General features: G+C 71.6%; 103 protein-coding genes and 1 pseudogene (2 of these 104 cut by a window edge). 74 read left to right on the top strand and 30 right to left on the bottom strand.

The genetic code is table 11. The features are described 5' to 3' along the window. Positions 1-62 carry the start of a TetR/AcrR family transcriptional regulator gene (locus J3486_RS04800; RefSeq protein ID WP_207818645.1) on the bottom strand. Its footprint begins 550 nt before the window's first position, so only the first 62 of its 612 coding nucleotides appear in the window; the start codon lies at positions 60-62; its stop codon lies beyond the left edge, outside the window. A gap of 141 nt (positions 63-203) precedes the next feature. Here J3486_RS04800 and J3486_RS04795 point away from each other — a divergent pair, with 141 nt between their 5' ends. From J3486_RS04795 to J3486_RS04785, 3 genes are read left to right on the top strand one after another with little or no spacing between them, the layout of a single operon-like run. Continuing rightward, positions 204-1,646, top strand: coding sequence for a cytochrome P450 (locus J3486_RS04795; RefSeq protein ID WP_207818644.1), 1,443 nt, complete (start codon positions 204-206; stop codon positions 1,644-1,646). A gap of 38 nt (positions 1,647-1,684) precedes the next feature. Beyond that, positions 1,685-3,766 carry an ABC transporter ATP-binding protein gene (locus J3486_RS04790; protein ID WP_229377405.1) on the top strand — a complete coding sequence of 694 codons (2,082 nt, stop codon included), beginning with the start codon at positions 1,685-1,687 and terminating at the stop codon, positions 3,764-3,766. After that, complete coding sequence (locus tag J3486_RS04785; protein ID WP_207818643.1) at positions 3,763-5,508, top strand: ABC transporter ATP-binding protein; 1,746 nt, start codon at positions 3,763-3,765, stop codon at positions 5,506-5,508. Before J3486_RS04790 ends, J3486_RS04785 begins: the two co-directional genes overlap by 4 nt. 16 nt (positions 5,509-5,524) lie before the next feature. Here the strand turns inward: J3486_RS04785 and J3486_RS04780 are convergent, their stop codons facing one another. After that, positions 5,525-6,268 carry an MgtC/SapB family protein gene (locus J3486_RS04780; RefSeq protein WP_207818642.1) on the bottom strand — a complete coding sequence of 248 codons (744 nt, stop codon included), beginning with the start codon at positions 6,266-6,268 and terminating at the stop codon, positions 5,525-5,527. Positions 6,269-6,382: 114 nt separating this feature from the next. Here J3486_RS04780 and J3486_RS04775 point away from each other — a divergent pair, with 114 nt between their 5' ends. The 7 genes from J3486_RS04775 to J3486_RS04745 all read left to right on the top strand — a co-directional run bounded on the left by J3486_RS04775 (position 6,383) and on the right by J3486_RS04745 (position 14,085). Then, entirely contained in the window at positions 6,383-6,628 is a 246-nt protein-coding gene (locus J3486_RS04775; protein ID WP_207818641.1) for a hypothetical protein, read from the top strand. A gap of 96 nt (positions 6,629-6,724) precedes the next feature. Continuing rightward, entirely contained in the window at positions 6,725-7,861 is a 1,137-nt protein-coding gene (locus tag J3486_RS04770; RefSeq protein WP_207818640.1) for a substrate-binding domain-containing protein, read from the top strand. Positions 7,862-7,964: 103 nt separating this feature from the next. Beyond that, complete coding sequence (locus J3486_RS04765; RefSeq protein ID WP_207818639.1) at positions 7,965-9,329, top strand: ABC transporter substrate-binding protein; 1,365 nt, start codon at positions 7,965-7,967, stop codon at positions 9,327-9,329. A 31-nt stretch (positions 9,330-9,360) separates the two neighbouring features. Then, entirely contained in the window at positions 9,361-10,344 is a 984-nt protein-coding gene (locus tag J3486_RS04760; RefSeq protein WP_207818638.1) for a carbohydrate ABC transporter permease, read from the top strand. After that, positions 10,341-11,213, top strand: coding sequence for a carbohydrate ABC transporter permease (locus J3486_RS04755; protein ID WP_207818637.1), 873 nt, complete (start codon positions 10,341-10,343; stop codon positions 11,211-11,213). Before J3486_RS04760 ends, J3486_RS04755 begins: the two co-directional genes overlap by 4 nt. A 23-nt stretch (positions 11,214-11,236) precedes the next feature. Further along, the gene (locus J3486_RS04750; RefSeq protein ID WP_207818636.1) at positions 11,237-12,217 is read left to right on the top strand and encodes a hydroxyacid dehydrogenase; all 981 of its coding nucleotides are present in this window, start codon (positions 11,237-11,239) and stop codon (positions 12,215-12,217) included. Beyond that, positions 12,214-14,085, top strand: coding sequence for a DUF2264 domain-containing protein (locus J3486_RS04745; RefSeq protein ID WP_207818635.1), 1,872 nt, complete (start codon positions 12,214-12,216; stop codon positions 14,083-14,085). Before J3486_RS04750 ends, J3486_RS04745 begins: the two co-directional genes overlap by 4 nt. Positions 14,086-14,114: 29 nt before the next feature. Here the strand turns inward: J3486_RS04745 and J3486_RS04740 are convergent, their stop codons facing one another. Both J3486_RS04740 and J3486_RS04735 read right to left on the bottom strand, forming a co-directional pair. Continuing rightward, complete coding sequence (locus J3486_RS04740; protein WP_207818634.1) at positions 14,115-14,699, bottom strand: TetR family transcriptional regulator; 585 nt, start codon at positions 14,697-14,699, stop codon at positions 14,115-14,117. 4 nt (positions 14,700-14,703) lie between these two features. Continuing rightward, the gene (locus tag J3486_RS04735; protein WP_207818633.1) at positions 14,704-16,179 is read right to left on the bottom strand and encodes an MFS transporter; all 1,476 of its coding nucleotides are present in this window, start codon (positions 16,177-16,179) and stop codon (positions 14,704-14,706) included. Between the two features lie 169 nt (positions 16,180-16,348). On the opposite strand from J3486_RS04735, the gene J3486_RS04730 reads away from it, so the two are divergent. From J3486_RS04730 to J3486_RS04700, 7 genes are all read left to right on the top strand, one after another. Next, entirely contained in the window at positions 16,349-17,248 is a 900-nt protein-coding gene (locus J3486_RS04730) for a Gfo/Idh/MocA family protein (RefSeq protein WP_207818632.1), read from the top strand. A 55-nt stretch (positions 17,249-17,303) separates the two neighbouring features. Continuing rightward, entirely contained in the window at positions 17,304-18,497 is a 1,194-nt protein-coding gene (locus tag J3486_RS04725; RefSeq protein WP_207818631.1) for a DUF4032 domain-containing protein, read from the top strand. A gap of 455 nt (positions 18,498-18,952) precedes the next feature. After that, entirely contained in the window at positions 18,953-19,774 is an 822-nt protein-coding gene (locus J3486_RS04720) for a helix-turn-helix domain-containing protein (RefSeq protein ID WP_207818630.1), read from the top strand. Between the two features lie 93 nt (positions 19,775-19,867). Further along, positions 19,868-20,908, top strand: coding sequence for a PhlD (locus tag J3486_RS04715; RefSeq protein ID WP_207818629.1), 1,041 nt, complete (start codon positions 19,868-19,870; stop codon positions 20,906-20,908). A 77-nt stretch (positions 20,909-20,985) separates the two neighbouring features. Continuing rightward, entirely contained in the window at positions 20,986-21,657 is a 672-nt protein-coding gene (locus tag J3486_RS04710) for a TetR/AcrR family transcriptional regulator (RefSeq protein ID WP_207818628.1), read from the top strand. Positions 21,658-21,665: 8 nt separating this feature from the next. Further along, complete coding sequence (locus J3486_RS04705; protein ID WP_207818627.1) at positions 21,666-22,442, top strand: SDR family NAD(P)-dependent oxidoreductase; 777 nt, start codon at positions 21,666-21,668, stop codon at positions 22,440-22,442. Between the two features lie 231 nt (positions 22,443-22,673). Beyond that, entirely contained in the window at positions 22,674-23,780 is a 1,107-nt protein-coding gene (locus J3486_RS04700; RefSeq protein WP_207818626.1) for an acyltransferase family protein, read from the top strand. Here J3486_RS04700 and J3486_RS04695 read toward each other — a convergent pair. Beyond that, on the bottom strand, positions 23,761-24,459 hold the full coding sequence (locus tag J3486_RS04695; RefSeq protein ID WP_207818625.1) for a DUF2470 domain-containing protein: 699 nt from the start codon (positions 24,457-24,459) through the stop codon (positions 23,761-23,763). The two genes, J3486_RS04700 and J3486_RS04695, sit on opposite strands and share 20 nt — an antisense overlap. A gap of 117 nt (positions 24,460-24,576) precedes the next feature. Here J3486_RS04695 and J3486_RS04690 point away from each other — a divergent pair, with 117 nt between their 5' ends. The 4 genes from J3486_RS04690 (at position 24,577) to J3486_RS04675 (ending at position 27,584) form a co-directional block, all read left to right on the top strand. Beyond that, complete coding sequence (locus tag J3486_RS04690; protein ID WP_207818624.1) at positions 24,577-26,163, top strand: FMN-binding glutamate synthase family protein; 1,587 nt, start codon at positions 24,577-24,579, stop codon at positions 26,161-26,163. 95 nt (positions 26,164-26,258) lie between these two features. Beyond that, the gene (locus J3486_RS04685) at positions 26,259-26,546 is read left to right on the top strand and encodes a hypothetical protein (RefSeq protein WP_207818623.1); all 288 of its coding nucleotides are present in this window, start codon (positions 26,259-26,261) and stop codon (positions 26,544-26,546) included. A 37-nt stretch (positions 26,547-26,583) separates the two neighbouring features. After that, positions 26,584-27,177 carry a VanZ family protein gene (locus J3486_RS04680; RefSeq protein WP_207818622.1) on the top strand — a complete coding sequence of 198 codons (594 nt, stop codon included), beginning with the start codon at positions 26,584-26,586 and terminating at the stop codon, positions 27,175-27,177. A gap of 5 nt (positions 27,178-27,182) precedes the next feature. After that, entirely contained in the window at positions 27,183-27,584 is a 402-nt protein-coding gene (locus tag J3486_RS04675; RefSeq protein WP_207818621.1) for an ATP-binding protein, read from the top strand. Between the two features lie 66 nt (positions 27,585-27,650). Here the strand turns inward: J3486_RS04675 and J3486_RS04670 are convergent, their stop codons facing one another. Next, positions 27,651-28,265, bottom strand: coding sequence for an MBL fold metallo-hydrolase (locus tag J3486_RS04670; protein WP_207818620.1), 615 nt, complete (start codon positions 28,263-28,265; stop codon positions 27,651-27,653). Beyond that, positions 28,265-29,350, bottom strand: a complete 1,086-nt coding sequence (locus J3486_RS04665) for an S-(hydroxymethyl)mycothiol dehydrogenase (protein ID WP_207818619.1) — start codon at positions 29,348-29,350, stop codon at positions 28,265-28,267. Before J3486_RS04665 ends, J3486_RS04670 begins: the two co-directional genes overlap by 1 nt. Before the next feature lie 119 nt (positions 29,351-29,469). On the opposite strand from J3486_RS04665, the gene J3486_RS04660 reads away from it, so the two are divergent. From J3486_RS04660 to J3486_RS04645, 4 genes are all read left to right on the top strand, one after another. Further along, entirely contained in the window at positions 29,470-30,261 is a 792-nt protein-coding gene (locus tag J3486_RS04660) for an ABC transporter permease (RefSeq protein WP_307804683.1), read from the top strand. Between the two features lie 54 nt (positions 30,262-30,315). After that, the gene (locus J3486_RS04655) at positions 30,316-31,041 is read left to right on the top strand and encodes a bifunctional 2-polyprenyl-6-hydroxyphenol methylase/3-demethylubiquinol 3-O-methyltransferase UbiG (RefSeq protein WP_207818618.1); all 726 of its coding nucleotides are present in this window, start codon (positions 30,316-30,318) and stop codon (positions 31,039-31,041) included. A gap of 39 nt (positions 31,042-31,080) precedes the next feature. Beyond that, positions 31,081-31,575, top strand: coding sequence for a glutathione peroxidase (locus J3486_RS04650; protein WP_207818617.1), 495 nt, complete (start codon positions 31,081-31,083; stop codon positions 31,573-31,575). 78 nt (positions 31,576-31,653) lie between these two features. After that, entirely contained in the window at positions 31,654-32,322 is a 669-nt protein-coding gene (locus tag J3486_RS04645; RefSeq protein WP_207818616.1) for a bifunctional 2-polyprenyl-6-hydroxyphenol methylase/3-demethylubiquinol 3-O-methyltransferase UbiG, read from the top strand. A gap of 12 nt (positions 32,323-32,334) precedes the next feature. Here J3486_RS04645 and J3486_RS04640 read toward each other — a convergent pair whose 3' ends face one another. Together J3486_RS04640 and J3486_RS04635 are read right to left on the bottom strand one after the other, a co-directional pair. Further along, on the bottom strand, positions 32,335-33,267 hold the full coding sequence (locus tag J3486_RS04640; protein ID WP_207818615.1) for an aminoglycoside phosphotransferase family protein: 933 nt from the start codon (positions 33,265-33,267) through the stop codon (positions 32,335-32,337). A gap of 13 nt (positions 33,268-33,280) precedes the next feature. Further along, the gene (locus J3486_RS04635) at positions 33,281-33,730 is read right to left on the bottom strand and encodes an SsgA family sporulation/cell division regulator (protein WP_229377404.1); all 450 of its coding nucleotides are present in this window, start codon (positions 33,728-33,730) and stop codon (positions 33,281-33,283) included. 244 nt (positions 33,731-33,974) lie between these two features. Here J3486_RS04635 and J3486_RS04630 point away from each other — a divergent pair, with 244 nt between their 5' ends. The 13 genes from J3486_RS04630 (at position 33,975) to J3486_RS04570 (ending at position 49,504) form a co-directional block, all read left to right on the top strand. Further along, positions 33,975-35,579, top strand: coding sequence for a sigma factor (locus J3486_RS04630; RefSeq protein ID WP_207818614.1), 1,605 nt, complete (start codon positions 33,975-33,977; stop codon positions 35,577-35,579). A 54-nt stretch (positions 35,580-35,633) separates the two neighbouring features. Then, the gene (locus tag J3486_RS04625) at positions 35,634-37,211 is read left to right on the top strand and encodes an ATP-dependent DNA ligase (RefSeq protein ID WP_207818613.1); all 1,578 of its coding nucleotides are present in this window, start codon (positions 35,634-35,636) and stop codon (positions 37,209-37,211) included. Positions 37,212-37,333: 122 nt separating this feature from the next. Beyond that, positions 37,334-37,819, top strand: coding sequence for a cation:proton antiporter regulatory subunit (locus J3486_RS04620; protein ID WP_207818612.1), 486 nt, complete (start codon positions 37,334-37,336; stop codon positions 37,817-37,819). A 4-nt stretch (positions 37,820-37,823) separates the two neighbouring features. Then, entirely contained in the window at positions 37,824-39,047 is a 1,224-nt protein-coding gene (locus J3486_RS04615; RefSeq protein ID WP_207818611.1) for a cation:proton antiporter, read from the top strand. A 133-nt stretch (positions 39,048-39,180) separates the two neighbouring features. Further along, entirely contained in the window at positions 39,181-40,698 is a 1,518-nt protein-coding gene (locus tag J3486_RS04610) for an MFS transporter (RefSeq protein WP_207818610.1), read from the top strand. A 121-nt stretch (positions 40,699-40,819) separates the two neighbouring features. Then, positions 40,820-41,350 carry a GAF domain-containing protein gene (locus tag J3486_RS04605; RefSeq protein ID WP_207818609.1) on the top strand — a complete coding sequence of 177 codons (531 nt, stop codon included), beginning with the start codon at positions 40,820-40,822 and terminating at the stop codon, positions 41,348-41,350. Positions 41,351-41,477: 127 nt separating this feature from the next. Beyond that, positions 41,478-42,203, top strand: coding sequence for an ABC transporter ATP-binding protein (locus tag J3486_RS04600; RefSeq protein WP_207818608.1), 726 nt, complete (start codon positions 41,478-41,480; stop codon positions 42,201-42,203). Then, positions 42,200-42,997 carry an ABC transporter permease gene (locus J3486_RS04595; RefSeq protein ID WP_207818607.1) on the top strand — a complete coding sequence of 266 codons (798 nt, stop codon included), beginning with the start codon at positions 42,200-42,202 and terminating at the stop codon, positions 42,995-42,997. The genes J3486_RS04600 and J3486_RS04595 overlap by 4 nt, the downstream gene beginning before the upstream one ends. Continuing rightward, a complete protein-coding gene (locus J3486_RS04590) occupies positions 42,990-44,258 on the top strand; it encodes a sensor histidine kinase (RefSeq protein WP_207818606.1) in 1,269 nt (422 codons plus the stop codon). The genes J3486_RS04595 and J3486_RS04590 overlap by 8 nt, the downstream gene beginning before the upstream one ends. A 61-nt stretch (positions 44,259-44,319) precedes the next feature. Beyond that, the gene (locus J3486_RS04585) at positions 44,320-44,967 is read left to right on the top strand and encodes a response regulator transcription factor (RefSeq protein ID WP_207818605.1); all 648 of its coding nucleotides are present in this window, start codon (positions 44,320-44,322) and stop codon (positions 44,965-44,967) included. Between the two features lie 4 nt (positions 44,968-44,971). Then, entirely contained in the window at positions 44,972-45,448 is a 477-nt protein-coding gene (locus J3486_RS04580; RefSeq protein WP_207818604.1) for an NUDIX domain-containing protein, read from the top strand. A gap of 92 nt (positions 45,449-45,540) precedes the next feature. Beyond that, positions 45,541-46,935 carry an NADP-dependent succinic semialdehyde dehydrogenase gene (locus J3486_RS04575; RefSeq protein ID WP_207818603.1) on the top strand — a complete coding sequence of 465 codons (1,395 nt, stop codon included), beginning with the start codon at positions 45,541-45,543 and terminating at the stop codon, positions 46,933-46,935. A gap of 127 nt (positions 46,936-47,062) precedes the next feature. Further along, positions 47,063-49,504 (top strand): polysaccharide lyase 8 family protein, encoded by a 2,442-nt coding sequence (locus J3486_RS04570; protein ID WP_207818602.1) that lies wholly within the window; start codon positions 47,063-47,065, stop codon positions 49,502-49,504. Here the strand turns inward: J3486_RS04570 and J3486_RS04565 are convergent. Together J3486_RS04565 and J3486_RS04560 are read right to left on the bottom strand one after the other, a co-directional pair. Then, positions 49,491-50,600 carry a substrate-binding domain-containing protein gene (locus J3486_RS04565; protein WP_207818601.1) on the bottom strand — a complete coding sequence of 370 codons (1,110 nt, stop codon included), beginning with the start codon at positions 50,598-50,600 and terminating at the stop codon, positions 49,491-49,493. The genes J3486_RS04570 and J3486_RS04565 overlap by 14 nt on opposite strands. A gap of 239 nt (positions 50,601-50,839) precedes the next feature. Beyond that, positions 50,840-51,181 (bottom strand): helix-turn-helix domain-containing protein, encoded by a 342-nt coding sequence (locus tag J3486_RS04560; protein ID WP_229377403.1) that lies wholly within the window; start codon positions 51,179-51,181, stop codon positions 50,840-50,842. A 217-nt stretch (positions 51,182-51,398) separates the two neighbouring features. Here J3486_RS04560 and J3486_RS04555 point away from each other — a divergent pair, with 217 nt between their 5' ends. After that, a complete protein-coding gene (locus J3486_RS04555) occupies positions 51,399-51,950 on the top strand; it encodes a carboxymuconolactone decarboxylase family protein (RefSeq protein ID WP_207818600.1) in 552 nt (183 codons plus the stop codon). Between the two features lie 253 nt (positions 51,951-52,203). Further along, positions 52,204-53,562, top strand: coding sequence for an esterase-like activity of phytase family protein (locus J3486_RS04550; RefSeq protein ID WP_207818599.1), 1,359 nt, complete (start codon positions 52,204-52,206; stop codon positions 53,560-53,562). 21 nt (positions 53,563-53,583) lie between these two features. On the opposite strand, the gene J3486_RS04545 is transcribed toward J3486_RS04550, so the two are convergent. The 3 genes from J3486_RS04545 to xylA all read right to left on the bottom strand — a co-directional run bounded on the left by J3486_RS04545 (position 53,584) and on the right by xylA (position 56,077). Further along, entirely contained in the window at positions 53,584-54,264 is a 681-nt protein-coding gene (locus J3486_RS04545; protein WP_207818598.1) for an alpha/beta fold hydrolase, read from the bottom strand. Positions 54,265-54,349: 85 nt separating this feature from the next. Beyond that, on the bottom strand, positions 54,350-54,832 hold the full coding sequence (locus J3486_RS04540) for a hypothetical protein (protein WP_207818597.1): 483 nt from the start codon (positions 54,830-54,832) through the stop codon (positions 54,350-54,352). A 78-nt stretch (positions 54,833-54,910) separates the two neighbouring features. Next, the gene (gene xylA, locus J3486_RS04535; RefSeq protein WP_207818596.1) at positions 54,911-56,077 is read right to left on the bottom strand and encodes a xylose isomerase; all 1,167 of its coding nucleotides are present in this window, start codon (positions 56,075-56,077) and stop codon (positions 54,911-54,913) included. A 235-nt stretch (positions 56,078-56,312) separates the two neighbouring features. Here xylA and xylB point away from each other — a divergent pair, with 235 nt between their 5' ends. The 10 genes from xylB to J3486_RS04485 all read left to right on the top strand — a co-directional run bounded on the left by xylB (position 56,313) and on the right by J3486_RS04485 (position 70,879). Beyond that, a complete protein-coding gene (gene xylB / locus J3486_RS04530; protein WP_207818595.1) occupies positions 56,313-57,749 on the top strand; it encodes a xylulokinase in 1,437 nt (478 codons plus the stop codon). A 309-nt stretch (positions 57,750-58,058) separates the two neighbouring features. Beyond that, positions 58,059-59,273, top strand: a complete 1,215-nt coding sequence (locus tag J3486_RS04525) for an ROK family transcriptional regulator (RefSeq protein WP_207818594.1) — start codon at positions 58,059-58,061, stop codon at positions 59,271-59,273. Between the two features lie 248 nt (positions 59,274-59,521). Then, positions 59,522-61,033: an APC family permease gene (locus J3486_RS04520; protein WP_307804682.1), complete on the top strand. Its 1,512-nt coding sequence runs from the start codon at positions 59,522-59,524 to the stop codon at positions 61,031-61,033. After that, on the top strand, positions 61,030-62,064 hold the full coding sequence (locus J3486_RS04515) for an acetamidase/formamidase family protein (RefSeq protein ID WP_207818593.1): 1,035 nt from the start codon (positions 61,030-61,032) through the stop codon (positions 62,062-62,064). Before J3486_RS04520 ends, J3486_RS04515 begins: the two co-directional genes overlap by 4 nt. A 54-nt stretch (positions 62,065-62,118) precedes the next feature. Next, complete coding sequence (locus tag J3486_RS04510; protein WP_207818592.1) at positions 62,119-62,730, top strand: N-acetylmuramoyl-L-alanine amidase; 612 nt, start codon at positions 62,119-62,121, stop codon at positions 62,728-62,730. A gap of 164 nt (positions 62,731-62,894) precedes the next feature. Continuing rightward, the gene (locus tag J3486_RS04505; protein ID WP_207818591.1) at positions 62,895-64,163 is read left to right on the top strand and encodes a GAF domain-containing protein; all 1,269 of its coding nucleotides are present in this window, start codon (positions 62,895-62,897) and stop codon (positions 64,161-64,163) included. Between the two features lie 75 nt (positions 64,164-64,238). Then, positions 64,239-65,762 carry an aldehyde dehydrogenase family protein gene (locus J3486_RS04500; RefSeq protein ID WP_207818590.1) on the top strand — a complete coding sequence of 508 codons (1,524 nt, stop codon included), beginning with the start codon at positions 64,239-64,241 and terminating at the stop codon, positions 65,760-65,762. Between the two features lie 449 nt (positions 65,763-66,211). After that, on the top strand, positions 66,212-67,387 hold the full coding sequence (locus J3486_RS04495) for a glutathione-independent formaldehyde dehydrogenase (protein ID WP_207818589.1): 1,176 nt from the start codon (positions 66,212-66,214) through the stop codon (positions 67,385-67,387). 574 nt (positions 67,388-67,961) lie between these two features. After that, on the top strand, positions 67,962-68,474 hold the full coding sequence (locus J3486_RS04490; protein ID WP_207818588.1) for an SRPBCC family protein: 513 nt from the start codon (positions 67,962-67,964) through the stop codon (positions 68,472-68,474). Between the two features lie 98 nt (positions 68,475-68,572). Beyond that, on the top strand, positions 68,573-70,879 hold the full coding sequence (locus tag J3486_RS04485; RefSeq protein ID WP_207818956.1) for an FdhF/YdeP family oxidoreductase: 2,307 nt from the start codon (positions 68,573-68,575) through the stop codon (positions 70,877-70,879). 256 nt (positions 70,880-71,135) lie between these two features. On the opposite strand, the gene J3486_RS04480 is transcribed toward J3486_RS04485, so the two are convergent. Beyond that, positions 71,136-71,312: a hypothetical protein gene (locus J3486_RS04480; protein WP_207818587.1), complete on the bottom strand. Its 177-nt coding sequence runs from the start codon at positions 71,310-71,312 to the stop codon at positions 71,136-71,138. Positions 71,313-71,638: 326 nt separating this feature from the next. On the opposite strand from J3486_RS04480, the gene J3486_RS04475 reads away from it, so the two are divergent. The 4 genes from J3486_RS04475 (at position 71,639) to J3486_RS04460 (ending at position 74,521) form a co-directional block, all read left to right on the top strand. Beyond that, positions 71,639-72,088 (top strand): SsgA family sporulation/cell division regulator, encoded by a 450-nt coding sequence (locus J3486_RS04475; RefSeq protein WP_207818586.1) that lies wholly within the window; start codon positions 71,639-71,641, stop codon positions 72,086-72,088. 66 nt (positions 72,089-72,154) lie between these two features. Further along, positions 72,155-72,943, top strand: a complete 789-nt coding sequence (locus J3486_RS04470) for an OBAP family protein (RefSeq protein ID WP_207818585.1) — start codon at positions 72,155-72,157, stop codon at positions 72,941-72,943. Positions 72,944-72,985: 42 nt separating this feature from the next. After that, positions 72,986-73,846, top strand: coding sequence for a DUF72 domain-containing protein (locus tag J3486_RS04465; RefSeq protein ID WP_207818584.1), 861 nt, complete (start codon positions 72,986-72,988; stop codon positions 73,844-73,846). A 420-nt stretch (positions 73,847-74,266) separates the two neighbouring features. Next, positions 74,267-74,521: a DUF6480 family protein gene (locus J3486_RS04460; RefSeq protein ID WP_229377606.1), complete on the top strand. Its 255-nt coding sequence runs from the start codon at positions 74,267-74,269 to the stop codon at positions 74,519-74,521. A 95-nt stretch (positions 74,522-74,616) separates the two neighbouring features. Here the strand turns inward: J3486_RS04460 and J3486_RS04455 are convergent, their stop codons facing one another. The 4 genes from J3486_RS04455 to J3486_RS04440 all read right to left on the bottom strand — a co-directional run bounded on the left by J3486_RS04455 (position 74,617) and on the right by J3486_RS04440 (position 79,930). Continuing rightward, positions 74,617-74,949 carry an ANTAR domain-containing protein gene (locus J3486_RS04455; protein ID WP_307804680.1) on the bottom strand — a complete coding sequence of 111 codons (333 nt, stop codon included), beginning with the start codon at positions 74,947-74,949 and terminating at the stop codon, positions 74,617-74,619. 234 nt (positions 74,950-75,183) lie between these two features. Further along, positions 75,184-76,275 carry a Vms1/Ankzf1 family peptidyl-tRNA hydrolase gene (locus tag J3486_RS04450; protein ID WP_207818582.1) on the bottom strand — a complete coding sequence of 364 codons (1,092 nt, stop codon included), beginning with the start codon at positions 76,273-76,275 and terminating at the stop codon, positions 75,184-75,186. A gap of 359 nt (positions 76,276-76,634) precedes the next feature. Beyond that, positions 76,635-78,896, bottom strand: a complete 2,262-nt coding sequence (locus J3486_RS04445; RefSeq protein WP_207818581.1) for a catalase — start codon at positions 78,894-78,896, stop codon at positions 76,635-76,637. Between the two features lie 323 nt (positions 78,897-79,219). Next, on the bottom strand, positions 79,220-79,930 hold the full coding sequence (locus J3486_RS04440) for a GAF and ANTAR domain-containing protein (RefSeq protein WP_207818954.1): 711 nt from the start codon (positions 79,928-79,930) through the stop codon (positions 79,220-79,222). A 300-nt stretch (positions 79,931-80,230) separates the two neighbouring features. Between J3486_RS04440 and J3486_RS04435 the strand changes: the two genes are divergently transcribed. Together J3486_RS04435 and J3486_RS04430 are read left to right on the top strand one after the other, a co-directional pair. Continuing rightward, complete coding sequence (locus J3486_RS04435) at positions 80,231-80,647, top strand: CBS domain-containing protein (RefSeq protein ID WP_207818580.1); 417 nt, start codon at positions 80,231-80,233, stop codon at positions 80,645-80,647. 127 nt (positions 80,648-80,774) lie between these two features. Beyond that, complete coding sequence (locus tag J3486_RS04430; protein WP_207818579.1) at positions 80,775-81,407, top strand: diguanylate cyclase; 633 nt, start codon at positions 80,775-80,777, stop codon at positions 81,405-81,407. 328 nt (positions 81,408-81,735) lie between these two features. On the opposite strand, the pseudogene J3486_RS43880 reads toward J3486_RS04430, so the two are convergent. The 3 genes and pseudogenes from J3486_RS43880 to J3486_RS04415 all read right to left on the bottom strand — a co-directional run. Next, a pseudogene (locus tag J3486_RS43880) lies at positions 81,736-82,036 on the bottom strand (ornithine decarboxylase); the annotation flags it as partial. A 128-nt stretch (positions 82,037-82,164) separates the two neighbouring features. Beyond that, on the bottom strand, positions 82,165-82,974 hold the full coding sequence (locus J3486_RS04420) for an SDR family oxidoreductase (RefSeq protein WP_229377402.1): 810 nt from the start codon (positions 82,972-82,974) through the stop codon (positions 82,165-82,167). 393 nt (positions 82,975-83,367) lie between these two features. Further along, positions 83,368-84,051, bottom strand: a complete 684-nt coding sequence (locus tag J3486_RS04415; RefSeq protein WP_207818577.1) for an Asp/Glu racemase — start codon at positions 84,049-84,051, stop codon at positions 83,368-83,370. 187 nt (positions 84,052-84,238) lie between these two features. On the opposite strand from J3486_RS04415, the gene J3486_RS04410 reads away from it, so the two are divergent. Further along, positions 84,239-85,078 carry an EamA family transporter gene (locus J3486_RS04410; RefSeq protein WP_207818576.1) on the top strand — a complete coding sequence of 280 codons (840 nt, stop codon included), beginning with the start codon at positions 84,239-84,241 and terminating at the stop codon, positions 85,076-85,078. Positions 85,079-85,146: 68 nt separating this feature from the next. Here J3486_RS04410 and J3486_RS04405 read toward each other — a convergent pair whose 3' ends face one another. Continuing rightward, a complete protein-coding gene (locus J3486_RS04405) occupies positions 85,147-85,809 on the bottom strand; it encodes a TspO/MBR family protein (RefSeq protein ID WP_307804679.1) in 663 nt (220 codons plus the stop codon). 340 nt (positions 85,810-86,149) lie between these two features. Here J3486_RS04405 and J3486_RS04400 point away from each other — a divergent pair, with 340 nt between their 5' ends. Then, positions 86,150-87,787: a carboxylesterase/lipase family protein gene (locus J3486_RS04400; RefSeq protein ID WP_207818575.1), complete on the top strand. Its 1,638-nt coding sequence runs from the start codon at positions 86,150-86,152 to the stop codon at positions 87,785-87,787. Positions 87,788-87,857: 70 nt separating this feature from the next. Here the strand turns inward: J3486_RS04400 and J3486_RS04395 are convergent, their stop codons facing one another. The 5 genes from J3486_RS04395 to J3486_RS04375 form a co-directional block, all read right to left on the bottom strand. Continuing rightward, entirely contained in the window at positions 87,858-88,829 is a 972-nt protein-coding gene (locus J3486_RS04395) for a zinc-binding alcohol dehydrogenase family protein (protein WP_207818574.1), read from the bottom strand. 99 nt (positions 88,830-88,928) lie between these two features. Next, a complete protein-coding gene (locus J3486_RS04390; RefSeq protein WP_207818573.1) occupies positions 88,929-89,759 on the bottom strand; it encodes an ABC transporter permease in 831 nt (276 codons plus the stop codon). Further along, entirely contained in the window at positions 89,756-90,661 is a 906-nt protein-coding gene (locus J3486_RS04385) for an ABC transporter ATP-binding protein (RefSeq protein WP_229377399.1), read from the bottom strand. The genes J3486_RS04390 and J3486_RS04385 overlap by 4 nt, the downstream gene beginning before the upstream one ends. Further along, on the bottom strand, positions 90,661-91,677 hold the full coding sequence (locus tag J3486_RS04380) for an ABC transporter substrate-binding protein (protein ID WP_207818951.1): 1,017 nt from the start codon (positions 91,675-91,677) through the stop codon (positions 90,661-90,663). Before J3486_RS04380 ends, J3486_RS04385 begins: the two co-directional genes overlap by 1 nt. A 143-nt stretch (positions 91,678-91,820) precedes the next feature. Continuing rightward, positions 91,821-92,807, bottom strand: a complete 987-nt coding sequence (locus J3486_RS04375) for an ABC transporter substrate-binding protein (RefSeq protein WP_207818572.1) — start codon at positions 92,805-92,807, stop codon at positions 91,821-91,823. Between the two features lie 165 nt (positions 92,808-92,972). On the opposite strand from J3486_RS04375, the gene J3486_RS04370 reads away from it, so the two are divergent. From J3486_RS04370 to J3486_RS04335, 8 genes are all read left to right on the top strand, one after another. Further along, positions 92,973-94,310, top strand: coding sequence for an MFS transporter (locus tag J3486_RS04370; protein WP_207818571.1), 1,338 nt, complete (start codon positions 92,973-92,975; stop codon positions 94,308-94,310). 87 nt (positions 94,311-94,397) lie between these two features. Continuing rightward, complete coding sequence (locus J3486_RS04365) at positions 94,398-95,246, top strand: IclR family transcriptional regulator (protein ID WP_207818570.1); 849 nt, start codon at positions 94,398-94,400, stop codon at positions 95,244-95,246. 116 nt (positions 95,247-95,362) lie between these two features. After that, positions 95,363-97,666 carry a CoA transferase gene (locus tag J3486_RS04360; protein WP_207818569.1) on the top strand — a complete coding sequence of 768 codons (2,304 nt, stop codon included), beginning with the start codon at positions 95,363-95,365 and terminating at the stop codon, positions 97,664-97,666. Then, positions 97,663-98,457 carry an enoyl-CoA hydratase/isomerase family protein gene (locus J3486_RS04355; protein ID WP_207818568.1) on the top strand — a complete coding sequence of 265 codons (795 nt, stop codon included), beginning with the start codon at positions 97,663-97,665 and terminating at the stop codon, positions 98,455-98,457. The genes J3486_RS04360 and J3486_RS04355 overlap by 4 nt, the downstream gene beginning before the upstream one ends. 87 nt (positions 98,458-98,544) lie before the next feature. After that, on the top strand, positions 98,545-99,342 hold the full coding sequence (locus tag J3486_RS04350) for an SDR family NAD(P)-dependent oxidoreductase (RefSeq protein WP_207818567.1): 798 nt from the start codon (positions 98,545-98,547) through the stop codon (positions 99,340-99,342). Positions 99,343-99,468: 126 nt separating this feature from the next. Next, positions 99,469-100,317, top strand: coding sequence for an alpha/beta fold hydrolase (locus J3486_RS04345; RefSeq protein WP_207818566.1), 849 nt, complete (start codon positions 99,469-99,471; stop codon positions 100,315-100,317). An 80-nt stretch (positions 100,318-100,397) separates the two neighbouring features. Continuing rightward, positions 100,398-101,252: an alpha/beta fold hydrolase gene (locus J3486_RS04340; protein WP_207818565.1), complete on the top strand. Its 855-nt coding sequence runs from the start codon at positions 100,398-100,400 to the stop codon at positions 101,250-101,252. Then, positions 101,252-102,199: an alcohol dehydrogenase catalytic domain-containing protein gene (locus J3486_RS04335; protein ID WP_207818564.1), complete on the top strand. Its 948-nt coding sequence runs from the start codon at positions 101,252-101,254 to the stop codon at positions 102,197-102,199. The genes J3486_RS04340 and J3486_RS04335 overlap by 1 nt, the downstream gene beginning before the upstream one ends. A gap of 95 nt (positions 102,200-102,294) precedes the next feature. On the opposite strand, the gene J3486_RS04330 is transcribed toward J3486_RS04335, so the two are convergent. Then, positions 102,295-103,773 carry a non-reducing end alpha-L-arabinofuranosidase family hydrolase gene (locus tag J3486_RS04330; RefSeq protein WP_207818563.1) on the bottom strand — a complete coding sequence of 493 codons (1,479 nt, stop codon included), beginning with the start codon at positions 103,771-103,773 and terminating at the stop codon, positions 102,295-102,297. A 394-nt stretch (positions 103,774-104,167) separates the two neighbouring features. On the opposite strand from J3486_RS04330, the gene J3486_RS04325 reads away from it, so the two are divergent. Next, entirely contained in the window at positions 104,168-105,601 is a 1,434-nt protein-coding gene (locus J3486_RS04325) for an endo-1,4-beta-xylanase (protein WP_207818562.1), read from the top strand. A gap of 51 nt (positions 105,602-105,652) precedes the next feature. Here J3486_RS04325 and J3486_RS04320 read toward each other — a convergent pair whose 3' ends face one another. After that, on the bottom strand, positions 105,653-107,209 hold the full coding sequence (locus J3486_RS04320; RefSeq protein ID WP_207818561.1) for an AMP-binding protein: 1,557 nt from the start codon (positions 107,207-107,209) through the stop codon (positions 105,653-105,655). 164 nt (positions 107,210-107,373) lie between these two features. On the opposite strand from J3486_RS04320, the gene J3486_RS04315 reads away from it, so the two are divergent. The 7 genes from J3486_RS04315 to J3486_RS04285 all read left to right on the top strand — a co-directional run. After that, on the top strand, positions 107,374-108,675 hold the full coding sequence (locus J3486_RS04315; protein WP_207818560.1) for a Rieske 2Fe-2S domain-containing protein: 1,302 nt from the start codon (positions 107,374-107,376) through the stop codon (positions 108,673-108,675). 115 nt (positions 108,676-108,790) lie between these two features. After that, complete coding sequence (locus J3486_RS04310) at positions 108,791-110,167, top strand: peptidase dimerization domain-containing protein (protein WP_207818559.1); 1,377 nt, start codon at positions 108,791-108,793, stop codon at positions 110,165-110,167. Further along, positions 110,164-111,123: a catechol 1,2-dioxygenase gene (locus J3486_RS04305; RefSeq protein ID WP_207818558.1), complete on the top strand. Its 960-nt coding sequence runs from the start codon at positions 110,164-110,166 to the stop codon at positions 111,121-111,123. Before J3486_RS04310 ends, J3486_RS04305 begins: the two co-directional genes overlap by 4 nt. Next, positions 111,120-111,980, top strand: coding sequence for an IclR family transcriptional regulator (locus tag J3486_RS04300; protein WP_229377397.1), 861 nt, complete (start codon positions 111,120-111,122; stop codon positions 111,978-111,980). Before J3486_RS04305 ends, J3486_RS04300 begins: the two co-directional genes overlap by 4 nt. A 184-nt stretch (positions 111,981-112,164) precedes the next feature. Further along, positions 112,165-113,169: an NAD(P)/FAD-dependent oxidoreductase gene (locus tag J3486_RS04295; RefSeq protein ID WP_207818557.1), complete on the top strand. Its 1,005-nt coding sequence runs from the start codon at positions 112,165-112,167 to the stop codon at positions 113,167-113,169. 7 nt (positions 113,170-113,176) lie between these two features. Continuing rightward, positions 113,177-113,497, top strand: coding sequence for a ferredoxin (gene fdxA / locus J3486_RS04290; RefSeq protein WP_207818556.1), 321 nt, complete (start codon positions 113,177-113,179; stop codon positions 113,495-113,497). Continuing rightward, positions 113,494-114,110 carry the 5' portion of a 2-keto-4-pentenoate hydratase gene (locus J3486_RS04285; RefSeq protein ID WP_207818555.1) on the top strand. Its footprint extends 190 nt past the window's final position, so 617 of the gene's 807 nt are visible here — the first part of the coding sequence; it begins with the start codon at positions 113,494-113,496; its stop codon lies off the right edge, out of view. Before fdxA ends, J3486_RS04285 begins: the two co-directional genes overlap by 4 nt.

Raw genomic sequence — 114,110 nt, 5'->3', positions numbered from 1 at the left:
AGCAATTGCTCCCTGCGCTGCTCCGTGCTCAGTCTGCGCCGGGTCGTCCGCTCTGCCGTCATGGCCGCACCCTACTGGACGAACGTCGCCTTACTTGACGTGAGTTCAATAACAGCCGCACACTGAGTCGCATTATTGAATCCGCGTCTAACAAGGCATCCCCGGCGCCTCAACCCGCCGGTGGCGCAAGGGAGATGGGCTCGATGGCTCAGATGACACAGACGGCGGCGCCCGCACTGCCGCGAGGTTTCCGCAGTGCCGAGCAGGGCTGGCCGCGTCTGGACCGGATCCCGCACCCGCCCCGGCGGGTCCCGCTGATCGGTGACGTCGTCGGCGCCAATGTCCGCACGCCCTTGCAGGACTCCATGCGGATCGCCGAGCAGCTGGGGCCGATCTTCCGCCGCAAGGGGTTCGGCAAGGAGATCGTGTTCGTGTGGGGCGCCGATCTCGCGGCGGAGCTGGCGGACGAGTCACGGTTCGCCAAGCACGTCGGGCTCGGGGTCGCCAATCTGCGCCCCGTGGCCGGCGACGGTCTGTTCACGGCGTACAACCACGAGCCCAACTGGCAGCTGGCGCACGACATCCTCGCGCCCGGGTTCAGCCGGGAGGCCATGGAGGGCTACCACCCGCTGATGCTCGACGTGGCCGGGCAGCTGATGACGGCGTGGGACGCGAGCGAGGCGGCGGGGCGTTCGGTGGACGTGCCGGGCGACATGACCAAGCTGACCCTGGAGACGATCGCGCGGACCGGATTCGGGCACGACTTCGGGTCGTTCGAGCGCGAGCGGCTGCATCCGTTCGTGACGGCGATGGTGGGCGCCCTGTCGTTCGCGCAGCGTCGCAACGTGGTGCCGCCGCTGCTGTCGGCGCTGCTGCGGGGCGCGGAGAAGCGCAACGCGGCGGACCGCGCCTATCTGAACCGCACCGTCGACGGCGTGATCGCCGCCCGCCGCGCGTCCGGTGACGGTCCCGGCGATCTCCTGGACCGGATGCTGGAGGTGGCGCACCCGCGGACGGGCGAGCGGCTCGCGCCCGAGAACATCCGGCGGCAGGTCATCACGTTCCTGGTGGCCGGGCACGAGACGACCTCCGGGGCGCTCTCCTTCGCCCTGCACTACCTCGCCGAGAACCCCGGCGTGCTGGCGAAGGCGCAGGAGGAGGTGGACCGGGTCTGGGGCGACGTCGACGTGCCCGCCTACGAACAGGTCGCCAAACTCCGCTATCTGCGGCGGGTACTGGACGAGTCGCTGCGGCTGTGGCCGACGGCTCCGGCCTTCGCGCGCGAGGCGGTCGCCGACACGACGCTCGGCGGGGTGCACCCGATGCGGCGCGGCGCCTGGGCGCTCGTCCTCACGACGATGCTGCACCGGGATCCGGCGGCCTGGGGCGAGGACGCCGCGTCCTTCGACCCGGACCGGTTCGCCCCGCAGGCCGTACGGGCGCGCCCCGCGCATGTCTTCAAGCCGTTCGGCACGGGCGCGCGGGCCTGCATCGGGCGACAGTTCGCCCTGCACGAGGCGACGCTGGTGCTCGGCCTGCTGCTGCGCCGCTACGACCTGACGCCGCGGGCCGGCTACCGACTGCAGGTCGCGGAGCGGCTGACGCTGATGCCGCAGGGCCTGCGGCTGCACCTCGCCAGGAGGTGACCTTCCTCGGGCCCGTGCGCTCCTCATAGGGTTCGGGCATGAGTGAGCCCTACACCGAGTTGCCGCACGGTCCGGCCGGAAGCGACCCCGGCGAACCCGACCTGCGCGGCCCGCTGCGCTACCTGTGGTGGCTGGTGACGCGCCAGCGCGGGCGGGTCGCGGCGGGCGCGCTGCTGGGCAGCGCCTGGATGGTGGGGCTCACCCTTCCCCCGTACGTCCTGTCGCACGCGATCGACGACGGACTGCAGGGCGGCGACTCCGGGGCCCTGTACGGCTGGTGCGGTGCGCTGCTCGCGGCGGGCGCGGTCAACGCCTGGCTGGCCATCATGCGGCACCGCACCATGACGCGGGTCAGGCTCGACGCGACGTACCGCACGACCCGGCTCCTCACCCGGCACACCACGCGGCTCGGAGCCACGCTGCCGCGGCGGGTCGCGGCGGGAGAGGTCGTCACCATCGGCGTCGGCGACGTCCAGGTGATCAGCCAGACGCTGACGATGGCGGGCCCCGGCGTGGGCGCGGTGGTGGCCTACGTGGTGGTGGCCGGGCTGCTGCTGTCGATCTCGGGGCTGCTCGCGGCGGTGATCCTGCTCGGCGTCCCGCTGCTCGTCGGCTGCCTCGGGCCGCTGCTGACCCGGTTGCAGGGCGTCGAGTCGGGCTACCGCGAGCAGCAGGGGACTCTGGCCGCGCGGCTCGCCGATCTCGTCGGCGGGCTCGGGGTGCTCGCCGGGCTCGGCGGCAAGGACGTGTACGCGCGCCGCCTGCACCGCGACACGGCGCGGCTGCGCGACGAGGGGTATCGGGTCGCCCGGGTGATCAGCTGGATCCAGGCCCTCGCGATCGGCCTGCCCGCACTGTTCCTGGCCTGCGTCACGTGGCTCGCCGCGCGCCGGACGGCCCAGGGGGAGCTGTCCGTGGGTGAGCTGGTGGCGGTCTACGGATACGTGGCGATGCTGGTGGTGCCGGTGGAGGCGTTCATCGAGGGCGGCTACGACCTGGGGCGCGGGCTGGTCGCCGCGCGGCGCGTACTACGCCTGCTGACCCTGCGCCCGGAGTCGGACGAGCACCGTGTCTCCCGTGTGCCGGGGCCGCCGCGGGGCGCGCCGCTGCACGATCCGCTGTCCGGGGTGACGGTGGCTCCGGGGCTGCTGACGGCGCTGGTCACGGGCCGTCCCGGGGACGCGACCGCCGTCGTGGACCGGCTGGGCGGGTTCGCGCCCTCGGCGGCGACCTGGGGTGGTCTGCCCCTGGACACGGTCGAGTCGGGCGCCGTACGGAGCCGGGTGCTGGTCGCCGACCACGAGGCGGACCTGTTCACGGGCACCGTGCGGCGGACCGTCGCGGGCCGGCACGCTCCGGACGACGCGGCGGTGGCGCGGGCGCTGCACGCCGCGGCCGCGGACGACGTGATCGCAGGCCTGCCCGGCGGCGCGGAGGCCGAACTCCTGGCGCAGGGCCGCAATCTCTCCGGCGGCCAGCGGCAACGGGTCAGGCTGGCCCGCGCGTTGCTCGCCGACCCGGAGATACTCCTGGCCGTCGAGCCCACGTCCGCGCTGGACGCCCACACGGAGGCCCGCGCCGCCGACCGTCTGCGCACGGCCCGTCAGGGCCGCACCACCCTGGTCACCGGCACGTCACCGCTGCTGCTCGACCGGGCGGACGTCGTGTACTTCCTGGTCGACGGAGTGGTCAGGGCGTCGGGGCCCCATCGAGAACTGCTCGCGTCGGACGGTGCGTACCGGGCGCTGGTGGCGCGCGGTTCGCAGGAGGCGACCGAGGAGGCCGAGGCCGGAGCCACGCACGCGGTGACGGTCGGCGGGAGCACGGCCGGAGCCGGGCCGGCTCCACGGGGAGCAGCGACCGGTGCCTCCGTGAGCAACGGGCCCGAGCGACGCCCGGACCGGGCCGCGGCCCCGGTCGTCGCGGCCGCCGCGTCGCGCAAGCCCCCGCTCGCCGACGCCGGTGTCGAGGCGCCGGACCCCGAATCCTCCGGCCTGCGGCTGCGCAAAGCCGAGCCCGAGCCCGGGGCGGGATCCGGTCACTCCGCTCCCCCGTCATCGTCCCCGCTCGCCGAGCCGCCCGGCACGGGCGCCCGCACCGCTCCAGGAGACCCCGCATGAGCTCCTCCTCGTCCCTGCCCGTCGCCGATCGCACCGCCGTGCGGCGCGCCGCCGTGGAGATGATCCGTGCGGACCGGCGGGCGTTCGCGGGCGTGCTGCTGCTCACTTGTTGCGCGGCGGGCGCCGGATCGGTCGGCCCGTGGCTGCTCGGCCGGATCATCGACGACGTGCGCGCGGGCGCCTCGGTCGGGCACATCGACCGCGCCGCGCTGCTGATCCTCTGTTTCGCCGTGGCCCAACTACTGTGCGCGCGCTGGGCCCGCCTGGTGGGGCACCGGTTCGGTGAACGGACCGCGGCCCGGATCCGGGACCGGTTCGTCGACCGGGCGCTGTCGCTGCCCGCCTCCGTGGTGGACCGCGTGGGCCCGGGCGATCTCACCAACCGCGGCACCAACGACATCGGGGCCGTGGCGTCCGCGCTGCGCGACGCGGGCCCGGACGTGTTCGTGTCGCTGGCCCAGGCCCTGTTCCTGGTCGGCGCGGTCTGGGTGGTGTCGCCGCTGCTCGGCGCGGTCGCACTGCTCGGTCTCGTGGGGATCCCGGTGGCGGTGCGCTGGTATCTGCGTCGGGCCCGCACCGCGTACCTGGCACAGGGCGAGGCCGACTCCCACCTGGCGGAACAGTTCGCGGCGACGGCGACGGGCGCCAGGACCGTGGAGGCGTTCAGTCTCCAGGCGCGGCGGACCGAGGCGTCCGAGGAGGCCGTGCGGCACAGCTACGCCGCCCGGATGCGCACCCTGTCCCTGCGCTCGGTCCTGTTCCCCTCGGTGGACTTCTCCTACGCCGTCCCGGTCGCCGCCGTCCTCCTGGTGGGCGGTGCCCTGCACACGCACGGGGTGCTCACGCTCGGCGCGATCGTCACCTGCGCCCTGTATCTGCGGCAGTTGTCGGGTCCGCTGGACACGGTCCTGTTCTGGGTGGAACAACTGCAGAGCAGCGGCGCCTCGTTCGCCCGCGTCGAGGGCATCGCCGGGGCCGCGCGCACGGCGCCCCGCGACGGCCTCGCCCCGGTCGGCGATGCGATCGAGCTGCGCGGGGTGCACTACGCGTACGAGGGCGGCGCCGACGTGGTCCGGGGCGTGGATCTGACCGTGCGGCCCGGCGAGCGGCTGGCGCTGGTCGGGCCCTCGGGCGCGGGCAAGACCACGCTGAGCAAGCTGCTCGCGGGGATCGACGTGCCGCGCGCCGGGAGCGTGACGGTGGGCGGCGCCCCCGTCACCGCGCTGGCGCCGGAGGAGCTGCGCCGCCACATCGTGCTCGTCACGCAGGAGCACCACGTCTTCCTCGGCTCGGTCCGCGACAATCTGCGGATCGCAGCGCCGGACGCGGACGACGACCGGCTGCGGGACGCGCTGGCCGCGGTCGGCGCGCAGTGGGCGGACACGCTCCCCGACGGTCTGGACACCGAGCTCGGCGCGGGCGGCCTGCGTCCCGACGGCCCGCAGGCGCAGCAACTCGCTCTCGCCCGCGTGGTGTTGGCCGACCCGCACACGGTCGTACTGGACGAGGCGACGGCCCTGCTCGATCCGGCCACCGCGCGGCACACGGAGCGCGCGCTGGCCGCGGTGCTGCGCGGCCGGACGGTGATCGCGGTCGCGCACCGGCTGCACACGGCCCACGACGCGGACCGGGTCGCGGTGATGGAGGACGGCCGGCTCACCGAACTCGGCCCGCACGACGAGCTGGTGGCGGCGGACGGGGCGTACGCCGCGCTGTGGCGGTCGTGGCACGGCGCGCCCTGACCGCGCACGGCGGCGGCTACTCGTCGGACGCGGCCTGGAGCGACGCGACGTCGAGTACCCCGTCGAACTCGGCCAGTACCGCGACGAGTTCGGGCACTTCCGCCGCGCCCTCGATCTCCATCCGTACGGCCATGGCGCCGCGCCGGCCGGGGCCCTGCTCCCAGTCGGTGCGGTCCGTGCGCAGTTCCAGGACGCGGAAACCGCGGCTGGTGCACTCCTCCAGGACCCGGGTCAGGACGCTGCCCCCGACGACGTACGCGAGATGCAGTCCGGTGCGCCGCTCCGTGGCCAGGGCGGGGATGTGGCGGCTGAGCCAGGGGTAGCCGCGCACGACGAGGAAGTGGCAGGCGGTCGCGGCGATCGCGAGCAGCGGCAGGCCGCCGCCGCAGGCCATCCCTATGGCGCAGGTCAGCCAGACCGTCGCGGCCGTCGTGAGTCCGCGGACGGCGTCGCGGCGCACGAAGATCAGTCCGCCGCCGATGAACCCGATGCCGGACACGATCTGCGCGGCGACGCGGGACGGGTCGAAGGCCACGCCCTCCATGCCCAGCAGGGAGTTGAAGCCGTGCTGGGACACCTCCATGAACAGGGCGCTGCCCACGCCGACGAGCGTGTGGGTGCGCAGGCCCGCGCTCTTCTGCTGCACGGCGCGCTCGGCGCCGATCAGGGTCGACAGGACCAGGGCGAACCCCAACTCGGCGAACTGGCGGGCGCCTTGTCCCGCCGCGGGGTCGAACAGGGGCAGTGCGAGCGATGACAAGGGCGCGTCCCTCCTTCTCACCGACAGGTGGTTCAGGTGGTGTTCCGGGTGCACACGAGCCTAACGCCGCCCCATTGGCGATGGATTGTCAGACCCGTGCGCAAGAGTGGGGGCATGCATGGGACCAAGGACTTCGGACGGCGGACGACGAATCACGAGTTGGCGGCGGCGCAGGCGTGTCTGCGGCTGTTGCACACAGCGCGCGCCGCGCTCTGCGGTGACGAGCCACCGGGCACGGTGTCCGTCCTCGCCGTGCCGATCGCGGAGGCCGACGAGGCGTTGCACAGGGCGGGCCTGGCGGGGAACGAGGAGTGGTTGCTGGAGCGGATCTACGACTTGGGGCTCGAACCGTCACCGTGACGAGGGCGGGACGGGGACCGGACCGCGTGGTTATGCTGCCGCCGAAGCGTTCAGCAAAGCGCTCAAACGAACAGCGGTTGCGAGGGGGCCACCAGCATGCGCGAACCGGTCGATCTCAGGCGGCAGCGGATTCTCGCCGTGGTGCAGTCGCGCGGCGCGACCCGGGTCAGCGATCTCGCGGCGGAGCTCGCGGTGTCGGTGGTGACGCTCCGCCGTGACGTGGAAGAGCTGGCCAGGGAGGGCAAGCTGCGGCGCGGCCACGGGGTGGCGCGCCCGGTGCTGCCCGAGACCGAGCGGGCGGCGCCGCCGCCGGAGCCGCTGCCCGACGGCGGCCCGGTCGCGGTGGTGGTGCCCGAGCGGCACGCCTATCTGTACGAGATGCTGCACGGTGCCCGGACCACGTTCGAGGAGGCTGGCATCCGGATCGGCCTGCATATCGCGCCACCGATCGCGGGAGCCGAAAAACCGATCGTGGAGCGGGCGCTCGCGGACGGGGCGCGGGGGCTGCTGATCGCCCCGCGCTGGCGCAGCCGGGCCACGGAGGAGGCCGACTACACCTGGCTGTCCCGGCTCGACGTGCCCGCGGTCCTGATGGAGCGCAGGCCTCGCAGCGGCAGCGCGCTGCACGCCATGGACACGGTGTGCACGGATCACTGGTTCGGCGTGCACCTCGCGCTGGACCACCTCACCGGGCTCGGCCACCGGCGCATCGTCCTCGCGGCGCGCGACGACAGCCCCACCGCGCGCGCCCTGCGCTCGGCGTTCACCGAGATCGCGGCCGCGCACCCGGACATCGACAGCTGGGCGATCACCCTCAGCTCCCCCGCGGCGACCCCCACCCCCGCGCCGGCCAACGCCGAGCCACCGGCCGAACTCACCAGCCTGCTGGGCGAGTTGGGGGCGACGGCGGCATTGCTGCACGGCGACGTGGACGCGCTGATGCTCGTACAGAAGCTGCGCGACAGCGGGGTGCGGGTGCCCGAGGACTGTTCGGCGATCGCGTACGACGACGTGGTCGCCGGACTCGGCAGCACGCCACTGACGGCCGTCTCACCCCCCAAGGCGGAGATCGGCCGGGCGGCGGCCGAGCTGCTGCTGCGCCGTCTGGAAAGGGGTGTCTCGTCCGGTCCGGCACGGCGCTTGGAGGTGCTGCCGGAGCTCAACGTCCGGGGCTCCACGCAGCCGCCCTCGCTCGCCACCGAGGTCACGGACGCAACTCACGTCTCGAAGTGAGCGTTTGACCGTTTAATTTTCTTCTGATCGATCTATTGACCGTGACCGCTCAGCCGATCAGGATTCCCGTGACTCGAACACGCAGGAGCCGCGGGAGGCGCCCATGCCTGGTCGACAGAGCCGTCAGAGCCGTCGGTCTGTCCTCGCCGCGATCACCGCGCTGCCGCTGACGGGCGCCCTTGGCGCCTGCAGCGGATCGGACAGCGCGTCGTCGCAGAGCAGCAGCAAGACCAGCAGCAAGACCAGCAGCAAAGGCAAGACCACCATCACGTTCTGGTCCGCGTTGCGCGGCAGCCAGGAAGTGGTGGACGAGTTCAACAAGACGCACGATCACATCCAGGTCGCTTTCGAGCAGATACCCTCCGGCACGGCGGGCGGCTACCTGAAGCTGAGCAACGCGGCGCGGGCGGGCAACGCACCGGATGTCGCCACCCTCGAGTACCCGCAGGTCCCGGGGTTCGCGATCGATGGCGTCGCCCGTGACATCACCTCGCTGATCAGCGACAAGCTCCGCAAGAAGCTCCTGCCGCAGGCGCTCGGCCTGACCACCTTCGAGGGGCGCACCTACAGCGTGCCGCTCGACGTCGAACCGATGGTCCTGCACTACCGCAAGGACCTCTTCGACAAGTACGGCTTCGACGTGCCCACCACCTGGGACGAGTACGCGGACCTGGCCCGCGCGGTCCAGCGCACCGGCGGCAGGCGCAAGGCGTGCATCTTCTCCCTCGACATCGGCCTGTACTCCGGGTTCTGCTGGCAGGCCGGCGCCCAGTGGTTCGACACGTCGAAGGGCGCCTGGAACGTGTCGCTGAACGACGCACCGACCCGGCGCGTCTCGGCGTACTGGCAGCGCTTCCTCGACGACGACCTCGTGTACGCCAACGCCCCGGCCAGCCGCGCCAACGACGCCCAGATCGGCAACGGTCTGGTGCTGACCCGGCACAGCGGCGCCTGGGACGCGGGCGCGCAGATGAACGCACGCCCCGAGCAGAAGGGCCTGTGGCGCATCGCCCCGCAGCCCCAGTGGGACCCGGCCAGGCCCTCGCTGGGCACGAACGGCGGCTCGACCTTCGCCATCACGAAGGACAGCAGGCACCCCGAGGCCGCCATGGAGTTCATCGAGTGGCAGGTCTCCCACCCGAACTCGCTCAAGGCCCGCCTCTCCAGCGGCGCGAGCAGCCAGTACCCGGCCGTCTCCGAGCTGATCCCCGTCGGCCGGGCCGCCTTCGACCGGGCCTACTACGGCGGCCAGGACATCTACACCCTCTTCGAGCAGGAGGCCCACAAGATCCGCGACGGCTGGGTGTGGGGCCCGCGGATGACCGCCACCGGGCAGGTCATGCAGGACGCCTTCACCCGCGCCGCGGCCGGCTCGGGAACGCTCGAGTCGTCGATGCGCGCCACGCAGGACGGCACGATGCCCGACCTGAAGGCCCTCGGCCTCAAGACCACCCAGCACTCCACGTGAACGCCCGCACTCCGAAAGGCAGGTGACTCTCATGACCGCGACCACTCATGCCCCCGCGGCGGCGTCCGCGCCCTCGCGCGACCAGGAGGCCTCAGGGCGCAGGGCACAGCGTGCGGCGGGGCGACGGCGGGGCGGCGCCGCGGGTGTCCTGATGGCCCCCTTCTTCCTCCTGCTCACCCTCGTCTTCCTGATCCCGGTGGGCACGGCGGTGTGGCTGAGCTTCTTCAGCGACGACCAGCCGGGGCTCGGCTTCGGCCCTGAGCGCACGGTCTTCGTGGGGCTGCGCAGCTACGCGGCCGTCCTGACCGACCCGTCGTTCCTGTCCGGCCTCGGCACCGTCGGCCTGTACTGCCTGATCTACATCCCGCTGATGGTGATCGGTTCGCTGGCGCTCGCGCTGCTCCTCGACTCGGGCGTCGTACGGCTGCGCTCCTGGGCCCAGTTGGGCCTCTTCCTGCCGCACGCGGTGCCCGGCATCATCGCCGCGCTGATCTGGCTGTACCTGTACACCCCCGGCATCAGCCCGATCATCGAGGTGTTCGCCAAGGGTGACATCACCATCGACTTCCTGGGGCTGCACACCACGATCCCCTCGATCGTGAACATCGCCCTGTGGTCGAACCTCGGCTACAACATGGTCGTCTTCTACGCGGCCCTGCAGGCGGTCCCCCGTGAGGTCCTGGAGGCGTCGGTCGTCGACGGCGCCGGCCCGGTGCGCACGGCGCTCCAGGTGAAGGCGCCTCTGGTGCGGTCCTCGATCGTGATGGTGGCCATGTTCACCCTGATCTGGGCGCTGCAACTGTTCACCGAGCCGATGCTGCTCCACCAGTCGTCCGCGATGGTCAACGCCCGGTTCTCGCCGAGCATGTACATCTACGACGCCGCGTTCAGCCGCAACAACTACTCCCTTGCGGCAGCCGCGTCGGTGGTCCTCCTGATCATCACGATCGCGGTCTCCTACGGCGTCACCCGCTGGACCAACCGTGTCGACGCCGCCGAGGAGAACGCCCGATGACCACTGCCGAGATGAGCAGGTCGACGCTCCTGCGCCCGCGTCTGCTGGGCCGTACGACGGTCAACGTCGTCGTCGTGATCTCCGTGCTCTACACGATGCTGCCCGCGCTGTGGCTGGTGCTGGCCGCGACGAAGTCCCGGGACGCGCTGTTCAGCAGCAGCATCCTCTCCTTCAGCGACTTCTCGCTGGTCCAGAACGTCAAGGACCTGTTCGCGATGGACGGCGGCCTGTACAGCCGCTGGTACGGCAACAGCCTGCTGTACGCGGTCCTGGGCGGCGCCATCGGCGCGATGATCTCCGTCGCGTGCGGCTACGCCTTCGACAAGTACCACTTCCGGCACAAGGAGAAGCTGTTCGGGCTGGTCCTCGCCGCGGTCATGGTGCCGCAGACGGTCCTCGCCCTGCCGCTCTATCTCATCGCGTCGCAGACCGGCGTCGTGAACACCTTCTGGTCGGTGTTCATCCCGGTCCTGTTCAATCCCTTCGGTGTGTACCTGGGGCGCATCTTCGCCCAGGGCTACGTCCCGAACGAGGTGCTTGAGGCGGCCCGGGTCGATGGGGCAGGTGAGCTGACGACGTACGCACGCGTGTCGTTGCGGATGCTCGCCCCCGGTCTGATCACGGTCTTCCTCTTCCAGCTCACCGCGATCTGGAACAACTTCTTCCTGCCGATGGTGATGCTGTCCAACCAGAAGCTGTACCCAGTGAGCCTGGGTCTGTTCCAGTGGAACAGCCAGGCGACCGTCTCTCCCGAGTACTACCCGGTGGTGATCATGGGCTCGCTCCTCGCGGTGCTCCCCCTCGTCCTCGCGTTCATCCTCCTCCAGCGGTTCTGGAAGGCCGGCCTCACGGCGGGGGCGGTCAAGTGACCCTCCCCCGCGTGGTGATGGCCATGTCCCCCCAGGCCGCGGAGGCCGTCTTCACTCCGCGGTCGCTGGCCGCCCTCGCCGAGGTCTGCGACCTGGCTCCGCTCCCCGCCCTGAACGACCTGACGACCGTACGCGCGAAGGAGGCCCTGGCCGGCGCCGAGCTGCTCGTCACCGGCTGGGGCTGCCCCCGGCTCGACGCGGACGTCCTGGCTGCGGCGCCGCTCCTCAAGGCAGTGGTGCACTCGGCGGGTTCGGTGCGCGGGCACGTCACCGACGCCTGCTGGGAGCGGGGACTCGCGGTGTCCTCCGCCGCGGCGGCGAACGCGCTGCCCGTCGCCGAGTACACCCTCGCGATGATCCTGCTGCACGGCAAGCACGTCCTGGAGCGGGCCCGTGACTTCCAGCGGTCCCGGGTGCGCGACAACTGGCTGCTCACGACGGGCCACACCGGCAACTACCGCCGCACGGTGGGCATACTGTCGGCCTCCCTGATCGGGCGCCGTGTGATCGAACTGCTGAAGCCGTTCGACTTCGAGGTGCTGCTGTACGACCCGTACGTCTCCCCCGCCGAGGCCGCCGAACTCGGCGTCGAGTGGGTGGAGCTGCCCGAACTCTTCACCCGCAGCGATGTGCTCAGCGTGCACACCCCGCTGCTTCCGGCCACGCGCGGGCTCGTCAGCCGCGCGCTGATGGACTCGATGCCCGTGGGCGCCGTCCTGATCAACACGGCGCGCGGCGCCGTCGTCGACCAGGAGGCGCTGACCGAAGCGGTGTGCGGCGGCAGGATCCGGGCGGTCCTCGACGTCACCGACCCCGAGGTGCTCCCGCCCGACCATCCGCTCTGGGCCTGTTCCGGCGCGCTGATCACCCCGCACCTGGCCGGTTCCCAGGGCAATGAGTGGGAACGCCTGGCCGACACGGCGGTGGCCGAGGTGGCGCGGTGGGCCGCGGGCGACGGTTTCGCCCATCCTGTACGACGCGAAAGGCTGGCGTTCCTCGCATGACCATCCCGTTCGAACTGCCCGAAGAAGACCGGGAGCTGAGCCCGCACACCGGCTACACCCGCGCCCACTGGGAGGCCGTCGCCGACGGTCTGCTCGGTGCCGCGTGGCGCTGGGCCACCCCTGAGGGGGCCTTCCTCGACCTGCCGGGCCGCCCTTCGGGGTCGGGCGTGCGCTCCGACGGCCTGGAGGGGTACGCGCGGACGTTCCTGGCGGCCGGTTTCCGGGTCGCGGGCGCCGACGGCAAGGATCCGCACGGCTGGCTGGAGCGGTACGCGCGCGGACTGGCCGCGGGCACCCGTACTCCGGGCCGGGACGACGCCGAGTCGTGGCCGCTGATCCTCGACCACCATGTCCAGGGCCAGCCGATGGTGGAGTCGGCGTCGGTGGCGCTCGGCCTGAAGCTGACGCGGCCCTGGCTGTGGGACAGGCTCGACGGCGATGTGCAGGACGGTGCGGAGAAGTGGCTGCGCGGCGCGATCAACCACACGCCGGCGCCGAACAACTGGTACCTGTTCCCGTTCATGGTCGCCTCGTTCCTGGAGGAGGTCGGCCGCGGCGACGCGGCCACCGCTCGCGCCATGGAGCGGGCGCTCGACCTCATGGAGACCTGGTACCGGGGCGACGGCTGGTACGCGGACGGCGACGGCCGGGCCTTCGACCACTACAACGGCTGGGCGCTGCACCTGTACCCGGTGCTGCATGCGCACCTGTCGGGCGACGCGGCGCTCTCGGCCCGCTTCGGCCCGCGACTGCGCGAGCACCTGGAAGGCTTCTCGCTGCTGTTCGGCGGGGACGGGGCGCCGATCCACTTCGGGCGGTCGCTCGCCTACCGGTTCGCCGCGTCGGCGGCGGTCGGCGCGGGCGCGGTCACCGGGCACACTCCGCTGTCCCCGGGCGCGTCGCGCCGCCTCATCAGCGGGAACCTGCGCTACTTCCTGGAGCGCGGCGCGCTCACGGACGACGGCCTGCTGAGCCTGGGCTGGCACGGCCCGCACGACGCGACCCTCCAGCACTACTCGGGTCCTGCCTCCCCCTACTGGGCGTCGAAGGGGTTCGTGGCGCTGCTCGCCCCGGAGGACGACCCGCTGTGGACGGCGCCTGAGGAGGCCATGCCGAGCGAGGGCCCCGACCGGGTCCTCGCGCTGCCCGCGCCGGGCCTGCTGGTCCAGTCGACGCAGGCGGACGGGATCGTGCGGCTGCACAACCACGGCAGTGACCACGTCCGCCCGCACGAGGGAGAGTTCGCGGACCAGAACGACGCGCACTACGGCCGTCAGGCCTACTCCACGCACACCGGTCCGACGTCCCTCACGAACGCGGCGGACAACCATCTGTCGGTCGAGGTGGGCGGGGTGGCCAGTGTCCGCCGCCGCCTCCACCCGCTCGGCGCCGGGCAAGGCGACGGATGGGGCTGGGCGGCGTCCTGGTACCGGCCGGTGTTCGTGTCGGGGCCGCCGATGGTGCCGGGTCTGCTCGTGGAGAGCGTGACCGTGGCCCGCGGGGCGTACGAGCTGCGGGTGCACCGGGTGGCCGGGGCGCCGCACGGGGCCCGCGCGACGCTCACCGGGTGGGCGACGGAGAAGCTGCGCTCGGAGCTGCGCGGGCTGCACGGCTGGGGCGAGGCGGACCGGGTCCGCGCGCCTCAGGGCACGGCGTACGAGCCGTGGGTGCGGATGCCGCGGCTCTCGGCCGAGGTCGAGGGGACGGCGGTCCTCGCGGCGCTGGCCGCACTGTCCGAGGACGACGTGGCGCTCGCCGACGCGGTGGCCGAGACCACTCTCACCGAGGACGGGCTCACCGTGCGGTGGTCCGACGGGTTCCGGACCGTCGTGACCTTCGGCGAGACCCTGAGCGTCCAGGGCGACTGAGAGAAGGGGCTGAACGGCCGGGGGCACCCCTAGCCGTTCAGCTGCGCCTGGACGGCCGGGGCGTACCGCTCCACCACGTCGTCGATGTCCGCGGCCCGCACCTGCGGGCCGCGGGCGATCCCGTACATCACGCCGAGGCCGACCACGGCCGACACGGCGAGTTCCGCCCGCAGGCCCGCGTCCGCGCCGGGCAGGCGGGCGGCGAGGCGTTCGCTGACCTGCGTACGGAAGTTGGCGCGCAGGATCTCGCCCTGTTCGCCGTGGAGCGGGGCGAAGACGATGCGCAGGATCGGGTCGGCGCCGCGCTCGGCCTGTCCGGCCAGCACGCTGCGCACCATGTGCCGGCCCAGCTCCTCCAGGGGCGCGTCGAGCAGGGCGTCGACGTCGGCCTCGAAGTCCATGACGCTGGTGAACAGCGCGTCCTTGTTCCCGAAGTACTTGAGGATCAGCGGCGGGCTGACCCCGGCCCGTTCGGCGACGGCCTTGAGCGTGATGTCGGCGTGGGCGTGCCGGGCCAGCAGATGGCGGGTGGCCCTGACGATGGCGGCCTTGCTCGCCTCCGCGTCCCGCCGGCCCGCGGGCGGCCGTTCCTCGCCGACCTGCGCCGTGGTCATCGCCTCATGCTCCCTTCGTCGTCACCACCGGGGGCGGTGCGGCCGCGCCCGCCCGCTCGCCCTTCCGGTCGGAGGGGACGCAGAGGGCGATGGCGGCTGCCACCACAGCGACCGTACCGGCCGTCGCGAAGGCGAGCCGGTAGCCGTCCAGGCTCGATACGACGGTGCCGCCCACCCGCATCGTGTGGTGCACGAGGATCGCCGCGACGGCGGCGCTGGAGACGGACTGCCCGATCGTGCGCATCAGGACGTTGACCCCGTTGGCGGAGGCCGTCGCGGTGGACGGGACGGAGCGCAGGATCAGTGTGGGCAGGGCCGAGTAGGCGAGCGTCGTACCGGTGGAGACGACGGCGGCGCCGACCATGATCACCCACAGGTCGGTGCTGTCGACGATGCGGATCGCGTAGCCGAGCGCGAGGACGACACCGCCGATCGCCAGGGTGATCCGGGGGCCGCGGGCCGCGGAGATGCGGGCGGAGACGGGTGAGAAGACCAGCATGATGACGCCGCTCGGCAGCATGACCAGGCCGGTCGCGACGATGGAAAGGCCGAGCCCGTAGCCGGTCTCCACGGGCGCCTGCACGAGCTGCGCGGTGACGAGCGAGTTGGCGTAGAACGCGAAGCCGGTGAACAGCGCGGCGATGTGCGGCAGGCCGACCTTCCGGTCGACGGCGAGCCGCAGGTCCACCAGGGGTGCTGCGGCGCGCAGTTGCTGCCACGCCCATAGGCCGAGGATCAGCACGGCGCCCGCGAAGAGGCCGGTGATGCGGGCGCTGTCCCAGCCCCACTGACCGCCCTGCGAGACGCCGAGCAGCAGACAGACGAGTCCGGCGGCGAGGCCGAGGGTGCCGAGCGCGTCGAAGCGGCCGGGGGTGCGCACGGGCGACTCGCGCACCGCCCACCAGGCGGCGGCGAGGCCGAGGGCACCGAGCGCGCTGGTCGCCCAGAACATCACGTGCCAGTTGGCGTACTGGACGATGAGCGCGGCGAGCGGCAGGCCGAGGGCCGCGCCGATGCCGACGGTCGAGCTCATCAGGGCGACGGCGGATCCCGTGCGATGGGGCGGGAGTTCGTCGCGCAGGATGCTGATGGACAGCGGGACGACGGCCGCCGCGGCGCCCTGGAGTGCGCGGGCCGCGATGAGGACGCGGATGTCGGAGGTCAGCGCGCACAGCACGGAGCCGGCGGTCATCAGGGCGAGCGCGCCGAGCAGGACGCGCCGCTTCCCGTACATGTCGCCGGCCCGGCCGAGCACGGGGGTGAGGACGGCTCCCGCGAGCAAGGTCGCGGTGACCATCCAGGAGACGGCCGCGGGGGACGCGCCGGTGAGCCGCGGCAGGTCGGGCAGGAGCGGCACGACGACGGTCTGCATGACGGCCATCAGGATGCCGCCGAAGGCGAGAACGGGGATCGTGAGCCGCTCCCGCAGGTGCGGCCGGGCCGGCTGCTCGGGCAGCGTCGGTATCGGGACGTGGTCCATGGGTCTCCTGCGAGGTGCGCGGACGCCGCACGGGCGGTGCGGCGCCAGGCCGACGATTGTGGTGAATGCTCATTCACCCAGCTGGTGAATCAGTATTCACCACGATTCTTTCACCTGTCGCCACCCTTCCTCCGCACCGGACGGTCCCGCGCGGGTGATACTGCCGACCATGACCTCGACGGACGCCCTGCGCCTCGGACTTGTCGGCACCGGCTCCTGGGCCCGGCGCACCCACGCGCCGACGCTCGCGGACCACAAGCACACGGAACTCGTCGGCGTCTGGGGACGCCGCCCGCAGGCCGCGGCGGAGCTCGCGGCCGCGCACGCCACGACGGCGTACGACGACGCGGACGCGTTGTTCGCCGCGTGCGACGCGGTGGCCTTCGCCGTCCCGCCGGACGTCCAGGCGCCGCTCGCGGCGCGGGCCGCCGCCGCGGGCTGCCATCTCCTGCTCGACAAACCTCTGGCCACGGAACCGGTGGCGGCGCGCGCGGTCGTCGACGCCGTGGAGGCCGCCCGAGTGGCTTCCGTGGTGTTCTGCACGATGCGCTATTCGCCCGCGTCAGCCGCCTGGATCGCCGAACAGGCCTCGGTGGAGGGCTGGTTCACCGGCCGCGCCGACTGGTACGGGGCGCTGTACACGCCGGGCGACGACGCCGAGGTCCGTGCGACGACTCCGTGGCGGGCGGAGCGGGGCGCCCTGTGGGACGTGGGCCCGCACGCCCTGTCGGTGCTGCTGCCGCTGCTCGGCGACGTGACGTCGGTGACGGCCGGCCGCGGCCCGGGAGACACGGTGCATCTGCTGCTGCGGCACGCCTCCGGCGCGTCGAGCACGGCGGCGCTGAGTCTGACCACTCCCCCGGCCGCCGCCGGTGTCACGGTCGAACTGCGGGGCACGGCCGGGGTGTCGACCCTGCCGGCCGGCCGCGGCTCGGCGCAGGAGTCGCTGGCGATCGCGGTCGACGTGCTCCTGGAATCGGTGCGCACGGGTGTCCCGGCGCCGTGCGACGCCCGGTTCGGCCTGCGCCTGACGGAGATCCTGACGGAGGCCGAACGCTCCCTCGGCTGACCTACGGGCCGCACCCGGCGCCGCTGGTGGCGTGCGCACTCAATACGCTGTGCGCATGCCGCTAGAGATCAGCGCCACCAACCCCGAGCACCCCGTGCTCCTGCTCGCCCTGCCCTGGCACATCCCCCTGGAGGAGTGGCCCGAGGAGTACCTGGTTCCGCTGCCGCGCGGCATCTCCCGCCACGTGGTGCGCTACGCCCGCGCCGGTGACGAGGTCGTCGCCGTGAAGGAGCTGGCGCAGCGCCCGGCGCAGGCCGAGTACGAGATGCTGCGCACGCTCGACCGGCTCGGGATACCCGCGGTGGACCCGCTGGCCGTCGTCACCGGCCGCGAGCAGCCGGACGGCACCCCGCTCGAACCGGTCCTGATCACGCGGCACTTGGGCGGTTCGCTGCCCTACCGCTCGATGTTCGAGACGACGATGCGGCCGTCGACGGTCCACCGCCTCATGGACGCCCTCGCGGTGCTCCTGGTCCGCCTGCACCTCACCGGGTTCGCGTGGGGCGACTGCTCGCTGTCCAACACTCTCTTCCGACGCGACGCGGGCGCGTACGCCGCGTACCTGGTGGACGCCGAGACCGGCGAACTGCACCCGAAGCTCAGCCGGGGCCAGCGCGAGTACGACATCGAGCTGGCCCGGGTCAACATCAGCGGCGAGATGCTCGACCTGGAGGCGTCCGGGGCGCTGCACCCCTCCATCGACCCGATCGAGTTCGGTTCGGAGATCGAGCAGCGCTACACGAACCTGTGGAGCGAACTGACCCGCACGTCGGTCTATCCGGCGGGCAAGCACCACTACATGGAGCGGCGCATCCGCCGTCTCAACGACCTCGGGTTCGACGTGGCCGAGATGCAGATCTCCCGCTCCCCGCGCGGCGACGAGGTCACGTTCGTCCCCAAGGTCGTCGACGCGGGCCACCATCAGCGTCAGCTCCTGCGCCTGACGGGTCTGGACGCGGAGGAGAACCAGGCGCGGCGGCTCCTCAACGACCTGGAGAGCTGGATGGCCACCCAGGACGACGCACCGGGCGCGCGCCCCGAGGTGCTCGCGCACCGCTGGGTGCGCGACGTGTTCCGGCCGACGGTCCGCGCCGTGCGCGACCGCATCCCCGCCCCCATGGATCCTGCCGAGCTGTACCACGAACTCCTGGAGCACCGCTGGTACTTGTCCGAGCGGGCGCAGCACGACATCGGGCTCGACGCGGCGGCGGAGGACTACGTACGCAACGTCTGCGCGAAGCAGGAGTGAGCAGGAGTGAGAGGGGCGCCGCGCGCGAGGCGGAGACCGGGCGCGGCCGGTGCCGTGGCCGCTACGTAATGGCGAGTGACGGCACCGACCGCAGCCAGTGACCTCGGGAGCCGGTCGTGAAGAGCGCGGGACGTGCGTCAAGTGCAACGCATTTTCCGGCCACATCCAACAAATACGTGGCCCGGCCCAGCTCACTCTTCCTCACGTCGGCCCAGAGGCTCGTGAGTCACCCTCCGCCCGGGAAATTTCGGCCATTTTCGAGCGGCCCGGCACAGGTGCCGCATCGCCGTGTCCATGTGTGCACAGACGATGAAACTGCCAGGTGGGCGACCCCGCACGATCCATCATGACGGACCGTCTGATCGTTTTCTTCGGGCAATGTTTATGACCAAAGGTGATGGGATTATTTAGACTGCTGACGCTCAACTCGGCGTGTACGAAGAGGGATTACCCACATGAACAAGAAGGCGCTCCGCGCCCTGCTCCGTGAACGGCGCGCCCTCATAGCCCCCGAGTCCCACGGCTTCTCCCGCCCCACGGGCCAGGGCCGCCGCGCCCCCGGCCTCTCCCAGCATCAGGTGGACCAGCTGTTGCACCGGACGCTGGGCACGTATCACCGGCTGGAGTCGGGGACCTACCCGAACCCGCCCTCGGAACTGCTGCGTGACGTGGCCCGGCTGTTCGGGCTGAACGAGCAGGAATGGGCGCTGCTGTGCCGGTATGCGCTGCTGCAGGATCCGCCGGGACCGCTGTACCCGTCGTCGGGCAAGGCCGTCCCCGGCATCTGGCAGGAGGCCGTGGACGGGATGCACCACATGGCCTACGTCTCCGACGCCTCGTGGGATCTCCTGGCGTGGAACCAGGCGTTCGTGGATCTGTTCCCGAGCGGCCGGCCGCCGGAGAACACGATGCGCTGGATGCTCCTGGACCCGGAGGCGCGGTTGGTCCTCGCGGACTGGGGGCGCTCCTGGGCGCCGTTGGTGATGCCCCAGTTGCGCGCGGCGCTGGCCGCCCGGCCCGACGACGACACGCTCCGCCAGATCGAGAAGGAGGTCCTCGCCGATCCGAGCGGCGCCCCGATCTACGAGGCCGGCGGCGCCGCGCTCCACCCGGACGGCGACGAACGCCCTTTGCTGCACCGCCGGTTGGGGCCCGGCTGGGCGACGATGTGCGCGGCCCAGCCGCTCACCACGCCGGGCGCCCGCCTGATGATTCTCGTCTTCCATCCGGGGGCCCGGGAGGCCCATCCACGGATGCCGGCGCTGCGGGCGGGGTGACCGTCGGCTCTTCTGGGCGAGGCGAGGGTGACGTACGTTGGACCGGCCCCCCCCCACACACACACCCCCCTTCCGTCTCTGTGGGAGCCCCACATGCCCGTTCACGTCTCCCGTCCCAGAACCGCCCTCGGTGCCCACAAAATCACCACCGCCGAGATAGCCGACGACATACGCTCGCACCATGCGGGCCACCCGCGTCTCGGCGCGGCGCTGCGCGCCGTGTCCGGATGCGGCGTCCAGACGCGGTACTTCAGCCGCCCGCTCGGCGACCCGAGCGTCGCCGGGGAGGCCGGGATCGCCGCGCGGGTCCGCACGGACTTCGCCGACGCGCTCGAACTCGGCCTGCAGGCAGCCTCCGACGCCCTCTCCGCCGCCGGACTCACCGCGGCGGACCTGGACGGCGTCGTCACCACGCACTCCACCGGCTGGGCCGTGCCCCACCTGGACGTCCACCTCATGACGGGCCTCGGCATGCGCCCCTCGGCACGCGGCCTGGCCATCACGTCGGCCGCGTGCACCGGCGGGACCAAGGCCCTCATCCGGGCGGCCGAGATGGTGACCGCACGACCGGGCAGCACCGTGCTGGTCGTCGCCGCGGAGATCCTCTCGACCGTCTATCACCACAGCGACACCGGCATCGAGTCGATGATCTACAAGGCGCTGTTCGGCGACTCGGCGGCAGCGGCCGTGCTCAGCGACGAGCCCCTGGTCCCCGGGTTCGCGATCGAGGACAGCTTCGAGTACGTCCTGCCGGGGACGGCGGAGCGTCTGGCGGGACGGATCGAGTCCGACGGCCTGCACTTCGACGCGACCAAGCAGGGCCGCAACTCCAGCACCGAGGTCGTCCCGGTCCTGCGGGACTGGCTCGCCACACGCCACTCGGACTTCGCCGTCGTCCACCCGGGCAGCCCCCGCATCATCACCGACACCATCGACCTGCTCGGCCTCGACGCGGACGCCGCACGGCACTCCACGGACACGCTCACCGAGGAGGGCAACCTCGGCGGCGTCAGCGTGCTGCGCGTCCTCGAACGCACCCACGCCCTGCCGCCGTCCCCCGGCGCCCGCGGCACGATGGTCGCCTACGGGCCCGGATTCACCACGGCCGCCCTGCACGGCCACTGGCACGGCTGACGGCCGACAGCCGCCCGGCGAAATGTCCCACCAGGACACATGTCCCATTGGGACATCAAAGGTGTACTCTCGGAGACATGAAGGCGAACGAGCCCACTCCCACCCCGGCCTCCGCGGACCGTCGGCAGATCAAGGCACGCCGGACGCGTGAGGCGCTGGCCGAGGCCGCTGTCGCGCTCGTGCTGGAGCGGGGCCTCGCGGAGGTCACCGTCGAGGCGATCGCCGAGCGCGCCGATGTCACGCGCCGCACCTTCAGCCGGCATTTCTCCGGCAAGGAGGACGCGGCGCTCGACTTCACGCGGGCCGACGGTGCCCGGATCAACGCCGCGCTGCGCGAGCGCCCGGCCGGCGAACCGCCCCTGCTCGCCTACCGCAGGGCGGTCGCCGACTGGCTCGCCGACCAGGCCGCTCCGAGCTGGCACCACCGGCCCGAGCAGCGCCGTCTGTACGCGGCCGTGGACCGCGAGCCCGCCTTGTTCGCCGCGTACGAGCGGATCCGGGTCGACGCCCAGGACGAATCCGTACGCATCATCGCCGACCGGCTCGGCACCGATCCGGCCCGGGACCCGCGTCCCGAGGTCGTCGTCGGGGCCGCGGCCGGTGTGCTGACCGCCGCGCTGCGCACCTGGGCGCGCGGCGCGGGCACGGACGCCGAGGACCTAGCCGCACTCGTGGAGCGGGCCTACGACGCCCTCATCGGGGAGGCCGCCCGATCGGCGGCGACCTCCGACACCGCAACCAGAGAGTGACACGCACCATGAGCACCACCCCCGCCGCCGAAGCAGCCGAGTTCACCGGGAAGACCGCCCTGGTCACCGGCGCCGCCTCCGGCATCGGCCTGGCCACCGCCCGCCGCCTGGGCAGCGCCGGAGCCAACGTCGTCATCGCCGACTACAACGAGCAGGGCGCCAAGGAGGCCGCCGAGACCCTCGCGTCCGAGGGCATCAAGGCCGCCGCCGTCGCCCTCGACGTGACTGAGCCCGCCTCGGTCGAGGCCGCGGTCCAGTTCACCGTCGACACCTTCGGCGGGCTCGACCTCGCCGTGAACAACGCCGGCATCGGCGGCCCGAGCACCCCCACGGGCGCGTACGACATCGACGCCTACGACCGTGTGATCGCCACCAACCTGAACGGCGTCTTCTACTCGCTCCGTTACGAACTCCCGGTCATCGAGGCGGCCGGCAGGGGCGGCGCGATCGTGAACGTCGCCTCCATCCTCGGTTCGGTCGGCTTCGCCGGCTCGCCCGCCTACGTGGCGGCGAAGCACGGTGTCGTGGGCCTGACGAAGACGGCCGCGGCGGAGTACTCCGCCAAGGGCATCCGGGTCAACGCGGTCGGCCCCGGCTTCATCGAGACGCCGCTGCTCAAGGAGATGGACCAGGCCGCTCACGACGGGCTCGTCGCCCTGCACCCGGCCGGCCGTCTGGGCCGGTCCGAGGAGGTCGCGGAGCTGATCGTGTTCCTGCTCTCCGACCGCGCCTCGTTCGTCGCGGGCAGCTACCACCTGGTCGACGGCGCCTACACCGCGGTCTGATCCCGCGGCCGGCGACGGTTCGATCCCCCTTCGTGGGTACCCGGTCCGCGGGGCGCGCCCACGGGGCGGTCGCCAGGCACCCGGACGCCCCGGCCACCGGCCTCGCGGGCGCGCCCCACGCACCCGCCTCCTCCCCTGCGGCGCTTGTGTCACACCTTTCGGACATGGAACGGTCGGTGCGGGGCAGGCGCGGGACCTGACCCGCACAGGAGGAGGGGGCGCGGCACAGCGATGGAACAGCAGGCGGCAACCGGACGGGCACGGGCCACGGCGACCACGGGCACGGTGCGCGACGCGTACTTCGACAACGCGAAGTTCCTGACGATCGTGCTCGTCGCGTGCGGGCACGCCTGGGAACCGCTGACCTACGGTTCCCGCGCGGTGACCGCCGTCTATCTCACGGTGTACGCCTTCCACATGCCCGCGTTCGCTCTCATATCCGGGTACTTCTCACGCCGGTTCGACATGTCGCCGGGGCGGCTGAAGCGGCTGCTGACGGGGGTCGTCGTCCCGTACGTCGTCTTCGAGGTGGCGTACACGCTGTTCTACCGGTGGGCGCAGGACGATCCCGGGTATCCGATCAGCCTGCTGGACCCCTGGTACCTGATGTGGTTCCTGGTCGCGCTGTTCATCTGGCGGCTGTCGACGCCGCTCTGGCTCCAGCTGCGCCACCCCGTGCCGGTCGCGCTGGCCGTGGGCACGGCCGTGTCGATGTGGCCCGGCGCGGGCGGTGACCTGGCACTCCAACGCGTCCTGCAGTTCCTGCCGTTCTTCGTGGCGGGCCTCGTGCTGCGGCCCGCGCACTTCTCGTGGCTGCGCCGGTGGCGGGTCCGGCTCGCGGCGCCGGCGGTGCTCGGCGCGGCCGTCGTGGTCGCGTACCGGGTGGCGCCGTGGTTCGACGCGGGCTGGTTCTACCACCGCGGCAGCGTGGTGGGGCGCGGCGTGCCCGCATGGGCGGGGCTGTGGGCGACCCCCGCCCTGTTCGTGCTGGCGCTGTTACTCACCGCCTGCTTCCTCGCCTGGGTGCCGGGGCGCAGGCTGTGGTTCACGGCGCTGGGTACCGGCACCATCTACGCGTATCTGCTGCACGGGTTCGTCATCAAGGCCTCCCGGTTCGGCGACTGGTACGCGCACCCGTGGCTGCACAGCCCGCCGGGCGAACTGGCGGTCACCGCGGCGGCCGTCGCCCTGATCACCCTGTTGTGCACGCAACCGGTGCGGCGCGTGTTCCGGCCGGTCGTCGAGCCGCGGATGGAGTGGGCCTTCCGCGGACCCCGGCAGCGCCCCGCACCCGAACAGCCGACACCGCGCGAGAAGGTCACCTCCCCCGGCGGCTGACGGACTGCGCCGACGCGAGCAGGCAGTGCATGCGCTCGGTGAGGGAGGCCAGGTCGTCGGCGGGGCTGTGGAACGGGATGCGGACGTCGGCCTGACCGCGCGCCCGCTCCAGACGCAATGTCAGTCCGTGCCGATCGACGGCGAGCGGCTGGACGCGGACGACGCGGTGCAGGCTGTCGGGCGTGACGAGCCGGGTGAGCTGCTCGACGGCCTCCGGGTGCGAGTCCGCGAGATGGGTGAGCAACCGGGGCTCGGCGAGCGTCAGCGGGTCCGGGTCGGTCGCGGCGAGCTCGTCGAGGTCGATGCCGATCCGCTCGGTGCGGGTCTGCAGCACGGCCCGCTCGGTTCGCAGCACCAACTCCTCGCCGTCCGGGACCAGTTCGCCCGAGAGCCAGACGCGGGCCCGGACCCGGTCGCGGACGGGCACAGGTGCCACGTCCGCGAACTCCAGCAGGGTCGTGGGCCGTCCGTGCGGCGCGCACAGCACGGCGGCGGCGAGCACGCTCTCGGCCGGCGCCGTGATCCGCACCGTGCCGTCCTCGGCCGCGACGCGGTGCGCGGCGACGAGGTCGTCCTGCCCCACGTCGGTGGTGACGCCGCACGTCCACGCGGCGGCGAGCACGGAGCGCGCGCGAGCCGCAGCGGTGGGGACGGCGGCAGCGATCTGTCGGACACCCATTCCCGAACCTCCCTTAGGTAAGCCTCACCTAACTTAGCGGAGATCGTCGTGGAGGGTCCACCCCGCCACCCTGTGTCGGCGCGAGCCGATCGGCACCGCGTGCGTTTCACTCGGACCGTGCGCCGTTTTCTCCTCCTCCTCGCCGTCGCCGCAGGCGCGGCCGGAACCCTCGTCCTGTCGCTGCTCGTCTCGCCCTGGTGGTGGTGCGCGGCCGGCCCGCTGCTCGCGCTGACCGTGCTGGGCGTGTGGGACCTGACCCAGACCCGCCACTCGATCCTGCGCAACTATCCGCTGCTCGGGCATCTGCGCTTCCTCATGGAGGCGCTGCGCCCCGAGATGCAGCAGTACTTCATCGAGCGCAACTACGACGGCCGTCCCTACGACCGGGATGTGCGCGACATCGTCTACGAGCGGGCGAAGTACGAGGAGGGCCGGGCGGCCGAGGAACCGTTCGGCACCGAGCGGGACGTGTACGAGCAGGGATACGAGTTCCTGGTGCCGTCGATGCGCCCGGTGGACCCGCCCGAGCGGCCGCCGACGGTACGGGTGGGCGGACCCGACTGCGCACGCCCGTACGACATGGCGCTCCTCAACATCTCCGCGATGAGCTTCGGCGCCCTGTCGGCGCCTGCGATCCGCGCGCTCAACAAGGGCGCGGCGCTGGGCGGCTTCGCCCACGACACCGGTGAGGGCGGGCTGTCCGAGCACCATCTGGCGTACGGCGGCGATCTGGTGTGGGAGATCGGCACGGGCTACTTCGGATGCCGCACCGACGACGGCGGCTTCGACCGCGACGAGTTCACCGAGAAGGCGGCGCGCGAGCAGGTCAAGTGCGTGTCCGTGAAGCTGTCGCAGGGCGCGAAGCCGGGGATCGGCGGGGTACTGCCGGGCAGCAAGGTGAACGCCGAGATCGCACGCGTACGCGACGTACCCGAGGGCGAGACGGTCATCTCGCCTCCCTACCACCGCGAGTTCGACACGCCGCGCCAACTCGTGCTCTTTCTGGCCGAGTTGCGGGAGCTCACGGGCGGCAAGCCCGTCGGGTTCAAGCTGTGCGTGGGATCGCGGACGCAGTTCCTGGGCGTCTGCAAGGCCATCCTCGCCGAGGGGATCGCGCCGGACTTCGTGATCGTGGACGGTGCGGAGGGCGGCACGGGCGCGGCCCCGCTGGAGTTCGCCGACCATCTCGGGATGCCGCTCACCGAGGGTCTGATCACCGTGCACAACTCGCTGGTGGGCGCGGGGATCCGGGACCGGGTCCGGATCGGCGCCAGTGGCAAGGTCGCCACCGGGGCCGACATCGTCAAGCGGCTGGTCCAGGGCGCCGACTTCACGAACGCGGCCCGTGCCATGATGTTCGCGGTCGGCTGCATCCAGGCGCAGCGCTGCCACACCAACACCTGCCCGGTCGGTGTGACCACCCAGGACCCGCGCCGCGCACGGGCGTTGGACGTGACGGACAAGGGCGTCCGGGTCCACCACTACCAGCGGGCCACGGTGCGCAGTGCGACCCAGATCATGGCGGCGATGGGCGTGCGTGATCCCCGCGACCTGGGACCGCATCAGCTGGTCCGTCGCATCGCACCCCATGAGCTGCAGCCCTACGCGAGCCTCTACGACTGGCTGGAACCGGGGCAGTTGACGGACCGGCCTCCCGGGACCTGGGCCCGGGACTGGGCGGCAGCGGACCCCGACCGCTTCTGATCGCGCGCGCCACCGGCATGCACCAACTCCACGCGAACGGGGGGTGAATATGCCATCCGCCCGCGCGTCGCGAACCGGAACGGCATCATGCCGCCATGGACGGTACCGCGCTCCTGCGGGAGCTCTTCACGCCCGACGAGTACGACGCGGTCCGCAAGCACGCGGATCAGCTGGGCGTGACAGTCATCGAGTACGTTCGCCGCTCGGCCGCCGAACGGGCCCTGGAACGGCTGCACTTGGCCGCGGCCATCGAGGCGCAGGCACGGAACCTGGGCAAGCTGTCGATACCGCACGTGGAGCGGGGCCGGTGCGGTGACGGCGCGTCGTCGCCCGCGTTCGAGCGCTTCCTCGACACGCTGGCGCACCCCACCGAAAGCGGGTGACGCGTCTGATCCCGCACATCGCGGGCAACCGGGATGCATGACATCGGCGACGACACAACGCAGCGAGCAGCGGACGGCCCGATGGTGGCGGGTGGCGGTGCGGGCGGTCATGGCGCTCGTGGCCTTCGTCGCCCTGGTGGCGTTCTCCGCGGTGCTCGCCCGGCTCACGCTCACTCCCTCCCCCGCGTCCGACGGGATCGCGGGGGCCAATCTGCGGCCGGGGGCCAGCCTGCGGCAGTACGCGGAGTCGTACACCTTCCTGGCCGCCTGCAAGCAGATCGGCGGAAATCTCCTCCTCGGCGCCCCGTTCGGGCTGTTCATGCCGGTGCTGGTGGCACGCCGGAGGCGGATGCTGCGTGTCCTGCTGGTCACGGCGCTCGTCATGGTGCTCGTGGAGATGGCGCAGGGCGCGCTGGTGGAGGGCCGGGCCTTCGACGTGGACGACGTCCTGCTCAACACGGCCGGTGCACTGATCGCCTACGTCCTCGTGGGCCGGCGCATCGGGCACCGTTACCACGCCCTGGCCGGACCGCGGGAGGAACGCCGCTTGAAAATCAGGTTCCGTGGGAATGGGCCCCGTGACCGAAGCTGGACCCGGATGATGCAGCGAGTCGACAGCGAAAGGAAGTGATCGGCATGCGTGCGCTCAGGGACGCCGAGCGGCGGGCCGCACGCGTGGAGTACCTCATGCCGCAGGGCTCCGGAGCCCCTCGACTGGCCCGGCGCCTGACCAGGTCGTTCCTGGCCGGGCGGCCCGACAGCGCCACGGCGGACGCGGAGTTGGTGGTCTCGGAGCTGGTCACCAACGCCACGAAGGCGTCCGCGGGCCGCTGCCGGATGAGTCTGCGTCTGGACGCGGGCGAGCTGACGGTGGCGGTGCACGACGACGGGCCGGGGGTGCCCCGTCTCAAGACCGCGTCGCAGTCGGCGGAATCGGGCCGCGGCATCACGCTGGTGCGCGCCTTGGCCAGCCGGTGGAGCGTCGAGCCGCATCCGCGCGGCGGCAAGACGGTGCGGGCGGTGCTCGCGCCCTGCTGATGAGCACCGCCCACGCTCGTCCGGCTCAGTGACCTCGGGCCCGCGGCGAAGCCGCAGGTGTCGCTGTCAGTCCTGAAGGCCGGGCGCCTCCGCCCCGATCGTCGTGCTGTCACCGTGTCCGGTGCGCACGACGGTCTCGGGCGGCAGCGTGAGGAGCCGCTCGCGGATCGACGCGACGATCGTCGGGAAGTCGCTGAACGTACGGCCGGTCGCACCCGGTCCGCCCTGGAAGAGGGTGTCGCCGGTGAAGACGGTGCCGAGCGCGGGGGCGTACAGGCTGACCGCGCCGTGGCAGTGCCCCGGCGTGTGCAGCACCGTCAACTCGACGCCCGCGACGGACAGGCGCTGACCGTCGGCGAGGTCGCCGTCGGGGGCGCGGTCCGGGTGCGTCAGCTTCCACAGGTCGGTGTCGGCCGGGTGCAGCAGGATCGGCGCGCCGGTCCGCTCCGCGAGGGCGGGCGCGGCGTCGATGTGGTCGTCGTGGGCGTGTGTGCACACGATCGCGACGAGCCGCCGCTCACCGACCGCGGCGGCGATGGCGTCGGCGTCGTGGGCGGCGTCGATGACGAGGACCTCCTCGTCGTCGCCGATCAGCCAGACGTTGTTGTCGACGTCCCAGGTGCCGCCGTCCAGGGAGAACGTCCCGGAAGTGACGAGGTGCTCGATGCGGGCGGCTGCCATCAGAACATCACCACCGAACGCAGCACGTCGCCGTGGTGCATCCGCTCGAAGGCCTTCTCGACGTCCTCCAGCGCGATGGTCTCGGTGACGAACGCGTCCAGGTCGAGGCGGCCCTGGAGATAGAGGTCGATGAGCATCGGGAAGTCGCGGGACGGCAGGCAGTCGCCGTACCAGGACGACTTGAGCGAGCCGCCGCGGCCGAACACGTCGAGCAGCGGCAGGTCGATCCGCATCTCGGGCGTGGGCACACCGACGAGGACGACGGTGCCCGCCAGGTCGCGGGCGTAGAAGGCCTGCTCGTACGTCTCCGGGCGGCCGACGGCCTCGATGACGACGTCGGCGCCGAAGCCGCCGGTCAGCTGACGCACGGCCTCGATCGGGTCGGTGGCGCGGGAGTTGACGGTGTGCGTGGCGCCGAGCGAGCGGGCCGTCTCCAGCTTCTTGTCGTCGATGTCGACGGCGATGACCTTCGCGGCGCCCGCGAGCGAGGCGCCGACGACCGCCGCGTTGCCGACGCCGCCGCAGCCGATGACGGCGACCGAGTCACCGCGTCCGACGCCGCCGGTGTTGATGGCGGCGCCGATGCCGGCCATCACACCGCAGCCGAGCAGGCCCGCGGCGGCCGGCGAGGCGGCCGGGTCGACCTTGGTGCACTGTCCGGCGGCGACCAGGGTCTTCTCGGCGAACGCGCCGATGCCGAGGGCCGGCGTGAGCTCGGTGCCGTCGGCGAGCGTCATCTTCTGCTTCGCGTTGTGGGTGTCGAAGCAGTACTGCGGGCGGCCCCGCAGACAGGCGCGGCACTGGCCGCACACCGCACGCCAGTTGAGGATCACGTAGTCGCCGGGCGCGACCTCGGTCACGCCCTCGCCCACCGACTCGACGACGCCCGCCGCCTCGTGTCCGAGCAGGAACGGGAACTCGTCGTTGATCCCGCCCTCCCGGTAGTGCAGATCGGTGTGACAGACGCCGCACGCCTGGACCTTCACCACGGCCTCGCCCGGACCCGGGTCCGGCACGATGATCGTCTCGATCGTCACCGGGGCGCCCTTCGCCCGTGCGATCACGCCCTGCACCTGCTGTGCCATGACGGTCAGCCCTCTTTCTCTCCACGGTTCCCGCGCATGTTCGTACACCCCCATCCTCACCCATGATCATGACGCGGCACAGGTCCGGGGTCCTGTCGGAGCCGCTCTAGGCTGCTCGGGTGCCTGCTCCCGTGCTCGCCGCGTCCGCTCTGCTGCCGGTCAATACCGCCCTGGCCGTGGCTCTCGTCGTGCTGTTGCTGGTCGCCGCGACGGTGGCCGCGGTGTTCCGGCTCGCGCCGGACGCCTCCTGGCGTCGGTCGCGCGACATCGCGGTGGCGGGGGTGCGGGCCGCGGTGCAGCTGGGCGTGGTGTCGCTGGTGATCGGCTGGGTGGTGCGGCACGGCGCGGCGCTGATCGCGTTCGTGCTGCTGATGTTCTCGGTGGCGGCCTTCACCGCGGGCCGCCGCATCACGCGCGACCGCGGCTGGGTGTGGGCGGCGGTGCCGATCGCGGTACCGGTGGCCCCGATCGTCGGCGCCCTCGTCGGCTGCGGTCTGGTCCCGCTCGACGGCATCGCCCTGATCCCGGTCACCGGCATCCTGATCGGCGGGGCGCTGACGGCGACGGTGCTGGCGGGCCGCCGCGCACTCGACGAACTCGCGGCCCGCAACGGCGAGGTGGAGGCCTGTCTGGCGATCGGCCTGCTCCCCCGTGAGGCCCGTCTGGAGATCGCCCGGCCCGCGGCGTCGGACGCGCTGCTCCCCGGCCTGGACCAGACCCGTACGGTCGGCCTGGTCACGCTCCCCGGAGCGTTCGTCGGCATGCTGCTGGGCGGCGCGTCCCCGGTGATGGCGGGTGCGGTGCAACTCTTCGTGCTGGTCGCGCTGATGGCGGTGCAGGCGATCGCGGTGGCGACGACGGTGGAGCTGGTGGCGCGGGGCCGGCTGCGGCGGCGGCCGGCCCCGGCGTAGTACCGGTTCCGAATGGGGTGGCGCCGTGACCGGACGCCGTCTACCTTCCGCGCCATGACCGACGCCTGCTACGCGCATCCGAGGCTCGCCGCGATCTACGACGCCCTCGATCCCGACCGCGGCGACGTCGTCGCCTATCTGCGGATGGCCGACGAGTTCGAGGCCCGCACGGTGCTGGACATCGGCTGCGGGACGGGTGTGCTCGCGCTGCAACTGGCCGGTCGCGGGATCGGGGTGACCGGTGTCGACCCGGCAGCCGCCTCCCTCGACGTGGCCCGCGCGAAACCGGGCGGCGACGGGGTGCGCTGGATCCACGGCGACGCGACGGCACTGCCGCCGCTGCGGGTCGATCTCACCACGATGACGGGGAACGTCGCCCAGGCCATCGCCGACCCGGGGACCTGGCGGCGGACCCTCGCGGGAGCCTTCGCGGCGCTGCGCCCCGGTGGCCGTCTCGTCTTCGAGACCCGCGACCCGGCCGCCCGGGTCTGGGAGGAGTGGACCCGGGACAAGTCCCTGCGGACAACGCAGGTGCCGGGCGTCGGCGCGGTCACGACCTGGGCGCGGTTGCTCCGGTTCGCATGGCCCCTGGTGACGTTCCGCTCGACGTACGCGTTCGCCGCCGACGGGCTGGAACTCACGTCGGACTCGACGCTGCGTTTCCGCGAGCGGGCGGAGGTCGAACGGGAACTGACCGCGCACGGCTTCGTGGTCGAGGACGTGCGCGACGCCCCCGACCGTCCCGGCAAGGAGTTCGTGTTCGTCGCGCGGCGCCCCTGACACCGGCCCGGCGTGCGTCGTGCGCGTACCCTGCGGATCATGTCTGTCTACGACGCAGTGGAGATCGACCGCCTCCAGGGCGGTTCCGCCGACCTGGCCCAGTACCTGGGCAGCACCGTCCTCATCGTCAACGTCGCCTCGAAGTGCGGCCTCACCCCGCAGTACGCGGCCCTGGAGCAGTTGCAGAAGCAGTACGCGGGGCAGGGCTTCACCGTCCTCGGCGTGCCCTGCAACCAGTTCATGGGCCAGGAGCCCGGCTCGGCCGACGAGATCGCCTCGTTCTGCTCGGCGACGTACGGCGTGACGTTCCCGATGACGGAGAAGGTCGACGTCAACGGCGACGACCGGCACCCGCTGTACACGAAGCTGGTGGAGGTCCCCGACGCCGAGGGGTACACGGGCGACATCCGCTGGAACTTCGAGAAGGTGCTCATCGACGCCTCCGGCAGCCCCGTCGCCCGCTTCTCGCCGCAGACCGAGCCGAACGCTCCCGAGGTCGTCGCCGCCATCGAGAAGGAACTGCGCACGGCCTGACGCACACACCCCTCATGAGGCCGCCCGCTGCACCGAGCCGGCGGCCTCTTCGCTTCCTGTCGAAGGGAGAGCGCCACCATGTCCGATCTCGACAGCCAGGTCCCGTACTGGGACGCGGCCGCCGCCACCAAGACGTTCACACACCCGCTGCACGCGCCCTGGCTCGACCCGTCGTCCGGCCGGGGCGGGCGCACCGCGCTGCTCGACTACGGGTGCGGATACGGCCGCACCATGGCGGAGCTCGCCCGCCACGGCTTCGACGACCTGACGGGCGCCGACAGCTCGCCCCGGATGATCGAGCGGGCCCGGTCGCTGCACCCCGCGATGCGGTTCGCGGTCCTGGAGGCTCCGCCGGTCCTGCCGTTTCCCGACGCCGCCTTCGACGCGGTCGTGCTGTTCGCGGTCCTGACGTGTGTCCCGGGCGACGACGCCCAGCAACGGCTGGTCGCGGAACTGCGCCGGGTGCTCGCGCCCGGCGGGACCCTGTACGTGAGCGACCTGCTGCTGCAGGAGGACGAGCGCAACCGGGCCCGCTACACGCGCGACGCCGAGCGCTTCGGCACGTACGGCGTGTTCGAGACGTCCGACGGGGCGGTGTGCCGGCACCACTCCCGGGACCGGTTCGCCACCTTGCTCGCCGGTTTCGACACCGTCGCCACCCGGACGATCACCGTGGGCACGATGAACGGGCACGAGTCGACAGGGATCCAGATCCTCGCCCGCAGGCCGTCCGACACGACGGCGTAGGCACCCGCGCCCTCAGCCGAAGGCCAGGGCCCGCTCCAGCGCGGCGCGGCCCGCAGGACCCCAGGTGGGCTTGCCGCCCGGCAGGCCCCGGTCGCCCGCGCGGCCGATGGCGATCAGGCCCGCGGCCCGTAGCACGGCCCAGCCGCGGGCGCGGCGGATCGTCGCGTCGTCGGCGAGCCCGTAGGCGTCGAAGAACGGGGCGGCCTCGCCCTCGGGCAGCAGCAGCCACGCGGCGCAGAGGTCGGTGGCGGGATCGCCCGCGCACACGTCGCCGAAGTCGATGATGCCGGCGAGGGCCCCGTCCCGTACGACGACGTTGGCGGGGTGGAGGTCGGAGTGCAGCCAGCGGCGCTCGCCCTCCCAGGCGGGGGCGGCCAGCGCGTCGTCCCACAGGGCACGCACGGCGGTGGCCCGCTCGCCCGCCGCTTCCAGGTCGGTGCAGAGCTGGTCGATGTCGACGGGCAGCGCGGCCAGGGGGACGCCGCGTCCCGGGCGGGTCGGGGCGTCCTCGGGCGCGGGGGCGGCGTGCAGGGCGCCGAGGAAGGCGCCCAGGGCCTTCGGGGCGCCGGTGCCGGGGGCGATCGGCTCGCGGTCGGCCGGCTCGCCGGGCACCCAGGTCGTCACGGTCCAGGGCCGCGGGAAGCGCGCGGACGGTTCACCGATGCGACGCGGCCGGGGCACGGGCATCGGGAGGCGCGGCGCCAGCTCGGGCAGCCAGCGCTGTTCGTTGCGTACGGCCGGGACACTGGCGTCGAAGCACGGCACCCGCACCACCAGCTCCTCGCCGAGACGCCACACCTGGTGGTCCCAGCCGGTGGCGGCGTGCCACAGGGCCAGCTCCGCGAGGTCGGGGTGCTGCGCGCGCAGCAGGTCACGCACCAGCGCTTCGTCGATGACGATGTCGTTCGATGCAACGGTTTCGGTGGTGTTCCCGTCGTCGATCATGGGAGGCATGATCTCAGGCGGCGTCGTGTCCGTCCCCGGATCCGAAGAACACGGCGAGCGCACGGTCGACGTGCCCGGCCAGATCCTCCTCCCCCGCCCGCACGACCGCGTAGGTGCGGTGCAGGAAGCGGCACAGGGCCGAGGTGTCGAACTGGAGGACCGCGAGACCTGCCGGGGCGTGCAGTTCGACGACCGTGCGGGCGCGTCCGCAGGGCCAGACATGGACGTCACCGGTGCCCGTCGGCGCGCGCAGTCCCTCGTCCAGCAGGGAGCGCGCGAAGGCCCAGGTCACCTGGGTGCCGGCGCGGGTGACGTCGGCGGGGAAGACCAGGCTGATGGCCAGCGGGTCGGCGGAGGCGTAGCGCAGCCCGACGGTGAGGGCACGCTCGCCTCCCGCGTGCTCGGCGGTGACGAGTCGGGCTCGGGTCGGCTGTTCCAGCGTGACGGGCAGGGTGGTCGGCATGGCGGGCTCCTCTTCTGCTGCGCTGCGTGTTCCTGGTGCCCGTTCGACACGGGGACCGGGCCTCGCATTACGGCGTTTCACAAAAAGCCGGTGTGACCTGTGCCACTCACCCCTCCATCATCCGACATAAGTCAATTACGGTTGCAAACTCCCCATATCGATACATCGACGTGTGGGCCGCCGATCCGCAGTCGGCGCAGCCGCCACCGTCCGGCCCGTCCCGCTCGCACGGAAGATTCCTGCCATGACCGAAGGCCCCGGCACGGCCGCGTACGCCCGGATCTACGAGACGGAGCAGGCGCGCCTCGTCGCCTACGCCCGCTCGCTGACCGGTAATCCCTGGCTCGCCGACGATCTCGTCGCGGAGGCGCACTTCCGCGTCTGGCGGCGGCTCTCCGCCGGGCACGAGATCGAGAACGTCGCGGCGTACCTGACGACGACCGTGCGTCATCTCGCCGCCACGGCCGGGCGCGGGGCCGCCCGCGAGACGCCGCTCGACCCGCAGGCGGAGACCGGTCCGGCGCAGGCTGCGCAGGGGTCGTACGGGGATCCCGACCCGGCCGACCGGGTCTCGTCGGTCGATCTGCTGACCCGGGTCCTGGGCCAGCTGCCCGAGCGCTGGGTACGGGCGCTCTGGCTGGCGGAGGCCGAGGGGCAGCCCCTCGACGCGGTGGGGCGCGGCATCGGCGCGGGCAGCGGCGCGACGGCTGTGCTGCTGCACCGGGCGCGTGAGGGAATGCGGCAGGCGTTCCTGCGGGCGCACCCGGGCTCCCCCGACGACCCGGCCTGCCAGAGGCACTGGGACCGGATACCCGCGCATGTGCGGGGCAGCGCTTCCGAGCGGCAGTCCGAGAAGCTGCTGGCGCACGTGGACGGCTGTGACGACTGCCGGGCGCGGCTCGCCCTGCTGCTGCGCGCCAACAACCGGCTGCCCGCCCTGGTGGGCCCGGCGCTGCTGGTGTTCGTGCTCGGCGGGGCCGGGACGTTCCTGGTGCCGCTGGCGGCGGGGGCCGGAGCGGGGGCGGCGGCCTCCGGCGGTCACGGGTCCGGTTCCGGGTTCTTCCACGGCGTGCGCCATCTCTTCACCGGCGGGGCGAAGACGCAGGCCACCGCCGTGGCCGGGGTGCTCGGTGTCTCGGTCGCGGGCGCGGCGGTCGCGGCGGGGATCGCGTTCACGGGCTCGGGGGGTCCGGTGCCACCGCAGCGGGCGGTGGTCGTGGGCCAGACTCCGGCGGAGCGCGACGCTTCTTCGGTACCGACAGGCGCTACGCCCACGTCGCCGAGTGTTTCGTCCCAGACATCAACTCCCCGTAGCGCTGAGCCTGTTGCGGGGCAGGACGGGTCGACGGCGGCCTCGAAGCCGGGCGCGCCGTCGGCGCGGCCCACGCAACCGGCCAGGTCCGCGGCGCCCGACCAGGCCCCCGCGGCGCCCGTGCGCCCCTCGGCTCCGGCCGCTCCCCCGCAGCCTGCCGGGTCCGCGGAGCGCGCGACGTCCGCAGCGCCCACCGGACCGGCCGCCCCGACGTCGGTACCGACCACCGCACCCACGTCCCCGCCCCCGGCAACGCCCACGCCCACAGGGACCACCACGCCGCCACCGCCTCCGACGGCGCCGCCGACACCGCCGACACCGCCGACTCCCACGACTCCGACAGCTCCGACAGCTCCGACAGCTCCGACAGCTCCGACAGCTCCGACAGCTCCGACGACACCGACCGCTCCGACGACACCCCCCGATCCGGTGCCGCCGACCACGCCGGACCCCCCGACCACCGAGGCACCCCCGGCCTCCCCCACCCCGGTCTGCACCCCCTGGCTGGGCCCGGTCTGGATCTGCCGGGTGAACTGATCCGGACGCCGTGGCGCCGATGCGCGGGCCCCGTACCCGTTGCACGATGGCTGCATGTTGTTCGCCCGGCTCGCTCAGGTGTCCCAGGACGTCGCCGCCACCTCGGCGCGGACGCGGAAGATCGCGCTGCTCGCCGAGTTGTTCGGGGACGCCTCGCCCGACGACGTCCCGCTCGTGATCCCGTATCTGGCGGGCCGCCTGCCGCAGGGGCGGCTCGGGGTCGGCTGGCGGGTGCTCGGCGAACCGGTGCCGCCCGCGGACCGGCCGCGCCTCACCGTGCAGGACGTCGACGCCGAGCTGACCGCCATCGGCGATGTCGCCGGTGCCGGTTCGCAGGCCGAACGCAAACGGTTGGTCGGGGCGTTGATGGGGGCGGCGACGGCGGCCGAGCAGCGGTTCCTGATCGGTCTCGTCACCGGCGAGGTGCGCCAGGGCGCCCTGGACGCGGTCGCGCTCGAAGGTCTCGCGCGGGCGACCGGAACGCCGCCGGCGGACGTCCGGCGTGCGGTGATGCTGGGGGGCGGGCTGCAGCCCGTGGCGCAGGCGCTGCTCGCGCGCGGGCCCGAGGCGCTCGACGACTTCCGGCTGACCGTGGGCCGCCCGGTCCTGCCGATGCTGGCGCACTCCGCGAGCGCGGTGGTCGACGCCCTGGACAAGCTCGGCGAGTGCGCGGTCGAGGAGAAGCTCGACGGCATCCGCATTCAGGTGCACCGGGACGGCGACGAGGTCCACGTCTACACCCGCACCCTCGACGACGTCACCGATCGGCTGCCCGAAGTGACGTCCACCGTGCGGGAGTTCACGGGAGAGCGGTTCATTCTCGACGGCGAGGTCATCGCGTTCGACGGGAACGGGCGGCCGCGCGCCTTCCAGGACGTGGCCGGGCGGGTGGGTTCCCGCGTGGACGTCGCGGGCGCCGCCGCGGCGCTGCCCGTCTCGCCGGTCTTCTTCGACGTGCTCTACGTCGACGGGCGCGACCTGCTGGATCTGCCCTTCGGCGAGCGGCACGAGGAGTTGGCGCGGCTGGTGCCCGAGCCGATGCGGGTGCGTCGGCACGTCGTGCCGGACGGTGCGGACGAAGGGCAGCGCGCGGCCGCGGAGAGGTTCTTCACCGACACCATCGGGCGGGGCCACGAGGGCGTCGTGATCAAGGGCGTGGACGCCCCGTACAGCGCAGGACGCCGGGGCGCGTCCTGGCTGAAGGTGAAGCCGGTGCACACCCTGGACCTGGTGGTGCTCGCCGCCGAGTGGGGGCACGGGCGGCGCACCGGCAAGCTCTCCAACCTGCACCTGGGCGCGCGCCGCGACGACGGCACGTTCGCGATGCTCGGCAAGACGTTCAAGGGGCTCACCGACGCGCTGCTGACCTGGCAGACCGTGCGCCTTCAGGAGCTGGCGACCGGCGACGACGGCCATGTGGTCACCGTGCGTCCGGAGCTGGTGGTGGAGATCGCCTACGACGGGCTGCAGCGCTCGACGCGCTACCCGGCGGGGGTCACGCTGCGGTTCGCGCGCGTCGTGCGCTACCGCGACGACAAGACCGCGGAGCAGGCGGATACGGTCGACACGGTGCTCGCCGCCCATCCGTCCCCCGGCGATGACGAGGCCCCCTCCGACCCCCTGGAAACGTGACCGTTTCTTTGCCCAAAGTTTGTCCGTATAAGGTGACTCCCGCACCGAAAGATGCATCCGCCAAGTATTGGGCGCCGGGGACGCAGCCCGGAGACCCTGCACGCACGGACAAGGGGAGAGACGTGCCCGCTTCACGGCTCAGCAGGACACCACTGCCAGGGATCGGCCATCGCTACGATCTGACCACCCGAGAACAGCGGCTTCTGTCGGTGGTCGCGCACCGGGACGGGGGCCGCACGCTCAGCGCGTACCGGGCCGACGACCCCGACGCGTGCGCCCTGTCGATGAAGCTGACACCGGGTGAGGCGGCCTATCTCATCGACGCGTTGATGCCGTCGCACCACAGCCCGAATCTGCTGCACACCACCGATCTGGGTCTGGTCGCCGAGCGCATCGAGGTGCCCGTCGCCTCCTACTGGAACGGCCGGCTGCTCGGCGAGACGCACATGCGCACGGAGACGGGTGCCTCGATCGTGGCGGTGCTGCGCCGCGCGGAGGCGATACCGTCGCCGCCCCCGGACTTCCGGCTCGCGGGCGGGGACACCGTCATCGTGATCGGGACCCGCGAGGGGGTCGAGGCCGCCGCCGAGATCCTGGGGCGGGAGTGATCGGATGCATTCCGCTGTCTTCCTCATCGAGTTCGGTGCGATCATCCTGGCCCTCGGCCTGCTGGGCCGCCTGGCCGGCCGGCTGAGCTTCTCACCGATCCCGCTCTATCTGCTGGCCGGGCTCGCGTTCGGCGAGGGCGGTCTGCTGCCGCTCGGCGCGAGCGAGGAGTTCGTCGCCATCGGCTCCGAGATCGGGGTCATCCTCCTGCTGCTGATGCTGGGCCTGGAGTACACGGCCAGCGACCTCGTCAGCAACCTCAAGACGCAGTACCCGGCGGGGCTCGTCGACATGACGTTCAACGCGCTGCCCGGCGCCGCCGCCGCGCTCATCATGGGCTGGGGCCCGGTCGCAGCCGTGGTGCTCGCCGGTGTCACCTGGATCTCGTCGAGCGGCGTGATCGCCAAGGTGCTCGGCGACCTGGGGCGGCTCGGCAACCGCGAGACGCCGGTGATCCTGTCCATCCTCGTGCTCGAGGATCTGGCGATGGCCGTGTATCTGCCCATCATCACCGCCCTGCTGGCCGGGGTCGGCTGGGCGGCCGGCGGCCTCACCCTCGCCATCGCGCTCGGCGCGGCCGGTCTGGTGCTGTTCGTGGCCGTCCGCTACGGGCGGCAGATCTCCCGGTTCGTGTCGAGCGACGACCCGGAGAAGCTGCTCCTGGTGGTGCTCGGGCTGACCATTCTCGTGGCCGGCATCGCCCAGCAGCTCCAGGTCTCCGCGGCCGTCGGCGCGTTCCTCGTCGGCATCGCGCTCTCCGGTGAAGTCGCCGAGGGCGCCCACCAGTTGCTGCTGCCGCTGCGCGATCTGTTCGCGGCCGTGTTCTTCGTCTTCTTCGGCCTGCACACCGACCCGGCGAGTATTCCGCCGGTGCTGCTGCCCGCGCTGCTGCTCGCCGTCGTGACAGCCTGCACGAAGATCTTCACCGGGTACTGGGCCGCGCGACGCGCCGGTGTCTCCGTGAAGGGCCGCTGGCGGGCCGGTGGCGCGCTCGTGGCGCGCGGCGAGTTCTCCATCGTGATCGCCGGGCTCGCCGTGACGTCCGGGATCGAACCGCGGCTCGGGCCGCTGGCGACCGCGTACGTGCTGATCCTGGTGATCGTGGGACCGCTCACCGCGCGCTACACGGAGCCGCTCGCCCAGCGGTTCTTCAAGCCCCGCGTCCCCGAGCCGGTGGCGGTGCCCGCGCCGCGCGGCTCCGAGGCTCCGGTGGACGAGCAGATCGGCTGAGCGCACGCCGCCGTGGTGACGGGCCCGTACCCCCTTGGGTACGGGCCCGTTCTCTCCCCGGTCGCCGCCCATGACCTGTGCGCTTAGCGTGGTGGACGAGGTCGGGGGTGTATCGGGGTGTTTGGAGGCCACCATGGATCGCTCGCCCGAATCTGCCACGGCCGCCGGAACCGGCCTGCCTTCCGCGGCGCCGCCCGGCTACGCCGGAGGCGGTGCGCATGAGCACCGGTGGCTGATCCTCGGCGTCATCGGGCTCGCTCAGCTGATGGTCGTCCTGGACGCGACGATCGTGAACATCGCGCTGCCCTCCGCCCAGCAGGACCTGGGGTTCTCGGACGGCAACCGGCAGTGGATCGTCACCGCCTACGCGCTCGCCTTCGGCAGCCTGCTGCTGCTCGGCGGCCGCATCGCCGACCTGGTGGGACGCAAGGCGGTCTTCCTGGCCGGTCTCGCCGGGTTCGCCGTGGCCTCCGCCATCGGCGGCGCCGCGACCAGTTTCGGCATGCTGGTGGCGGCGCGGGCCCTGCAGGGCGCGTTCGGCGCGCTGCTCGCGCCCGCCGCGCTGTCGCTGCTGACGACGACGTTCACGGATCCCAAGGAGCGCGCGAAGGCATTCGGCATCTACGGCGCCATCGCGGGCGCCGGCGGCGCCGTGGGCCTGCTGCTCGGCGGTGTGCTGACCGAGTACCTGGACTGGCGCTGGTGCCTGTTCGTGAACCTGGCGTTCGCCGTCGTGGCGATGATCGGCGGCGCCCGGCTGCTGCACGGCGGCCGCCCCACGGACCGGCCGAAGCTGGACGTGCCCGGCACGTTGCTCGTCTCGGTCGGCCTGTTCTGCATCGTCTACGGCTTCTCGCAGGCGGAGACCCACGACTGGGGCGAGGGCCAGGTCTGGGGCTTCCTCGTCGTCGGCGTGGTGCTGCTCGCGGCGTTCGCCTGGTTCGAGACCCGGGCCACGCATCCGCTGCTGCCGCTGCGCGTGGTCCTGGACCGCGACCGCGGCGCGTCGTACCTGGCGATGTTCATCGCCGGTGCGGGCATGTTCGGCGTGTTCCTGTTCCTGACGTACTACCTGCAGCAGATCCTGTCGTACTCGCCGGTGATGACCGGTGTCGCGTTCCTGCCGCTGGTGGCGTGCATGATCGTCTCGTCGATCGTCACCACCAACGTGCTGGTGCCCAGGTTCGGTCCGAAACCGATCGTGCCGCTCGGCATGGCGCTCGCGGCGGTGGCGATGGTGTGGCTGACCTTCCTCGACCTCGACAGCAGTTACGCGGCCCATGTGCTGCCGCCGCTGCTCGTGCAGGGCATCGGCATGGGCCTGATCTTCGCCACGGCGATGAACCTCGCGACGGCCGGGATCGCCTCGCACGACGCGGGGGTGGCGTCCGCGATGGTCAACACCAGCCAGCAGGTGGGCGGTTCGATCGGCACGGCGCTGCTCAACACCCTCGCGACGACCGCCGCCACGAACTACCTGGTCGGCAAGCAGCCCACACCGCTGGTGCAGGCGAACGCCGCGATCGAGAGCTACTCGACGGCGTACTGGTGGTCCGCGCTGTTCTTCGGTGTCGGGGTGGTGGTGACGCTGATCCTTTACCGGGCCGGACCCCCGCGGCAGATGTCCTCCGAGGAAGTCGTGCACATGTGAGACGGTTCGGGCGCCTTGCCCACGGGGCATACCCCATCTGCAAAGTCGGCCCGCCCGGGCGTGCACCGGGCGGGCGGCGGTGTCTGTGCGGGGCGGTCGAGGGCAGTGTGAGGGGGACGTCATGCGCGGCGTGCCGTACGAGGCGTACCAGGTGGACAGCGAGCGGCTCGCGACGGCGTTCGTCGAAGTGGCCGACGCCTCCGCGCGCGGCGGCCCACAGGCGCTCGCGGCGCTGGTCGCCTGCTGTGTCACCCTGCTGGAGGTGCCGTCGGCCGCGGCCGTGCTCAAGCCCCCGACGGGCCGCGTCGAGCTGGCCGCGTCGGACAACCGTGGGCTGCGCCTGGAGCGGGCGGCGCTGTCCTGGGGCGAAGGTCCGGGCGCGGACTGCCGGGCCTCCGCACAGCCGATCCGCGGGGTGCCCCTGGCACATCCGTACGCGCGGGCCAACTGGCCGTCGTACACGGCGATGGCGCGCTCCCTGGGCTTCGCGTGCGTGGTCGCCGTGCCGCTGCGTACAGCGGACCGGGCGGTCGGCTCGCTCAGCCTGCTGTCGGAGCGGACGGGCCCGCCCGGACCGCTGCAACTGCGCCTGGGCCAGCATCTCGCCGACGCCACGGCGCTCGGCGTGCAGCCCCGCGTTCCGCTCCGCTGACCCGGCCGCGGTCTGGGGGATGTCCCCCAGCGGGGTCGGAGGACAACCTCGTTCCGGCGCGTTCCCGGCGCTCCTAGCGTGGATCACGTACCACGCAGCGACGGGAACCACGGACCAGGGAGTCGTGATGATCGAGGCCAGGGGTCTCACCAAACGGTACGGCGGGATACTCGCCGTGGACGGCCTGACCTTTGAGGTCCGGCCGGGCAGGGTGACGGGGTTCCTCGGGCCGAACGGTTCGGGAAAGTCCACGACCCTGCGCATGATCATGGGGCTCGACCGGCCGGACGCCGGGCACGTGACGATCGGCGGCCGCCCGTACGGCGAGCTGCGCCGGCCGCTGTGCGAGGTGGGGGCGCTCCTGGAGGCCCGGACCTTTCACCCCGGGCGCAGCGCCCGCAGTCATCTCAGGGCGCTCGCGGCGGGCGGCGGCATCGACGTGGCGCGTGTGGACACGGTCCTGGAGACGGTCGGTCTGAGCTCGGTCGCGGGCCGGCGGGCGGGGTCGTTCTCGCTCGGCATGGCGCAGCGGCTCGGCATCGCGGCGGCGCTGCTCGGCGATCCGGCGGTGCTGCTCTTCGACGAGCCGGTGAACGGCCTGGACCCCGAAGGGGTGCGCTGGCTGCGCGAGTTGCTCCGGACGCTGGCCGCCGAGGGCCGTACGGTCCTGCTGTCGAGCCATCTCATCGGCGAGATGGCGCTGACGGCCGACCATCTGCTCGTGATCGGGCAGGGCAGAATGGTCGCCGACACGTCGGTGGCCGAACTCACCGCGTCCGGGCGGTCGTTGGAGGAGGCGTTCTTCGCGCTGACCGGTGATGTCGCGACGTACCAGGCAGGAGGCATCCGATGAGCACGGCCTACGCTCCCCCGATGCCCGCCGGGCGCTACGGTTTCCGGGACGCCGCCCGCATGGAGTGGATCAAGCTGCGCAGTCTGCGCTCGACGACGTACGCACTGCTGCTCACCGTCGTCGGCATGATCGCCATGGGCGTCGTGACGATGGCCAACACCAAGGCGCCGCACGGCGCTTCGAGGGTGGCGAGTTTCGATCCGACGAACAACGTGCTGGCGGGCGTGGCGCTCGGGCAGCTCGTCATCGGGGTGCTCGGCGTCCTGATGGTGACGGGCGAGTACACGACGGGCACGATCCGTGCCACGTTCGCCGCGGTCCCCGACCGGCGGCTCGCGCTCGCGGCGAAGGCGGCCGTGCTCGGCGGACTCGCCCTGGTCGTGGGCGAGTCGGTGACCCTGGTGACGTTCGTGGCGGGGAGCGCCGCGCTCTCCCCCGACGTGCCGCACCCCTCGCTCGGCGATCCCGGCGTGCTGCGCGCGGTCCTGATGTCGGGCGCGTATCTCGCGATGGTGGGTCTGATGGGTGTCGCCATCGGGGCGATCACCCGGCACACGGCGAGCGCGATCGGCGTCCTCGTCGGCATCACGTACGTGCTGCCCGCGCTGCTGGCCGGGACGACGGGCACGACGGTCGCCAAGTTCTTCCCCACGATGATCGCGGGCAACTCCCTCGCCGTGACGGTGCCGGTCGACGGGATGCTGTCGCCCTGGGCCGGGTTCGCGGTGCTGTGCCTGTACACGGCGGCGCTGCTCGGGGCGAGTGCCCGGCTGATGGTGCGGCGCGATGCGTGAGGTGCTGCGGGCCTGGCGGACGCGGCGGGCGTGGGCGGAGGCGGTGTACTGCCTCCTGTGCGGCGCCCTCGCGGTCACGGGCTTCGTGCTCGTCGTGGTCGCCCTGGCGCTGGGCGCGGCGTTCACGCTGACGCTGATCGGGGCGGTGCTCGGGGTGCTGTTCCTGGTGGGCGGCCTCACGCTGGCGCGGGGGCTCGGGGGTCTCCAACGGGCGCTGGCGGGCGGCCTGTTGGGCGAGCGGGTCGCGACGCCGGGCGGGCCGCGGGCGGGTGGTGGACTGTTCGGGCGTACGGAGGCGCGGCTGCGGGACGCGGCGGCGTGGCGCGCGGTGGCGTACGTGACGGTGCGGCTGCCGGTGGCCCTGTTCGGCCTGTACGCGGTGTCATGGTGGGCCGTGGGGGCGGTGAACGTCGTGGCGCCGGTGCGGTGGGCGCTCGCCCCGGACGACGTGCACCTGGTGACGCCGTTGCCGTTCGGCGGGTCGCCGCAGGTGCACTCGGTGTGGGGTGCGCTGGGGACGACCCTGGCGGGCTGTGCGATCGTCGTGGTCGCACCGTGGCTGACCCGCGCGTTCGTGAGCCTGGACCGTCGTCTCGTACGTGCCCTGCTCGGACCCGATCGACTGGCGCAGCGCGTACGGGACTTGGAGGAGACGCGCGCGCTCGCCGTGGAGGACGCGGCCGAGCGGCTGCGGCGTCTCGAACGCGATCTGCACGACGGGGCACAGGTACGGCTCGTCGCCCTGGCGATGAGTCTGGACATGGTCCGCGAGCAGCTCGACGACCGGGACAGGCCCGAGCTGCGCCGGCTCGTCGAGACCGCCCGGGACAACGCCGCGGAGGCCCTCACCGAGCTGCGCGACCTCTCGCACGGTCTGCATCCGCCCGCGCTGGACGGCGGCCTCGGCGACGCGCTGACCACGCTGGCGGCCCGGTCGGCGCTGCCCGTGGACGTGACGGTGGAGGTTCCCGTACGGCCTTCGCCGGCGATCGAGAGCCTCGCCTACTACTGCGCGGCGGAGCTGCTGACGAACGCCATCAAGCACAGTGGGGCCACCCGGATCGGCATCGAACTGGTCGCGGGGGACGGGGTGTTGCGCGTGCGGGTGTCGGACGACGGACGGGGCGGGGCGCGGATCGTGGCCGGCGGCGGGCTCGCGGGTCTGGTGCAGCGGGTACGGACGGTGGACGGGGAGCTGGCCGTGTCCAGCCCCGAGGGCGGGCCCACCTCGGTGACGATCCGGCTGCCGGAGCACGCGTGAGGGCCCCGGCGCGGCGTCGGTTCCGGTGCCGGCGCCCCGTGCGATGTGCGAGGCTCACCCCATGCGCGTAGTGATCGCCGAGGACGCCGCCGTGCTGCGGGAGCTGCTCGCCCAGATGCTCACCCTGCGCGGCCACGAGGTCGCCGCCTGCGTCGGCGACGCGGACGCGCTGCGGGCGGCCGTGACCGAGCACCGGCCCGATGTCGCCGTCGTCGACATCCGGATGCCGCCGACGAGCACCGACGACGGGCTGCGGGCCGCGATCGACATCCGCCGCGAGCGCCCCGGCACCGGCGTGCTGCTGTTCTCGCAGTACGTCGAGACGAAGTACGCGACGCGGCTGCTCGCCGAGGGCTCGGCGGGCGTCGGCTATCTGCTCAAGGAGCGGGTGGCGAACGTCGCGGAGTTCACGGACGCGCTGCAGCGGGTGGCGGACGGCGGCACGGCGCTCGATCCTGAGGTGGTGACGCAGCTGGCCGGGGCCGGACGCAGGACCGAGGAGCTCACCTCGCTCACCGGCCGGGAGCGGGACGTGCTGACCCTGATGGCGGAGGGCCGCTCGAACGGGGCGATCGCCCAGTCGCTGCACGTGTCCGCGGGCACCGTCGAGAAACACGTGGCGGCGATCTTCGGCAAGCTGGGCCTGCCCCCGTCGGAGGACCACAACCGGCGCGTCCTCGCCGTCATCCGCTATCTCCACCGGGACTGATCACATGGCTTCTGCGGTCAGGCGCAGCGCGGGCATTCTGCTCTTCCGCCGCACGCCGGACGGGCCCGAGGTGCTGCTCGGCCACATGGGCGGGCCGTTCTGGGCGCGGCGGGACGCGGGCGCCTGGAGCGTGCCCAAGGGCGAGTACGGGGAGGACGGGTCAGCGGAGACGCCCTGGGACGCGGCCCGGCGCGAGTTCCAGGAGGAGCTGGGGCTGCCGCCGCCGGAGGGCACGCCGCTGCCGCTGGGCGAGGTGATCCAGTCCGGCGGCAAGCACGTCATGGTGTGGGCGGTGGAGGGCGACCTCGACCCGGCGGACGTGGTGCCGGGGACGTTCACGATGGAGTGGCCGCGCGGCAGCGGCCGGGTCGCCGAGTTTCCCGAGCTGGACCGGGTGGCCTGGTTCGGGCTCGACGCGGCGCGCGGCAAGGTGGTGAAGGCCCAGACCGCGTTCCTCGACCGGCTGACGGATCACGTCTGACGTGCCGGGGAGCGGGTACCCGGGCGGCCCGCGTTGCGCGCCCCCGCGCCGCGCGCGAAGGTCGAAGGAACCGCGCAGAGGAGGTCACCCCCATGCCCATCGCGACGGTCGATCCCGCCACGGGTGAGACGGTGAAGACGTTCGACGCCCTCTCCCCCGAAGACATCGAGGCGAAGCTGGCCCAGGCGTCCCGGACGTTCGACACGTACCGCACGACGTCGTTCTTCGAGCGGGCCCGGATGCTCCAGCAGGCCGCCGATCTGCTGGACGCCGACGCCCCCGACATCGCCCGGGTGATGACGACGGAGATGGGCAAGCCGGTCGCGGCGGCCCGCGCCGAGGCGGCGAAGTGCGCGAAGACGATGCGCTGGTACGCGGAGCACGCGCCGGAGCTGCTCGCCGACGAGCACCCGTCCGACGCGGACGTGCGGGACGCCGGCGCGGCCCGCGCCCTGGTCCGCTACCGGCCGCTGGGCCCGGTCCTCGCGGTGATGCCGTGGAACTTCCCGCTGTGGCAGGTCGTCCGGTTCGCGGCGCCCGCCCTGATGGCGGGGAACGTGGGCCTGCTCAAGCACGCGTCGAACGTGCCGCAGACCGCGCTCTACCTGGAGGATCTCTTCCGTCGCGCCGGTTTCCCCGAGGGCTGCTTCCAGACGCTGCTGATCGGGTCGAAGGCCGTCGAGGGCATTCTGCGCGACGACCGGGTGGCGGCCGCGACGCTGACCGGCAGCGAGCCCGCCGGTCGTTCGGTCGCCGCGATCGCCGGTGACGAGGTCAAGAAGACCGTGCTGGAGCTCGGCGGCAGCGACCCGTACGTGGTCATGCCGTCGGCGGACGTCGCGAAGGCGGCGCGGACCGCGGTGACCGCCCGGGTGCAGAACAACGGGCAGTCGTGCATCGCGGCGAAGCGGTTCATCGTGCACGAGGACGCGTTCGAGCAGTTCAGGGACGCGTTCGTGGAGGGCATGCGGGCGCTGCGGGTCGGCGAACCGCTGGACGAGGACACGGACGTCGGCCCGCTCGCCAGCGAGCAGGGCCGCAAGGACCTGGAGGAACTCGTCGACGAGGCCGTCGAGAGCGGGGCGACGGTGCTGTGCGGCGGGCAGCGACCGAAGGACTTCGCGGACCGCGGCTGGTTCTACGAGCCGACGGTGCTCGCCGATGTGACGCCGCAGATGCGGATCCATCACGAGGAGACGTTCGGTCCGGTGGCGACGCTCTACCGGGTGGAGAGCCTGGACGAGGCGATCGAGGTCGCCAACGACACGCCGTTCGGGCTCAGTTCCAACCTGTGGACCGGCGACGAAGCCGACATCGAGCGGTTCGTCCAAGACAGCGGGGCGGGCGGTGTCTTCGTGAACGGGATGACGGCCTCGCACCCCGCGCTGCCGTTCGGCGGCGCCAAGCGCTCCGGGTACGGGCGTGAGCTGGCAGGCCACGGCATCAAGGAGTTCTGCAACATCACGACGGTGTGGATCGGCGCCTGAGCGGCGCCGGCTCCACCACTACGAACGATCGAAACGATCAATTTGCTCGTTTCTCTTGAGCGTTTGAATCACCGGGTGCTAGAAACCGCTTACTCCCAGCGGCCCCTCCAGCATCCCGGAGCTCTTCATGACGTCGCCGTCCCTGCCCTGGTCCCGTCGCGCCTTCCTCGCCACCTCCGCGGCCGTCGGTGCCGCGTTCACCGTCGGAGTACCCCGTCCCGCCGCGGCCGCGGAGGCGGACGAGTTCGCCGAACTGCGGGCGAAGTGGCGGGCGTTGTATCTCGGCGAGGGCTTCAGCCCGACCGCAGAGCCGTTCAGGTCGAAGCTCGCCTCGCTCGGCACACAGGCGAAGGCCTGGCAGGACGCGATGACTCCGGCGACCGGATCGCTGTGGCCGGACGCCGTGTTCGGCGACCCCGAGCCGGACACGGACACGGAGTCGTACGGCTACTCCGAGAAGATCCAGACGAGCTACGAGCGCGTACGGATGATGGCGGAGGCCTTCTGCCAGCCCGGCACCGGCCTCACCGGCGACGCGTCGCTCAGGGCCGCCGTGCTCACGGCCCTGGACCACCTGAGCGCGCAGGTCTACAACAAGTCCCAGGCACAGTACGGCAATTGGTACAACTTCCAGATAGGCGCACCGCAGCGGCTGCTCGACATCTGCGTCCTGATGTACGAGCACCTGAGCGCGGAGCAGCTGACGGCGGCCGTCGAGGCGATCGACCACTTCGTCCCCGACTCGCTCGTCTCGACGTACACGGGCACGAGCACCGGCGCCAACCGCATCGACCTGTGCCGCGTCCTCGCGCTGCGCGGCGTCCTCGACGGCACCGCGGCGAAGGTGGCGCTCGCCCGTGACGCGATCTCGCCGGTCTTCCCGTACGTCACCACGGGCGACGGCCTGTACGCCGACGGCTCCCTGATCCAGCACACCTACGTCCCGTACACGGGCTCGTACGGCGCGGTCCTCATCGACGGCCTGAGCCGACTGTTCGCGCTGCTGGGCGGTTCGACCTGGGCGATCACCGACAGTGGGCGGCAGATCTTCCTGGACTCGGTGGAGGCCGCTTACGCGCCGTTCCTGCACGACGGGCTGGTCATGGACAACGTGGCGGGGCGCGCGATCAGCCGCGGTCTCGTCGCCACGGACACGCTGAGGATCCAGCAGGACGACCACGCGCGCGGCCACGCGATCATCGCCTCGATCCTGCTGCTCGGGCAGGGCGCGAGCGCCGAGGAGAACGCCCGCTGGCGGGCGCTGGCCAAGGGCTGGTACACGCGGGACCGCTACAGCGACGTCACCTCCGGGCGCACACTCGGGGTCGCCGCGCTGTCGCGTGTCTCGGCGCTGCTCGACGACTCCGCGGTGAAGGCGGCGGCCGAGCCCACGGGGCACAAGGTGTTCCCCTCCATGGCGCGGGCGACGCACCGAACGGGCCGGTTCACGGCATCGGTGTCGATGTCGTCGAAGGCGATCACGTTCTACGAGAACGGCAACGGCGAGAACATCCACGGCTGGCACACCGGTTCGGGAATGCTCTATTGGTGGGCCGCCGGTGACGCCGCGGGCGGCGGCCAGTACAGCGACGGCTTCTGGCCGACGGTGGACCCGTACCGGCTGCCCGGCACGACCGTCTCACGCAAGCCGCTCGCCGACGGGGAGGGCGGGACGTGGGGCGCGGCCCGGCCGGCCACGACGTGGGTGGGCGGGGCCACGGACGGCACGTACGCGGCCGTCGCCCAGGACACCCGCGGCCTGTCGTCCACCCTGCGGGCGCACAAGGCGTGGTTCTTCCTGGACGACGCGGTGGTGTGTCTCGGCGCGGGCATCACCGCCACGGACGGCGCGGGCGTGGAGAGCGTGGTCGACAACCGCAATCTGGGGGCGGCGGGCACGGCGGCCCTGACCGTGAACGGGCGCGCTCAGCCGTCCGGGGCAGGCTGGAACGCGACGGTCCAGGGGGCCCGTTGGGCCCATCTGGCCGGCCACGGCGGCTATCTCTTCCCCGGCGGCGCCTCGCTGACGGCGCTGCGCGAGGAGCGCACGGCGACGTGGCAGAGCATCAACGGCGGCGGTTCGACCGCCCCCGTCACACGCCGCTACGTCACCTTGCTCGCCGACCACGGCACGGATCCGGCCGACGCCTCGTACGCGTACGTCCTCCTGCCGGGCGCCACCGCGCAGCGCACCGCCGCACGGGCGGCGGACCGCGACTGGCTGGCCGTGACCGCCAACTCCGGTGCGCAGCAGGGCGTCAGGGTTCCCCCGCTCGGGCTCACGTCGGTCGCGTTCTGGGAGCCGGGGACGGTCGGCAAGGTGACGGTCGACGCGCCGCTGATCGTGCAGATCCGGGAGCGGCGGGACGGCACGGCGACGGTGTGCGTCAGCGACCCGACGCGGTCGGTCCAGGCGGCCACGCTCATGTGGCGGCGGCCGGTCAAGTCCGTTGTGTCGCAGCCCGGTTCGGTGACGGACGCGTCCGTGGGCCGGGAGCTGAAGCTGACGTTCGGCGACCTGAGCGGCGCCGGCGGGCTCACGCAGAAGGCCGTCGTCACGCTGTCCTGAACGGCGCGCCGCACGACTCCCGGACGCGCAACTCGGGGAGGATGTTCAGGTGTTGTCCCGGCTCACGGTTTCCTGACGGGTCGGCGAGCCGGGACAGCAGCAGTTCGGCGGCGCGCCGCCCCACGGCCTGCTTGGCCGGGGCGACGGCGGTCAGCGGGAGGTCGGCCAGCGAGGCCACCTCGTCGTCGTACGTGATGACGGCCAGGTCCCCCGGCACACGGATGCCGTGGGCGCGCAGTCGGGGCACGAGGACGATCGCGTCGACGTCGCTGTGCAGGATCGCGGCGCTCACTCCATGCTTCTCGACGGCCTCGCACAGGTGGGCGAAGGTGCGCTCGAACCGCTCGGCCTCGGTCACGGGCGTTCGTGGGCGTGGCAGTTCGGGCACGGGACGCAGTCCGAGGGCGGCGACCGCCGCCGCGTGGCCGCGCCGCAGCTCGGCGCTGGTGGGTGACTCCTGCGCCGCGAGCGCGATGGCGCGGTGCCCGAGCGCGGCCAGGTGCCGGACGGCCTCGGCGGCGCCGTGCGCATGGTCGGAGCAGACCCGGTCGAGGGCGGCCGCGGGGTGGCCGTGTGGGGCCGAGCGCTCCACGAGGACGGTCGGCACCGGCCGCCCGGCGATGTCCAGGCCCTCCCCCGGGCCCGCCCGGCCCGTCTCCCAACTGGGCGTCAGCAACAGGCCGTTCGCGCCGGACTCCAGCAGCCGGTCGGCCTGGACCGAGTCCTCTCCGGTGAGGTACTGCGTCAGGGCGACCATGAGCCGGGCGCCGTGCGCCTCGACGGCTTCCCGGGCGCCGCGCACCACGTCCGCGTAGTAGTAGTCGGTGGTCGGGACGACCATGCCGACGACAGTGCCGTGCGCAGACTGCGCGACGGGGCCGGGGACGTGGGTGGGCGTCGGCGTCGTGCCACGGGACGGGACGACGGCGCCGTGCAGCCGCCGCAGTCTGCCCTGTGCCGCGAGGGTCTCCACGTCGCGGCGGAGCGTCACGGGCGAAACGCCGAGTTCGCGGGCGAGGTCGGCCACCCGCAACGTGCCGCGCTCCTCGACCAGTTGAAGCACGAGCGCGTGACGTCGGTCGACGTGTTGCCGCATGGCGTGGGCCTCCCCCGGTGACACGCCCGGCGCGAGCGGCGCAGGGTCGACATCATCGTATCGATCGTCAACGCTCGCAACGATCCCTTCGGCCGCAAGGATCCGCTGACCACCGAGGCCCGAGGGGGACCGCAGGGGACCGCAGGGGACCGCAGGGGACCGCAGGGATCCGCAGGGGACCGCAGGGATCCGCCGCCGCAGAGGTCGACCGCCGCAGGTCCCTCTCACGGCCCGTCCGCTCAGTCGGAGCGTTCCAGTTGGGCGGCCCACCGCTCGGACCAGCGGCTCAAGCCCTCCAGTTGTGCGCAGGCCTCCTGACCCAGGGGCGTCAGGCAGTACGCATCCTGTGCGTCGCGCCCCACGAGCCGGGCCTCCTGGAGCTCCAGGAGGCGGCGGCGCAGCACGCTCGACGACATGCCGTCGCAGCGGTGCTGGAGCGGCCGGAAGCCGAGGGCGCCACCGCGCAGCTCCCACAGGACGCGCAGGGTCCAACGCCGGCCGAAGAGGTCGAGCGCGGCCATGACCGGACGGCCCGTGGTGGAGCCGCGAACCGGGGTGCCGGGCGCGGGAGTCGAAGTCATGAGCGGAGTCCGCCGTTCGGTTCACAGGGAGCGACAGGGCTGGCAGGGATCGCAGGAATGGCAGGGGTGGCCGGAGACGGCAGGGGGCCGTGGATGACAGGGGGGTGGCCGTGGATGACACGGGGTGGCGCTTCGATTTCCGACACACTACTCTCCGATCAAATGCTTCTGAAAGAGAAGCACTCGGCATACCGGTCCCGTCCGTGAGGGAGACACCGTGTCCGCCCGGATCCCGCCGCTCGACGCCCCCTTCCCCGCCGATGTCGCACCCGTGCTGGGCCGCATGATGCCGCCCGGCGAGGAGCCCATCGCCCTGTTCCGCACGTTCGCGCACCACGCCCGGCTGACCGAGGCCCTGCACGCCTGGGGCGCCTACCAGCTCAGCCGGGAGCTCAGCCTCGGCCTGCGCGAGCGCGAGATCGTCATCGACCGCACCTGCGCCCGATGCGGCTGCGCGTACGAGTGGGGTGTGCACGTCGCCCGCTTCGCAGTCCGCGCGGGGCTGACGGACGACCAGATCACCTCGCTCGCCCGCGGCACGGGAGCGGACGCGTGCTGGACGGACGAACGCGACCGTCTGCTGATCGAGGCGGTCGACGCCCTGCACACCCGACACGACGTCGACGACCCGCTGTGGGCGCGCCTCGCGGCCGCGTTCAGTGCCGAGCAACTCCTCGATCTGCTCATGCTGTGCGGCTTCTACCACGCGATCAGCTTCGTCGCGCGGGCCGCTCGACTGGCGCCGGAACCTGGATCGACGCCCCTGTGAGACCGTGCCGGACCGGTGGCCGGGGCCCCGCGGACCAGCGGCCCTGCCCGCCCTCCTGAACGGGCCACGGCCACCCGACCGGCCAAAATCGGCCACGCGTTCACCTTCCTTCACCACGTTCATTCACCTTGCCGTCACCGGGAGTTCGGCGCCGGGGTCGACCGTGTGCGCAGATCACAACGATCACGCCGATCGCACCGTCCGGTGTCCGGCGGTCCCCGCAGTCACGCGTTCCAGCGCCTCAGGAGGCACCATGTCCCCGCTCGTCCCCGGCTCCCGCAGCGCCCGTGGCGTACGCCGCACCGTCGCCGCGAGTGTGCCGCTCGCCGCGCTGGCCGCGCTCGCCGTCGCCGGGACCGCGACGGGCGCACCGGCCGGTTCCGGCACGGCCGAGGTGACCGGCAGCGCCACGCTGGGCGACATACCGCTCGGCGCGTTCAGCAACAGCCTGCTGCCGGGCACCGTGGCCGACGACCGCGGGGTCGACCTCGGCGGCATCGGCTCGGACATCTACCCGACGGGCCGCGAGGGCGAGTACTGGACGGTGACCGACCGCGGCCCGAACGGCCAGATCAAGGTCGACGGCACCAAGCGCCGCACGTTCCCCGTGCCCGGCTTCGACCCGGCCATCGTGAAGATCCGCGTCACCGGCGACCAGGTGAAGGTCCTCGACGCGATCCCGATCACCACCGCGTCCGGCAAGGCCGTCACCGGTCTGTCGAACCAGGCGGCCCGGGACGAGAAGCCGTACTCGTACGACGCTCAGAACCCGCTCTCGTACAACCCGAACGGCCTGGACACCGAGGGCATCGTGCGGGCCGCCGACGGAAGCTTCTGGCTGGTCGACGAGTACGGTCCCTCGCTCGTGCACGTGTCGTCGCGCGGCAAGGTCCTCGCCCGCTACGTGCCCGAGGGCCTGAACCTGAAGGGCGCCGACTACCCGGTGGTCGAGGCGCTGCCCTCGGTGCTGCTCCACCGGAAGAGCAACCGTGGGTTCGAGGGCCTGGCCCTGCTCCCTGACGGCGACCTGGTGATGGCGCTGCAGAGCCCGCTGTCGCTGCCCGACGGGGACGCCGGTGACGCCTCGCGCACCACCCGCCTGGTCCGCTTCTCCCCGAAGAAGCAGGCGGTGACGGCCGAGTACGCGTACCGCTTCGACCCGGTGGACATGGTCGACCCGGGCGAGGACGACACCTCCGAGCTGAAGATCTCCTCGGTCGTGGCGCTCGGCGGCGACCGGCTGCTCGTCGAGGAGCGCACCGACAAGGCGGCCCGCCTCCAGGAGGTGCGGCTCACGCGCGGCGCGAACATCCTGGGCGAGCAGTGGGACGACGCGACCACGACGCCGTCGCTGGAGCAGCTCGACGACCCGGCCGCCGCCGGGGTCCCGGTGCTCAAGAAGCGCCTCGTCGTCGACCTGAACACCGTCGCCGGGGTACAGGACAAGATCGAGGGCGTGGCCGTCACGGGGCGCGACAGGCTGGCGCTGATCAACGACAACGACTTCGGCATGACCGACGGCGCCGGGGCCTTCGACGCGAACGGGCGGCTCGTGGACAGCGGCATCGAGACGCAGGTGACGTACGTGAAGCTGCCCAAGGGCGCTCTGTAGGCCGGTGAACGGGCCGCCCTCCTACAGGGCGGCCTGCGCCAGCACGCGCGCGAGTTCGCGCGGCCGGGTCTTCATCGGCCAGTGCCCCGAGTCGATGTCCAGGTACTCGAGGTGCTTCGCGCGGGCGAGTTCGGGACTGTCCCCTTCGGCGATCCACTGGTGGGCCTGGTCCGGAGTGAACTCGGGGCACACGATCGCCACGGGCACGTCGAAGCGGCGCTCGTCGGTGAGGCGTACGACCGACTTGACGACCGTCTCGGGCACGGGGAGAGCGGCGGCGGCGAAGCTGTCCCGGGCCTCCTGGTCCAGGTCCACGGCGTCCGGGCCCTCGAAGGGCTCCCAGCCGGGGAAGGGCACGGCACCGTTCTCGGCGGTGAAGAAATCGGCGTAGGCCCGCCCGTCGGGAGCGGGGAAGCCGCCGACGAGGGCGACCTTGGCCACCTTCCCCGGTCGTGCGTCGGCCGCGAGCCAGGCCAGGGTCGTCGCTGCCGAGTGCCCCACGACCAGCGGCTTTCCCGGCGACGCGTCCACCGCGGCGACCACGGCCGCCAGCTGGTCGTCCAGCGTCGCTGAGGTGGCGCCGTCCCCCTGGCCGGGCAGGGTGAGCGGCACGGGACGGTGGCCGAGCGCGGTGAGTTCGGGCACGACGTCGTCCCAGGCGGATCCGTCGAGCCACAGGCCGGCGATGAGCAGGATGTCCACGATGCGTCTCCCGAAGTAGCGTGGATACTGGGTATCGGCACGCTATCGGCAGGCGCTGACATCGGACCGGTATCCGGTCATGACCTCACGGTCCCACCGCCTCACGGTCCCACACCCCCACACCCCCACAGCCCCACAGCCCCACAGCCCCACAGCCCCACGGAAGCAGGCTCTCCACTTCGCTCGGCAGCAGTCCGCTCGGGATCTCACTGGGCAGCTTCGTCGGGATCTTCGACGGGAGGCTGCTGGGCAGTTCGCTCGGGAGCCCGCTGGGAAGGCCGGACGACGGCGAGCGCGTCGCCTTGCTGGAGGACGACGACGGTTTGTCGCCGCCCCCGCCGCCCGACGATCCGCCCTGTGTCGCCAGCACGATCACGACCACGGCGATCACCACGACCGCGACGACGACGGCGATCACCTGGAAGCGCCGGTGTCCCGGGCCCTGTGGCCCTTCGGGGGGTGGTCCCCCGGGCGGCGGCGCCCCGAAGGACCCGCCGGGCGGCGGGCCGAAGGGGGTACCCCCGCCGGGCGGCGGTGGCGGCTGCGGGGGCACGGGCGGCGTGGCCATGCCCCCAGGTTCGCCTTCAGGGGGCCGAACGCGCGACCCCCTGAGAGGAGTTGAAACCGTGCGGGACCGCTCTGCGGGTCAGCCGCGGGCCATCAGCAGGTGGTCCATGGCCAGCTGGTCGAGCCGCTCGAAGGCCATGCCGCGCTCCGCGGCGGCGTCCACGTCGAACTCCTCGAAGGCGCTCTTGTCGGCCAGCAGGCCGTGCAGGCCGTCGGCGGCGGTCGGCTGGGCGAGCTGGTCGAGACGCGCGGCCCGCAGCGCCTCCTGGACCTCCGGGTCGGCGCGGAAGGCGGCGGCCCGGTCCTTGAGGATCAGGTAGTTGCGCATGCAGCCCGCGGCGGACCGCCACACGCCGTCGAAGTCCTCGGTCCGCGGCGGCTTGAAGTCGAAGACCTTCGGCCCGCTGTAGCCGGCCGATTCCAGCAGGTCCACGAGCCAGAACGCGGCGCGCACGTCGCCGACGCCGAAGCGCAGGTCCTGGTCGTACTTGATGCCGTTCTGGCCGTTGAGGTCGATGTGGTAGAGCTTGTCGGCCCACAGCGCCTGGGCGATGCCGTGCGGGAAGTTGAGGCCCGCCATCTGCTCGTGGCCCACCTCCGGGTTGACGCCGAACAGTTCGGGGCGTTCAAGGCGTTCGATGAACGCCAGGGCGTGGCCGACGGTGGGCAGCAGGATGTCGCCGCGGGGCTCGTTCGGCTTCGGCTCGATGGCGAAGCGCAGGTCGTACCCCTGCTCGGTGACGTACTCGCCGAGCAGGTCGAACGCCTCCTTCATCCGGTCGAGCGCGTCGCGCACGTCCTTCGCGCCGCCCGACTCGGCGCCCTCGCGCCCGCCCCAGGCGACGTACGTCTGCGCACCGAGTTCGACCGCCAGGTCGACGTTGCGGATCACCTTGCGGATCGCGTAGCGGCGCACGTCGCGGTCGTTGGCGGTGAAGGCGCCGTCCTTGAAGACGGGGTGGGTGAAGAGGTTCGTGGTGGCGGCGGGCACCTTCATCCCGGTGGCGTCCAGCGCCTGCCGGAACCGCTTGATGTGGGACTCGCGCTCGGACTCCGACGCGCCGAACGGAATCAGGTCGTCGTCGTGGAACGTGACGCCGTAGGCGCCGAGTTCGGCCAGCCGCTGCACCGTCTCGACGGGATCGAGCGCGGGGCGCGTGGCGTCGCCGAACGGGTCGCGGCCCTGCCAGCCGACCGTCCACAGGCCGAAGCTGAACTTGTCGTCCGGGGTGGGCTGGTACGTCATCTCGCGGCTCCCTCGCCGTAGTGGGGCGTGCGGCACTGCTCCGTGCCCACCTATTTCGTCATGGGCATTTACAAATTAATATGCGGGCACGCCGCTGGGAAGGGTCCTCACGGGTACGAGTTCGCGCGGTCCGTGCGGAGCAACTGGCCGTACGGCAGACACAGTTGCGGCCCGCCCCCGGACGGTCACACCGGTGGATCATCAGTGAGTGAGTCACATGAGTCTGGAGAGCCGCATGTCCGCTGCCGACGGTCCCCTCGTCGTAGGGATCGACAGTTCCACCCAGTCCACCAAGGCGCTGGTCGTCGACGTCGCCACCGGCGCGGTCGTGGCGAGCGGGCAGGCCGCGCACACGGTGTCCTCGGGCGCGGGCCGAGAGAGCGACCCCGAGGAGTGGTACGCGGCGCTGCGCACGGCGCTCGCACAGTGCGGGGACGCGGCCCGGCGGGCCTCGGCGGTGTCCGTCGGCGGACAGCAGCACGGCCTGGTGACCCTGGACGCGCAGGGGCGGCCGGTGCGTCCGGCGCTACTGTGGAACGACGTGCGGTCCGCGCCGCAGGCCCGGCGTCTGGTGGACGAGCTCGGGGGGCCCAAGGCGTGGGCGGAGCGGTTCGGCAGCGTGCCCGGCGCCTCGTTCACCGTCGCCAAGTGGGCGTGGCTCACGGAGCACGAACCGGACGCGGTACGGGCGACGGCGGCCGTGCGTCTCCCCCACGACTATCTGACGGGACGCCTCACGGGCGCGGGCACCACGGACCGCGGCGACGCGTCCGGTACGGGATGGTGGGCGTCGTCCACCGAGGCGTACGACGCGGACGTGCTCGACCGGGTGGGGCTCGACGCCGCGCTGCTGCCCCGCGTGGTGGGGCCGGGTGAGGTCGCGGGCACGGTCCGCGACGCCGCCGGTGAACTCCCCTTCGCCAAGGGCACGTTGGTGGCGGCGGGCACGGGTGACAACGCCGCGGCGGCGCTGGGCCTCGGGCTGCGTCCCGGCACGCCGGTGCTCAGCCTCGGCACCTCGGGGACGGTGTACGCGGTGTCACGGAACCGGCCCGCCGACCCCTCGGGGACCGTCGCCGGGTTCGCCGACGCACGCGGCGACTGGCTGCCGCTCGCCTGCACCCTGAACTGCACCCTCGCCGTCGACCGGATCGCGGCGCTGCTCGGCCTGGACCGGGAGGCGGTGGAGGCGGGCGGGAGCGCGACCGTGCTGCCCTATCTCGACGGCGAGCGGACGCCCGATCTGCCGGACGCCTCGGGCCTGTTGACCGGGCTGCGGCACGACACGACCGGCGGGCAGCTGCTCCAGGCCGCGTACGACGGGGCGGTGCACGCCCTGCTCGGCGCGCTCGACCGGGTCCTGGACGCCGACGCCGACCCCACGGTCCCGCTGCTGCTCATCGGCGGCGGGGCGCGCGGCACGGCCTGGCAGCAGACGGTGCGGCGGCTCTCCGGCCGGGCCGTGCAGGTCCCTGAGGCCCGCGAACTGGTGGCGCTCGGCGCCGCCGCGCAGGCGGCGGGGCTGCTCACCGGCGAGGACCCGGCCGCGGTGGCCCGGCGCTGGGACACCGCGCGCGGGCCGGTCCTCGATCCGGCGGAGCGGGACGCGGCGACGATGGAGCGGATCTCGGCGGTTCTGGCGGGCGCGGCGCCGCTGCTGGAGCGAGCATGAGCATGCGGGCAGCGGACGGATCCGGGCCGGGCACACACCCGATTCCGGCGGGCGCGGCGCCACTGCTGGAGCGAGCATGAGCATGCGGGCAGCGGACGGATCCAGGCCGGGCACACACCCCGGATCCGGCGGGCGCCGCCCCACTGCCGGAGCAAGCATGAACATGCGGGCGGCGGACGCATCCGGGCCGGGCACACCCCCCGGATCCGGCGGGCGCCGCCCCGCTGCCGGAGCGGGCATGAACATGCGGGCGGCGGACGCATCCGGGCCGGGCACACGCGGCGCCCCCTGCCCTGCGACGATGTCCGCATGACCGCACCACTGCACCGCCCGCGCCCGGGGACGCCGGACACCCAACAGGCCATGCGCCGCCGCAATCTCTCCCGCGTGCTGCACACGGTGGCCGCCGAGGGGCCGCTGTCGCGGGCATCGGTGGCCCAGCGCATCGGTCTGACGCGGGCCGCGATCTCCACGCTCGTCGACGAGCTGATCCGGGCCGGGCTCCTGGAGGAGCTGGGACCGCAGCGGCCCGGCGGTGTGGGCCGGCCCGGTTCGGCGCTCGCGGTCAGCGGCCGGGGGCCCGCGGGGATCGGCGCCGAGGTGGGCGTGGATCATCTCGCGGTGTGCGCGGTGGACCTGCGCGGCGAGGTGCGGGCCCGTGCGGAGCTCCGGGTCGCCAACCGGGGGCGGGCCGCGCGGCCGGTCCTGGCCGAACTCGCCGAGCTGATACGGCAGGTGAACGCTCAGGCGCGGGACGAGGGGCTGCGTCCGGCGGGGCTCGCGGTGGCGGTGCCCGGCCTCGTGGGGCGGGACACGCGGACCGTCGTGCGCGCCCCGAACCTCGACTGGCACGACACGGACGTCGCCGCGCTGCTGCCGGACGACGTGCTGCCGCCGCACGGTACACCTCTCACCGTCGACAACGAGGCGAACTTCGGCGCCCTCGCCGAACTCTGGCTGGCCGACGCATGCCCGGCCGACTTCCTGCACGTGTCGGCCGAGATCGGCATCGGCGCGGCACTCGTCGTGGACGGCCGGCTGCTGCGCGGGGCGCGGGGGTTCGCGGGCGAGCTCGGGCACGTGCCGGTACGCCCCGAGGGCCCGGCGTGCCCGTGCGGCGGCCGGGGCTGCCTGGAGCAGTACGCGGGCGAGGAGGCGGTGCTGCGCGCGGCGGGGCTCGGGCCGGGCGCCGACCGGGTGTCGCTGCTGGCCGGGCGGGCCGAGGCCGGGGACGCAGCCACCCGCAAGGCGTTGCGCGGCGCAGGTACCGCGCTCGGCATCGCGCTGACCGGCGCGGTGAATCTGCTCGATCCGCGCGCGGTGGTGCTCGGCGGCGCGCTCTCCCGACTCGCCCCCTGGCTTCTCCCGTCCCTGGACAAGGAGTTGACGCGGCGTATGGCGGCTCCGGCGGACGGTGTGCTGGTGTCCGGACTCGGTTCGCAGGGGCCGCTGCTGGGGGCCGCGCACTCGGTGGTACGGGCGGTGCTCGACGATCCGGTGGGGTCGGTCGCGGCGGGCGGCTGACGGACGGACCACGACGGCGCGCCGGGAAGGAGCAGCGCATCCGGCGCACCCGCGTCGCCCTTCACCGCCAGTGGTCCGAACCTCTGAAGCGGCTCTGACGTGCGGGTATGCACAACCCGAGAGTTGTCCACAGATCCGCCGCGCCCTCTTCCGCCCCAACCTGCGGGCCCCGTACCGTACTTCACGCGAGGCGCCGCGCTCCCGTCCGCCCGACGGGCGGCGGCGTGCGCACGGGAAGGGGGATTCCTGTGTCGGGGGACGTTGCCGGAAGCGGGGCCGCACCAGCCGGTCCCGGCCTGCGCCGTGAGGCGATCGGGCTGCGTGAGGTGCTGTTCCAGAGCGTGACCGCGATGGCTCCGGCCGCCGCCGTCGCCGCGTCGATCCCGTCGGGAGCGGCGTTCGCGGGCGGCAGCCTGCCGCTGTCCGTGCTGATCGCCCTGGTGGCCTGTCTGTTCACCGCGTCGTGCGTGGCCGAGCTGGCCCGCCGGATGCCGGCGGCCGGATCCGTGGCGACGTACGCGGCGCAGGGGCTGCACCCGGCGGTGGGTTTCCTCGTCGGCTGGGGCTATGTCTTCGTGGAGGCGCTCGTTCCACCGCTGCTGCTCCTGCAGCTGGGGTTCACGACGGCGGGCACCCTGCACGACGAATGGGCTTCGTACCCCGCGGATCTGTGGTGGCCGTGGTCGTTGGCGGGTGCCGCCGTCATCGCGGTCGCCGGTTACGTCGGCATCCGCGCCTCGGCCCGCTTCGGCACGGTGCTGGGCGTCTTCGAGGTTCTGGTCTTCCTGGTCTTCGCGGTGCTGCTCATCGTGAAGGCGGGGGACGGCAACACCCTCTCGGTGTTCGGTACTTCACACACGGCCGACGGTTTCGCGGGATTCAGCGGGGTCTTCGCCGGGTCCGTGTACACGGTTCTCGCGTTCGCCGGTTTCGAGGCGGCGGCGCCGCTCGCCGAGGAGACCAAGAACCCGCGGCGCACGATGCACCGGGCGGTGCTCGGCGCGGCCCTGTCCATCGGGCTGGTGTACGTGATCACGACGTACGCGATGGCCGTGTACGTGGGACCCGACAAGTTCTCCACGTTCGGCAGCTCGGGCCCGGCGTCCTGGGAGGGCGTGGCCCGTGCGTCCTTCGGACTGTTCTGGGTCCTGGTCTTCCTGGCCGTGGTCAACTCGACGGTGGCGAACGCCAACGCGTGCGCAACGGTGTCGACCCGCACCGCCTTCGCCCTCGGCCGGGTCGGCGTCTTCCCGCGCGCGTTCACCCGTCTGCACCCGGTGCGCCGCTCCCCCGTCGTCGGGGTGGTGCTGCAGTTCATGGTGGCGGTGGCGGCGATGCTGGGCCTGGGCTTCGCCTATGACCCGGTCACGGCGTTCCTGCTGCTCGCCACGGTCATCGTGACGGTGATCATCGGCGTGTACATCATCACCAACGTGGCCTGCGCGAGCTACTTCCTGCGTCGGGCTCGCGCCGAACTGCGGCCGGTGCGGCACCTGTTGTTCCCGCTGCTCGGCATCGCGGCCTTCGTGCCCGCGCTCCTGACGGCGGCCGGGCTGCCCGTCTTCGACTTCGTCACCGAGCTGACCGCGCCGGTGTCGTACGCGGGCCCGGTCGTCGCAGTCTGGCTCGCGCTCGGCGTTGTCGTCCTGGTGGTCCTGCTGCGCCGGCGCCCGGAGCGGATAGCGGAGACCGCACGGGTCCACCTCGACGACGAGGCGCCCACCGTCCACCCCACACAGAGCGGAGCACAGCCCTCATGAGCGACCCCCGGATGCTGACGGTCCGGCCCGAACCCGGCGAGTACGCCTGGACGTTCGGCGGCGCGCCGCCCGTCGCCCGCATCGCGCCCGGCACGGTGCTCGATCTGTACACGGAGGACTGTTACGGCGGCCGGATCCGTTCGGAGAAGGATCTCGTCTCGGAGGTCTGCGAGTTCCCTTACCTGAATCCGCAGACGGGCCCCTTCCACATCGAGGGCGCGGAGCCGGGCGACACGGTCGCCGTGCACTTCGTGTCGGTGGAGCCGGCCCGTGACTGGGCGGCGTCCACGACGGTGCCGCTGTTCGGGGCGCTGACGTCCACGCACACGACGGCCACGCTGCAGCCGCCGCTGCCGGAGCAGGTCTGGATCTGGCAGCTCGACCACGACCGGCGGACCGCTCAGTTCGCCGCCCGTGACAGCGAGTTCACCATGGAACTGCCGATGGACCCGATGCACGGGACGGTCGGCGTGGCTCCGGCGAACCTGGAGGTCCGCTCGGCGCTCGTACCCGACGCGCACGGCGGGAACATGGACACGCCGGAGATGCGCGCGGGCGTCACCTGCTATCTCGGGGTGAACGTGGAGGGCGCGCTGCTGAGCCTGGGTGACGGGCACGCCCGGCAGGGCGAGGGCGAGACCTGCGGTGTGGCCGTCGAGTGCGCGATGCGCACCGTCGTGGTCGTGGAGCTGCTCAAGGGCGTGGCGACGCCGTGGCCCCGCATCGAGTCGGACACCCACATCATCTCGACGGGCTCGGCCCGTCCGCTCGAGGACGCGTTCCGGATATCCCAGCTCGACCTGGTGCAGTGGCTCGTGCGGGACTACGGCTTCAGCGAGCTGGACGCTTATCAGTTCGCGACGCAGACCGTCGAGTCGCCGCTCGCCAACGTCTGCGACACCAATTACACGTGCATCGCCAAGCTCCGCAAGGAGTGGCTGCCGGTGCGCGAGACGCACCGCGGGATGCATGCGCGGCTGCGCGAGATCGCGGCGACGCTCCCGGCGCCCGAGCCGTTCCGGGTGCGGTAGCACTGCCGGTTCACCTCCCCCCACCGTCCGAGCCAGTCGAAAGGCAGGATCGTCATGGACCGAGCAAGAGAACAGCACACCGGCGGCACCAGCCGCCGCCGTCTCCTCCAGGCCGGGGCGCTCGCCGCGGTGCCCGGGGCGCTCCTCGGCGCGGGCCGCGCCGACGCCCAGGCGCTCGCCGTCGACTACCCTCCCGCCGAGTCCGTCCCCGCCAGCACGTCCAACTACACGGTGTCCAGCCGGCCGGCGTCCTATCCGGTCGACTACGTGATCATCCATGTCACGCAGGAGACGTACGCCGACGCCCTCGCCATCTTCCAGAACCCGGCCAAGCAGGTGTCCGCGCACTATGTCGTCCGCTCGGCCGACGGGCACATCGCGCAGTGCGTGCGGGAGAAGAACATCGCCTGGCACGCGGGGAACTGGGACTACAACACGCGCAGCATCGGGATCGAGCACGAGGGCTGGGTGGACCAGCCGGCGTACTTCACCGACGCGATGTACGAGCAGTCGGCGGCCCTCACCGCGTCGATCTGCGCGCGCTACGGCATCCCGATGGACCGCGAGCACATCATCGGCCATTCCGAGGTGCCCGGCACCGACCACACGGATCCGGGCCCGTACTGGGACTGGTCCCGCTACATCCGGATCGTCAACTTCTCCTGACGTTCGCCCCGCCCGAACCGGCTGCGGCGCCGATCTTCACGCACGTGTGCGGCATGTGCCACCTCACGCGATCGGCGCCGCCCTCCTTGTCGACCTCTGTCCCCGGAGCGACGATGTCCCCACAGCCGTCGGGAGCGGTGCGAGAACTGTGCGGGGAGGCGGAGTTGACCGATCCATGGGTCGCCCTGGAGCCGGGTACCGATCCGTCCGAGCGGATGCGGGCGCTGCGCCGCGCCCATGACCGGTTCACCGCGGCGGGCACCGTCGTGCGTCCGGTGCGGCCGGTGGTGGCGGCGTCGTGGCGCCGTTCGGCGGGCGCGCACGTCAGTCCGGAGGCCTCCGCTTCGGTGGAGCTGACCGACGGGGACCTGGGCGCGTACCGCGCACAGCATCCGCTGGCCCGGGTGATGCCGCTGTTCCGCGAGCTGATGGGCACGTTCGCGACGGACGGCGAGCATCTCCTGGCCGTGTGCGACGCACAGGGCAGACTCCTGTGGGTCGAGGGGCACCCGGGGACACGGCGGCGGGCGGGCCGGATGAACTTCGTGCCGGGCGCCCGCTGGTCGGAATCGGCGATGGGGACGAACGCGCCGGGCACCGCGGTCGCCGTGGACCGCCCCGTGCAGGTGTTCGCCGCCGAGCACTTCATCCGTGAGGTGCAGCCGTGGACGTGCGCGGCGGCGCCGGTGCACGACCCGCACTCCGGCCGGCTGCTCGGCGCGGTCGACATCACCGGCGGCGACGGTCTGGCGCATCCGCACAGCCTGGCGTTCGTGCAGGCGGTGGCGCGCGCCGCCGAGTCCCAACTGGCACTGCTCGCACCGCAGTCCGCCACCGAACAAGGGCTGCGCCTGAGCGTCCTGGGCCGCGACGAGGCCCTGCTGCTCACGCCGTCAGGACGCAAGACCCGGCTCAGCCGCCGCCACAGCGAGCTGCTCGTCGTGCTGGCCCGCCACCCGGAGGGCCTGACCGGCGACGAACTGCTCTGTCTGCTGTACGAGGACGAGTCCGTGACCCCGGTGACGCTCCGGGTCGAACTGGCGCGGCTGCGGCGGGTGTTGGGCCCCGACGTGCTCACGTCCCGCCCCTACCGCCTGACCGCACCCGTCGAATCGGACCTCGACACGGTCGAGCGCCGGCTCGGCTCCGGGGCGGTGACGGCCGCCGCGTCCGCCTATACGGGCCCGCTGCTGCCCGCGTCACAGGCGCCTGCCGTGGCCCGCATCCGGCGCAGGCTCGCCGACGGGCTGCGGGCTGCCCTCGTCGCCCGCGGCGATCCCGACCTGCTGGCCGACTGGGCGCACACGCCGTGGGGCGAGGACGACCTCGACGTGTGGCAGGCCCTCGCGGCGGTCCGGCCAACGCCGCCGGTCCTGGCCCGGCTCGCCGCACTGGACGCCGAACAGAGCGCGCCGCCCCCGCACGCAACGTAGCTGCAACGTCCGCGTTCCTAGCCTCCGGACGAAAGCTGCCCAACGGCGGGCAGCCGAGACAGGAGGCACCCCACGATGACCCGTTACGCGGCCCCGAACACCCCGGGCTCCGTCGTCTCCTACGAGGCCCGCTACGACCACTTCATCGGTGGCGCCTACGTACCGCCCGCCCGCGGCCAGTACTTCGAGAACCCGAGCCCGGTCAACGGGCAGCCGTTCACCGAGATCGCGCGCGGCACGGCCGAGGACGTCGAGCGCGCCCTCGACGCCGCGCACGCCGCCGCGCCCGCCTGGGGCCGCACCTCGCCCGGTGCCCGCGCGGACATCCTCCTCAAGATCGCCGACCGGATGGAGCAGAACCTCGAACTCCTCGCGGTCGCCGAGAGCTGGGAGAACGGCAAGCCGGTCCGCGAGACCCTGGCCGCCGACATCCCGCTCGCCATCGACCACTTCCGCTACTTCGCGGGCGCGATCCGGGCGCAGGAGGGCAGCCTCTCCGAGATCGACGACGACACGGTCGCCTACCACTTCCACGAGCCGCTCGGTGTGGTCGCACAGATCATCCCGTGGAACTTCCCGATCCTGATGGCCACATGGAAGCTGGCCCCGGCCCTCGCGGCGGGCAACGCGGTGGTCATCAAGCCCGCCGAGCAGACCCCGGCCTCGATCCACGTCTGGATGGGTCTGATCAAGGACCTGCTGCCGGCGGGCGTGGTCAACATCGTCAACGGCTTCGGCGTGGAGGCGGGAAAGCCGCTGGCCTCCTCCTCCCGCGTGGCGAAGGTGGCCTTCACCGGCGAGACGACGACGGGCCGGCTGATCATGCAGTACGCGTCCGAGAACATCAAGCCGGTGACGCTGGAGCTCGGCGGCAAGTCCCCGAACATCTTCTTCGACGACGTCTGGGCCAAGGACGACGACTTCCGCGACAAGGCCCTCGAAGGCTTCACGATGTTCGCCCTGAACCAGGGCGAGGTCTGCACCTGCCCCTCGCGCGCCCTCGTCCAGCAGGGCCACTACAGCGAGTTCATCGACGCGGCGATCGCCCGCACCGAGGCCATCAAGCCCGGCCACCCCCTGGACACCGACACGATGATCGGCGCCCAGGCCTCCAACGACCAGCTCCAGAAGATCCTCTCCTACCTGGACATCGGCCAGCAGGAGGGCGCGAAGGTCCTCACGGGCGGCCAGCGCATCGAGTACGAGGGCGAGTTGGCGGGCGGCTACTACGTCCAGCCCACCATCTTCGAGGGCACCAACCGCATGCGCATCTTCCAGGAGGAGATCTTCGGCCCGGTCGTCTCGGTCGCGTCCTTCACCGACTTCGACGACGCCATCAAGATCGCCAACGACACGCTGTACGGCCTCGGCGCGGGCGTGTGGACCCGCGACATCAACACGGCGTACCGAGCGGGCCGCTCGATCCAGGCGGGCCGCGTCTGGACGAACTGCTACCACGCGTACCCGGCCCACGCGGCGTTCGGCGGCTACAAGCAGTCGGGCATCGGCCGGGAGAACCACAAGATGATGCTGGACCACTACCAGCAGACGAAGAACCTCCTGGTGTCGTACTCGGCGCAGCGGCTCGGCTTCTTCTAGATGCACCGAAGAAGGCGCCTGACCTGGGACTTTTACCGGTCGGGCGCCTTCCGTGCGTCCCACTGGGGCCAGAGCCCGACTCACATCGCAGATCATCCACGTGCCGCATGTCGCCTGTCCGACACGCTCCCGAACAGCATGAACGAGAAGACCCCACGGAGTCCTATCGGGGACTTTCCGGCGGATCACGCGACGGAGAACGGGAACGGAGCGATACGTGGTTGTTTCGTGCCGCACGAGGGGGGCACCCAGGAGCGGGTCGCCATGGGCCGGCCATCCGCTCGGCGCTTCGGCGGCAGCAACACCGTTCCACCTGTACCGGGTGAACGGACCACAGGGACGAACCGCAGTCGGGAACTCCATCACATCGACGTGCGGGAGTCAGGCTGTGCGTCCCGCCTCCATCGCAGACGTGCCGCGGCCGCACCGCAGCACCGAAAGAAGCAATCATGAAAGCAGCGGTATACGAAGGACCGCGAACGGTCATGATCAAGGACGTACCGGACGCGAAGATCGAGCACCCCTGCGACATCATCGTCAAGATCACCACCACCAACATCTGCGGTTCGGACCTGCACATGTACGAGGGCCGCACCTCGTTCGAGTCCGGCCGCACCCTCGGCCACGAGAACCTGGGCCAAGTCGTGGAAGTCGGCCCGGCCGTCAGCAAGGTCCAGGTCGGCGAGTACGTGGTCCTGCCCTTCAACATCGCCTGTGGCTTCTGCAAACAGTGCGAGCAGGGACTCACCAACTACTGCCTGACCATGCAGCCGGAACCCGCCTTCGCCGGAGCCGCCTACGGATTCGCCGACATGGGCCCCTACCAAGGCGGCCAGGCGGAACTGCTGCGCGTGCCCTACGGCGACTTCAACGCACTGCGCCTCGGCGAGGACGCCGCCGAACGACAGGCCGACTACGTGATGCTCGCCGACATCTTTCCCACCGGCTATCACGCCACCGAGATGGCCCATGTCAAACCGGGCGACCAGACCGTCGTCTTCGGGGCCGGCCCCGTCGGGCTGATGGCGGCCTACTCCGCCCTCCTCAAGGGCGCCGGCCGCGTCTGGGTCGCCGATCACCAGCCCGACCGGCTCCGCAAAGCGGAGGAGATCGGGGCCATCCCGATCAACACCGCGGAGGAGGAGCCGGCGGAGGTCATCAAGGACGCCACCCTCGGCCTGGGCGCCGACAACGGCTGTGAATGTGTCGGCTACCAGGCGCACGACCCCCAGGGACACGAGGACGCCAGCCTCACGCTCAACGGCCTTATCGACTCGGTCAGGTTCACAGGCGACATCGGCGTGGTGGGGGTGCTCCTTCCCCAGGACACCGGCGGCGCCGAGGCTCAAGGGGAGATGGAGGCGCAGGGCAAGGTGCCGATCGACTTCGGCATGATGTGGTTCAAGGGTCAGCACATGGGCACGGGACAGGCCCCGGTCAAGAGGTACAACCGGGCCTTGCGCGACCTGATCGCCGGCGGGAAGGCAAAGCCGAGCTTCGTGGTGTCCCACGAGCTCGGCCTGGATGAGGCTCCCACTGCCTACGAGCACTTCGACGCCCGCGACGAGGGCTGGACCAAGGTGCTGCTGCACCCCAACGGGCACGGAGACGGTCGCAAGCGGTAGGGGGGCACAAGCCGGCCGTCCTGTCCACTCTCCGGACCAGCCCGCAGAACGGCCGGCATTGAGCCTTTTCCAGGCTGGCCTTTTCCCAGGCTGGCTTTTTTCCAGGCCGGCTGTGGCCCGGGCCCGTCATGACGCACTCGAGTCGCAGTTCGCACCGTTGGTTGGGACGTGAAGTGCTGCGGCAGTTGCTGCGGGACCACCTCGATGCCCGCGCCGGCAAGAGGAAGACGCGATGCGGGACGTGCGGGAAGACCCGATACTCCTCGGCCCGGAAGGGCAGCCGCGGCCCTGGCGGGAGAAGGGACACCTCCGCCGGCTGACCTGCGTGTGAGGGCCGGGGCGAGGGATCCGAATCGCCTCACCGGAAGGACACCGACCCTCCAGCCAGCCACCGGCCACCGGCCACATCCAGGCGCACGCGCCGACCTACCCATCGCCCTCACCGGCATCGCTGGTATCAGGCGGTATCAGCGTCGCCGCCATAGCCTGACACTGGGCGCGGCCGACCCGGCGATTGACCTCCTTCGAACCCGGGTACCCAGGCCGCTCATCGGTCCGTACGAAGGAGTTGTCCATGAGTGAGGTCCGCGGATCGGTCGACGTGGACGTGCCGGTGACGACGGCGTACAACCAATGGACGCAGTTCGAGAGCTTTCCTCATTTCATGGACGCCGTCGTGCGGGTCGACAAGCCGCAGGTGACGCTCTCGCACTGGGTCGTCCGGTGCCGCGGCGTGTCCCGTGAGTTCGACGCGAAGGTCGTCGACCAGCGGCCCGACGAGCGCGTCTCCTGGATGAGCCTGCACGCCCCGCACCACCACGGCACCGTGCGGTTCGCCCCGCTCGGCGAACAGCGCTGCAGGGTCGAGTACGTCGTCGAGTTCACCCCGCACACCCTGCTGGAGCGGGCCGCCGACTCCCTGGGACTGGTGGGACGCCAGATCCACGCGAGCATGCGCGGCTTCAAGGAGTACATCCAGGTCCAGGGCGTGGCGAGCGGAGCGTGGCGCGGCACCGTCCGCGACGGCCTGGTGGAGCCGCACGCCGACCATCACCAGCGGCCGGTGCCGCACTGGCCGACCGGGTGAGTCCCCCCCACTGGATCGTCACCCGCAAGAAGGACCAGCCCGCCACGCCCGGCCGCGAGCCGTGCGGCGCGGTGGCGCCGAAGGAGAAGCTGATCGCCATGCCCGAGAAAGAGACGTCGACGCAGGACCCCGGAGCCGGACAGGTGAGGACGACGGCGCCCAAGACGTGGGCGGCCGGCGTGCCGGCCGTGGCCCACGCGGTGCAGTACTCACTGGAGGAGACCTCGCCGCGCCGCACCACGCTGAATCTGCTGGAGCTGAATCAGACCAAGGGATTCGACTGCCCCGGCTGTGCCTGGCCCGACCCGGCACCCGGCGAGCGCAAACGCAACGAGTACTGCGAGAACGGCGCCAAGCACACCAACGACGACGCCACCACCCGGTGCGTCACACCCGAGTTCTTCGCCCGTCACCCTGTTTCCGCCCTTGCCCGCGCCTCCGACCGCTGGCTCAACCAGCAGGGCCGGCTGACCCACCCGATGGTGAAGCGGCCGGGATCGGACCACTACGAGCCGATCGACTGGCACGCGGCCCTCGGGCTTCTGGCGGACGAACTGCGCGGCCTGGACGACCCCGACGAGGCGGTCTTCTACACGTCAGGCCGGGCCGGCAACGAGCCCGCCTTCGTCCTTCAGTTGTTGGCCCGCGCCCTCGGCACCAACAATCTGCCGGACTGCTCGAACATGTGCCACGAGTCCAGTGGCACCGCCCTGCACGAAACGCTCGGCATCGGCAAGGGCGACGTGAGCCTGGCCGACATCCACCACGCCGATCTCATCCTGACGCTGGGGCAGAACCCGGGCAGCAACCATCCCCGCATGCTGACCGCTCTGGAGGAGACCAAGCGGCGCGGCGGGAAGATCGTCGCCGTCAACCCGCTGCCCGAGGCGGGCCTGATGCGCTTCAAGAACCCGCAGAAGGCCCGCGGAGTCGTCGGCCGCGGCACCAACATCGCCGACCAGTTCCTGCAGATTCGTCTCGGCGGCGACCTGGCCCTGTTCCAGGGACTGAACCTGCTGCTGCTCGAAGCCGAGGAGGCAGCACCCGGCAGCGTCCTGGACCGCCGGTTCATCGACACGCACACCGAAGGCTTCGAGAAGTTCGCCGCGCACCTGCGCTCCACCGTCTCCTGGCCCGACGTGCTCGCCGCCACAGGGCTGAGCCGGGCCCAGATCGAGGAGCTGCGCGACCGGGTGCTGGCCAGCGAACGCGTCGTGGTCTGCTGGGCGATGGGCCTCACTCAGCACAAGCACGCCGTACCGACGATCCGTGAGGTCGTGAACTTCCTGCTGCTGCGCGGCAACATCGGCAAACCGGGCGCCGGAGTCTGCCCGGTGCGCGGCCACAGCAATGTCCAGGGCGACCGGACCATGGGCATCTGGGAGCAGATGCCGCAGGAGTTCCTCGACGCGCTCGGCAAGGAGTTCTCCTTCACGCCGCCGTCCGCGCACGGGCTGGACTCGGTGAACACGATCCGCGCCATGAAACAGGGAAAGATCAAGGTCTTCGTGGGGCTCGCCGGCAACTTCGTGCGCGCCACACCCGACAGCGACGTCACGGCTGACGCGATGCGCCGCTGCCGGATGACGGTGCACATCTCCACCAAGCTCAACCGCTCGCACACCGTGTGCGGGGAGACGGCGCTGATCCTGCCCACACTGGGGCGCACCGAACGCGACCGGCAGACCGGCGGCGACCAGTTCCTCACGGTCGAGGACTCGATGAGCCAGATCCACGCCTCGCACGGGCGCCGCGAACCGGTGTCGAAGCACCTGCTCAGCGAGGTGGCCATCCTCAGCAGGCTGGCCCGGCGCACCCTCGGCGACAAGGTTCCCGTCCCCTGGGAGGATTTCGAGGCCGACTACGGTCACATCCGGGACCGGATCTCACGCGTCGTACCGGGCTTCTACAACTTCAACTCCCGCGTCGCCGCACCGGGCGGTTTCGGGCTGCCCAACCCCGTCAACGACGGTGTCTACCCGACCCCCTCCGGCAAGGCGCTGTTCACCGCCAACGACTTCGCCGTGCCGCGGGCTCCGGCCGGACATCTGTTGTTGCAGACCCTGCGCTCGCACGACCAGTGGAACACCGTCCCGTACACGGTGAACGACCGGTACCGGGGGATCCACGGCTCACGGCGGGTTCTCCTGATCAACCCGGCCGATCTGCGGGCCCTGGGGCACGAGGACGGTGACCGCGTCGACATCGTCGGTGTCTGGCGTGACGGCGTAGAGCGCCGGGCCCCGGACTTCCGGCTGGTCTCCTACTCGACCCCCGTCGGATGCGTCGCCGCCTACTACCCGGAGACCAACGTCCTCGTTCCGCTGGACAGCGTGGCCGACCGGAGCAACACCCCGACCTCGAAGTCGGTGGTGGTCCGCCTCGAACCGCGCTCCGGCACCTGAGGAGTCGGCACTGCGGCTCGTCGGCGCGCCCGGGTGTGTCTCCCGGGGGGCACGACCGGCGTCGAGGGTCTCAGCTCGGCGAGCCGTCCTGCGGACCGAGCCGAGTCCCGGCCGCCGGCCACCGGCCACCGGCTGAAGGCCGACGGCAACAACCCGTGGGAACAGGGTGCAGCGGGGTCGGACCATGTTCGGTCCGCCCCCGCTGCACCCTCCTCGACATGGGGCCCGGGGCACATCGTCCGGGCGCGCGGGTCCCTCAGTCGTTGGGGACGTCCGGCTCGGGCAGCCCCTGCCACGCCTGCACGGCCAGCATGGCCACCTCGTCCTGCGACGTGCCCGGTTCCACAGCGATGGTGACCACCAGCCCGTCCGGCAGCAGAGCGACGCGCGTCTCGCTCTCCACGTCCCCTTCCCCGTCCCACTCGTCCCTCATGATCACCCCTTTCCTGTCCGCTACCCGATGGCCGCGGAGCGCCTCGGGTGCCCCGCGGCGTGGCACCTCATGCACACCGCCGACCGTGTCAAGGCGACCCTGCCTGAGCAGTACGTGCCGGCCCACGAACCCCCGTGCACCCGGCCGACGCTGCCGACCCGGACCAAGCCAGGGCCCCGTGCACCGCATAGGCCGCGTCCTCGCGGGAACCCCGGCACCGCAACGTGCTTGGGACGACAGGCACATCCGGCCCCGTGCCGCCGGACCGACTCGGCGGCCACACGCGGTCGGGCATCACCGATCGGTCTGCCTCATGGAGTGAGCTGATGCCTTCTCCCCGCACCACCGTCGAGTACCACCCCCACCGCGTCACCACGCTGCACGACCGCGCCCTCCTGCTCACCGAAGACAACCCCTCCCCCGTCGTTCTGCGGACGGAGCTGCACTACACAGAGGTCGACCCGTACGCCGTACGTCTGTCACTGTCCGCCCCCGGCGCCGACCTCAGCTGGGACCTGTCCCGCGAGTCCCTCCTGGCGGGGGTGCGTCGGCACGAGGGCCTCGGCGATGTCGCGATCTGGCCCGTCGCACCGCCCAGCGGGCCACCGCGCGTGCGTATCCGCCTCGGACGGCCCGGCAACTGCGCCGTCCTGGACACCGAGCGGGAGTCCATCGCCACCTGGTTGGACACCACCTTGCGACTCGTTCCCCGTGGCCGCGAGGAGGCGTACATCGACTGGAACGCCGTCATCACCCGGCTCTTCCAGGGCGCCTAGGCGTTCGCGGCGACGAAGACCCGTCCGCTCTGTTAGGGCCGTCGGCCGTCGGGCACCCGCAGCCGCATGGCATTCCTCCACGGCAAACGCCTCCCGCGCAGTCCCGCCAAGGGTTCGGCGGCAAGTCTCGGGATCGGCGCACTGGCCGGCCTGACGACCGCCGCCGGACTTCTCGTCGCCAAGAAGGCCGCGACACTCGGCCAGGTCGGCAAGGGGCATCCGCTCAAGCACCGCGCCCTCGACCTGGCGGCCGCCGGACTGCAGACGAAGTATCCGGTCCGAGCGATGAGCACGTACCTCAACGGCTTCCACATGTACGCCGACGCCATGGGCCGGCAGGTGGAGGCCACGCACTTCTGCATCCACCTCCAGCATGACCTGCACCAGTGCGTGATCTTCGATCGCAACGCACCGGACGCCCGCCTGATCGGCATCGAGTACATCATCAGCGAGGAGCGGTTCCGCGCTCTGCCCGACGAAGAGAAGCGCCTGTGGCACAGCCACCATTACGAGGTCTCCTCCGGCATCCTCGTCGCTCCCGGCATCCCCGACCTGGCCGAGCACGCCTACTTCGAGGATCTCGTGTCCACGTACGGCAAGACGTTCCACACCTGGCAGTACGACCGCGACGACTTTCCGTACGGCATCCCTCAGCTGATGATGGGCTTCACCGCGGACGGGCAGGCCGGTGACGAGGCGATCAGCGACCGGGACGAGAGGCTCGGCGTCTCCACGACGCGCAAACGGCATGGTCGCGCGGACATCGCCGTGCCCGAGATCGCTCCGGGAGCCAACGCGTGGGAAAGCGGCCGGTCGGTTCAGACGCGCATCGAAGAGGTCGACTTCCGCCGCTGACCGTCGACGGGCAGGAGCCCGTCTCGTGGGTACGCGGCCTTCATGGGCGACATTCTCGTAGGCACGTGTTCGTGGACGGATCCGGCGCTGATGCGCAGCGGCTGGTATCCGTCCGGGCAGCGCGATACCGAAGGGCGGTTGCGGTACTACGCCGGACGGTTCCCGCTCGTCGAGGCCGACGCGTCGTACTACGCGCTGCCGCGACAGGAAGTCAGCCGGACGTGGGCCGACCGCACACCCGCGGGGTTCACCTTCGACGTCAAGGCGTTCTCCTTGCTGACCGGGCACCCCACACGCCAGGCGGTCATGCCGAAACGGCTGCCGGCCGATACGCGGGACGACGGTGTGCTCGACGAGGTGTGGGCACGCTTCGCGGAGGGAGTCGAGCCGCTGCGCACGGCCGGGCGGCTCGGCAGTCTGCTCTTCCAGTTCCCGCCGTGGCTGCGGCCCGGCGCCCGCGCCGAGCGGATCCTCGCGCGGACCGCACGCCGCACGGCCGGCTGGCCCGTCGCAGTGGAGTTCCGGCACCCGGACTGGTGGCGGGCGGAACAGGCCGATCACACGTGTACGACGCTCGCGCGGCACGGCATGACCGCGGTCGGCGTCGACATGGCCCAGGGATTGGCGGCCTCGCTGCCGCCCCTCACACCTGTCACCTCGCCCCGGCTGGCCGTCGTACGGTTCCACGGACGCAGCACGTCATGGGGGCGGGGCAGCAAGGAGGAACGCTTCCGGCACGGGTACTCCGAAAGCGAACTGGCCGAGTGGCTGCCGCGCGTGCGCGCACTGTCCGAGCAGGCGGAGCGGGTGCACCTGCTGTTCAACAACTGTTGCGGTGACGCATCGGTGCGGGCCGCCGAGCAGATGGTCCACCTGCTGCACGCAGACCGACCGGACACATGATCGAGGGCAGGACTGACACTGGCCGAAGGCGGGACTACGCGAATGCCGCGCGCGCCCATCGCCTGGATCAAGGCGGTACGGTCCTCGACCAGTTCAGCGATGACGGGACGCAGCGCGTCGGCCAGTTCGCGATCGGACGCGGTGGTCGACCCGACCAGGGACCGTGTCCTGTTCACCGCGAGCGTCGCTCCGGCAGGGTGGTCGTTGAGGTAGATGCCGAGCAGGTTCGTGTCGGTCGACACCGAACGATCGCGCAGGGCGGTAGCTCCTCGGGACAGTTGACAGGGCGCGGGACGAGTGGCCCGTGGCCGGTCCCGTAACCCTCACCGTGTCAGCGGTGGCTCGGCGTGTGGCGACGCCCGCTGCCGGACGCGCGGGGAGAACGCGCTCACCGGTCCTCGGAAGACCGTGACCGCCGAGATGCTCGATGCCCGCGCGAAGTTCCCGTATCAGCGGGCTCCACCTGGGCACCCGCCCGCCATTTCTGGCAATCCTGACCCGGACCCCCGCACCACCACGGGCCTCGAACCGGGCGGCGGCGTCCCGCCCGGCGGCGCCGGTCCGGAGGAGACGCGCGATTCGACGCGCGGCCGGTCAGCGGGACCGTTGATCGCCATCGGCGTCCTCGTCCTGCTGTTCGCCGCCTTCTTCCTGATGTACGCCGTTTCCTTGTGAGCACTTGGCCCCCGAAGGCGAGACCGTCGCGGGCGTCGGGACTGTCGCAGGACCAGGACGTCGGTGCTGTGCCCGCCGTCGGCCGCGCCCGTCGGTCAGCCCGCCGGTGAGTCCGGCCGACGGCGGTCGGTTCTCGGCTCCGGTGCTGCCGCGCACCGGGCCAGCGCGCGATCCAGCTCGGCGCGTTCGGCTTCGGGCATCGCCTCACCGCGGGCGAAGGCGACAAGATGTGCGGAGGCCTCACGGATCTTCACATTGGAGCGCTGCGACACCTCGCGCAGCACGCCGAACGACTCCTCGGCCGACAACTGACTGATCGCGATCACCACGCCGATGGCCTGGTCGATCACGGCACGTGACGGCACCGCACGCCGGAGATCTTCGACCTCGACGTTGAGACGTTCGTGGGCGCGGGCGAGATCTGTCACGGACAGCAGTTCGAGGGGGCGTGAGGGGAAGATTGCGAAGAAAGCCACGAGGTCCGCCCATTCCGAAGAGACTGCGGTCTCACCTCACCGTCTCCTCCATCGGGGCCCGTGGCAAGGAACAGCCCGCGAACGCGTCGAGGACAACGCAACTGGAGCAAAGGGGATCGCTTCTCCAGCTTCCAGGTGGTGCCGGGCTGTTCCTCGGCGGGACCGGCCGCCGTCAGCGCCGGTGAATCACGTCCAGCGGAGCAGCGCGCCAAGTCCTCCGGGCGGGCCCGAGCCCGGTACGGCCCCGGCGACGGACAGGGCCGAGGCGCCGCCGGCGGCCGCGCACCTCATCAGCGCGTCGTCCGCCCGCGCGGAGACCGGTTCGGCCGCTCCGAGAGCGACGGCGTCGGTGCGCCTCGTCGCGAGTTGGTCGGGATCGGCTCCGACCCAGACCTCACGATGCGTGTCCGGGCCGTCCGAGCGCACCAACAGCTCGGCGAGGCGGTGCTGGCGCGCGGCGTCGACCACTGCCGGGACTCCGCTCGCCGCGGCCCCGTCCCGGCCACGAGCCGCCGCGAAGTCCCCCACCGACCGGTCGGCGCGGTAGGCCACGTGTTCTGCCTGGATGCGTGCTATCTCCATGCCGAGCGAGCGGCTCCCGGCTCCGTGCCGGCACCTGACAGTCCTCTCCCGCAGCGCCTTGGGCAGCTTGTCCCGGACGGCCGCGCACTCCCGGTCGTCGCCGACCAAGAGGATCAGTTCAGCGCGCGTGTCGGCCTGGCAGGTCTCCAGGGCCCGGGCCATCTCGGTGGCGTTGTGCTCCCAGGTGTTCTCCACGCGGAGCTGGAAATGCCGCTCCGCCCAATTGTTCCGGCCTGCGCGGTGCACCGGCCACTGGTCGCCGGACACCTCGCCCAGGTGCCGGTCCTCGCGCGCGGAGTGAAGATCCAGCTCGGCGCCCTTGCGGTCGATGTGGGCGATCAGGCAGAGGGGGTCCTCGCCCGCGAGGTCGAGCAGCGGCGTGGTGCGGGGCATCGGCGCCCACTGGGCCGATGCGGTCGGCGGCGTGCTCAGCGGCAGGTCCAGGACGACCTCTCCCTGCGTGGCGAACAGGGCGCGCCCGACCGGTTCCCGCGTGTGGCGCATCTCGTCGACGGCCGTCCGGACGGCCCGGCACGTCTCGTCGTCGGCACCGGCGGTCTTGAGTGTGCGCTGAACCGCCGTGGCTTCGACGGACCGCTCGAGAGCGGTGGACTCGGAGTGCGCGGACGTGTCGACGTAGACGCTCGCCCAGGGACCGGGACGCTCGCAGAGGGGTGTGAGGTGGGAGAGATCCATGACTTCCTCCAATGTTGTCGGTTCTTCTCGGACGAGGGGGTTCGATCGCCTGACCCGGCATCACCGGCCGACGCTCCTTGCGACGTCCGGTTCGCTGCCCCCGTCTTTGTGGCAGCAGCACGGGGCGGGCGGGCCGGGGCGGGCAACACCGCCCGTGGCCGAGGCCGTTCGCGCTCGACTTCGCGCTGGGTTCCATACGGCGTACCGCTCATTCATACGAAACAGCGCCGCCCCATCGCGGATCGACAGCCTGCCCTGCCGCTCTGAGCCTCGTCGCGGCGCACGCACCCCGATGGAGGACGGCCCGCCTCGCCCGACCGTCGGAACGTACCGGCGAAGCGGCCGCGGGCCCAACGTCGTCACACAGGCATGCCGAAGCGCTCCCAGACACGGTGTTTGGAAAGGAGGTCCGTCATCCGGTCGAGTGCGGCCGGGCCGCTGTCGGCGAGAACGATGCCGGGGGCGTCGACCGGGAGAGCCGCCTCCTCCAAGGCCCTGTCCGCTCCCGCCCATCCGCCGATGGCCTTTCCGTGGCGGAACGCCTCGTCGAGGAGGAGACGCAGACGGGGGTCGAGGCCCTCGGCGGCGTCCTTCGCCTTCGCGCTCCGGGCGGGGAACGCGTCGGCACCGGCCCGCGGCGCTCCGCACACCAGGAGAGCGTCGAACTCGATGGACCGGGCGGTCGCGAAGGTCCTCTGCACGACGATCGGCTCGCCGTCCGGATCCAGCTTGCCGCCTGCCGGAGCGATGACGAGCGGCACCATGCCGACGCTCGACACGGCTTCCCGCACGGCCCGTACGCCGTCGAGATCGTGGGTGCCGTCGGTCACGATGCCGATGAGCCGTCCGTCGAGCGGCCAGGTGTGGCCCAGCTGGGAAAGGGCCGGGCTGGGCGTCGCGTCGCGGAACGGTTCGGTGGGCTGCGGCACCGGGAGCCCGAGCCCGGCGGCGACCTGGGCGCACAAGTCGCCATCGATGTTCGCCAGCGCCTGAAGCCCACGTTCCTTGATCGCCTGCTCGTAGCATTTGCCCAGTTCGAAGGTGTAGGCGGCGATGATGTGCTCGCGCTCGGTCGGACTCATGCTCAGCCAGAACAGCCGGGCCTGGCCGAAGTGGTCGTCGAACGAGGCAGGGACCTCGCGGACCTTGTGGGCGGCCGGCAGCTCGACGGGGACCTCGATGTCCGCTCCGGTGGTCGCGCCCGCCATGAACGGGCACCCCCCGTCGAGGGAGTTGGGGTGGTAGGGCGCCACCCCGCGGTGCACGGCCGTCTGGTGCATACCGTCACGCAGCATGTCGTTGACGGGGGCGTGCGGCCGGTTGATGGGCAGCTGGCCGAAATTGGGACCGCCCAGGCGCGTGATCTGGGTGTCGAGGTAGGAGAAGAGGCGCCCCTGGAGGAGCGGGTCGTCCGTGACGTCGATGCCGGGGACCATGTGACCGACGTGGAAGGCCACTTGCTCGGTCTCGGCGAAGTAGTTCGACGGGTTGCGGTTCAGGGTGAGCAGTCCGATGGGCTGCACCGGCGCCCGTTCCTCCGGGACGATCTTCGTGGGGTCCAGCAGGTCGATGCCCTCGAAGGTCTGCTCAGGTGTGTCGGGGAACGTCTGGATGCCCAGTTCCCACTCCGGGTAGGCGCCCGCCTCGATGGCGTCGGCGAGGTCGCGGCGGTGGAAGTCGGGGTCCACTCCCCCGGCGATCTGGGCTTCCTCCCACACCAGCGAGTGCACGCCGAGTTTCGGCTTCCAATGGAACTTGACCAGCGTGGTCCCGCCGGCGGCGTTCTGCAGCCGGAAGGTGTGAACGCCGAAGCCCTCCATCATGCGGTAGGACCGGGGGATGCCCCGGTCGGACATGTTCCACAGCGTGTGATGGGTGGCCTCGGTGTGCAGGGTGACGAAGTCCCAGAACGTGTCGTGCGCGCTCTGCGCCTGCGGGATCTCCCGGTCCGGGTGCGGCCTGCCGGCGTGGATGATGTCGGGGAACTTGATCGCGTCCTGGATGAAGAACACCGGGATGTTGTTCCCGACGAGGTCGAAGGTTCCCTCAGCGGTGTAGAACTTCGTCGCGAAACCACGGGTGTCACGGACGGTGTCCGCCGAACCGCGGGAGCCGAGGACGGTGGAGAACCGTACGAACACCTCGGTCTCGGCTGCTTCTTGCAGGAAGGCGGCCTTGGTGACGTTCGCCGCCCTGCCGTAGCTGCGGAAGGTCCCGTGGGCGGCCGCGCCGCGGGCGTGGACGACACGCTCCGGGATCCGCTCGTGGTCGAAGTGTGTGATCTTTTCCCGCAGGTGGTGGTCCTGGAGGAGGACGGGCCCGCGCGGTCCGGCCTTCAGGGAGTGATCCGTGTCGTGCAGCCGGTCGCCCTGGGCCGTGGTCAGGCGCTCGCCCTGCTGGGCGACGGCGGTCCGGTCGGCTCCCGTCGGGGCGCCGGTGGGGCTCACCGTCCGCGGGCCGCGCTGGTCGGGCTTGGGCGGCAACGGGCCGCGTGGCTCCGTCGGCTCGGCAAGTGTCGGTGACTCCGGCGCCGGCTTGCCGGGAACGCCCCCTTCGGGGCCGTGGCCGCCGGTGACCGCGGCTTTGAGTTTCTGCGCTGCTGCCTTGGCCGGATTGTCCATCTGATGCTCCTGTGTCGGGGGTGCTGTGCGCGATGGAGATGCGCGCACCGCCTCGCGCGGCTGCCGCACGGCAGGGCCAGTCGCCGGCACGAGGCGCCCCGGGTGCCCTTCGCCCACGAGCGAAAACGTCGATCCCGGGCACGACCGCGCTCAGGAAGGGCGGGCACGGGCCGACCGGACCGCTGGCTCATCGGTGGGCACCTGGCTCGCCGAATGTGCTGGAAGTGGTGCATCAGCCGGTGTCGACCCGGTCGGGGCAGTCGACGGCTGCCCTCCGGCGGGCAGTCTCTGTACGCAGGGCACGGGCGAAGACCCAGGTTCGGTCAAGGACCGTGGACGCCGTCCCCGGTCGGCTGCGTGCCTTTGTCTGTGAACTGCCGGGCGACGTCGCGCAGTTTGAGATTGTTCTCCTGCGAGTAGCGACGCAACACTGTGAACGCGGCTTCCTCGTCGATGTGGTGGCGTTCCATGAGCATGCCCATCGCTTCGCCGATGACGTGACGGGAGTCCACGGCCCTTTGCAGAGTGGCGTGTTCGTGGGCGCCGGACAGAGCGACGGCGGCGTGCGCGGCCAGCAGCCAGCCGGCGGTCTCGCTGTCGTCGTCGAAGGCACCGGGGCGGCGGGAGTAGAGGTTCAGGGCTCCCAGGTTGTCCTGGTCGTCCGTGTAGAGCAGGAAGCCCATCATGCTGCCGATGCCGAGCGCGTGCGCACGGGGCGCGTAGGAGCGCCAGCGCACTGCCTCCGTGGACAGGTCCTGGATGCGGAAGACGGCATGCCCCATGCCGGCGGCGTCAAAGCACGGCCCCTCGCGCTCGGCTTCCTGAAGACGGTCGCTGTCGTCGACGAGCTGCTCCGTGGAGACAAGGGTGGTCACCTGATCGCGTCGCAGGACCAGCACTCCGGCCGCGTCACAACCATCGACGCGCTGCACGGCGGCCTCGACGATCTTGTCCAGGGTCAGGGCCACCGAGTCCCGGGCGAGGAAGGTGCGGGCCATCGCCGCCATGTCCGTCGCGAATCCGCGCCAGTCCATCATCCGATGCCCTTTCCGCGCCCGCGGCGCCCCAGCGAGTACCGCTCCCTCCCCGCCCGTCCTGAGGCGCTGCGCATCCTGTCCCTTCCTGGCGTCATACGTCTGGACGTTATCAAGCGTGCTTCCGCCGAGCGGAGCTGATGTCCGCGATCGGATCCGGTATCTGCGCCTGTCGGCGGTGCTGAGGTCGCCTTCCGTCGCGCTCAGCCGGTTTCGGCTGCACGCACCAGGTCACCCGCCGTACCGGTCCGGCGTTCAGGACACGCCGGGCGCGACGCGCAAGAGAAAGGTGACGACGCGATGACCACAGCACGAGAGATCATGACCGGCGGCGCTCGATGCGTGGCTGCCCACGACAGCGCTGCCGACGCAGCACGCAAGCTCAAGGAGTTCCAGGTCGGCGCGCTGCCGATCTGTGGAGAGAACAACCGCCTCGTCGGCGTCCTGACCGACCGGGACATCGTCGTGAAGGTGCTGGGCGAGGGCCTTGACCCGGCGGAGGTGGAGGCGGGCACGCTGGCACAGGGCGAAGCCGTGACGATCGGCGCGGACGACGACGCCGAGGAGATCTTCGCGACGATGACCCGGCACAAGGTCCATCGGCTGCCGGTGATCGACGGTAACGACCTCGTCGGCATGATCGCCCTCGCCGACGTGGCCCGCGGCCTGACGGCACCGGAGGCCGGTCTCCTGATCGAAGCGCTTTCCTCCGACTGAGGCTGAACCACGGCCGCCCCTTACCCGTGCCGGACGCGTGCAGCCCGAACGCGCACAGCGGGCCACCGCCCCGGCGGCACCGATCCCGGTGTGATCCTCGCCCTCAGGCCCTCAGGAGGAGGTCCCCATGGCTCTGCGCACCCTCTCCCGCTCATGGCGTCACTGGCGCAGCGGCACTGACCTGCGCGTCCCCCTGAGCTCCACCGACGCCGAGGACACCAATCGCAGGTTTCTGCTCTACGGAGTCCTGCCCCTGTGGGTGGTACCCGCCGTAGCCGACTGGATCATGCACCGCAGGACCCACATCGAGACGACGAGCGGGGCCAAGGAATCCGCCGTGCACGCCCTGATGATGACGGAGGCCGGTATCCCGGTCACCCTGGGACTGCTCGCGCGTGTCAACCCGCTCGTCCTCACCGTGATGGGCGGCGCGGCCCTCGCGCATTCGGCCACAGCGCTGTGGGACGTCACCCTCGCCACGGCCGAGCGCGAGGTACGGCCCGTCGAGCAGCACATCCACAGCTTTCTCGAGGTACTTCCCCTGACCGCGCTGGCGTTCACCGGCTGTCTGCACTCCGAGGACGTGCGCGCGGCGCTGCGGGGCGGCCGAGGCGCCGACGACTGGCGGCTGCTTCCCAAGGAGCGCCCGCTGCCCGCCCGCTACCTCGCCGCTCTGGCGGTGGTCATCGGCGCCGGTGTGGCCCTGCCCTATGCGGAGGAGATGCGGCGTTGTCTGCGCGCCCGGTCGGCTGCCGCGTGACGCCGTCCCAGCGGTCCACGGCCGAACCGCGCCCACTGGTCGTACGGCACCGCGTCATCATCGGCCGGGGCCCGCACAACGGCCAGGCCGTCTCCTGACCGGTGCCGAGGACGGTCGCATCCTGCGCGTGGACCCGAAGCCGCCCTGCGCCGTCGAGCGGCGGGGCGCACCGGCGGCCTCCCCTCGGGCTCACCGTGCGGAGCGACGGCCGCGTCCTCATGCGTGACGCGCGGCTGGGGCGAGCAGTTTGTTGATCTGCTTGCGCTCTTCGCTGCCGGGGACGGCCTTGTCGAACCGGGCGAACGTCTCCTCCACTTCTCGATGGTCGCTCCTCCGCGGAGGGCGGGTGGGCCAGATGCCGCTCCCCGTCCCAGCGGGGGCCCACCCACACCGGCTCGATCCCGGACAGGATCAGCGCGGCCACGACGGACTTGCGGGCATACAGGCCCGATGACCGGTTTCTGCTCAGGCCCGGCTACCGACAGCATGGCGGCCTTCACCGACAGGGAGCTGCCACAGGTGGTGAAGAACGTGTGGTCGGCGTGGACCGCGTCGGCCATGAGCTGCTCCGCGTCCTGCAAGTAGCCCCCGCGCGTCCGGCGGTCGTCCAGGCCGCCGGACGCCAGCAGATCGTGCGACGGCGGTGCGCGTCCACGGCTTCCAGCACCGGAGCTCTCGAAGGGGCTGCTGCCAGACCGCCCGCCTCCTCCTTCCCCGCACGGAACGCCGGACTAACCTCGGCTGCCTCGGCGCCCCCTCAACGGGTGTCGGTCATCCCGCCGGTGACCGCGATGGTCTCCCCGATCGTGTAGCTGGAGTCGACTTCCGAGGCGAGGTAGACGTAGGCGGGAGCGAGTTCCTCGGGCTGGGCCGCGCGCGCCATCGGGTCGGACGAGGCGAGATTCTTCTCGAGGTAGTCGTCGGGAAAGCGCTGGCCGGCCAGATTGAGAACAGTCCAGGTCGGACCGGGCGCCACGACGTTGGCACGCACGCCACGCCGGGCGAGATGAGAGGCGATGGACTTGGTGAAGATGATCTGCGCGGCCTTCGATGCCGCGTAGTCCATCATCATGTCGCTGCCCTTGAGGCCCTCCTCCGAGGCCGTCGCGATGATCGCGTCCCCCCGCTCGAGGTGGGGCAGGCAGGCGAGGACGAGGTGGAAGTAGGCGTAGACGTTCGTCTTGAACGCCAGTTCGAACTCCCGGAAGTTCAGGTCGTCGAGGCTGTTCTGGCTGTTGAGCCGCGCCGCGTTGCTGACCAGGATGTTCAAGCCGCCCAATTCCCGAACGGTCGCGTCGACCGCCTCCTGGCAGAAGTCCGGGTCGCACAGATCACCCGGGACGAGCAGGCACCGTTGCCCCTCTTCCTCGACGACGCCGCGTGTCTGCTCGGCGTCCTCTTGTTCCTCGGGCAGGTAGACAATCGCCACGTCGGCGCCCTCGCGTGCATAGAGCACGGCCACTGCCCTGCCGATCCCCGAGTCTCCGCCCGTGATCAGCGCGATCTTGCCACGCAGCTTGCCCGAGCCTCGATAGTCGGGGGCCCGGTAGCGCGGAGGCGTCGACATCTTCGCCTCAAGCCCCGGCCGTTCTTGCCGCTCGAACCGGTACGGCGGCCTCGGTTCAGTTGCCTCACCCGGCCGAGCGGAAGAATCCTCACCTGTATCTGCCATCGGGTAAACCTCCAGCTCACAAGGTTGTCGGTCGGTTGACCTCTTCCGCGTAGCCAGCAAGCCGACGACGAAACCACCTGATCACGCCCCTCGAAGAACGAGGTCGCCTCCCGCGCCCTGGACCGCAGGCGAACCCCACGCGGTGGGCCGGGCCGGGGAGCTTGGGTCCCGCGCGCCCGACGGCCGCCGCCACGCCACACCGGCGGTGGCCGTCCCGGCTCGCATCCCGTGCAGAACCCGGCCTGTCCTTCTCAAGGCGTCAGGTGTGACCCGCTCGGCCCGCGCCGGTCACAGGAGCCGCTGCCCTGGGCCGCACGCTCGTACGCCCACAGCAGCCAGCAGCGCGCACGAGGTGGCCTGATTCGCGCTGATGACGGGTTTGCCGAGACGTTCTTCCAGGTGGGGAAGGGCCTCGTAGGTGGGCACAGCGGTGCAGCTGATGAGCAGCGCATCCGCTGCGGAGTGATCTCCGGCGACGACAGTTTCCTGCACCCGCTGCTCGTCCACGGTGTAGACATCTTCCACCGCGTCGAGGCCCAGCGACGAGAGCGCGACGACATCGAACCCGGAGGCCTCGAGGTACGTGGCCAGCAGACGATCGACCGGCTCCTGGTAAGGGTGCACCACGGCGAGCCGACGGGCCCCGACGGCACGGAGGGCGGCAATGATCGCACTGCTGGTCGTCAGCGCCTGCCGCGCGCCGTGTTCCGTCATCGTGTCCCGCAACGCCCGCTCACCAGCCACACCGTTGACGAAGCTGCACGCGGTGCACAGATAGGCCACGGCCTCCGCTCCGCGATCCACCAACTCGCGTACCGGCCCTGCCAGCAGATTCGGTCGGCCGAGGCGGGAGACCAGCTCCAGATTGTCCTGGTAGGAAACCTCTTCGGTGAAAGTCAGCGTGCAGGTCACACTCGGCGGGATCCAGCGGCGCAGCTCCGCCCGACGCGTGAAGTCGTAGGAGGCGACCACGCCGACATGTCGTTTCGTCGCAGGACCGAGGTTTCGTGGACCCATACCACCGAGGCTAACGAGCTGTTTCACACGCCGCGCTGCCCGAGCCGACAGCGACAGGCAGCCGACCGGTCCGGTGACTGCGCCACGCATGTCCGTCCGTGGCACACGCTTCTCACTCCGCGATCCGGGTAACCAGAGACGGGTGGCTCCCCTGTTAGCACTGCTCTCGGCCGCTTGCTACGGCGTTGTCGACTTCGCCGGCGGGCTGTTGTCCCGCCGTATCCCCTTCACCGCGGTCACCCTCCTCGGCCAGCTGGGCGGCTTGCTGGTCGCCGTGATCGTGGCTCTCCTCGTCCCCGCCTCCTCCGTCCGTCCCGCGGACCTGGGCTGGGGCGCCGTGTCGGGAGTCGGCAGCGCCGCGGCGATGCTGTGCCTGAACCGTGGGCTGAGCCGAGGCGCGATGACCGTGGTGGTGCCTGTGAGTGCCGTGACCTCCGTGGTCCTCTCCGTGCTCACCGGAGTTGTCTTTCTTGGGGACCGGCCTACGCTCCTGGCCTGGGCGGGCATCGCCGCCACGGGGCCCGCCCTGTGGCTCGTCTCGGGTGGGCACGTCATCGGCCCGCGGAGGCGGGGAGGGGAGAACGCCAAGGGTACGGCGGACGGCCTGTTGGCGAGCGCGGGCGTCGCCGTGCAGTATCTGGCGCTGGCGCAAGCGGGAGCCGCCAGCGGTCTCTGGCCGGTGGCCGCGGGCCGGCTCGCCGCCGTGGTGGTTCTCCTGCCGAGCGCGGCACGCCATCTGCGCGTGCCGCCTTTGCGCGGGGCTCAAGCGCTCCTCATCGGAGCCGGTGCGGCGCTGGGCCTGAGCCTGTACCTGCTCGCCACCCGGCAGCAGATGCTCGCCATCGCTGTCGTCCTCGCCTCCCTCTACCCGGCGCTGCCGGTGGTACTGGGGCTGATCCGGCTGCACGAGCGAGTCGACCGGCGCCAGATGGTCGGGCTGGTGGGCACGGCAGCGGCCTCCGTACTGCTCGCCGTCGGCTGACCCGGCACCGCCGGGCATCCGCTCTCCGCCGCGGGCCCACACCCCTTCGATGTGCTCGAATCCAGTGGCTACCTGTTGCGCCGTGCGATGTCAGCGTTGAGGGCGGTGGCGAAGGTACACCACAGTGCATACGGCACGAGGGCTGCTGCCGCACCTCGGTCGATGCGTGCGCTGCGGCGCACCAGATCCCAGGACGAGAGGGCCGTGGCTGCGGTGACGGCCAGGCCCGCGTACGGGGTGCGAGCCTTGAAGAACGACCAGCCGAACGCCGCGTTCAAGGCCAGATTGACCGCCAGCGCGGATCCCCAGGGTGCACGCTCCCCTGCCGGAGCGCGCTGCAGGGTGCGTCCTCCAGCCGCTGCAATCGAGATGTACAGCGGCGTCCAGACGAAACCGAAAGCGGCTGGCGGAGGCTGCCACGGAGGCTTTCTCAAGGAGCGGTACCAGGGATCGCTCGGATCAATGGCGACCGAGCCCAGCGCCGCCGCTGTCACTACAGCGGCACTCACGGGCCCGTAGCTGCGCAGCGCACCAGATTGCGACCGGTCACGCGCCGAACTCGACAAAGCTCTCGCCAGCCTCATACGTATCTCCTTCCCCATGATGCCGATGCCAGTCACGGCGTGACGTTCAGCAGCCGCGACGCCGAGCGCCGGCCCGAGCCCGCCGCACCGCCGTGCGCCATCCGCCTCGGGGCGCGGGTCTCGACAGGGCGCGTCGCGACCCGTCACGCCTCCTCCTGCCGGTCGGGGACGAGCCGCCCATGTGCCGCATTCTCCTGGCCGCCCCGGCCCGGGGGGCGCCACGCCCGCAGGCGCAGGCGCAGGCGCAGGCGCAGACGTAGGCGCAGACGTAGACCAGCGTGCTGCACGTGGTCGGGCGCGGCTTCACCGATCCCGGCCCGGACCGTCCGCAGCCAGGAGCAGTACGCAAGCGCCGGCCACCCAACTACACATCGCAGAGGGCCAGTTGCACACAGAGGGGTCCGGGGAGCGGAACGGAAACGTCGTGCGCCCGCCGCTTGAGGAAAACCATGGCTCCTTTCATCGCTCCTACCTCTCAGGAGACCCAGTGGGTTCCACTGTCCGACAGAGACTCGCCTGGCTGGCGAGCTTCCTCTTCCTGCTCACCCTCATATCGGCCGTGCCGGCGTCCGCCGGCGCACGGTCCTTGACGGTCGCCACCGACAAGGGCCTGGTCGCCGGAGCCACGGCCGCCGACGTCGACCGCTTCTACGGCATCCCGTACGCTGCTCCGCCCGTCGGCACCGGACGCTGGCAGCCGCCGGCACCCGCCGCCGCGTGGACGGGCACCCGGTCGGCCACGTCCTCCGGCCCCCGCTGCCTCCAGAACGGCAGCAACACGAACCCGGGAATGAGTGAGGACTGCCTCTACCTGAACGTCTACACGCCTGCCAAAAGGACCGACCGGCCGCTGCCGGTGATGTTCTGGATCCACGGCGGCGGCTTCTCCTCCGGTTCCGGGGACACGCAGGACGGCTCGCTGATCGCCCGGACCAACAACGTCGTGGTCGTCACGATCAACTACCGCCTCGGCGTGTTCGGCTTCCTCGACCTGCCCGGGCTGAGCAAGCAGGGCGCGGGCAACTACGGCCTGCTCGACCAGGAGGCGGCGCTGCGCTGGACGCAGCGCAACATCGGCGCGTTCGGCGGCGACGCGAGCCGGGTCACCATCGGCGGCCTGTCGGCCGGTGGCCACTCCGTCTGCGCGCTGATGTCCTCGCCTTCGGCGCGTGGACTGTTCTCGGGCGCGATCATCCAGAGCGGCGGATGCCCGAGCTACACGGTCGAGCAGGCCGTCGCCCGTGGAAAGAAGTACGCGACGGCCGCAGGCTGCTCCGCCACCGCGCCCGATCTGGCCTGCCTGCGCAACAAGCCGGCCAGTGAACTCCAGTCCGCGGCAAAGGACTTCATCGGCGGCATCCTGAGCGGCCCGCTTCCCACGGCCGGGACTCCCGAACTGCCCGTCGCTCCGCTCGAGGCCGTACGCACCGGCCGGACCGCGAACGTCCCTCTCCTCATCGGCCACACGCGTGACGAAATACGCAGTTGGGCGCGGCCGTTCGCGAACGCGACGAAGGACCAGTACGAGAAGGCAGTGCGCATCGAGTTCGGGGACGAGGCCGACGCCGTCCTCGCGCACTATCCGTTCAGCGCCTACGGCGACGCGTACACCGGGGCCTACGCGTTCGGTGCCCTGTGGGGCGACAGCAGCGCCTTTTACGGACTCGGGGGCTGCCAGTATCTGAGCCTCACCGCCCAGTTCTCGAAGCGTCAACCGCGCACGTACTACTACGAGTTCAACGACCCGCACCCGCCCACAGGCGGGTCCTCGTCGAGTGGCTTCGACGCGGGCGCGTCGCACGGCAGCGAGTTTCCGTACCTGATGCCCTCCTCGGCGACCTCGGCGCTGCTGACTCCCGCGCAGCAGCAGCTGTCCAGCGAGATGGTGCGCTACTGGGGCTCGTTCGTGAAGCACGGGAACCCCGCCGCTCCCGGGCTCGCCGCCTGGCCTTTGTTCCGGGCCGGACGGTTCATGTCCCTGCTGCCCGGAGGTGAGAGCCAGGCGCTGAAGACCGGCGTGTACGAGGCGCGCCGCCAGTGCGCCTTCTGGAACTCGATCGACTATGACTGGCTCCCTCTCGACGCGGACAAGCTCGCCGCGCAGGCAGGCGTTGCGCAGTCCTGATCCAGCACCGACGAAGGGCCCCCTCCGGCGGGAGGGGGCCCTTTGGTTGTGCGTGCGGAGAGCGTTCGGCTCAGTTGCCGGTGTGCTCCATGTCGAGCACGATCTTGCCGACCGCCGCGCCCGAGCGCAGCCGCTCCACGGCCTCGCCGAGCGCGTCCATCCCGTACCGCTCGTACGGCAGCGTCAGCGCACCGGACGACAGGTCCGGCAAAAGGCTCAGCACCTCGGAGGCGACCTCCGGGCCGCGGCTCATCATGTTCACGGGCAGGAGGGTGACGTCCGCGAGGAAGAAGTCCGCGAGGTCCAGGGTGAGCTCGCGGCCGGCCGTGTAACCGAGGAGCGCGGCGCGGCCGCGCGGGCGGACCAGGGTGAGGGCGTCCCGGAGGATCTGGCCGCCGACCGTGTCGATGAGGACGTCGACCTTGCCGCCGATCGCTTCCTCGGAGAGGTCGGAGGCGAGCAGGGCCTTGGCGGCGTCGGGCACGTGCGGCAGCTTCGCCGGGCGGCCGACGGCGCCGATGACCTCCGCGCCGGCCCGCGCCGCGAGCTGTACGGCCACGGCGCCGACCGCACCGGAGGCGCCGGTGACAAGGACCCGCTCCCCCGGCTTGACCTGGGCGATCGCGTGGACGGTCGCCCAGGCCGTGCCGACCGGGGAGAAGTAGATGCAGGCGAGGGCAGGGTCGGTGCCCTCGGGCATGACCTCCGCGGCGGTGTCCGGGACGAGCGCGTACTCGGCCCAGGCGCCGTCGCGGCTGAGGCCGAGACCTTCGCCGCGCAGGCGGACCAGGGCACCCTCGGGGTGGGTGTCCGAGGCGACGACATAGCCGCTGCCCTGGGTGCCGGGGATGAACGGCAGCTCGGGCAGGATGCCGAACTGTCCGTCGAGGATGTTCAGGTCCAGATGGGCGGCGGTGGCCGCCGCCACCCGGACGAGGGTGTGTCCGGGGCGCGGCTCGGGCACGGGCCGTTCGCCGAGGCGCGGCAGGATGCCGAACTCCTCGAGAAACAGGGCCCGCGATGTGGACGAGGTGGTGCTCACGTGCAGTGGTCTCCGTTCTTCCCCCATTGGACTGTGCGCGGACTGGGCAGTGCACCGACTGGACTGTGCGCCGACCCCCCGTGATCACTGCGACCTCGTTTACACCTTAGCTCCATACTTGTGCAGTACACGCATCGCGATCAGGCGCAGGATCCGGTCGTAGACCAGGCCCAGGATGCCGAGCGTGATGATGCCGACGAAGACCCAGTCGATGCGGCCGTAGTTGCGGGAGGTCCAGATCAGAGAGCCGAGGCCCACCTGGGCGGCGACGATCTCGGCGGAGACGATCGTCAGGAAGCTGTTGCCCATGGCGAGCCGGGCGCCGGTGAGGATGTACGGGACGGTGGAGGGCAGCACGACGCGCTGGAGGATCTGGCGGCGGCTCGCTCCGAGGCTGGCGGCGGCCCGCAGCTTGTTCTCGTTGACGGCCATGACGCCGGCGCTGGTGTTGAGCGTGACGATGAAGACAGCCGTGTAGAAGATCAGGACGACCTTCGACGTCTCGCCGATGCCCAGCCACACCACCGCCAGGGTCACGAAGGCGACCGGCGGGATGAAGCGGAAGAACTCGATGTACGGCTCCAGGAGCTGGCGCACGAGCCTGATCTGCCCGATGAGCAGGCCGACCGGGGCGCCCACGACGACGCCGAGGCCCCAGCCGATCAGGATGCGGCGGCTGGAGGCGATGACCGAGTTGCCCAGCGTGCCGTCGGACGCCAGCTCGCGGGCGGCCGACAGGGTCTGGCTCGGGGAGGCCACGAGGGAGGGGCCGTACTTCATGGCCACGAGCTGCCAGACACCCAGGCCGACGAGGATGGCGACGACGTACAGGCCGAGGGTGCGAAGCCCCTGGGCGCCGGCCCCGCTGGTGCGCCGCGGGCGGGTGCGGGTGCGGGCCGGGGCCGGGGTCTCGGTGGTGGTGATCGTCATGCGCCCTTCGCCTCTCGGTCGGGCCGGTCGTCGAGTCCTTGATCACGCATGGCCTTGCGCACCTCTTCTCCGATGTCCTCGCGCAGTTGGCTGCGCAGGCGCAGGGCTGCGGGGTCGGACTCGTCGCGCGGGCGCGGCAGGTCCACCGTGTACAGGGACTTGATCGACGCGGCGGGGCCCGCCGTCATCACGGCGATCCGGTCGGCGAGGAGGATCGCCTCGTCGATGTCGTGGGTGACGAAGACGACGGTGCAGCCGGACGCGCTCCAGATGCGGGCCGTCTCCTGCTGGAGCACCTGCCGGGTCTGCGCGTCGAGCGCGCCGAAGGGCTCGTCCATGAGGACGACGCCCGGTTCGTTGGCCAGGACCCGGGCGATCTGGACGCGCTGGCGCATGCCGCCGCTGAGCTGGCCGGGGTAGCGGTCCGCGCAGTGGCGCAGGCCGACCAGGCCGAGGTATTCGTCGGCCACCCGGTTCTGCTCGGCACGGGACAGGCCGCGCATGCGAGGCCCGAAGGTGACGTTCTGCTGCACCGTCATCCAGTCGAAGAGGGCCTCGCTGCTCTGGAAGACCATGCCGAGTTCGGGGTCGGGGCCGCGGACGGCGGCACCGTCCGCGGTGAGGGACCCCTCGCTGACCTGGATGAATCCCGCCATCGCCGACAGCAGGGTGGACTTGCCGCAGCCGCTCGGTCCGAGCAGACAGAGGAACTCCCCTGCCGGGATGTCCAGGTCGATGCCCTGGACGGCCTGGAACTCACCGAAGGAGATACCCGCGCCCTCGACCCGTAGGGCCGCACCGCGGCCGGCCGCCGCCTGCGCCGGGGCGCGGGGGGCCGGAACCGCGACCGCTGCCGCGGCCCGCGTCTCCGCTACCGTCTCCTTCTCGATCCCCTTGGTCATCAGGACCCCTTCGTGTTCTCGGGAAGCCAGCCGCGCTGGACGGTGCCGGCAACGTCGGGGCGTCCCTTGACCTTGCCGGTGCTCACGTAGAAGTCGGCCGTGTCGTCGTAGCCCTTCAGGTCCTTGTCGGTGAAGTCACGGACGCCGAAGTCGATCTCCTTCACCGCCTTCACCGTCTGGTCGGTGGGGATCTTCGCGGCGTCCTGGGTGGCCTTCGCCGCGGCCTGCGGGTCGCTCTCGGTCTTCTTGGCCGCTTCCTCGAGGGCCTCGGCCACCTTGACGGCGGTGCTCTTGTGGTCCTTGAGCCAGGGCGAGGTCGACAGGAGCCAGTGCTGGTAGCTGAATCCGTAGTCGCCCGTGGACTCCAGGATCCGCTCGCCCAGCTCCTTGCCCTTGGACGGCCACGGCTCCCACAGGACGTACGCGTCCACGTCGCCCTTGTTGGTGAGGGCCGGGATCTCGGCGGGGTCGGCCGTGACGAACTTGACCGAGTCGGTCTTGATGCCCTTCGACTCGAGGAACCGCGTGGTCGCCAGCTCGGACAGGCCCGGCACGACGGCCATCTTGCGGATCTTGTCGGGGGACTTCACCCCGGACCGCATGACGACCTTGAGGTAGCGCCCGGACTGCTCGTACACGAGCAGGGAGCGCAGCTTCGGGTTCTGGGCGAGCAGGCCGATGGTCGTGACGTCGGAGTTCCCCGCCATCTGGACCTGTCCGGCGTTGAGCGCGTCGACGCCTTCACCGCCCTTGGCGAACTGGACGAGGTCGACGTCGACCCCGTGCTTGGCCCACAGGCCCTCGGCGTCGGCCACGAAGAACGGCGCGTACCCGGCGTCGACGCCGACGGCGATCCGGATGTGGGGGTCACCCGCCCCGCCGCCGGAGCCCGAGCCGGCCCCGGAGTCGGTGGTCCCCGCTCCGCACGCGGTCACGAAGGTCAGTGCGGCGGTGCAGAGAAGGGTGCCGGCGATGCGACGGATCGGGCGGGATGTCGAGCGGGACGCTGTTTGCATGGTCACCTCGGAAGGGGGCGCTTTTCGGCGGGAAATCGGGGTGCGGGGCCGCGAGTTGGCGAACGGTACTGCCGCTCGGAGGGCAGGCGCATGCGCGGCGGTCCGCTCAGTGGGACGGTCGCGACACGGCTCGTCGGAGCCGGTCACCTGGCGTGCTGGTCGTACCAGCCGGACAGCAGCACGGTGTCGTAGTCGGGTGCGCTCTTGACGAGCTTCTCCGCGAGGAGGAAGTCCACGATCTTGCGCGAGGACGTGACATCGGCCGAGGTCAGGGCGCGGGACTCGAAGGTGATTTCACCGATGGCCTTCTCCGTTCCGGCCACTGGCAGCTGGGCCTGCTCACGAGAGGCGAGGGCGGCCGCGTGCGGGTCCTTCGTCACCAGCCGGTCGGCCTCGGCGACCACCTTGAACACCTTCCCGGCGACGTCCTGGTGGTCCTTCAGCCACTTCTGGTCCGCGAGCAGCCACTGCCGGTACGTGACACCAAAGTCGCCGGTGGATCCGGCGATGTGGCCGCCCGCCTCGACGCCCTTGGTCACCCAGGGGTCGAAGAGGATGTAGCCGTCGATGTCGCCGCGCTGGAGCATGGTGGGGATCTCCTGCGGCGAACTCTGCTGGATCTTCACGGAGTCCGGGTCGATGCCGTTGTGCTCCAGGTACTGGTGCGTGGCGTACAGGCCGATGCCCTGGATCGAGCCCATCGTCCTGATCTGCTTCGGCGAGGTGATGCCCTTGCGCAGGACGACCTTGAGGAGGCGGCCCGAGGACTGGAAGACGCCCAGGGCCCGCAGGGCCGGGTTGCTCACCATCTGCGGAAGGGCGGTGGAGTCGGCGTTGGCGGACATCTGGGCGGTGCCGGCCGTGACCGCCTGCGCGGCGGCCGGCCCACCCTCCACCTTCATCAGCTGGACGTCGACGCCTGCCTTCTTGAACATGCCGCGCTCGATGGCGAGGTACAGCGGGGCGTACGAGGCGTCGACGCCGAGCGCGAGCCGCACGGTCGGGCTCTTGCCGCCGGCGGAACCCGCCGAGTCGGTGGTGCCCGCCCCGCAGGCGGTGGCGAACAGGAGAGCGAACAGGGTGCCCACAGCGGCGGCCGGGCGCACGCCCGGCCGGTGGTGACGGAACATCGGATACGACCTCCGAGTCGGAGTGCTGTCGAGGTGGCGGAAACCTGGCACTCCGGGAGGTCCGCGGAAAGCACGGTGTCCCGCCTGATGGACCGGCACGATTGAGGTGACTTCCGGCCGTTCGTACGCTCCACCGATCCGAGGCTCGAACGGCAAGGAGCGCACATGCCCCGCAAGAGCACGACCGAGGGCGCAGCGACGACGCGGCGCGTGGTCATCGCGTCCGTCGCAGGCAACATGATGGAGTGGTACGACTTCTTCCTTTACACCACCGCCGCCGCACTGGTTCTCGGCCAGGTCTTCTTCCCCTCCGGCGAGAATCCGCTGCTCGGCACGATCGCCGCCCTGGCCGGTCACGCGGTGGGGTTCGCCGCCCGGCCCCTCGGGGGCGTGATCTTCGGCCACATCGGTGACCGGCGCGGGCGCAAGGTCGCCCTCATGGGGACGCTCTCCCTGATGGGCGGCGCCACCTTCTGTATGGGGCTGCTGCCCTCGTACTCCACGGCCGGACTGCTCTCGCCGCTGCTCCTGGTGCTGCTCCGGGTTCTTCAGGGCGCGGCCGCCGGCGGCGAATGGGGCGGCGGCGTCCTCATCATCACCGAGAACGTCCCGGCCGAGCGGCGTGGCTTCTTCGCCTCGTTCAGCTCCTGCGGCATGGGCCTGGGCTTCGTGCTCTCGGCGCTGGCGCTGTGGCTGGCCGAGCGGGTGTCCGGCGACGGGTTCCTCGCCTGGGGCTGGCGGCTCCCGTTCCTGGCCAGCGCGGTGATCTTCGTGGTGGGGATCTACATCCGCCGCAACCTCGGCGAGACGGAGAGCTTCGAGGCCGATTCCACGAAGGCCGAGGCCCCGGCGCACTCGCCCCTGCGGGAGGTGCTGCGGAACCATCCGCGCCAGGTGCTGTTCGCGATGGCCCTGCGCTTCGCCGACAGCGGCGCCAGCTACATCTTCATGTCGTTCTCCCTCGTATACGGGGCGTACGTGGGGATCTCCTCGGGCGTGCTGCTGTGGGCCGGGATCGTCGGCATGCTGGTGGACTCGGTGATGATGGTCGTCTTCGGGCGGCTCTCCGACCGGGTGGGCAGGCGGCCGGTCTATCTGGGCGGGGCGCTCGGCATGCTGCTGTGGGCGGCGCCCTTCTTCCTGCTCATGGACACGGGACAGCCCGCCGCGGTGTGGGCGGCGTTCATCGTCGGGCACATCGCCATCGCCGCGATGATCGGGGTCCAGCCCTCGTACTTCTCCGAGCTGTTCAGCACCAGCACGCGCTACTCCGGGATGGCGCTCGGCCACGAGCTGTCGTCGGCGATCGCCGGCGGTCTCTCGCCGCTCGCGGCGGCGGCGCTGCTCGCCGCCACGGGTCACTTCCTGCCGGTCGCGCTGCTGACCATGGGTATGGCGCTCGTCACGCTGGTGGCGCTGGTCTTCTTCGCACAGGTGCCGCGGGGCCCCGAAATCCCCGCCGACCAGGCACGGAAGGAGCACATCGGCGCACCTGTTGCCTGATGTTTACGTCCCCGCCCCTCTATGCAACATGGCGTTGTTGCACTTCAAATGGCCTGTGTCGCCATGAGACGAAGTGAGGGGACGCCAATGGGGTCGTACGCGCAAGAGGATGTCCTGCTGCCCAATTCCGTACTGGGCAAGGCGCAGCTGCTGCTCGCCGCGTTCGAGTCGGGCGCGGACCGGCTGCGGCTGAGCGAGCTGAGCCGCAGGTCGGGCGTGCCCAAGGCGTCGGCGTACCGGCTCGCCCAGGAACTGGTGCAGTGGGGGCTGCTCGACCGGCACGGCGAACGGTACGAGCTCGGCATCCGGCTCTTCCAGCTGGGGCAGCGGGTGCCCGCTTCCTCCGTGCTGCGCACCGTGGCCCGGCCGCTGATGACCGACCTGTTCACCCGGACCCGCACGGCCGTGCACCTCTCGGTCCTCGACGGGACCCACGTCCTGTTCCTGGAGAAGATCGCAGGTGAGGCCAACGTCCTCACCCACTCCTATGTCGGCGGCCGACTGCCCGCCTCCTGCACGGCGACCGGTCGGGTGCTGCTCGCCCTGGCCCCCGACGGACCCGAGCGGGTCGCGGAGCTCGTCGCCAAGGGGCTGCCCGCCATGACCCCTCGCTCCGTCACGGACCCGCAGGTCCTGGCCCAGCGGCTGGCCCGGACCGCACGGGAGGGGTACGCGCTGGAGCTGGAGGGGGTCAGGATCGGGGACGCCAGCCTCGCCGTCCCGGTGGCGCTGGCCGGGTCGGAGTACGCGGCGCTGTCGATCACCGGACCGGTCACGCAGGTGTCGGTGGAGCGGCACCTCGCGATGGTGCAGGACACGGCGGAGCGCATCGCGCGGGGTGTGGCGCGCAAAACGTCGTACGACCCGGCTCGCGCGGTGCGCACGGTTCGCACGCCGAAACAGCAGCCGACCGCCGTGCGCGTCGTCACGGGCTGAGCGCGCGCGGCGACGGTCCCGGTCCGGCCAGCAGAACACACCGGTGGCCCGCCTCCCCTCTCACGGTGATCGTGAGATGCCGCAAAGGCTGCGGACATGTGAGGGGAGGAGCCGTGGTGCGAACAGATCCGGACCAGACGCCGCTGCGCGTGCTCGACCTGACCGATGAACTCGCCTTCCAGGGCGCCCGGTTGCTCGTGGGGATCGGCGCCGATGTCGTACGGACCGAGTCGGGTGCCGGTCTCGGTCCCGCGGCGCGTGCGCACTGGCACGCGGGCAAGCGCTGGACGACGGTGCGCGACGCGGCGGAGCTCAACGCGCTCGCTGCGGGCGCCGATGTCGTACTGGAGAGCGGACCGTACGCAGACTTGCGCGGCCTGCGTGCGGACGGATCGTCCCGCTGGCCGCACGCCGTGCACGTGGTGGTGACGCCGTTCGGTCTGACCGGGCCGCGCCGCGACTGGGTCGTCGACGATCTGGTCCTGGCATCGGCGGGCGGCATGGCCTGGCTCGGCGGGCGCCCCGACGGACAGCCCAAGCCGCCGCCGCGCGAGCAGGCGTTCCAGATCGCCGGGGCCCACGCGGCGATCGGCGCGCTGCTCGCCGTCGTGTCGGGAACCCCGCAGCTCGTCGATGTCTCCGCGCAGGAGGCCGTCGCCGCCACGCTGGAGACCGCCGCCATCGCCTGGGTCCACGCCGGACGTTTCCCCATCCGCAGCGCAGGGGTGTACGAGCACGTCGCGCACCAGATCTTCGAGACGGCGGACGGATATGTGGCCGGGGGCTACTCCGGCAGCCCCCGGATGTGGACGGATCTGCTGACGTGGATGGCGGAGCACGGCGCGGCCGGTGAACTGCTCGACGAGCGGTGGCAGGACGCCGCGTTCCGGTGGCGCGAGCGCCCCCAAGTCGACGAGATCGTCCGGCAGTTCGCGAAGGGGCTGCCCACCGCCGAGATCGCCGAGGAGGCACGGCGGCGCGCCCTGCCATGGGCCGAGGTCGTGCCGCCCGAGCGACTGACCGAGCATCCCCAGCTGCGCGACCGCGCCTCCCTGGTCACCGTCACCGGCGACGGGCTGCCCGACGGCGGCGTCGAGGACGTCGGCTTCCCGTGGGCGGCACTCCCCCGCCCGGTCACCCTGCCCGCGATCCGGGAGGCGGAGGGCGACTCTCCGTGGCGCCACACCGGCCGGGCGCGTCAGGAGCAGGAGCGACCCAAGTCCCGGGCCATGGAAGGCGTGAGGGTCCTCGATCTGACCTGGGTGCTCGCCGGCCCGTACGTGACCAAGCAGTTCGGGGAGCACGGCGCGGACATCGTCAAGGTCGAGTCCCGGCACCGCAAGGACCCCACGCGCTTCGCGCCCTCGATGCATCTGCGGCCGGGCTCCGACCCCGACGACAGCGGCTACTTCATCAACTTCAACCGCAACAAGCGCAGCGTCGCCCTCAATCTGCGCACCGACGAGGGCCAGCGGCTGCTGCGCGAGCTGGTCCCGCACTGCGACGTCGTCGTGGAGAACTTCAGCCCGGGTGTGCTGGCCAAGTGGGGCATGGACTACGCCTCGCTGCGCGAGCTGAACCCGGACATCATCCTGGTGTCCATGGCGGGGGTGGGCCAGACCGGGCCCTGGCGCAAGGCCGTGACCTTCGCCGACACGCTCGCCGCGATGTCCGGGCTGGCCTACGAGACCCGTGACCCGGACGGCCCGCCGCAGGGACTGACCTTCGGGCTCGGCGACATGATCGCCGCCAACTCGGCGGTGCTCGCCACGCTCGATCTGCTGGCGCAGGGCCGTGGCGGTCACGTGGATCTGTCCCAGCTGGAGGCGATGGCCTCGACGATGGGCCCCGCGGCCCTGGAGCCCGTCCTCGGCGCCGGCGCGCCCGACCCCCGCACGACGGAGCATCCGAACCGGTCGCCGCACGCCGTGCCCCACGGTGTGTACCCGGTGGCCGGAAATGACCGGTGGCTGGCGGTGTCAGTGACGGACGAGGCGCAATGGCACGCCCTGACACGCCTCGTCGAACTCCCCGCGGCAGAAGACGACTTGGCGACCCGGCGGGCGCACGAGGACGAGATCGACGCCGCCCTCGCCGCCTGGACGCGCGCCCAGGACGGCCACAAGCTCGCCGAACTCCTCCAGGCCGAGGGCGTGGCGGCGGCGGTCGTGGCGACCGGACAGGACCTGATCGAGGCCGACGAGCAGCTCGCCGCCCGCGGCTTCTACACCGTGCTCGACCATCCGCTGACCGGGCCGGTCCCGCACGAGGGCATCGTCGCACGGCTGGCCGCGACACCCGGCGGACTCGACCGGCCCGCACCGCTCCTCGGCCAGCACACGCATGAGGTGCTGCGCGAGCTGCTTGACCTGACCGACGAACAGCTGGCGGCGCTGACCGCCGAGGGAGTGACCGAATGAGCGGGACGAAGACGAACCAGGTCGACCGAATCCTGCACGTGACGCGGGACGGCGCCGTCGCCACGGTCCGCGTGGACCGGCCCAAGGCGAACGCCGTGAACCCGGCGATGATCGAGGAGTTCCTCGCGGTCCTGGCGCCGCTGGCCGCCGATCCGGAGGTGCGCTGCATCGTCATCACCGGCACCGGACGGTTCTTCATCGCCGGCGCCGACATCGCGGTCATGCGGGACCTGTCGGCGGGCAACCAGGCGAAGATGCGCCGGTGGATCGAGGTCCAGCGGCTGATCGAGCAGGCGCCCAAGCCGGTCGTCGCGGCGATGAACGGCCACGCCCTGGGCGGCGGCGCTGAGTTGTCGCTCGCCTGCGACCTGCGGATCCTCTCGGAGGAGGCCACGTTCGGGTTCCCGGAGATGAGCCTCGGCCTGTTCCCGGGGGCCGGCGGCAGTCAGCGGCTCCCCCGGCTCGTCGGCCCCCACCTGGCGAAGCGCCTGATGATCGAGGCCGAACGGCTGGCGCCGCAGCGCGCCCTGGAGCTCGGCCTCGTCGACGTGGTGGTGGCGCAGGCCGAGTTCGACGCGGTGGTCGCCGAGCGGGCCCAGCGCCTGGCCGAGAAGCCGACGACCACGATCGGCCTGCTCAAGCGCGTCGTCGACGAGGGGTACGGGCTGCCCGTCGAACAGGCCCTGGAGCGGGAGGCCAAGGGCGTCGACGAAGTGACCGGGACGGCCGACGCGGCCGAGGGGCTCCAGGCGTTCCTGGAGAAGCGGCCGCCGGTGTTCACCGGACGGTAGGGCCGGCTGTGCCGACGCGGGCGGTCCGGTTCCGGTGACCGGACCGTCCGCGTTGGCGTGTTCGCGTACGTTCCGCATGCTCGGCGAATGAGTTCTCCAGAGCAGACCCAGACCCAGCAGGACACCGAAGAAGCCACGCACAACGGCCCCGTCCTCGTCACCGGCGGCACCAGCGGCATCGGCCTGGCCGTCGCGGAGGCGGTGGCCCGCGCCGGGCGCCCCGTGGTGGTCACCGGCCGGTCCGAGGACCGCTGCCGCGCGGCGGAGAAGCAGCTCCAGGGCATCGCGGGAGACCGCGGCCTTGCGCTGGTCGCCGACACCACCGACGCCGACGCGCTGGCCGCGGTCGTGAGCCGGGCCACCGAACTGTGGGGCCCCGTCACCGGCCTGGTGACAGCGGCCGGGCAGCTGGCCCGCGGCTCGGTCCTCGACCTCACGCCGGACGACTTCCGCGCCGCCTTCGAGAGCAACGTCATCGGAACCTGGCTGGCGATCCGCGCCGTCCTGCCCGGCATGCTCGACGCCGGTCACGGCCGCATCGTCACGATCGGCTCCGTGCTCGGCTCGACGGGCGCCCCCGAACGGGGCGGCTACGCCGCCACCAAGGGCGCGGTCGCCGCGCTCACCAGGTCGACGGCCCTGGAGGTCGCCGGCACCGGCGTCACCGTGAACTGCGTCGCGCCCGGCCCCGTGCGCACCCCCATGAACGAGAGCGCCGCCACCACCGACGCCGCCGCCCAGGCCGCCTTCACCGCCAAGGTGCCGATGGGCCGCTGGGGCACGCCCGACAACATCGCGCACGCCGTGCTGCCGCTGCTCGACGCCGGCTCGTCGTACACCACCGGTGCGTTGCTGCACGTGGACGGCGGCTACACCGCGCAGTGAGCGCCGCCCGCGCCGCCCAGCGGGAGCGGTTCGCTGAACGGACCGCGACGCTGGGCCCGCGCCCGGCGCGGTGATGGGCTCGGCACCGTACCCCCTGCATTCGTACAGAAGGACGGAAGGACGCACATGTCAGCTGCACCGGAGAGCCACTACGCGGACGGCGCGGGCATCCGCTACCACTACCACGACCTCGGCTCGGGGCCTGACACCGTGTTCCTGCACGGTGGCGGCCCCGGCTGCACCGCGTGGAGCGACTTCGGGCCCGTGGCGCATCTGTTCGCCGCCGACCGGCGCTGTCTGCTCGTCGACATCCAGCAGTACGGCAAGTCGGAGAAGTCCCCGATCGAGGGCCCGATGTGGGACCACCACGCGGCGAAGACCGTCGGTCTCCTCGACACGCTCGGCGTCGAGCGCGCCGACTTCATCTGCAGCTCGTGGGGCGGCACCATCGCCCTCAACCTCGCCGCGAAGTACCCGGAGCGCGTCCGGTCCCTCGTGATCACCGGCAGCATGCCCGTCTTCTACGGTCCGCTCGCCCCGCTCCCCGAGAACGGGCACCGCGGCCGCACGGCCCGCGACATCTACTACGGCGGCGAGGGCCCGACCCGCGAGAAGCTGCGTGACCTCATCACGAAGCTGGAGTGGTACGACGGCGCGAAGCTCCCCGAGGAGACGCTGACCATGCGCTACGAGCAGAGCCTCGACGAGGAGGAGCGCGCGCTGGCGGCCATGTCCGACTCGCCGCGCGGCGAGTGGCAGGACCTCACCGAGGAGCTGGGGCAGATCCAGGCCCCCACGCTGTTCATGTGGGGCATGCAGGACGCGTTCCTCACCCCGGACTACCCGCTGATGCTGGCCCGCATGGTGCCGAACGGGAACCTCCACGTGATGGACCACAGCTCCCACCACCTCGAGGAGGAGCGCCCGGAGGCGTACCACTCGGTGGTGAGCGGCTTCCTCAACTCCCTGAGCTGAGACTCCCTGAGCTGAGACTCCCTGAGCCGAGTCCGGTCCACTGCCTGTTCCCTCCCCAACTGCCTTACGGAGAACGCCCCATGTCCATCTGGACGGAGATCAGCCCCACCCCCTTCCGCGTCGAGTACGTCGACGCCGCCGGTGTCCCCACCCGCACCCTGCGCGCCGGCGACCCGAACGGCCAGGCCGTCGTCTTCCTGCACGGCACCAGCGGTCACCTGGAGGCCTTCGCGCGCAACATCACCGCGCACGCCGCCTACGACCTGCACGCCATCGACATGCTCGGTCACGGCTACACCGGCAAGCCCGACAAGCCGTACGAGATCGCGGACTACGTCGCCCACCTGCTCGACTACCTGGACGCCGTCGGGGTCGACAGCGTCCACATCGTCGGTGAGTCGCTCGGCGGCTGGGTCGGCGCCCGCGCCGCCATCGAGCACCCCGAGCGGGTCCGCAGCCTCCAACTCCTGTGCTCCGGCGGCACGGTGGCCAACCCCGAGGTGATGGACCGCATCCGCACCAGCACCAAGCAGGCCGTCACCTCCGACGACATCGAGCTCACCCGCAAGCGGATGCGGCTCCTCATGGCCGACGACGCCTCCGCCACCGAGGAGCTGGTCGAGGTCCGGCACGCGATCTACCACACGCCGGAGTTCATCGCGGGCGTCGACAACCTGCTCTCCCTCCAGGAGATGGAGCGCCGCCAGCGCAACCTGCTGCGCCCCGAGCACCTGGCGCAGATCACCCAGCCGACGCTGGTCGTGTGGGGACGCCAGAACCCGTTCGGCGAGACCCCCGAGGCGACGGCCCTGCACGAGGCCATTCCCGGCTCGCGCCTCGAACTCTTCGAGAACTGCGGTCACTGGCCGCAGCACGAGCAGGCCGAGCGCTTCAACGCGCTCAGCCTGGAGTTCATCGGCAAGGCCGCCGGCTGATGCGGGCGGTCCGGTTCCACGACTGGGGCGCCGCTCCGGTCCTCGACGAGGTGCCCGAGCCCGTCCGCGCCCCGGGCGAGGTCCTCGTCCAGGTGACGGCCGGCGGGGTCTCGCACCTCGATGTCACCGTCGCGTCCGGCGACTTCGAGCTCAAGCCCGCGCTTCCGTACGTCGGTGGCGTCGAGGGCGCGGGCACGGTCCTGGAGGCGGACGCCGACTCCGGCCTGGCCCCCGGCACCCAGGTCGTGCTGCGCGGCGGCGGCCTCGGCCTGCTGCGTGACGGCACGTGGACCGAGCGGGTCAGCGTGAAGCGCAAGGCCGTCACGCCGCTGGACGCTCCACTCTCCCCCGCGGTGGCGGCAAGCTTCTTCGTCCCCGCGACGACCGCGTACGTGGCGCTGCACGATGTCGCCCGGATCGGTCAGGACGAGAATGTGGTCGTCGTCGGCGCCGCGGGCGCGGTCGGCGCGATGGTGGCCCAGCAGGCGCTGGCCGCGGGCGCCCGGGTCACCGGTGTGGTCGGCCGGGAGGACCAGCTGGCCGACGTGCCGAAGGGCGTGGAGGCCGTGACGCTGGACGACGCGGAGGCTCTCGCGCAGGACCGCGCGGCCTCGCTGCTCGTCGACACGCTCGGCGGCTCGGGCCTGGTCGGCCGCAGCCGGTGGGTGCGGCGGGGCGGACGCGCGGTGGTCATCGGCTACGTGGCCGGCCCGCACGTCGAACTCGACCTGCCGAGCTGGCTGCTCGACGAGGTGGCGCTGCTCCCGGTGAACATGATCCGCCAGGACCGCCGGGCCCGGGAGGTCTCCGGCGACCTGGTACGCAGACTCTCCGAGGGTGAACTGTCGCTGGCGGTCGAGGAGTTCGGCCTGGCCGAAGCATCCGCGGCGCTCGACGCCCTGCGCGGCGGGCGCGTGCGGGGGCGGGCCGTGCTGCTGCCGGGGTGAGAGTCCGGGCTGCGCGTCGCCGCCCAAGTGGGGCGTGGGAACCGGTCGGGGTTCCCACGCCCCCTGGCCACCGCGCTCGACGCGGTGAACCGACGTCAGCGCTGAAGGGTCAGCAGGCCAGGACGGTAGGGCAGGAGGCCGTAGTCGCCGCCTGAGCTGGGGCTGCATCCCTGGTACAGGAACTGGAGATGGCAGGGATCGACGGTCATGGTCTGGTCGGCGCTGGTGCGGATCAGCTCGCCATGGCTGATGTCATTGGTCCAGGTGGCGCCGCTGTTGGCCTTGCCGGCGAAGGGATTGCTCTCGGTCGCGGCCTGGGGTGTCCAGGAGCCGTTGAGGCTGGTGGCCGTGAACGAGCGGAAGTAGCGGCCCTGCGAGCCGATCGCCTCGACCATCATGAGGTAGCGGTTCTGGCCCTGGAGTTTGTAGACCTGGGGGGCTTCGAACAGGTTGTTCGTCGTATCGCTCATGACCACGGTCGAGCTGGTGCCGAAGCTGCCCGGGAAGTTCCCGATCGGCATGCTGGCCCGGTAGATCTTGCCGTTGTCACCGGCGAAGAACAGGTACATGTTCGTACCGTCGCCGATGAGTGTCTGGTCGATGGGGCCCGTGCCGGAGCCGGAGATGCTTCCGGAGAAGAGCGTCTGCGGGGCCGACCAGCCGTTCGGGTTGGTGGGGTCGCTCGACGTCCGGTACGAGAAGGCGCTCGCGCCCCACTGGTAGGTGAGCACCCAGATGTTCTTCGGGGCGAAGTAGAAGAGCGTGGGCGCGACCGTGGCGCTCGACATCGCGTTCTGGCCGGCCGAGGCCATCTGCGACCAGTCGCTGAACAGGCTGAAGTTCATCGAGCCCCAGCTCGTCCCCGTGTCGTGCGTCGTCGCGTAGACGAGCTGTTGGCCGTTGTAGGGGACGACGGTGAAGTCCTTGAGCGAGACCCACCCGGACTTGGGCTGCGCCAGCGCGCCCGTCGACGTCCAGCGGTAGGACGACGGAAGGTCGCACGGGGCGGAGGTGTCGTCGCCGACCTTGACCAGCTTCCACTGCTGATTGGTGCCGCCCCAGTCGTCGTACTGGACGATGTTCGCGCCGTCGGCGGTGGAGCCGCCCTGCACTTCGAGGGCCTTGCCGCTGTGGCGCGAGATCAGCCGCACATAACCGTCCGAGCTGTCGGCCAGTCGCCACTGCTGGTTGGTGGCGTTCAGATCGGTCCACTGGACGATCGAGCCGCCGTTCGCGGTCGACCAGTTGTAGACGTCCAGCACCTTGCCGGAGAGGCGGGACTTGATCCGGTAGTAGCCGCCTCCCGAATCGACGAACTGCCATTGCTGCTGGCTCTGATCGTTTCTGGACCACTGGGTGATCCGGGCGCCGTCACTGGTCGCCATGTTGTAGAGGTCGAGGGCCTTGCCGCTGTTGCGATTGACCAGCACGTACGAGGCGTTGGTGTCCACGGTGGCCGCCTGGGCGGGCTGGGCGCCGAGGAAGGCAGCCACGAGCAGCAGGGGCGACAGGACGGCGAGCAAGCGTCTGAGCAGCCGTCGCGGCTGTGCCGGAGACGGGTGACGAGACCACATCGAAGGGCTCCTTGGGGGTGTGGGGTGACCCCGGTACAGCGGACCGGCCGTGCGGGGCGGGACACGCTCCGAAAACCTTTCGGACGGTTTCCGGTTGCGGTGACGCCACAAGCTAGGAATGCGCGGCCCTGCGGTCAACCCCACACACAGGACTGTCTACAAACAGCGGGTCGCCTTCAATGATTCGAGGCTGAACGCCCAGTTTTGGGTGGTTCATTACCCGCCCTATTGAGTCCCGGAAGTTTCGGACCATGAACGTAAACTGTTTCTGCGAGGAGTATTGACGCTGCACCGTCAATGCCCCAATGTCCCTGCCTGAAGAGCCGACCACCGTTCGATATTTCGGCTGGCCCTGCGTCAGTCCTTCCCTGATGTCTCTCCAGGAGATGCAGCCATGAGCTCGTACGCCCTCCCCAGACCCGTTCCCCGCCGGAAGACCCGCGCAGTGTTACTGGCGCTGGTCGCCGGCATCCTCGGTGTGGTCGTCGCACTGGTGGCGCCGCCCGCCCACGCCGCCGAGAGCACACTCGGCGCCGCGGCGGCGCAGAGCGGCCGCTACTTCGGTACCGCCATCGCCTCGGGCAAGCTGGGCGATTCGGCGTACACCACCATCGCCAACCGCGAGTTCAACATGGTGACGGCCGAGAACGAGATGAAGATCGACGCCACCGAACCGCAGCAGGGGCAGTTCAACTTCACCGCCGGCGACCGCGTCTACAACTGGGCGGTGCAGAACGGCAAGCAGGTGCGTGGCCATACCCTGGCCTGGCACTCCCAGCAGCCCACCTGGATGCAGAACCTCAGCGGCAGCGCACTGCGCCAGGCGATGATCAACCACATCAACGGCGTGATGAGCCACTACAAGGGCAAGATCGCCCAGTGGGACGTCGTGAACGAGGCCTTCGCCGACGGCAGTTCGGGGGCGCGCCGCGACTCCAACCTCCAGCGCACCGGCAACGACTGGATCGAGGTCGCCTTCCGCACCGCGCGCGCCGCCGACCCGGCCGCCAAGCTCTGCTACAACGACTACAACGTCGAGAACTGGACCTGGGCGAAGACGCAGGCCATGTACAACATGGTCAAGGACTTCAAGCAGCGCGGCGTGCCGATCGACTGCGTCGGCTTCCAGTCGCACTTCAACAGCGGCAGCCCGTACAACAGCAACTTCCGCACCACCCTGCAGAACTTCGCGGCCCTCGGTGTCGACGTGGCCATCACCGAACTCGACATCCAGGGCGCCCCGGCGTCGACCTACGCGGCCGTGACCAACGACTGCCTGGCCGTGTCGCGCTGCCTCGGCATCACCGTCTGGGGCGTGCGCGACACCGACTCCTGGCGCTCGGGGGACACACCGCTGCTGTTCAACGGCGACGGGAGCAAGAAGGCCGCCTACACCGCCGTTCTCGACGCGCTCAACGGCGGTTCCACCACCACGCCGCCGCCCTCCGGCGCGGGCACCATCAAAGGCGTCGGCTCGGGCCGCTGCCTGGACGTGCCGAACTCCAGCACCACCGACGGCACCCAGGTCCAGCTGTGGGACTGCTCGGGCGGCACCAACCAGCAGTGGACGTACACCAGCGCCGGTGAACTGCGGGTCTACGGCAACAAATGCCTGGACGCCGGCGGCACCGCCAACGGCACCAAGGTCCAGATCTACAGCTGCTGGGGCGCCGACAACCAGAAGTGGCGTCTGAACTCCGACGGATCCATCGTCGGCGTCCAGTCCGGCCTCTGCCTCGATGCCGTCGGGGCCGGCACCGCCAACGGCACTCTGATCCAGCTCTACTCCTGCTCCAACGGCAGCAACCAGCGCTGGACCCGTACCTGACGGTGGCCGCACCACCGCCCTGGGCACGGGGCGCTCGCCCCGACGAGGGCGTCACCGGCGGCGCGGTCCGCCATCGGTGACGCCCTCGTGTCCTTGCTCGACGAGAACCGGGTCGCGCCGGCACCGGTCCCACGTCTCATCGGTCACCCCCCGCTCCCGCAGCACGGACTTGCGCACCTTCCCCGTCTCCGTCAGCGGCAGCTCCGCGACCACCTCCACATACCGGGGCACCGCGAACGCGGGCAGCTCCCCCACGCAGTGGCGCGCCACGTCCGCGGGGTCGAGCGCGCACCCCGCCCGTGGGACGACCGTCACCATCACCTCGTCCTCGGCAAGTTCGGACGGAACCGGGAAGGCGGCCGCCTCCGCGATGCCGGGGTGGCTGCGCAGGGCGGTCTCGACCTCGTACGAGGAGATGTTCTCGCCGCGTCGCCGGATGCAGTCCTTGACGCGGTCGACGAAGCGGAACCAGCCGTCGGGCTCGCGCACCACGCGGTCGCCCGTGCGCCGCCAGGAGGCGGGGTCCAGTGTCGGCTCGCCCAAGTAGCCGCTGGAGAAGGCGTGTTCCTGCTCCGTGCGGACCACGAGTTCCCCGGGGGTTCCGTCCGGCACGTCGGAGAGCTCCGTGTCGACGACCCGCGCCTCGAAGCCGCCGCGCACCGTGCCCATGTATCCGGGACGGCAGTCCTCCGGCACCGAGCCGATGACCGCGTTGGTCTCCGTGGAGCCGAAGCCGTCGACGAGCGACACACCGAACCGCTCGCGGAACACCTCCCACAGCGGGCCGGGCGTCCCCGGGCCGAGGCCGCGCCAGGCCCGGTGCGCACGGTCGCCCGGGCCCGGCGGCTGGGCGAGCAGCATCGGGACCATGGCGCCGAGCACGTACACGCACGTGGCTCCGGTCTCGGCGGCCCGCTGCCAGTGCCGCGACGCGGAGAACCTGCGGTCCACCACCATCGAGGCGCCGACGGTCAGCGCCTGGGCCAGGGTGTTGAGGGCGTTGGTGTGGAACAGCGGGAGGCAGGTGTAGAGAGTGTCGTCAGCGGTCAGGCGCAGCTGGCCTGCCACGTTCCGGCCCCACCAGGCGAACTGGGCGTGCGGGCAGCGCACTCCGCGGGACGGGCCCGTGGTGCCGGAGGTGAACAGGATCGCGGCCGTGTCACCGGGGCGGGACGGGTAGGGGTCCAGCGCCTGCTCGGTCCCGGGGGCGGGCGCCTTCGGCGAGCCGGTCACCCACACCTCCCCCGCGTACCCCGCCTCGGCGACGCGGCCGGCGAACTCCGCCTCCACGTGCAGGAAGTGGGGCTTCGACTCGTCCAGGGCATGCCGGAGCAGCCGCCCGTGCAGGGCCGTGTTGAGCGGGACCACGACCGCCCCGAGCCAGGCGCAGCCGAGGACCAGGTCGATGAGTTCGACGCGGTTGGACAGGAGCGCCGCCACGCGGTCGCCCGGGCGGCAGCCCCGGGCCGCCAGCGCCCCGGCCATCGTGGCGGCGTCCTCACGTGTCTGCGCGTAGGAGCGCCGGGTTCCGTCGACGGTCAGGAAGGCCCGGTCGCCGTGGTCCGCCACCGCCGCGTCGACCAGGCCGGGAATCGTCATCCGGTTCATGAACGGATGCTGTCCGCCGCCCCCGTGAGCGATCAAGGGAGACGGTTCGCTGACCGGTCCCCCGTCGGTCACGGTCCGTTCACCGGAACAGGTTCATAGGCAGGCGTCGCACCGCGCCGGATGCTCGTGCCGCACACCCCACCGGAGCAGGAGGCCATGACGAGATGACGACGAGCGAACGACCCCCCGCCGCGCGGAAGACCGCAGCGAAGGCACCCGCCAAGGCCGACAAGGCGCCCCGCGCGACCCCCGAGAAGATCGGCCGGCAGGACTGGTCGTCCTGGCCCCACTACGACAACGCGGCGTCCGGTTTCCGCGGCTACTGGTACCCGGTCACCTGGGCGAGCCACATCACGGGCGACCCCAAGCCTTTCACGCTCTGCGGCGAGAAGATCACGCTGATCCGCGACAGCGGCAAGGTGTACGCGCTGCACAACCGCTGCCCGCACCGCGGCGTCCCGCTGTCCGAGGGCAACCAGCAGTTCCCCGGCACGGTCAGCTGCCCCTACCACGGCTGGACCTTCGACCTGCCCACCGGCAATCTGTCCGCGGTCATCACCGACGGCCCCGGCTGCCGCCTCACGGGCAAGCTGGGCGTGCGCACGTACGCCGTCGAGGAGCGGCTCGGCATGGTCTGGGTGTACATGCCGATCGCCGACGAGGAACCGCACCCGATCGACGAGCAGCTCCCCGAGGAACTGGTGTCGAACGCCTTCGTGATGGGCGGCCGTTTCGATCCGCGCGGCGGCAACTGGCGCTTCGCCTGCGAGAACGGCTTCGACGAAGGCCACGCCAAGTACCTTCACCGCACGGCCCTTTGGCGCCTGTTCAAGCCGATGCCGACGTGGAACATCACGCGGATCGTGCCGAAGGGCCGCTGGATCTACCGCGTCCAGGACGAGGTCTACTGGGAGGCCGACTTCCCGGGCGTGGGCCGCTGGACCAACAAGCGGTGGTGGATGAAGCAGCCGCCGGAGGGGACGTTCAACCTTGGCAACACCGGCGCGTCCGACAAGGTCGACCCGGTGATCGAGTCCCAGGACTTCCCCGGCTTCGCGTCCCTGTCGATGCCGGGCATGCTGCGGATCGCCTACCCCACCTTCATGCACTACGAGTTCTACGTGCCGATCGACGACGACCACCACATGTACGTCGGCGTGATGGTCAACTTCAAGCAAGGCTGGGACACCCTGCGCTTCTACGGCAAGTACCTCGGCGCCATCCGCTGGCTGTTCCACGGCCAGTTCTCCGGCCAGGACGCCTGGATGGTCGACGTGACCGACGCGCCGCCGGAGAAGCTCTACCGCCCCGACGTGTCGCTGACCTCCTGGCGCAACCTCGTCGAGGAGGACTACGCCAAGAAGCTCGCCGCCGCCGGCGTCTCCGGTCCCGCGACGGACGCCCCGGACACCACGGACACCTCGAACACCTCGAACACCACCGCCACCGTCGAAAAGGAGGCCTGATCATGGCCCGCACCCTCTTCAAGATCCTGCTCGGTGTCGCCGTCGCGGTGGCACTCCCCCGCGCCAAGCAGCTGTTCGCGGAGAAGACCATGACCCAGGTCCACCGGATCAACCAGTGACGGGCGCCGCCGAACTCGACGGGCTCGACGGGCTCTCGGGGCTCGACGAGCAGCGTCGCGCCTGGGTGTCGGAGGCGTGGCGACACGTCACCGACGAGCGGCTGCGCGAGCTGATCGTGGGGCTCGTCGGCATCCCCAGTCCGACCGGTGACGAGCGGCCGCTCGCCGAGCACATCGCCCAGACCCTCGCCTCGGTCGGCCTGCGCGCGGCCGCTCAGCCGATCGACGCACGGCAGGCCAACGCCTGGGCCCGCCTGGAGGGCGACGGCACCGGCCCCGATCTGATGCTGTACGCGCCCATCGACACGCTCACCGTGGGGGACGAGAGCGAGGACGTGCCGTGGATCGGGCCGAAGCTGCGCGAGGACATGCGGCCCGAGGCCACCGTCTACGACGACCTGGTCACCGGCCTCGGCGCCTCCAACCCGAAAGGGCACGCGGCCTGCGTGATGATGGCCGCCGAGGCGATCGCGCTGGCCGGTGTGCCGCTGACCGGGGATCTGGTGGCGGCGTTCGGGGCCGGCGGCATGCCGACCAATGCCCGGCCCGGCAGCGACCGGCTCAACACCGGCCAGGGCGCGGGCTGTTCGTTCCTCCTGGAACAGGGTGTGTGGACCGACTACGCGGTCATCGCCAAGCCGGGATGGACCGTGTCGTGGGACGAGGTCGGCCTGGTCTGGTTCGAGGTGACGGTGCACGGCACCCACACGTATGTGGGTTCGCGGCACCGGCTCCCGTACGACAACGCGATCAGCCGCGCCGGTGACGTCGTACGGCACCTGGAGGAGTGGTTCGCCGAGTACGCGAAGCGGCACACCGGCGGCACGGTCGCCCCGCAGGGCATCGTGTCGTCGGTGCGCGGCGGCTGGCCGCGCATGGCGGCCGTGACCACGGCGGCCTGCACCCTCCGGGTCGACCTGCGGATCGCACCGGAGACCACGCCCATGCAGGCGAAGCGTGAATTCACCGCGGCCATCGCGGAGTTGCAGCGCACGCTGCCGGGGCTCGACGCCACGGTCGAGATGATCCTCGCCATCCCGGGGACCACCACCAGCCGGGAGAGCTGGGTCTTCCGCAGCGCGGTCGCCGGATGGGAGGCGCTCGAAGGACGGTCGCACGAGGTCGTGCGCGGCAACAGTGGCGCGACCGACGCCAACATCCTGCGCGGGCGCGGCATTCCGACGGTCCGCGTCGGCATGCCGAAGGTGAGCAAGGCGCCGTTCGACATCGACTTCGCCCGCGGCATGAACACCGTCTCCGTACAGGAGATGCAGCGACTGACCCGCCACCTGATCCGCACGGCGGTCGACACCGTCACCCGTTCCCGCGCGGAGTGCGAGGCACCCGCGCAGCCGGAAGGAGCATCGGCATGAGCGAGATCGTGCTCGGCGTGGGGGCCTCCCACAGCACCCTGATGAACACGCACTGGGAGGAGACGATCCACAAGGACCGGGCCGAACGGTTCCGGGACGCGCTCGGCGCGGCCCGCGCCGAACTGTCCCGGGTCCGCCCCGACACCGTCGTCCTGATCGGCTCGAACCACTTCCGCGGGTTCTGGCTCGATCTGATCCCGCCGTTCACGCTCGGCGTCGGGGAGTGTATTGCGAGCGGCGAGTCCGGGACCCCGAAGGGCCCGCAGCCGGTGGACGTGCCGCTGGCGCAGCACATCGCGGACTCGCTGGTGGAGAGCGGCCGGTTCGACCCGGCGTTCTCCGCGCGGCTCCAGATCGACCACGGGCAGTCCCATGCCATCCAGTACCTGCTCGACGGGCTCGACGTGGAGATCGTGCCGCTGGTCGTGAACGTCTTCGCGCATCCGCTGCCGACCCTTCAGCGGTGCGAGGAACTGGGGCACGCCATCCGTGAGGCCGTGCTCTCCTTCCCCGGCGACCGGCGCGTCGCGGTGGTCGGCTCGGGCGGTCTTTCGCACCGGCTGCCCTGGCCCGACTGGCGCGAACCGCACGGAGACGACGAGGAGTTCATGGTCGGCGCCTGGCTCAACGGGCGCGAGAACTGGCAGGACTACGACAAGCGTCGCCGCGAGATCATCCGGGCCGCCGAGGCGTCCCTCACCCCGGAGTTCGACCACGAGTTCCTGGGCCTCCTCGAACGTGGTGAGGCCCATCGCCTCACCGAGTTCACGTCCGAGGAACTGGAGAAGGCCGCGGGCAACGGCGCACAGGAGCTGCGTACATGGCTGCTGATGGCCGCCGCCCTCGACCATGCGCCCGCCCGGCGTCTGGCGTACGAGCCGATGCCCGAGTGGCTCACCGGAATGGGCGTCGCGGTCATCGACCCGGCCGCCGCGGACGCGGGGCAGTCGGCATGAAGGCGCCGGCCGACGCTGCACTGGCCGGTCACCACGCCCTCGCCGCGCCGGCGCCGCAGGGCCTCGTCCTCTCCGCACGCCGCGCCGAGCCGGGGCCCGAGCGGAGCGAGGAGGCGGGCGGCGCCGACTCCATGAACTCCGTTCTGGGGAAGGTCCGTCCGATCCTGGAGGCCTTCACCTCCGACGACGCCGCGCTCTCGCTCGCCGAGCTGGTGCGGAGGTCGGGGGCGGCCAAGGCCACGGTGCACCGGCTTGCCCAGGAGCTGGTCACCTGGGGGCTGTTGGAGCGCGAGGGGTGCGACTACCGGCTCGGCCTGCGCCTGTTCGAACTCGGCCAGCGGGTGCACCGGCAGCGCATCCTGCGCGAGGCCGTACAGCCGTACATGGAGGACCTTCTCCTGATCACCCGGGAGACCATCCACTTCGCCATCCACGACAGCCTGGACGTCGTCTACCTCGACAAGATCTTCCCGCACCGCGGGCTGAACGCCGAGTCCCGGGTGGCGGGCCGGCTCCCGCTCTACTGCACGGGCACCGGCAAGGCGATCCTCGCGTTCTCGCCGCCGTCGCTCTTCGTCGACGTGGTCCGGGGCGGCCTCAAGCCCATCACCCGGCACACGGTGGTCTCACCGGGCCGCCTGCGCGCCCAGCTCGACCGGATCCGGGAGGAGGGCATCATCCTGGAGTCCGAGGAGATCCGGCTCGGTTACGCGAGCCTGGCCGTTCCCGTGTTCGCCGGGGGCACCACGCTGGTGGGTGCGCTGTCCATCACGGCGCCCACCTACCGGATGGACGCGACGGGGTACGCGACGGCGCTGCGGACCGCCGCGCTGGGCATCGGCAGATCGCTCGCCTAGCCACGTCCTGTCGTACGAGTCCAAGAACAAACACAGGCACGAGCACGAAGGGGCCCGCCGGACGGCGGGCCCCTCGCCGCGTTCCGATGCCACGAGGCCCCCGTCGCACCCTCTTGACCAGCCGTGTCCTGCTCACCGGAACAACTCCGTAGGGAGAACCGCGCCCCGTTCCTACGCTCACCGCATGAGCCAACTCACCGACGACACCGACGTCCTGACCACCGACGTCCTGATCATCGGCGCGGGTCCGGCGGGCCTGTACGGCGCGTACTACGCCGGGTTCCGCGGCCTGACCGTGACCGTGATGGACGTCCTGCCGCAACTCGGCGGTCAGATCAGCGCGATGTACCCCGAGAAGCCGATCTTCGACATCGCCGGGTTCCTGTCCGTGCGCGGCCGAGATCTGGTGGACGGCCTCATCGCCCAGGCAGAGCCCTACTCCCCGCGCTATCTCCTCGGCCACCGGGCCGCCGAACTGACCCACGACGCCGACGGCCTGCCGGTCGTCCGCAGCGACCAGGGTGCGACGGTGCGGGCCAGGGCCGTCGTCATCACGGGCGGCGTCGGGACGTTCACGCCCCGCCCGTTGCCCGCCGGGGAGGAGTTCCTCGGGCGCGGCCTGGAGTACTTCGTGCCGGACCCGTCCGTGCACGCGGACCGGGACGTCGTGGTCGTCGGTGGTGGCGACAGCGCCTTCGACTGGGCGGCCCTCCTCGCCCCGATCGCCCGCTCGGTGACCCTCGTGCACCGCACGGCCCGCTTCCGCGCCCACGCGGCGTCCGTCGAGAAGGTCCGCGACCTCGGCGTGGAGATCGTCACCGACTGCGAGGTGAGCCGGCTCAGCGGCGGTGACCGGGTGGAGCAGGCGGAGATCCGGCACCGCGTCAGCAAGGAGACCCGCCTCGTCCCGGCCGGCACCGTGGTCGCCGCGCTCGGCTTCCTCGCCGACCTCGGCCCCCTTCAGCACTGGGGCCTTGACCTCAACGCCCGCAAGATCACCGTCGACACCCACATGGCGACCAACCTGCCCAAGGTCTTCGCCGCGGGCGACATCACCGACTACCCCGGCAAGGTCCGCCTCATCTCGGTCGGCTTCGGCGAGGCCGCCACCGCCGTCAACAACGCGGCCACCGTCATCGACCCGGAGGCCGCCCTGTTCCCCGGGCACTCCACCGAGAAGGAGCACTGAACACACCATGGCGTACGTCATCGGCGCGTCCTGCGTCGACATCATGGACCGGTCCTGCATGGAGGAGTGCCCGGTCGACTGCATCTACGAGGGCGAGCGCAAGCTCTACATCAACCCCATGGAGTGCATCGACTGCGGCGCCTGCGAAGTCGCCTGCCCCGAGCAGGCGATCACGGTGGACCGCAAGGCGGACCCCGACTTCCGTGAGGACAACCGGAACTTCTTCGTGGAGGTCCTGCCCGGCCGCGACAGCGCCCTCGGCTCCCCCGGCGGGGCGACCCCGCTCGGCCCGGTGGGCGTCGACACCCCGCTGGTGAGCGCCCGATGAGCGCCGCCGAGGTGACGAAGGCGGCCGACGCGCTCCTTGCCGCGGAGCGCACGGGCGAGCCCTGTCCGCCCGTACGGTCCCTGCTCGCCGAGGGCGACATCGACGCCGCGTACGCGGTGCAACGGGTCAACGTCGAGCGCGGCCTGGCCGCGGGGCGGCGTCTCGTCGGCCGGAAGATCGGGCTGACGTCCCCTGCCCTGCAGGCCCAACTCGGCGTGGACCAGCCGGACTTCGGCGCCCTGTTCGCCGACATGGCCGTCCCGGACGGCGGCACCGTCGCGGCCGGGCGGCTCATCCAGCCGAAGGTCGAGGCAGAGGTCGCCCTCGTCCTCAAAGCGGACCTCCCGCACCGGGAGTGCACGGTGGCGGACGTGATCCGGGCGACCGACTTCGCGCTCGCGGCCCTGGAGATCGTGGACAGCCGCAACGCCGACTGGGACATCACCATCGTCGACACCGTCGCGGACAACGCCTCCAGCGGTCTGTACGTCCTCGGCGGCACGCCCGTGCCCCTGTCGGGCCTGGACCTGCGCGCCGTACGGATGACGATGACGCGCGACGGCGTGTCGGAACCGGTCTCCACGGGCACGGGCGCCGACTGCCTCGGCTCCCC

Source organism: Streptomyces sp. VRA16 Mangrove soil, assembly GCF_017377775.1.
GTDB lineage: Bacteria > Actinomycetota > Actinomycetes > Streptomycetales > Streptomycetaceae > Streptomyces.
This window is presented reverse-complemented; position numbering and strand designations above follow the sequence as displayed.

Bases quoted from the DNA above. Each gene is read 5' to 3' on its own strand.
- J3486_RS04770 (WP_207818640.1), top strand. From the start codon at position 6,725: ATGCGCGAACCGGTCGATCTCAGGCGGCAGCGGATTCTCGCCGTGGTG.
- J3486_RS04335 (WP_207818564.1), top strand. From the start codon at position 101,252: ATGCGGGCGGTCCGGTTCCACGACTGGGGCGCCGCTCCGGTCCTCGAC.
- J3486_RS04680 (WP_207818622.1), top strand. From the start codon at position 26,584: ATGACATCGGCGACGACACAACGCAGCGAGCAGCGGACGGCCCGATGG.
- J3486_RS04755 (WP_207818637.1), top strand. From the start codon at position 10,341: ATGACCACTGCCGAGATGAGCAGGTCGACGCTCCTGCGCCCGCGTCTG.
- J3486_RS04500 (WP_207818590.1), top strand. From the start codon at position 64,239: ATGACCCGTTACGCGGCCCCGAACACCCCGGGCTCCGTCGTCTCCTAC.
- J3486_RS04645 (WP_207818616.1), top strand. From the start codon at position 31,654: ATGTCCGATCTCGACAGCCAGGTCCCGTACTGGGACGCGGCCGCCGCC.
- J3486_RS04635 (WP_229377404.1), bottom strand. From the start codon at position 33,730: ATGCCGACCACCCTGCCCGTCACGCTGGAACAGCCGACCCGAGCCCGA.
- J3486_RS04725 (WP_207818631.1), top strand. From the start codon at position 17,304: ATGCCGCTAGAGATCAGCGCCACCAACCCCGAGCACCCCGTGCTCCTG.
- J3486_RS04325 (WP_207818562.1), top strand. From the start codon at position 104,168: ATGAGCTCGTACGCCCTCCCCAGACCCGTTCCCCGCCGGAAGACCCGC.
- J3486_RS04740 (WP_207818634.1), bottom strand. From the start codon at position 14,699: ATGACCACGGCGCAGGTCGGCGAGGAACGGCCGCCCGCGGGCCGGCGG.
- J3486_RS04450 (WP_207818582.1), bottom strand. From the start codon at position 76,275: ATGGATCTCTCCCACCTCACACCCCTCTGCGAGCGTCCCGGTCCCTGG.
- J3486_RS04330 (WP_207818563.1), bottom strand. From the start codon at position 103,773: ATGTGGTCTCGTCACCCGTCTCCGGCACAGCCGCGACGGCTGCTCAGA.
- J3486_RS04435 (WP_207818580.1), top strand. From the start codon at position 80,231: ATGACCACAGCACGAGAGATCATGACCGGCGGCGCTCGATGCGTGGCT.
- J3486_RS04705 (WP_207818627.1), top strand. From the start codon at position 21,666: ATGAGCACCACCCCCGCCGCCGAAGCAGCCGAGTTCACCGGGAAGACC.
- J3486_RS04750 (WP_207818636.1), top strand. From the start codon at position 11,237: ATGTCCCCCCAGGCCGCGGAGGCCGTCTTCACTCCGCGGTCGCTGGCC.
- J3486_RS04795 (WP_207818644.1), top strand. From the start codon at position 204: ATGGCTCAGATGACACAGACGGCGGCGCCCGCACTGCCGCGAGGTTTC.
- xylA (WP_207818596.1), bottom strand. From the start codon at position 56,077: ATGACGTACCAGCCCACCCCGGACGACAAGTTCAGCTTCGGCCTGTGG.
- J3486_RS04460 (WP_229377606.1), top strand. From the start codon at position 74,267: ATGCTCGATGCCCGCGCGAAGTTCCCGTATCAGCGGGCTCCACCTGGG.
- J3486_RS04315 (WP_207818560.1), top strand. From the start codon at position 107,374: ATGACGACGAGCGAACGACCCCCCGCCGCGCGGAAGACCGCAGCGAAG.
- J3486_RS04785 (WP_207818643.1), top strand. From the start codon at position 3,763: ATGAGCTCCTCCTCGTCCCTGCCCGTCGCCGATCGCACCGCCGTGCGG.
- J3486_RS04295 (WP_207818557.1), top strand. From the start codon at position 112,165: ATGAGCCAACTCACCGACGACACCGACGTCCTGACCACCGACGTCCTG.
- J3486_RS04650 (WP_207818617.1), top strand. From the start codon at position 31,081: ATGTCTGTCTACGACGCAGTGGAGATCGACCGCCTCCAGGGCGGTTCC.
- J3486_RS04765 (WP_207818639.1), top strand. From the start codon at position 7,965: ATGCCTGGTCGACAGAGCCGTCAGAGCCGTCGGTCTGTCCTCGCCGCG.
- J3486_RS04630 (WP_207818614.1), top strand. From the start codon at position 33,975: ATGACCGAAGGCCCCGGCACGGCCGCGTACGCCCGGATCTACGAGACG.
- J3486_RS04470 (WP_207818585.1), top strand. From the start codon at position 72,155: ATGGCATTCCTCCACGGCAAACGCCTCCCGCGCAGTCCCGCCAAGGGT.
- J3486_RS04540 (WP_207818597.1), bottom strand. From the start codon at position 54,832: ATGGCCACGCCGCCCGTGCCCCCGCAGCCGCCACCGCCGCCCGGCGGG.
- J3486_RS04350 (WP_207818567.1), top strand. From the start codon at position 98,545: ATGAGTTCTCCAGAGCAGACCCAGACCCAGCAGGACACCGAAGAAGCC.
- J3486_RS04600 (WP_207818608.1), top strand. From the start codon at position 41,478: ATGATCGAGGCCAGGGGTCTCACCAAACGGTACGGCGGGATACTCGCC.
- J3486_RS04595 (WP_207818607.1), top strand. From the start codon at position 42,200: ATGAGCACGGCCTACGCTCCCCCGATGCCCGCCGGGCGCTACGGTTTC.
- J3486_RS04510 (WP_207818592.1), top strand. From the start codon at position 62,119: ATGGACCGAGCAAGAGAACAGCACACCGGCGGCACCAGCCGCCGCCGT.
- J3486_RS04685 (WP_207818623.1), top strand. From the start codon at position 26,259: ATGGACGGTACCGCGCTCCTGCGGGAGCTCTTCACGCCCGACGAGTAC.
- J3486_RS04475 (WP_207818586.1), top strand. From the start codon at position 71,639: ATGCCTTCTCCCCGCACCACCGTCGAGTACCACCCCCACCGCGTCACC.
- J3486_RS04715 (WP_207818629.1), top strand. From the start codon at position 19,868: ATGCCCGTTCACGTCTCCCGTCCCAGAACCGCCCTCGGTGCCCACAAA.
- J3486_RS04495 (WP_207818589.1), top strand. From the start codon at position 66,212: ATGAAAGCAGCGGTATACGAAGGACCGCGAACGGTCATGATCAAGGAC.
- J3486_RS04300 (WP_229377397.1), top strand. From the start codon at position 111,120: ATGAAGGCGCCGGCCGACGCTGCACTGGCCGGTCACCACGCCCTCGCC.
- J3486_RS04390 (WP_207818573.1), bottom strand. From the start codon at position 89,759: ATGACGATCACCACCACCGAGACCCCGGCCCCGGCCCGCACCCGCACC.
- J3486_RS04720 (WP_207818630.1), top strand. From the start codon at position 18,953: ATGAACAAGAAGGCGCTCCGCGCCCTGCTCCGTGAACGGCGCGCCCTC.
- J3486_RS04700 (WP_207818626.1), top strand. From the start codon at position 22,674: ATGGAACAGCAGGCGGCAACCGGACGGGCACGGGCCACGGCGACCACG.
- fdxA (WP_207818556.1), top strand. From the start codon at position 113,177: ATGGCGTACGTCATCGGCGCGTCCTGCGTCGACATCATGGACCGGTCC.
- J3486_RS04735 (WP_207818633.1), bottom strand. From the start codon at position 16,179: ATGGACCACGTCCCGATACCGACGCTGCCCGAGCAGCCGGCCCGGCCG.
- J3486_RS04445 (WP_207818581.1), bottom strand. From the start codon at position 78,896: ATGGACAATCCGGCCAAGGCAGCAGCGCAGAAACTCAAAGCCGCGGTC.
- J3486_RS04340 (WP_207818565.1), top strand. From the start codon at position 100,398: ATGTCCATCTGGACGGAGATCAGCCCCACCCCCTTCCGCGTCGAGTAC.
- J3486_RS04525 (WP_207818594.1), top strand. From the start codon at position 58,059: ATGACCGCACCACTGCACCGCCCGCGCCCGGGGACGCCGGACACCCAA.
- J3486_RS04670 (WP_207818620.1), bottom strand. From the start codon at position 28,265: ATGGCAGCCGCCCGCATCGAGCACCTCGTCACTTCCGGGACGTTCTCC.
- J3486_RS04345 (WP_207818566.1), top strand. From the start codon at position 99,469: ATGTCAGCTGCACCGGAGAGCCACTACGCGGACGGCGCGGGCATCCGC.
- J3486_RS04745 (WP_207818635.1), top strand. From the start codon at position 12,214: ATGACCATCCCGTTCGAACTGCCCGAAGAAGACCGGGAGCTGAGCCCG.
- J3486_RS04580 (WP_207818604.1), top strand. From the start codon at position 44,972: ATGGCTTCTGCGGTCAGGCGCAGCGCGGGCATTCTGCTCTTCCGCCGC.
- J3486_RS04610 (WP_207818610.1), top strand. From the start codon at position 39,181: ATGGATCGCTCGCCCGAATCTGCCACGGCCGCCGGAACCGGCCTGCCT.
- J3486_RS04575 (WP_207818603.1), top strand. From the start codon at position 45,541: ATGCCCATCGCGACGGTCGATCCCGCCACGGGTGAGACGGTGAAGACG.
- J3486_RS04355 (WP_207818568.1), top strand. From the start codon at position 97,663: ATGAGCGGGACGAAGACGAACCAGGTCGACCGAATCCTGCACGTGACG.
- xylB (WP_207818595.1), top strand. From the start codon at position 56,313: ATGTCCGCTGCCGACGGTCCCCTCGTCGTAGGGATCGACAGTTCCACC.
- J3486_RS04320 (WP_207818561.1), bottom strand. From the start codon at position 107,209: ATGAACCGGATGACGATTCCCGGCCTGGTCGACGCGGCGGTGGCGGAC.
- J3486_RS04490 (WP_207818588.1), top strand. From the start codon at position 67,962: ATGAGTGAGGTCCGCGGATCGGTCGACGTGGACGTGCCGGTGACGACG.
- J3486_RS04380 (WP_207818951.1), bottom strand. From the start codon at position 91,677: ATGCAAACAGCGTCCCGCTCGACATCCCGCCCGATCCGTCGCATCGCC.
- J3486_RS04590 (WP_207818606.1), top strand. From the start codon at position 42,990: ATGCGTGAGGTGCTGCGGGCCTGGCGGACGCGGCGGGCGTGGGCGGAG.
- J3486_RS04570 (WP_207818602.1), top strand. From the start codon at position 47,063: ATGACGTCGCCGTCCCTGCCCTGGTCCCGTCGCGCCTTCCTCGCCACC.
- J3486_RS04480 (WP_207818587.1), bottom strand. From the start codon at position 71,312: ATGAGGGACGAGTGGGACGGGGAAGGGGACGTGGAGAGCGAGACGCGC.
- J3486_RS04730 (WP_207818632.1), top strand. From the start codon at position 16,349: ATGACCTCGACGGACGCCCTGCGCCTCGGACTTGTCGGCACCGGCTCC.
- J3486_RS04640 (WP_207818615.1), bottom strand. From the start codon at position 33,267: ATGATCGACGACGGGAACACCACCGAAACCGTTGCATCGAACGACATC.
- J3486_RS04710 (WP_207818628.1), top strand. From the start codon at position 20,986: ATGAAGGCGAACGAGCCCACTCCCACCCCGGCCTCCGCGGACCGTCGG.
- J3486_RS04585 (WP_207818605.1), top strand. From the start codon at position 44,320: ATGCGCGTAGTGATCGCCGAGGACGCCGCCGTGCTGCGGGAGCTGCTC.
- J3486_RS04695 (WP_207818625.1), bottom strand. From the start codon at position 24,459: ATGGGTGTCCGACAGATCGCTGCCGCCGTCCCCACCGCTGCGGCTCGC.
- J3486_RS04655 (WP_207818618.1), top strand. From the start codon at position 30,316: ATGACCGACGCCTGCTACGCGCATCCGAGGCTCGCCGCGATCTACGAC.
- J3486_RS04485 (WP_207818956.1), top strand. From the start codon at position 68,573: ATGCCCGAGAAAGAGACGTCGACGCAGGACCCCGGAGCCGGACAGGTG.
- J3486_RS04375 (WP_207818572.1), bottom strand. From the start codon at position 92,807: ATGTTCCGTCACCACCGGCCGGGCGTGCGCCCGGCCGCCGCTGTGGGC.
- J3486_RS04465 (WP_207818584.1), top strand. From the start codon at position 72,986: ATGGGCGACATTCTCGTAGGCACGTGTTCGTGGACGGATCCGGCGCTG.
- J3486_RS04550 (WP_207818599.1), top strand. From the start codon at position 52,204: ATGTCCCCGCTCGTCCCCGGCTCCCGCAGCGCCCGTGGCGTACGCCGC.
- J3486_RS04625 (WP_207818613.1), top strand. From the start codon at position 35,634: ATGTTGTTCGCCCGGCTCGCTCAGGTGTCCCAGGACGTCGCCGCCACC.
- J3486_RS04515 (WP_207818593.1), top strand. From the start codon at position 61,030: ATGAGCGACCCCCGGATGCTGACGGTCCGGCCCGAACCCGGCGAGTAC.
- J3486_RS04605 (WP_207818609.1), top strand. From the start codon at position 40,820: ATGCGCGGCGTGCCGTACGAGGCGTACCAGGTGGACAGCGAGCGGCTC.
- J3486_RS04565 (WP_207818601.1), bottom strand. From the start codon at position 50,600: ATGCGGCAACACGTCGACCGACGTCACGCGCTCGTGCTTCAACTGGTC.
- J3486_RS04665 (WP_207818619.1), bottom strand. From the start codon at position 29,350: ATGGCACAGCAGGTGCAGGGCGTGATCGCACGGGCGAAGGGCGCCCCG.
- J3486_RS04370 (WP_207818571.1), top strand. From the start codon at position 92,973: ATGCCCCGCAAGAGCACGACCGAGGGCGCAGCGACGACGCGGCGCGTG.
- J3486_RS04305 (WP_207818558.1), top strand. From the start codon at position 110,164: ATGAGCGAGATCGTGCTCGGCGTGGGGGCCTCCCACAGCACCCTGATG.
- J3486_RS04385 (WP_229377399.1), bottom strand. From the start codon at position 90,661: ATGACCAAGGGGATCGAGAAGGAGACGGTAGCGGAGACGCGGGCCGCG.
- J3486_RS04365 (WP_207818570.1), top strand. From the start codon at position 94,398: ATGGGGTCGTACGCGCAAGAGGATGTCCTGCTGCCCAATTCCGTACTG.
- J3486_RS04790 (WP_229377405.1), top strand. From the start codon at position 1,685: ATGAGTGAGCCCTACACCGAGTTGCCGCACGGTCCGGCCGGAAGCGAC.
- J3486_RS04440 (WP_207818954.1), bottom strand. From the start codon at position 79,930: ATGGACTGGCGCGGATTCGCGACGGACATGGCGGCGATGGCCCGCACC.
- J3486_RS04760 (WP_207818638.1), top strand. From the start codon at position 9,361: ATGACCGCGACCACTCATGCCCCCGCGGCGGCGTCCGCGCCCTCGCGC.
- J3486_RS04420 (WP_229377402.1), bottom strand. From the start codon at position 82,974: ATGTCGACGCCTCCGCGCTACCGGGCCCCCGACTATCGAGGCTCGGGC.
- J3486_RS04430 (WP_207818579.1), top strand. From the start codon at position 80,775: ATGGCTCTGCGCACCCTCTCCCGCTCATGGCGTCACTGGCGCAGCGGC.
- J3486_RS04675 (WP_207818621.1), top strand. From the start codon at position 27,183: ATGCGTGCGCTCAGGGACGCCGAGCGGCGGGCCGCACGCGTGGAGTAC.
- J3486_RS04775 (WP_207818641.1), top strand. From the start codon at position 6,383: ATGCATGGGACCAAGGACTTCGGACGGCGGACGACGAATCACGAGTTG.
- J3486_RS04615 (WP_207818611.1), top strand. From the start codon at position 37,824: ATGCATTCCGCTGTCTTCCTCATCGAGTTCGGTGCGATCATCCTGGCC.
- J3486_RS04560 (WP_229377403.1), bottom strand. From the start codon at position 51,181: ATGACTTCGACTCCCGCGCCCGGCACCCCGGTTCGCGGCTCCACCACG.